This window comes from Tepidicaulis marinus, from assembly GCF_000739695.1.
GTDB lineage: Bacteria > Pseudomonadota > Alphaproteobacteria > Parvibaculales > Parvibaculaceae > Tepidicaulis > Tepidicaulis marinus.
Window position 1 is genome coordinate 1 of sequence record NZ_BBIO01000003.1, and the last position, 111,751, is coordinate 111,751.

A 111,751-nucleotide genomic window follows, 5' to 3' on the forward strand; every position below is an offset into this window, starting at 1 on the left:
CTGATGCGAAGGAAGCGGTAAACGGCGCGCTCGATCTGCCCGCCGGCTATTCTATTTCCTGGTCCGGGCAATATGAATATCTCTTGCGGGCACAGGAGCGGTTGACGCTGCTGGGGCCCGTCATGGTGCTCATCATCGCCATGCTGCTTTATTTTGCCTTCAAGGATATCCGGGACGTGCTGATCATCATGGGCACTCTGCCATTCGCCTTGGTGGGCAGCTTATGGCTGATCGACATTCTGGGATACAACCTCTCTGTCGCCGTAGCAGTCGGGTTCATCGCGCTGGCAGGGGTCGCCATCGAGGTGGGCGTGCTGATGATCATGTATCTGAGGCAGGAGCTGAAGGCCTTGCGTGAACTTGCATTGAACGAGGGCCGCGCCCCATCGCGCGAAGAAGTGGAGAACGCCATCCGCCAGGGCGCATTGCGGCGCTTGCGCCCGATCGTCATGACCTTCCTGACGGTGATCGCAGGGCTCTTGCCTGTCATGCTCCTGGAAGGAACGGGAACGGAGGTCATGGCCCCCATTGCAGCGCCGATGATCGGCGGCATCCTGAGCGCCACGGCACTAGCATTGATCGTCATTCCATCGATCTATGCCCTTTGGCACGGCGGCGCAGCAGAACGCCGAGACGTCTAAACACGCGCGCCCAAGACGACGGAGGTACGCCTTATTCACAGGAACGAATGTCAAATCGTTGAGCACGGCGCAGCCGTGCGAATAAGCAGGAGGCCGCATTAGCGGCGGCGGGTGGGCCCACCCGCCATATCCTGCCCCCGAAACGACAGGGTAATTTCGTGCGATTTCATTCAAACTCGTGCGATCTAGTGCGAACCTATGCAAACTCGTTCAAACTCATTCAATCGCATGGAAAATCATACACTTAGAGCTTTGAGTGGCTTTAGACGGGCTAGCTATTCGTCAGCGGCCGCGCAAAGCGAAAGGGAGGGCGAGATTTGCTGACCAAGCCCTCCCATAAGTCACTCAAGCTTCCCTGGCGTGAGCCAGCCGGTAGATGGCAGGGAGCACGAGAAGCGTGAGAAGCGTCGAGGAGATGATCCCGCCGATCACCACGGTAGCAAGCGGACGCTGAACCTCGGCGCCTGCGCTTGTGGCGAGAGCCATGGGCACGAAGCCGAGCGAGGCAACCAGCGCTGTCATCAGCACCGGGCGGAGCCGCTTGGCGGCACCCTCCCAGATCGCTTCATCCAGCTCCTTGCCTTGCTGGCGCAGGTTCTTGATGAAACTGATGATGACGAGGCCGTTCAGCACGGCAACGCCGGAAAGCGCGATAAAGCCGACCCCTGCCGAGATGGAAAGCGGCAGGCCCCGCAAGGCGAGGGCGGCCAGCCCGCCGGTCAGGGCGAGGGGAACGCCGGAGAAGACGAGCAGCGCGTCCTTTGCGTTACCAAGGCTGGCAAAAAGAAGCGCAAAGATGAGCACCAGCGCCGCCGGAACAACGATGCTGAGCCGCTGCGCTGCCGAGACGAGTTGCTCGAACTGCCCGCCCCATTCGAACCAATAGCCGGGGGGCAGGCTTACTTGGGCATCGACGGCGGCTTGTGCCTCCTCGACAAAGGAGCCGAGGTCCCTGTCTCTGATGTTGGCGGAAACGGTGATGCGGCGCTTGCTGTTTTCCCTGCTTATCTGGTTGGGGCCGGGTACGAGGCGGATATCCGCCACGGCCTGGAGCGGCACGACACGCGGCATCGCCCCATCGAACGGCGAATAGGAGACAGGTTGCGCCGTTTCATCCTGATGCTCCGGCGGCAGGGGAATGGGCAGGTCCCTTAACCGGTCGATATCTTCCCGCAGATCTTCGGGAAGGCGGACGATGACGGGCGTGCGCCAATCTCCCTCATAAAACGTGCCCGCGCGCGCCCCGCCCATGGCAGCACGCACCACCTCCTGAATATCCGCCACATTGAGGCCGAAGCGGGCCGCCATGTCCCGCTTGATCTCGATGGACAGCACCGGCAGGCCTGAAACCTGTTCCACATTGACGCCCGAGGCGCCCTCGATCTGCCGCATGACCGCTGCGACTTCATTGGCTGAGGCCAGAAGCGTGTCCATGTCATCGCCGTAGATCTTGATGCCGAGATCGGCGCGCACGCCGGAAATCAACTCATTGAAGCGCAGTTCGATGGGCTGGGAGATTTCGTAATTATTGCCAGGCAGTGTTGCCAGGATCGCATCTATCTCTTCCAGCAGCGTTTCCTTAGACTTGCCGGAGTCCGGCCATTCGTCTCTCGGCTTAATCATGACATAGCCGTCGGAGATATTGGGGGGCATGGCATCTGTTGCCACTTCAGCCGTGCCGGTTCTTGCAAAGACTTCCCGCACCTCCGGCAGTTCCAGCAACGCCTTTTCGATTTTCTGCTGCATCTCAACCGATTGGGTGAGGCTGGTGCCCGGTGCACGCAGCGCCTGGACAGCGACATCTCCCTCATCGAGGCGGGGGATGAACTCCGTGCCGAAGCGTGTTGCACCCAACGCCGCGATAACGACAAGCACGACGGCTCCGGCCGCCACGGCCTTCTGATGCCGCATCGCCCATCCAAGCGCCGGGTCATAACCCCTTTGCGCCCAGCGCATGACAGGACTTTCTTTCTCCACCACATCACCGCGAATGAAGATGGCGATAGCAGCTGGCACGAAGGTGAGTGCCAGCACCATGGCCGAGAGAAGCGCGATCACGACGGTGAGTGCCATGGGGGTGAACATCTTGCCTTCAACGCCGGTGAGGGTGAGGACGGGCAGATAGACCACCGTAATAATGAACGAACCGAACATAGCCGGTGTCATCACCTCCCGCGTTGCGTCCGTCACAACAGCAAAGCGGTCCTTTATGCTCAGTGTATGGCCGAACCGTTTCTGCTCGTCCGACAACCGCCGCAGGCAGTTTTCGACAATGATAACGGCGCCGTCGACAATTAGCCCGAAGTCGATGGCGCCGAGGCTCATCAGGTTCGCGCTGATCTTGTATTCCACCATGCCGCTCACCGTAATGAGCATGGAAAGGGGAATAACCGCTGCCGTAATGAGCGCTGCACGGAAATTGCGCAGCAACACGAAGAGCACCACAATGACGAGGGCTGCGCCTTCCACCAGATTGGTGCGGACCGTGGCAATGGTTTTTTGAACCAGAGAGGTTCGGTCATAGAGCGTGGTGATCTTCACGCCGGGCGGCAGGCTCTTTTGTATGGATTCGAGCTTCGTGCCGACATCCGCCGCCACGTCCCGGCTGTTTTCACCGATCAGCATGACTGCGGTGCCCAGCACCGTTTCTTTGCCATTATGCGTTGCTGCGCCGGTACGTAGCTCCTTTCCGAACGTAACGTCCGCCACATCATGCACATAGATGGGGCGTCCTTTATGTGTACCGAGCAGGATTTCGGCAAACTCATCCGCTTTTTCTGCCTGACCCGGTACACGGATGAGATATTGCTCGCCGCTGCGCTCGATATAGCCTGCGCCGACATTGATATTATTATGTTCGAGCGCACGCACCACGTCGTGGAAACTGAGATTATATGAGGTGAGTTTATAAGGATCTGGCACGATATGAAGTTGGCGCTCATACCCGCCAATCGCATTGACTTCGACGACACCGCCTACGGTGCGCAGCTGCGGGCGCACCACCCAGTCATGCAGCGCCCGGAGGTCCGACAGCGTATAAGGCACGCCTTCTTCAGTCAGCACACCAGGTTCAGCCTCTACCGTGTACATGTAGATTTCGCCCAGGCCTGTTGAGATGGGCCCCATGGAGGTTTCGACATCGGCAGGAAGTTCGCCTGATACAGCCTGAATGCGCTCGCCGATCAATTGACGCGCGCGGTAAATATCCGTTCCGTCCTCAAAGACAACCGTAATCTGGGAAAGGCCGTAGCGAGAAAGAGACCTTGTGTAGTCCAGCCCCGGAAGGCCGCCCATTGCCGTTTCAAGCGGGAAGGTCACGCGCTGTTCCACCTCCACGGGGGAATAGCCGGGAGCGGCGGAATTTATCTGCACCTGGATATTCGTGATATCCGGCACGGCATCGATGGGCAGGCGTGTGAAGTTGTAAATGCCGAAGGCGGCGACAAATGCTGTGGTCAACAGGACCAGCCAGCGATGTGCCACACAGAAGGAAACGATACGGGAAATCATGCGCGCCTCCCTTAATGCGAATGGGAGGCGGCATTTTTGCCCGCCTCGGCTTTGAGAATGAACGCGTTGTCCGCCACATAGGGCTCGCCAGGCGCCAAACCATCAAGAAGTTCGACATGGGTGTCGTCCGCCTGGCCGAGTGTGATCCGGCGCTCTTCGAATTCCCCCGCTCCGGCAGGCACATATATGACGGGATCCGGCCCTTCATACTGGACGGCACTGCGTGCAATCACGATGGAAGCTTCGACCGGCTGCAAGCTAACCTTGGCGGTGACATAAAGACCTGGATTGAGATGGCCTTCAACATTTGGAATAACAGCGCGCGCTAACAGGCTTTGCGTGTCCTGCGCGGCAATTGGCGATACGTAACCGATTTCCGATGTAACGGGCTTGTCATCCACGCGCCCTTCGAAGGTGACGGCCTGCCCCTCCCGTATGAGATCAGCATCATGCGTGTGGATCTGAAGATCAAGCCAGACTGAACCGAGGTCGGCAATCACCATCAAGGTGTCGCTGGTGCCCGCATATTGGCCTGGTGCAACATTCCATTGTACGATCTGCCCGCTGCTTGGCGCGCGCAGGGTATAGGCGCGCAGGCTTTCATTGCTTTCCATCACGGCGAGCGCATCGCCTTCTTCGACCTTTTCGCCGAGCCGTTTTTTCACATCCAGAACGACACCCGAAAAGCGCGGCACGATGTGAACCAGTTTCTCCTGATTGGGGCGGATGAGGCCGAACACATTCAGTGAGGGGGTGATTGTTCCTGCCTCGGCCCGGCGGATGCCGAGCTCCGCCGTTGCAAGCTGATCTTCGGAGAGATGGATTGTTCCTTCCTCATGCTCTCCTTCTTTGTGCTCTTCTTCATGCTCCTTATCCTCGTGGTGGTCATCTTCTTCTTCGTGTGGCCCGCTGGCGTAGGCTGGAGCGGCAAGAAGGAGCAGAACGCTGAGGAACAGGAACATCTTCTTTGGGGTGGTATTTTTCATGTCAATTACTCTCCGGCTTTGCGGCGGGATGCGGCGCCGGTATTCAGAAGGTCGAGACCGGTTAGCCCGGCGATTTCGGCAGCGGCATTGCGGCAAGCGAGCACAGCCTCTACAGCCTGAATTTCGCTTTCTATCTCCGTTTGCGTAGCACCTAGAAGATCGAGCACGCCGAAGCGCCCCCGGATATAGCCGTTGCGAATGGTCCGAGACGTCTGCTCTGCGGCAGGCAGGACAGAGCGGTGCAGGCGCTCCGCTTCACCACACCGGCCAGTATAGGCCTGATAGGCTTCCTGCAGTTTCCGGCTCAACTCTGCGTGAGAAAGCCGTACACCAAGATCAGCTTGGGTAATGCGGCTCGCAGCTGCATCGATATTGCCTCTGTTCCGGTCGAAAACGGTGAGGGGGATCGAGAAGGAAACCAGAAAAGCGCTTTCATCCGTCGCATTGAAATACCTCGTGCCGGCACTGATAGTGGGGTCCGGTACGGCCTTTGCCCGTTCAAGGTCGAACGTGGCCCGGCGCTGCTCGACTTCCGCGCGTCTACTCTCAAGCAGGGGGTTTTCTTCAAGACGCGTATTCAGTTCCTCAAAAGACGGTAGATTACTGTCAGGCACGCCAAAGGTCCCGGCTGCCTCTACGGGACGGTAGGCAGGCTCGGACCACAGGGCCAGAAGCGCCTGCTGCGCTGTGCGCAATTGTGTCTCGCTGTTCGATAACCGGATTTCGGCCAGATCGAGCGCGAGCTGTCCCCGGTTCAAGTCTGCTTCTGAAGATGCGCCCCGTTCCACCTTTTCGCGCAAGGCAGGCAAGAGACGCTTGATGGCCTCCGCTGCTTCTTTGGCGGCTTTTACCTGTTCCTGGGCGGCAAGCAGGTGATTGAAGGCAATCGAGACATCTTTCTGGAGGGCCCGTTCGGTTGCGTCCCGGGCCGCTTGCGATACGGCTTCGGCTTGTTGTGCCGCTTTCACGCGCGCCGCGCGTTTACCGCCAATCTCGATGCGCTGGGACAGGCTTACGGTAAAATCAGCTTCGTCCAGGCCCTCATAAGGGCCGGAGCCGAGAATGTTTTCCGCCTCTGCCCCGATTTCGGGGTTGGGTAACACGGCAGCTTGCTGGGAGAGGGCTTTGCGCTCCTCAAGTCCCTGTGCCGCTCTTTCAACAGAGAGGTTCTGAGTGAGGGCAATTCGGACGGCTTCAGAGAGAGTGATGGGGTGAGCGGCAAGCGCGGGAACTGTCTGCGCAGAGAGCAGACACGCGCCAAGCAGCCCCTGCCGCAATAAGCGGGTACTGGCTTTCATGGATCACCTGTAGATAGAAGGATATCTCAGAGCGCCCAGCGTGGGGCGCAGTGCATTCAGGCGATCAAATCTTGAGGAGGTGGCCCATCGGGAGTGTGGGCAAGGCTTTCAGCATCAGCTGCACGACCTGGGGATACGCAGGCTTCACCGAAAAAAGCCCGCGCAAGCTGCGGGGCCGGCACGTCCATGTGCTGGAAAATGTGGCAGACTTCGCATTTATCGGCACCGGGCGCAGCATTGCTGTGGTCAACACTTTCGCCACTGGCGCTTAAGCCCTGCGTCGTTCCGTCAAGAATCACATCATGCGCGCTAGCCAGCGAAAGCAGGCTGAGCAAAATGCTGATCATAACGATTCTAGAGGTTAGCCTGACCATGGCAATCATTATGCGCAGCAGCCCGCCAAAAGCAATATGAGTCCTTTGCTGTGGCTAACGGTCGCAAGTGCGAACTCCTCATGGGAATAGCTCTGAACACTTTCTGGTGTGCTGCCTATATCGTGCGCAACGGACCGTGATCTCGTGCAATGACATGCAAACTCATGCAAGCACATTCAATCTTGTGCAAACTCGTTCAATGGGTTCGAGAAAGCGTGCTTAGAAAATTCGAAAGCAATGGTGGGTTTGTTTGGTACCTATCTTCCCTATCAGAGCGGAATCGCTTATTTAGGATCACGTCCCCAGCTCATACCCCCGCTGCATGAGCCAGGCATCACATCAAAAGCAAGTTGTGGCCCAGCGTAATCCGGGCCGGTGAAGCCATGCGCATTGCAATCTACGCTCGATATTCGAGTGACCTTCAGAATCCTGCATCCATTGAGGATCAGGTTGCCCTTTGTACCTCCTTGATGGAGCGTCATTTCGGCGAAGCGAAAGCCAAAGCTGTCTTTAGTGATGCGGCGCTTTCTGGCTCTACAATGTCGCGCCCTGGCTTAACTGCTTTGCTTGAAGCTGCGGAAAACCGTGACATTGATCTTATTGTTGCTGAAGGGCTTGACCGTATATCGCGATCCCTGTCGGACATTGCGTCGATCTATGAGCTTTTGCAGCATTATGGCGTAAAGGTTTGGACGGCACACGAGGGTGAGGTGAGTGATCTGCATGTTGGGTTCAAGGGAACGATGAATGCGCTTTATCTGCGCGACATGAAAGACAAAGTGCGCAGAGCACATAGAGCGATAGCGACGGCCGGAAGGGCAACCTCAAGTGTGGCTTATGGATATAGAGCTGTTCGCGGGGTTGTGGATGAGCGCGGTAAATACGTAAATGGCCTGCGCGAGGTGGACCCAAATCAGGCTGTGATTGTGCGCCGAATTTTTGAAGAATTTACCTCCGGTATCCCTGTCAGGCAGATTGTGCAATCGCTGAATGATGAGGGCGTTCCCTCGCCGGGTGGAGGATTGTGGCGTACGGCTGCGATAAGTGGGGAGGCAAGCCGGTTTCGCGGCATTCTGTATAATGATCTTTATCGTGGATTGCTGGTATATAACCGAACGCATCGAGTCATGGACCCGCGCACCGGGCGGAAAAAGTATGTTGTCAATCCAATCGGAGATTGGGTCAAGGTGCCGGTTCCGGAATTGCGGATTGTTTCTGATGGTCTTTGGTCAAAGGCGCAGAAGATTATTGGAGAGCGGCGGCGAAATCGAAGTGTTTCCAATAAGGCTTCTGTTAGGCGGCATAAGGTGCCCGTCAAGGGTGCGCAAAATGTTCGCCCTCTGACGGGATTGGTCAAGTGTGGATGGTGTGGTGGTATAAAGAACCTGGCTAACAGCACAAGATATGTTTGTGTGACGCATAGGTTTGAGAAGAAATGCAAAAACTCGCGTGGATGGCGAGAGGACCGGCTCGCGTCGGTGTTTCTTGCTGAACTTTCCAACTTTATTGCCAGTGTCGATGATTGGAATGCGATGTTTTCGGGCGGTATTGAACGAGAGCTAAGAGAGCGGCGTGAGCTGGAAAAGGAGGCGGCAGCGCTTGAGCTTCGTATTGCCAGGCTTCTGGATGCTATCGAGCATGGCGTCAAAGTTGACTATAATCGGCTGACGGAGCTGCAGGAGCGACGTGATTATATTTTGGCATTGCCGCCAGTGCCAAAGGCTGGCGTATCGACAACCACAATCAAGCGTCACCTTGTGCGCGCGGTCGATGTGATTGGATATGAGTGGGGTAATCGCAAATATGCTGCATCAATTCGGATGCTTTTGCATTTAATCACGGACAAGATTGTGTGCACGCCGATAAAGGACAAGCGGACGGGTGAGCACGTTGAAATCATGTTCAAACCGCCTGCACAATGGCTTCAGTTTTACATGCGCGTTCATGCTGATTGGCCGTATGTCGGCAAGACATCTTCGGGAGAGGTTATTAAGCGTCCGGCGCCCGCACGCTCAGTTCTGCGCAACACATATCTGGCAGTACCGGGAGATTAGAAACTGCCCCGGAGACAAGCTCCGGGGCCAGGCTCTGATCATTCCTCGTCGTCTTTCTCGATGCGGCGGATGACCATGCGGCCGTCGAGAGGAAAGCTGTTCAGGCTCAGATTGAAGCCGTCGCCGTCTTCATGCTCCCAGGCGCCGCCAATGCGGTTCCAGAACTTCTTGCCCTTGCCGGTTTCGATCACCTGAAAGACGCGGTGTGTCGGTTTGTTGCTCATGTTCGTCTCCATCGAATGGGGTGTCCGTCTATGGCTGCCGGAAGGGCGGACAGCGGGACGGGGCTCAAGCGACGGCAGGAGCGGCCTCAAAATGGCGCCTGGCGCGGGCAGCGGCCGGAACGGCCGCAACACGGGGCGCCTCTTTGGGGTTGAGCACCGGCACGGGAGCGCCCAAGCAGACAAGCCGGGACGGACAGCCCGATGTGAGGCGCAGCTGACATGAGCCCGACAGCGGAATTGCTGACCAGATCGCGGCAAGCAGCACGACGACGCATAGGCGAGGCATGGGGCAAGAGGCTGGATGAGAAATAATCAGCCAACCGGCCGTTCCGGCCCGCTACGCGCCATCTCGCGCAGAATGGCATCGATCCGGGCCTTCTCCTCCGCCCGCTCCTCGGTAGGCGGCTCCTCAAGCTCCCAGAGCAGGGGCAGGCGCTGCAGAACCGGGTCCAGATCGACCGCCACAAGGTTCTTGCCTGAGCGGTCGTAGATGCATCTCAGCCATCGCCGCCGCTCGAGACGGCGCAGTGTGCGGCGGATCGCTTTGGGTGTCTTGCGGTGTAGCCCGCTCCAATACCGAAGCCGTGCCGGAATCACCAGGTCCCGGCGGCGCCACTTCTCCTGATCCTCTTCGAGCGTTACCAGAAGCGTCAAAAGGTGCCATTCCTCATCGGATTGCCAGCGGGAGACCTTGGAGAAAGTCAGCACCAGCATCCGCATCAGCTCAAGCTGAGGATTCACCACGCGCAGCATATGCTCAAGCTCATGCATTGCCGCCTCCCTGCCTGCAAAGCGATCGCAGGTTGTGATGGATCGTTTGTCTCAAAATCGAGGATTGCAGCATGGAGAAGAGGTAGGCCCCGGGGTTTTTGATCCCCTGCCGGTCCACGGCCACCAGAACGGCCGCAAGCGCCGCCCAGCCATGCCGCTCGACGGCTTTCTGCCAGGCGTCCGGCCTGATCCGCACGTATTGGCGCACCAGCCAGCCGATGGACCGCGATACGTCCTGCAGGGCCGTATGCGAGGGTTCTCCGCAAAGCAGCTCCTCCAGATGCGCTGACTCAAGCTGGCGCTGCAGGGTGGGGGAGGCCTCCGCCATGAGGCAAACCAGATCCTTGTCGCTGGCCAGAGGCTCTGTCTGCGAGGGGGCTGGAGGAGGACACGGCCGGCACCCTTCTGCCTGCTCTTGTACAAGGTCTGTAAGACCAGAGGTTTTATTGTAGAGGTTTAGGTTGTCCCTCATGTCATGTCTGGATGCACTGGTAACCTTCCCGGGTTCCGGATCCTCTGCACTTTCCACAGGGGCCGGGATATCGAGGCGCTCCTCGTGCAGCCGCTCCCGCTCTTCCCTCAGCTCCTCATTGAACCGCGCATAGGCCGCCTCGAGCTCCGGCAGGCGCCGGGCGAGGGGGCGCAGGTCAATGCCGCCCGCCCCGTAGCGCTGATTCGCCCTGGTATAGCGGCGCACCAGCCAGCCGCGCTCTTCCAGCAGGGCCAGCAGGCGCACAACGCTGCGCTTGTTGAGGCCGCACAGCCCCGCGATTCGTGCGTTGCTCAATGTGCATTTGATGGTCTTACCGCTCTTCCAGGCCTCGCGCGGCGTGTGCTGGACGAGCACATGCAGGACCTTTTCGGCTTTCCCCGGCAAGTCCGGTTCCACAAGCACAAAGGCTGACCCGACCAGTGACCCTGCCCTGATCGATGCGTAGTGGGGATCCCCCTCAAACTGTTCGGCAAGCATGTTCACGCTCTCGAAATTCTCCGCGCGCTTGGCGAAGCCCCTTGCATGAACAGCTTCGTGTCCGACGTGCGTTTCAGTTGCAGCTACTTGTTCCATATGCATTTCGGCATCGGCTTAATGCCCTGCGCACTGCCCAGGCAGTTGACAACAGGGTTCCGTCGCCTAAAATGCACTCACAGTTCAGGCGAGCGCATTCAAAGCGTTTCTCAAAGCCCCGCAGTTCCCGCTGCGGGGTTTTTACTTTTCGGAAAGCATCAAGCCTAAATCACAGCCGTTCCCTCATTTAGGGCTTGTCGGCTCCAAGGTGGTTCATGCTAGAATCACCATGTCAGCGCGTGATGCGACGGGGATATGGTGGAGCCGAGGGGAATCGAACCCCTGACCTCGTCATTGCGAACGACGCGCTCTCCCAACTGAGCTACGGCCCCATAAGGCGGGCGGCGGGCGCCCGGAATTCGGGTTCTTTAGGGCCGGGAGGCGGGCGCTGTCAAGAGGCGAGGCAAGAGCGTGCGCCCGCCAAAGCGGCGCCAGGCGCGGCGGCGGGCATCTTGCGCAAGGGGGCCAGCGCGTTTACATCTAAGCCTCGGGATTTTCTCACAGATTCGCAAGGCGGCGGCATATGCCCTTTCTCAATATCATCATGCTCGTTATCCAGCTTTACATCTGGATCGTGATCGCGAGCGCTATCTTAAGCTGGCTCATCGCCTTCAATGTGGTGAACACGCAGAACCGTTTCGTCTTCACGGTGGCCGATATGCTTTACCGGATGACGGAACCTGCCATGCGGCCGATCCGCCGGGTCTTGCCGGATCTGGGCGGCCTCGACCTTTCGCCAGTGGTGCTCATTCTGGGACTTATCCTGCTGCAGGACATCATCGCCTATTATGTCGCCCCGGCGCTGATGGGCTATTGAGCGGCGGGCCGGAGAAAGCAGGGGAGAAGGGCGCGGGGCTGCGCTCTCATCCCGAAGGCCTCGCGCTTACCTTGAAAGTAGTGCCGGGGGCCAAAGCCAGCCGGATCGATGGCTGGGAGGAAGATGCGGACGGGTCACCTCTCTTGCGGCTGCGTGTGAGCGCGGCGCCGGAAAAGGGAAAAGCGAACGGGGCCGTTTTGAAACTGCTTGCCAAGTCGCTCGGTCTGCCCGCCGGGCGTCTTCGCGTTTTGAGCGGGCAAACGGGCCGCACGAAAGTGGTATTGATTGAAGATGCGCAGCGGCAAGAGGGCGGGGCTCTGACGGCCCGGCTCGAGGCGGCTGCCAGGAAAAAATGACGGAAGATGGGATGACGGCACGGATCATCGACGGCAAAGCCTATGCGGCGGGCCTGCGCGGGCGCATCGGCGACCATGTGGCGCGGCTTCAAAAAGACCATGGGCTGACGCCGGGCCTTGCGGTTGTGCTGGTGGGCAACGATCCGGCAAGCGAGGTCTATGTCCGCAACAAGGGCATTGCGACGAAGGAAGTGGGCATGAACTCCTTCGAGTTCAAACTGCCTGCGGATACGAGCGAAGAAGACTTGCTTGCGAAAGTCCGCGAGCTCAACGCCGATCCGTCCGTGCACGGCATTCTTGTGCAATTTCCGGTGCCGGATCAGATCAGCCAGCAGAAAGTCATCGATACGATTTCGCCGGACAAGGACGTGGACGGGCTGCACCCCGTGAATGCCGGGCGCCTTGCCAGCGGGCTTGACGGGCTTGTTTCCTGCACGCCGCTTGGCTGCCTGATGCTGATCAAGGATGTCATGGCGGATATTGCAGGCAAGAACGCGGTGGTGATCGGCCGCTCCAATCTTGTCGGTAAGCCGGTGGCGCAGCTGCTTTTGAAAGAGAACTGCACCGTCACGATCGCTCATTCGCGCACGGCGGATCTTGCCAAGGTGGCCGCCAGCGCGGACATTCTCGTTGCCGCGGTCGGACGCGCAAAGATGGTGAAAGGCGACTGGGTGAAGCCCGGCGCAATTGTCATCGATGTCGGCATGAACCGCATTCCCGCGCCGGAAAAAGGCGAAGGCAAAACCCGCCTTGTGGGGGATGTGGATTTTGAAGCGGCAAAGGAAGTGGCCGGCGCCATTACGCCGGTGCCCGGCGGCGTCGGTCCCATGACGATCGCTTGCCTCTTGCACAATACGCTCATTGCCGCTTGCCGCCAGGCCGGGATCGCCGCGCCAGAAGGATTGTAAGGAAGGCCTATCGATATGGAACAGCGCCCGCTCGGCTCTTTATGGCCCGTCAGTCTGCTCACCCTCGGGGGCGGAGGGCTCGGTCAGGTCTGGGGTGAAACGGACCGCGAAGAAGCGGTGGCAACGGCGCGCGAGGCGGCCGGTCTCGGCATTACGCTGTTCGATATGGCCCCGCTTTATGGGCGCGGGGAAGCGGAAGCCGTCATGGGCGAGGCATTTGGGGGAAAGCTGCCCGAGGGCACGCGGGTGACGACGAAATGTTTTCTGGGCTCGCCAGAGCCCGGCGATGTTTACGGCAAGCTCGAAGCCTCGCTCCGCCGCAGCCTTGACGCGATGAAGCTGGAGCGCGTCGACCTCTTTTTCCTCCACACGAATATCTGTCCGGACGATTACGTCTATCAGCACGATGCGCAAACGCAGACGCGCTGGGCAACGCGCTGGAGCCTTTACGTGGACAGCGTTATTCCGGCGATGGCGAAGCTGAAGGCAGAAGGACTGATCGGCGATTGGGGGATCACGGGCACGGGCCTGCCGAAATCCATCATGGATGCGCTGCGCCATGAGGAAAAACCCGCCGCCGTCCAGGCCGTAACCAATCTTCTCGATTCTCCTGGGTCCATGCGCCGCTATGACGAGCCGCCGGAGCCGCGCAATATCATCCGCACGGCGAAAAATAACGGTGTCGGGGTGATGGGTATCCGGGCGGTGCAGGCCGGCGCGCTGACAAAGGCGCTCGACCGGGACTTGCCGGCCGATCATCCGGAAGTGCGCGATTATGAAAAAGCGGCCCCTTTTCGCAAATTATGCGCGGAGCTTGGCGGGGACCCGGCGATCCTTGCGCATCGCTATGCGCTTTCCATGGACGGGGTGGATACGGTCGTGCTCGGCGTGAAAAACCGCGAGGAGCTGCGCGCCTGCGCCAAGGCGGCGGAGGCGGGCGTTCTGGAGCCGGAGCTGCGCCAGAAGATCGACGGGCTGCGGCTCAATTTTCAAATCCCGCGCATGCCGATCGATTGAGCGGCATCGAGGGGTAAGGATGAGGGGGCCAATGGGGCGGATTTTTTCAGCGGGTTGTGCGCGCCTCTCACCGGTGCTGTCCTCTTTTCTGTTTCTCGCGTTATTCACGCTGGCCTTGCCGGCCGCCGCCGACCGCTACCGCGAGGGGCAAGGCATGCTTTCCTGGCCCCAGGAAGAGATGGTTCAGGCGATGGAGCTTTATGTGCCCCGCCGCCTTGCCGAGCTTGATGTGCCGGGCGCGGCCATTGCCGTGGTGCGGGACGGGCAGCTTGTCTATGAAGGCACGTTCGGCCTTGCCGACACCTGGAACGGCGCGCCGGTGACGAAGAAGACGCTCTTCGAGGCGGCCTCGCTCGGCAAAAGCGTCAGCGCTTACGGCATTCTCATTCTGGCGCGGGAAGGTTTCCTGCCGCTGGATGCGCCGCTTCAAAAAGCACTGCCCCGGCCCTGGCCCATGGAAGGGGGCGATGTTTCCGCCCTGACGGCGCGCCAATTGCTCACCCACACATCCGGTCTCGGCAATAATACCGCCGCGCCCGACAGCGAGCTTGCCTTCGCGCCGGGGCGCAAGTTCTCCTATTCCGGTATCGGCTATATGTATCTGCAACATGCCGTGGAAGAGATTGCGGCGGCGGATTTTCAAACCGTGATGCGCGATCTTGTCTTCGCGCCTTTCGGCATGGAGGAAAGTTATTTTGCGCTGCCGCCGGCCTCGCTCGGAGCCCTGGCGCGCGGCTATGTGCCGGTGCTGCAGCCGGTGCTGATCATTCTTCTGCCTTTCCTTGCTCTCAGCCTGATCTTTATCGGCGCGGGCTGGGCGCTTTACCGCTTCGCGCTCGACCGGCCCAAATATTATTGGACGGATGCTTTACCGCCTGCAGGCCTTGCCTTTGTCACTGCGGTGGCGCTGGTCTGGCCCTATATCGGGACGGGGCGCATGCCGTTCATCCTGATCGTGACGATCGCTTATCTTGCCGCCCTTGCCGTTCTCTATTTTATTGTCAGTTTTCTTGCCGGGGTGCTCGGCTTTTACGGACCGCGCGACGGCACGCTTTCGCGCGGGGATGAGGGGAGCGGGCGGCTTGTCAGCGCTGTTTCCTTTCTTATTGCCATTGGTCTCAGCGTCGCTCTTTTGAGTCAGCATATTCCGGTGCCGCGCATGCCGGCGGGCGAGCTCAATGCGGCAAACTCTTTGCGCAGCACGGCGGGCGATCTTGGCCGCTTCGTGGCGGGCTTCATTCAGGCGCGCCGTCTGGGGACCGAATGGCGCGAGCGGATGGTAAGCGAAACCGTACCCGTGAGAGATGGGATGGAATGGGGGCTCGGCATCGGCATGCGCGAAGCGGAAGGGCGCAAGACCTATTGGCAGTGGGGCGCCAATCCGGGCTTTGCCTCGCTCATGGTGATCGATCCGGCGCGCCGGGGCGGCGTTGTCATTCTCACCAATTCATCCGATGGCGATAAGCTTGCTCAGGAAGTCGCGGGCCAGGTGCTGGGGCTTCAGCCGGGCTGGGAATTGCCCGCTGCCGCCGTTCCCTTTTAAGAAGGGGGCCTTCCCTTTTCCAGCGCCGCCTTTGCCTTCGTCACTGCCTTTTCCATGCGCGCGCGGAAAAGCGCGCCGGCATTCGGCGGGCGCAGCATCACCTCGATCAGTTTGATCTTATTGTCCTCGCCCAGCGTGATGAGGTCGATGCCTTTGAATTCAATGTCATCGATCTTGCCGGAAAATTCGAGCGCCCAGTCCTTGCCGTCGATCCATTCACGCACATACTTGATGGGGCCGAGCGCTTCGGGTACGCAGCTCATGATGACGAAAACCTCGATGCCCTTGCGCTCTTTCCAGTAAACCGGCGTGCGCAGTACCGCATCTTCGGCAAAGAGCGCGGGCAGAAATTTCGCATCGCCCGTTTCGACGAATTGATGCCAGAGTTTGTAGGTCTCTTCGGCGCTTTGCGGCATGACTTTCTCCCTTCAGCGGATGCAAGCATGCGCAAGAGGGCGCAGGCCGCGCAAGGGGGCGGGCGGTTCAGTTTTGCAAAAGTACAAGTGCGGGGGCGGGCAACAAAAAACCGGCCCGTTTTTCAGGGACCGGTTTTCAAATCTTTAAAGAAGCCGGACTTACTCGGCGGCTTCTTTTGCGTTCTTCGCCGCTTCGATGCCGGTGACGATGAGGCCCGCGGCTTCTTCCGGACCGCCCCAGCGGTTGACCTTCACCCATTTGCCGTCTTCGAGGTCTTTATAATGCTCGAAGAAATGCGCGATGCGTTTGATCAAAATTTCCGGCAGGTCTTCGTAAGACGCAACATTCTTGTAATAAGGATTGAGCGCATCGACGGGCACGGCGAGAAGTTTTTCGTCCTGGCCCGCTTCATCTTCCATCATCAAAACGCCGATGGGCCGGCAGCGCATGATGGCGCCGGGCACGACCGGAATGCGCGAGACGACGAGCACGTCCACCGGATCACCGTCATCGGACAGCGTGTGGGGCACGAAGCCGTAATTGCAGGGATAATTCATGGAGGTGTGGAGGAAACGGTCCACCACCAGTGCGCCCGATGCCTTATCAAGCTCGTACTTCACCGGATAGCCGCCATGGGGGACTTCGATCACGACATTGATGTCGTAGGGCGGGTTCTTGCCAATCGGGATGGCGTCTAGACGCATGATACCTCTGCTATGACTTTACGCGGTTGTTACGGGAGCGAAGAAGACGCAGGCGCAGCGCATTCAGCTTGATGAAGCCTTCCGCATCGCGCTGGTCGTAAACGCTGTCTTCTTCGAAAGTGACGTGCTCCATGGAATAGAGCGAATAGGGCGAGGAACGCCCGACAACGGTGGCATTGCCCTTATAAAGTTTGACGCGCACGGAGCCCGTCACCATTTCCTGGCTCTTGTCGATCAGCGCCTGCAGCATCTCGCGCTCCGGGCTCCACCAGAAACCGTTATAGATAAGCTCGGCATAGCGCGGCATGATTTCATCTTTCAGATGCATGGCGCCCCTATCGAGGGTCAGACTTTCCATGCCGCGGTGGGCGGCAAGCAGCACCGTGCCGCCCGGCGTTTCGTAAACGCCGCGGGACTTCATGCCGACGAAACGGTTTTCCACAAGGTCGAGCCGGCCGATGCCATTGTCCCCGCCTAGCTTATTTAGCTTGGTGAGAAGGGCGGCGGGGGACAGCTTTTCCCCGTCGATGGAAACGGGATCGCCTTTTTCAAAACCGATCTCGATATAGGTCGGCTTGTCGGGCGCCTCTTCCGGGGAGACGGTGCGGCTGTGGACGTATTCGGGCGCTTCTTCGGCCGGGTCTTCCAGCACCTTGCCTTCGGCGGAGATGTGCAGAAGATTCGCGTCCACCGAGAAGGGCGCTTCGCCGCGCTTGTCTTTGGCGATCGGGATCTGATGCTTTTCGGCGAATTCGATGAGCCGCGTGCGCGAGGTCAGGTCCCATTCGCGCCAGGGGGCGATGACCTTGATCTCCGGGTTCAGCGCGTAATAGCCGAGCTCGAAACGGACCTGGTCGTTGCCCTTGCCGGTTGCCCCGTGGCAGACGGCATCGGCGCCCACTTCGCGCGCAATTTCGATCTGGCGCTTGGCGATGAGGGGGCGGGCGATGGAGGTGCCGAGCAGGTAGATGCCTTCATAAAGGGCATTGGCGCGGAACATCGGGAAGACGTAGTCGCGCACGAATTCCTCGCGCAGATCCTCGATATAGATTTCCTTGATGCCGAGCATTTCGGCCTTCTTACGGGCCGGCTCCAGCTCTTCGCCCTGGCCGAGATCGGCGGTGAAGGTGACGACCTCGCACTCATATTCTTCCTGAAGCCATTTCAGGATGATGGAGGTGTCGAGCCCGCCGGAATAGGCGAGCACCACTTTATTGACGTTTTTCTTGCTGTCGCGCATGGCGTGTCCCTTCGCTAAGGGTGGCGGCTTGCCGGTGTTTCCGGCCATGTCCCTAAGGCCGGTGCCGGGACGCTGGGCGGCCCTTCGTGTTGCGGCGCACTATAGGCAAAAGCCCCCTAGAGACAAGGGGGCGCAAGGTCTTTCAGCGTCTTTCCGGGGCTTTCGTGTGCCGTTTGGCCACTCTTTCAGCCGCGGCGGGCCGGAGGGCCGCATTTTTTCCTCACTCAGCTACCTTTCAGGCGTTTTCTCACCGAGCGCACGCCCAGATAAACCGCCACCAGCATGAGGGGGGCGAGGATGCCGACCGCCAGATTGGGATGGACGGGCAGGCCCGCCTCATGGGCGGCCTCAAGCGCATAGTGAATGATGCCGAGCAGGTAATAGGAAATGGCGACGGCGGAGAGCCCTTCCACCGTCTCCTGGAGGCGCACTTGCAGGCGCACGCGGCTTTCCATGGATGACAGCAGGCTCTGGTTCTGTTCCTGCACCGCGATTTCCACCCGTGTGCGCAAGAGGCCGCTCGCCCGCGCGATATGCTGGGAGAGCGTATCGAAGCGGCGGTCCATCGCCTCGCTGGTGCTCATAGCCGGCGCCAGGCGGCGCTCCATGAAGGTGGAGATTTGCTGGATGCCGGGCAGCTTTTGCTCATCGAGCTCGCCGATGCGCCGCACCACAAGATCGTAATAGGCCCGGCCAGCGGAAAAGCGGAAATCGGTGCGTGCGGTCAGCTGCTCGACGCGGGCGGCAAGGGAGGTAAGCTCCTGCAATTGGCGCTGCTCGTCCGCCAGGCCCTTGATCGAGGCGGTTTCCGTCGCGATCCGGGCAAGCTCCTGTTCCATATTGGAAATTTCAGGGGCAAGCGCGCGGGCGAGCGGGAAGGCCAGAAGCGCCATCATCCGGTAGGTTTCGATTTCCAGAAGCCGCTGCACGAGGCGGCCCATGCGCCCCGGCTTTAAAGACTGGTTGGCGATGAGAATGCGCGACAATCCGTCTTCATGCAGCGTGAAGTCGGTCCAGGCCGCCGCTGCGCCGCCCGCCACCCGCGCGCCGATGAGGCGCTGGGGATCGAAAAGCGTATTCAGATGCGGGTCGATTTCTTCGCTCGGCGCGCTGACCACGGCGAGATTAATGGCGACGAGCAATTCGCCGGAGAGTTTCTCTTTCCAGTTTTCCGGCAGCGCGCTTAAAGGCGGATGGGCGAAAGCCTCTTCCGGTTTCCGGTTCTCGCTCAGATATTCGAAAAACGTATAGGTGGAAAATTCCGTATGCCGCTCCCAGACGAGCTTACGGTTGCCGAGCTCCAGCACCAGGTGGTTGCCGAATTTTTCCGGGGCTTTCGCGCCGAACAGCGCGGCCAGTTCGCGCAAGTGAATGCGCTCGCCTTCAAAGCCGTTTTCCCCGGTGAGCAGCGCCAAATGGGTGCAGATCATCGGTCCCGGCACTTCGGCGGGCGGGCGCGAATGCACTTCGTTCGTCAGCTTCTCGCGCTGGGGATGTTCGTGAAACGGGCTGAGTTTGACCACGGCAGGTGTTCCGGTGGGGTTGAAGGCCGGTGGGGTTGAAGGAAAGGCCGGTATAGAGCGGATCGGGTGCTTTCCGCAAGGGCGGGCTGGTGATGCCGCGTGGGCGTTGCATACGTTCTTCTTCATTTCCGCAAGTCAGGCGGCGCCCTTGAAGGATCGCCGCGCAGGGCTCCGCGTGCTAGGAAAAGGGCAATAGTGAGCCTTTAGTAAGCCTTTTGCGGGGATGGATATGGCGAAAATCGAGTTCTGGTACGAGTTTGCGAGCACCTATTCTTATCCTGCCGCGATGCGGGTGGATGAATTTGCCAAAAAGGCGGGGGTGGAGGTTATCTGGCGGCCCATGCTGCTCGGGCCGATCTTTTTCGAGCAGGGGCTGCAGGATTCCCCATTCAATGTCTATGAGGTGAAGGGGCGCTATATGTGGCGCGATCTTGAGCGGCTCTGCGCGGCTTATAAGCTGCCCTTCAACAAGCCCTCACACTTTCCGCAGAATGGGCTGAAAGCCGCGCGCCTCGCGCTTGCCGGCATGAAGGAAGGCTGGGGCGAGGATTTTAGCCGCGCCGTTTACCGGGCGAATTTCGTCGACGGGCTGACGATTTCCGATGACGCGGTGCTCGCCGAAGTGCTCGATCTTGTCGGCGTCGAGCCCGAAGAAGCCTTTGCCGCCGCTTTCACGCAGGAAAATAAAGACGCGCTGCGCGCGCAGACCGATGAAGCCTGGGAGCGCGGCATTTTCGGCGCGCCGAGCTTTACGGTCGCAGACGAGCTCTTCTGGGGCCATGACCGTATGGAGCAGGCCTTCAACTGGGCGAAGGGGAAGTGAGGCGTCTATGCCTCGTGATGCAGGTGCCGAATAAGAGGCCTCTGCCGGCTTTCGAACTTGCAGCAAGCATTGGTATGGACCCCGGGACAAGCCCGGGGTGACAGCATCGGTAAGATAACAGGCACTGTCTGACTTCACATACCAAGTGTCACCCCGGCCCCCGAGCCGGGGTCCATGTGGCGTCTCTTCTCATTGCAACTTCTGCATGGGTTCTTCGTGCCGAGCGCTGAGGCGAGGTTATACCTGCACCTCATCCCCAACCTTCACCGCGCCGGGGCTTGCGACATTCGCATAGACGGAGAGATTGTGTTTCGTCTCGCGCACCAGCGTGCGCATGATTTCCGGATCGCGCGGAATGGCACCTTGTCCATGCGGGGCCTGCTCGCGCGTCGTCATCACGCAGCGCATGCATTCGATGGCAATGTCGAGAGCCGCGCCGCCGAGCGTGACCTTGTTGCCCACCCAGGAAAATTCGGCGAGCGATGAAAGTTTTTCATCGTCGGCGATCAGAAAGTTCGGGCGGAAGCGGCGTACATCGAGCTTCGAGGAAGGGGTGAGTTCCTGAAAGCGGCGCAGCGAGGCTTCGGTGAGAAGGTTCACCGGATAAAGATCGAAATAGGTGCCGCGCGGGCTTGCATATTCCATGACTTCCGACAAAAGCTCGCCCGGAATGGCGCTGAGATCGGGCAGTGTTTCATCTTCGCGCACGCCGAACATGGCGCGCATATTCGCCTCGAGCTCTTTCTGGGAAGCTGCCGTTTCATTGATGCGGTAATGGGCGCTGTCTTCGGCCGGCTGCAGCGGCCAGAGCGTGACTTCCCGCTCCAGCGCTTTGGAGAGACGGGCATTGACGTCTTTTTCCTGCGAGCCCGTCTTGCTGCCGTCGGGCAGTGTGATTTCGACATGCGGCACGGTGCCTGCCGAGGTGCCTTCAAGGTAGCGGGCCGAGCAATGCAAGAGGCCGGGAATATGTTTGGCGCCGCGAATGGTCCGGCTCTGCTCATCGCGCACCGCCCAGCCCCGGTCGAAAGGAATACCGCCTTTCGTGAGCACGGTTTCCTCCAGCCGCTCGCCCTGCATGGACTTGACCGGATAGCGCCAGATTTCTTTCACACTGAATGCGGTCATGACGGCCTCCCTCCCTTTTCTCTTCGCGTTTGGCGGAGCGTAACGCGGAAAAAGGGGTGCTGTCGCCTCACAATCGGGAAAGGACCTGTTGCCGGAAAGGAAAGATAGGGCCTATTGCGCCGCGCGCAGGCTGGCTTTCAGCCGTTCGCTTTCGGACTTTAGCTGGCCGCAGGCGGCCATGATGTCGCGCCCGCGCGGGGTGCGGATGGGGCTGGCATAGCCTGCGCGGTTGACGATATCGGCGAAGGTTTCGATCGCCTCCCAGTCCGAGCATTCATAAGGCGCGCCGGGCCAAGCATTGAAGGGAATGAGATTGATCTTAGCCGGAATGCCTTTCAGAAGCCGCACGAGTTCTTTTGCGTCTTCCTTGCTATCATTCACGCCTTTCAGCATCACATATTCGAAGGTGATGCGCCGGGCGTTGGACAGGCCGGGGAAGTTCCGGCAGGCGTCCAGAAGCTCCGCAATCGGATATTTTTTGTTGAGCGGCACCAGCATGTCGCGGGTGGGATCGTTCACCGCATGAAGCGAGATGGCGAGCATGCAGCCGATTTCCGAGCCCACTTTCTCGATCATCGGCACGACGCCGGAAGTGGAGAGCGTGATGCGGCGCTTGGAAATGGAAAGGCCTTCGCCGTCGGAGAGAATGTCGATGGCGTCTTTCACATTGTCGAAATTGTAAAGCGGCTCGCCCATGCCCATGAGCACGATATTCGTGATCTTGCGCCCTTCCTTCGGCGTCGGCCATTCGCCGAGCGCATCGCGCGCGATGAGGATCTGGGCGACGATCTCCTCGGCGGTCAGGTTGCGCACCAGCTTTTGCGTGCCCGTATGGCAGAAGGTGCAATTGAGCGTGCAGCCGACCTGCGAGGAAATGCAGAGCGTGCCCCGGTCGGGTTCGGGAATATAGACGGCCTCGACTTCGGGCGCCGGTGCCCGCGGGTCGCTGGAGGCAAGACGGATCAGCCATTTGCGGGTGCCGTCGCTGGAAATCTGCTCGGTGACGATTTCCGGGCGCTTCAGGGTAAAGCGGCTCGCCAGCTCCTCGCGCAGCGCCTTGGAGAGCGTGGTGATCCCGGCGAAATCGGTGAGGCCCTGATGGTAGAGCGCGGTCCAGAGCTGGCCGGCCCGCATCTTTGTCTGATTGGCGGGAATACCCGCTGCCTCGAGCGCTTCTTGGAGTTTGGGGCGCGGCAGGCCGATGAGGTTCGCGCGGGCAGCTTGATCCGCCGGCGGGCTTTCGCCCGCGCCTTGCACTTCATGGGAAATGTCCAGTGTCACGCTCATTGGTCTACCCGGTGCCTATACGGCATTTTCTCGAGGAGTTGGGGAGGCGGGGCTTTGCCGGAATTCTGCCGGTTTTTGGGCCCGCGCGCCTGCCACTTCACTTGGGGCTGCTATAGCACAAGAAAAGGCCGCCGCGCCATCTTTCGAGGCGCGGCGGCTTTTCGGGGCCTTTCAGGCCCTTAATTCAGGCGCTTAGCGGCAGGCGTCGTCGATCTTGCCGATGGCGGCGGTGACGCCGGACAGAGAATAGGTGTCGGTCGTCAGCGTGCCCCGGTTCGAGGTGCCTTTGACGATCATGTCCGAGCCGCGCTTCATGGCATTGACCATGCGGCTTTCATCGGAGGAATTTTCCAGCCAGGCCCAATGGCGCGCTTCCCCGCCTTCATTGACGCCGGTGAACATCTGGAAATTGTCCGAGCCGATCTCCGAATAGGGCCGGCTCTTTTCATCGAAAACATAGCCTGCGCGCATGGAGATCTCATTGCGCACGTTCTGGCCCGGCCGGTGCGTGACCATCACGAAGACGTCGCCGCGGTTGGCGCCGCGCGGGCGCTGTTCCTTCGGCTCCGACATGACGTAGCAGATCCGGTCCTTGCCGGAGTCATAGGTATAAGCCGTCCAATCGTTGAACTTGCCGAGCAGTTTGGGCGCTTCGGCTAGCGCCGGGGCCGCGCTCATCAGCAGGGCCGCTAAAATCGTACCTTTAAGGAAGGCTCTTTCTCGTTTGCGCATCTTCTTCCGACTCGATTCTTCCAATGGGGTCCGGGCGCAGCTTACCCAAGCCCCTCATACTTTTCCACCTATGTCCCCGATCCGCCGCCGCCGCGTTAAGGGGCGGGCCTCAAGCGGCGTCCGGAGAAAGCTTCAAAGGCGAAGCTGCAGGCGGGATGCGGCCAAAATATGTCCGCACCGGGTGAGCGCCTCATCCGGCCATAAACTTTCCGGGAGTAGCTAGTCCGCGTCCTTTTCTTCCTCGTACGGGCGTTTCATCGGCATTTTGATGCCGCCGCGCCGCATGATCGGGCCGCCATGGGTGTGCTCGCGCGCGCCGTCCACGGGCCCGCCCGGCATCAGCGCTCTTGGGGCGTAATTGCCCATGGAGCGCAGCCGGTCATACATGATGACGGCGCCGGCGATCTGCACGTTGAGGCAGAATTTCGTGGGGATCTTGACCACGAAGTCGCATTTTTCCGTCATTTCTTCCGAAAGGCTGCCGCGCTCGGGTCCCATAATATACGCCGCATTAAGAGGATGGCGGAAACTGGGCAGATCGACCGCCTCCTCGGTCAGCTCCACCCCGACAAGATGGCAGCCGCGCGGCAGGATCATGTCGCCCGCCCGGTCCCATTCATAATAGGGAACATGCTGCGGAGTTTTGGAGGTATCGGATTTGGCGGCCCGCACCTTGTGCGCCGCGCCCACGGTGAAAACGAAGCTTGCGCCGAAGGCATGGGCGGAGCGGATGAGGCTGCCCATATTCATCGGCTTGGAAATGCCTTCCACGCCGAAGCCGAAATATCCTCTCGGTCCTTTTTGGCTCATCTCTTCTTGCCTGCTCGTTTCCTGCCGCAGCAAGGGATAAGGGCTTGGGCGGGGCTTGGCAAGAAGGGCGGGCGTCAAGGACCCGAACGAGAAGAACCGGAGATGCGCCCCCCGCATCTCCGGTTCCCTTGAGCGGCGGCGGCATGATACGCAACCGCGCCGCGCTTCCCCTGCTTGGCAGCAGGATTACTTGCCCACGATCACACTGTTGCCGACGGCGCTGGAGGAGGCATTGAGGCTGCCTGCATAGCCGACATAGATGTTCGAGACGGCGCTCATCTTGGAATTGTTGATCTGCTGGGAATTGATGTTGGTTCCCGGCGCGTTGTTATAGACGTTCAGCGAGTTGGCAACGGCGGTGGTGGAGCTGTCCAGCGTGCCCACGCCGTCAACGGCGATGAAGGTCTTGGCATCGTCATAACAGGAATCGCAGCTCGGATCGGCTTCCTGATAATTGTTCACGGCTACGCCGCCCGTGCCATCGCCTTTGATCGTGGCGGAGTTCGTGAAGGATTGGGAGACCGTCGTCGCCTCGCCTTCGATCCAGCCGGCTTCGAGGTTGAGGTCCGCTTCGACGTTGGAATGGTTGATCTGGTAGGTGTCCACTGCGGAAGCGCCGTCCAGTTCCGCTTCGAAGCTGTTGCCCTGGGCGCTTGCGGTCTGGCCGAGCGAACCGGCGTCATCGATATAGATGTTCAGTTCACCGACGATGTTCTTAAGGTTGATCTGACCGTTCAGCACGGTGTGGTCCGGGTCCCCGGCCAGAGCCGGCGCGGCGCAGAACGTTGCGAGGGCGGCGCTGAGAAAAAGACGGGTCGGTTTCATGTCGTGCCTCCAATAGGGCGGCTGCTGTTTCAATATGAGCCTGAGAGCGGGCCTTGATCACGGTATTGCGAGAGCCGTGCCAAGCGCCGAAAACTGCGGAAAATCGGGCCGAGTCCCGAATTGGGACGGGCATTTGGGTAAAAGAAAACCGGGAACCTCCAAGGTTCCCGGTCTTTTGCGCGCCTGAAATGCGGGCGGTTTACTTGATGGCGATCGGGGCGATGGAGACCTGATTGCCGATGGCAACGCTCGAGCTTTTCAGCGCGTTCGTATAGCCGATGCTGACATTGGAGACGGCGGTGGTCAGCGAATTGTTGAGCTGCACGCTGGTCAGATTGATTTCCGGCGCATTGCTTTCCAGCGCAAAAGCGTTGGAGACGGCGAGAGCGGAGACGTCCACCTTCGCGGCGTTTTCGATGATGACGTTGGAGACCGCTTCCGGGTCGACCGGGCGCGGGGCCTGCCAGCCGGTCACTTGCGAGTTGTGCGCGTTCACGAACTGCGCGTCCGCGACGGAGGCGGTGACATTGTTGCCGATCGCCTGGGTGTTGATGGTGGCTTTGCCGCCGATCCATTCCGCTTCCACGAGGGTTGCCGCTTTCACATCAGCTGCTGTCCCCAGCACCTGGCTGTTTTCCAGATAGGTATTGCCTTTCAGCTCGGCGGAGAGCGAGTTGGCAATGGCAGCGGTGGAAACATCGACTTTCGTGTCGACGGCTTTCACCCACAAGTTCGTGTCGGCGGTGACATCCTGCAGCGTGGTCTGGCTGTTGGTGATGGCGTTGTTGAGATCGTAAGCCCCCGCACCGCCCGTCAGCGCAACGGTCACAAGACCGGCAATGGCAGTGCCTTTCACAATCGAATTCATCTTATTCCCCTTGGGTTGTACCGTTCTGAGCCACGCCCTTGCGGATTGTCCGGGCTCGGGGGCGAAAGAGCGATTTTCGTGCCAAGGGGATAAAATGACCCGTGCCGGGAGCGCGCCTGCTAGCGGCCATCGGGCAGGCTGTGCTATGGGAAGGTTAACGGGAATTTCCAAACGCAATCCTGGCGCAATCCTGGAAACAACAGTCAAAACAGGGAGAAAGACATGAAAGCCGTCCTCTGCAAGGAATACGGGCCGCCGGAAAAACTGGTCATCGAAGATGTGCCGAGCCCCGAGCCGAAAGATGGGGAAGTGGTGATCGAGGTGCATAGCGCCGCGGTGAATTTCCCCGACGTGCTGATCATTCAGAACCTTTATCAGTTCAAGCCGCCGCTACCCTTCTCGCCGGGCGGCGAGGTGTCCGGCAAGGTGACCAAGGTCGGTGCCGGCGTGAAAAAGATCAAAGTCGGCGACCGGGTCATCGGCTCGTGCGGCTGGGGCGGCTTTGCCGAGGAAATCGCGCTGGAAGAAGCCCGTGCGCTGCCGATTCCGGATGAGATGGATTATGAGACGGCTTCCGCCTTCCTCATGACCTATGGCACCTCGCACCATGCGCTGAAAGACCGCGCCGAAATCAAGCCCGGCGAAACGCTGGTCGTTCTGGGCGCGGCCGGCGGTGTCGGCCTTGCCGCCGTCGAGCTTGGCAAGGCGATGGGCGCGAAGGTGATTGCCGGGGCCTCGTCGGAAGACAAAGTCGCGGTCGCCAAGGAACACGGCGCCGATGACGGGTTTGTCTATCCTTCGGGCCCGCTCGACCGGGATCAGCAAAAGGCGCTTTCGGAAAAGATCAAGGAACTGACGGGCGGCCAGGGCGCCGACGTCCTCTACGATCCGGTGGGCGGCGATTACGCGGAACCGGCGCTGCGCGCCATGAACTGGAACGGGCGTTATCTCGTGGTCGGTTTTGCCGCGGGCGACATTCCCAAAATTCCGCTCAACCTCGCGCTGCTTAAAGGCTGCCAGATCGTCGGCGTTTTCTGGGGCGCCTTCACGGGCCGTGAGCGCGCGCGCCACGAAGAAAACCTGCGCGAGCTGATGGAGATGTTCAAGGCGGGCAAGATCAAGCCGCATGTCTCCAAAAGCTACAAGCTCGAAGACGTGGCCTCCGCGCTGAACGACATGGCGGGCCGTAAAGTGAAGGGCAAGGTCGTCCTTCGGGTCCGCTAAGCGGCGGGCTGAGGCACGAGAGGGAGCGGCGGGCATATGGGGCGCATCGCAATCAGTTGGGCCGCGCTTATCGGCGGCACACTTGTGCTTCTGTTCGGCTTTCTCGTCTATGTGCTCTTCGCCTCCGGCGAGCCTTCTTACTGGGAAGGGGATATCGCGGCCTTCGAGCGCCGCGATATCTCCAACCCGCCGGAGAAGGGCGCGGTGCTTTTCATCGGCGGGCGCGATGTCCGGCTATGGGAAACGCTGGGCGCCGACATGATGCCTTTCGATGCGCTCAACCGCGGCTTCGGCGGGGCGCGCATCGCTCATCTCACCCATTATGCCGCGCGCATCGTCAAACCTTATGAGCCGAGCCTCATTGTAGTGATGGCCGGCGATGAGGACCTTGCGGATGTGCGCGGGCGGCGGCCGGAAGACGTGCTTGCGCAAATGCAAATCTTTCTGGCGGCCATTCGCGCCCATGAGGTGGAGGCGCCGGTGCTGATCGTTTCCGTGCCGCCCGCGCCGATGCGCATGTCGCGCTGGCCGGGCGCGAAACGCACCAATGCGCTGCTCCGGCAGCTTGCCGAGGACCGCGCGCCGGTTCATTTCATCGATTTGACGCCCGGTTTCTTCACCGAAGAAGACGAGCTGAAAGACGAGCTTTTCCGCTGGGACGGCATGTCGCTGTCAAAGCAAGGCTATGCCTATCTGACGCGGCAGCTCAAACCGAAAATCAGGGAAATTCTGCAAAGCCGGAAATCCGGCGCGCAAACACAATAAGGCGCATGAAGGCGCTGCAGAAACGGGGAAACGTCATGACCATGCAGAAGATCGAGCAAGAGGCCGGCAAGGCCGTTATCCGGGGCAGCTGCGCCAGCGGCTTTGAAGGCGTGGCGGCGGCCTTTGCGGAAAATTTCATCTCGCGCGGCGAGGTGGGCGCGAGTGTCTCTATCACCCATGAAGGCAAGACCGTTGCCGATCTATGGGGCGGGCATAAGGCAAAAGACGGCGCGCCTTGGGAAGAAGACACCATCTCCGTCGTCTTTTCCTGCACCAAGGGCGCCGCGGCGCTTTGCGCGCATATGCTCGCCGACCGGGGCGCGCTCGATTTCAATCAGCCGGTAAAAGAAATCTGGCCCGAATTTGCGGTGAATGGCAAGGAAGAGGCGACAGTCGGCATGATGCTCGATCATTCCGTCGGCGTGCCGCATATCCGCGCGCAACTGAAAGACGGCGCCTATTACGACTGGGATTATATGACGGATCTCGTGGCGCGCGAGGAAGCCTTCTGGAAGCCGGGTACGCGCAACGGCTATCACGGCGTCACCTTCGCCTGGACGGTGGGCGAGATCGTGCGCCGCGTGGCGGGCAAGCCTTTGGGGCAGTTTTTTCAGGAAGAAGTGGCGGGCCCGCTCGGTCTCGATTTCTGGATCGGGCTGCCGGAAGATAAAGAGCCGCGCGTGGCGGGCATGATCAATGCGCCGCTCGATCCTGAAGCGCCGGTCGGTAAATTCACGCAGGCTATTCTTTCCGATCCCGCCTCGCCCTCTTCGCTTTTCCTGATGAATAACGGCAAGGCGGATTTCAATTCGCGCGCCGCCCATGAAGCCGAAATCGGCTCGGCCAACGGCATTACCAATGCGCGGGGCCTTGCGGGCATGTATGCGCCCCTTGCCAATGGCGGCACGCTGGGCGGCGTCAAACTCGTTTCACCGGAAGCCGTGACGCGCATGAGCCGCGTTTCCATGGCAACGCGGGAGGATGCGACATTGCTCATCCCGACCCGTTTCGGGCTCGGCTTCATGAAGTCGATGGACAACCGGGGCGAGACGCCGGGCAATCAATCCTCGGTCATTCTTTCCGAAGCCGCTTTCGGTCATGTGGGCATGGGCGGGTCCATCGGCTTTGCCGATCCGGAAGCTGGTATGAGCTTTGGCTATTCGATGAACCAGATGGGCATGGGCATTTTGCTCAACGAGCGCGGCCAGGCTGTGGTGGATGCCGCCTACCGCGCCATCGGCTACCGCACGAATGAGGGCGGCGCCTGGACGCGGTAAGGACAGCGGCGCCTATTTGCCGGAGGGTTTGCCGGAAAGCTTATAAGTGACCGTCGCGTGGGCAATCTGCTTTCCCGCCTTGTCGCTGACCATGACGGTCGCCACATGCACCGAGCCGCCGCGGCGGATGACGCGGGCATCGGCGGTAAGGTCCGCACTCAAAGCGGCATCGAGATAATTGATGGAAAAGCCGATGGTCGAGCCGCGCGGATTTTCCGGCAAATGGGACGTCGCCCAGCAAGCGGCGGTGGCGGCGGCATCGACGAGCGAGGCGATCGCGCCGCCATGCACCATGGTGCCGATCGTGGTCAGGTCCTCGCGGTAGGGCAGGGAAAGAAGCGCGCGGTCTTCTTCAAGACCCGTCAGCTCAAAGCCCAGGGTCTTGCCGTAAGGCGCGCCGGCAACGGCGCCGGCGATCATGTCTTGGAAGGTCTCGTCCATGGGATGCGTCCTCATGTTCGTGAGGCTGATCTTGTGAAATGTGTGAGCGTTATGGGCCGTGCGCGTGTTTGGCGGCAATAACCTCGCAGGTAAGGAAAAGCGGAAATACATGAGCCGACGCGAAGAAATGACCGCCCGCCTCACGGCCCTGCCCGCCAATGTGCAAGGGGCGCTCTGGCTCTTGCTTTCTGCCGTGCTCTTTGTGGTGATGGCGGTGCTCGTCAAATATCTCGGCCAGACCTTCGATCCGTTTCAGGTCTCCTTCTTCCGGCAGCTTTTTCAGATCATCGTTATTCTGCCTTTCCTTATCCGGGCGGGCGGCGCGGAAGGCGGCATCCGCACCAAAGTGCTGCCGCTGCAAATGCTGCGCGGCTTTGTCGGCTCCTCGGCAATGATCTGCGGGTTCTATGCTTTTGCGCATTTGCCTTTGGCGGACGCTCAGGCCTTGAATTTCTCGCGCACGCTTTTTCTCGTGCCGCTGGCGGCGCTGCTGCTTTCTGAACCCATCGGCAAGCGGCGTGTCATCGCCGCCCTTGTCGGCTTTGGCGGCGTCCTCATCATGCTGCGCCCTACCGGCGCTCTCGACCCGGCGGCGCTTGTGGCGCTTTTGGGCGCAGCGCTTGTGGCGCTCGCCACGGTGCTCGTCAAAATCGCCTCGCGCTACGACCAGCCCATCACGCTGATGTTCTATACCGGCGTGGGCGGGCTCATCGTCACGTCCATTCCTGCCTATCTCGTTTGGATCATGCCGAGCTGGGAGCAATTGGCGCTGCTTGCGATTATGGGCAGCGCGGGGGCGGCCTCGCATAATTGTTTCATTCGCGGCTACAGGGTGGGCGAGGCGACGGTGATTGCGCCGTTCGAATATTCCCGCCTCATCTTCCTTGCGCTTGCCGGGATCGTGATCTTCGGCGATATCCCCACGATTTGGACGCTTGCAGGCGCCGCCGTGATTATCGGCGCGGCGCTTTACATCGTGCGGCGGGAATCGCAGGCGGCGAGGGAAGCCAGGGCTGCCGAAAAGACAGTGGAGCGCCTGCCCGAGTAAGCGGCGCTTCTAGCGGGGCTGGTTTTCCGAATTTTCTTGCGGTTCGTGCGGCGGCGTTTTGCCGAGCGCCTTGCGGGCTGCCGCCCGGTGCTTGTCGGTCAGATGGCCGGAGACGAGCGAGAGTGCCATCATCAGCACGGTCGCATCGTCGGTGAAGCCAAAGGCGGCGATGACATCGGGAATGAAATCGGCCGGGGTGACGAAATAGGCAAGCGCTGCCAGCAGCGTTGCGCGCACCCGGGTGGGTGTCTGGGGGTCGAGCGCGCAATAATAAGCCGCCGCCGCTTCTTCGGCGAAGGGCACGCGCCCGGCGACGCGCAGCAATTTGCGCCAGAAGCCTTTTTTCACGCGCGTGCGGTTCTGCGCCACGGTGGCGGGCAGTTGATAGGCCGGATCTTCGAAATCCGGCAGGGCAGCGCTGTCGGGCCGTTTGCTCATGGGGTGAAATGTGGGCCCGCAAAATGGCAAAGACAAGGCTGGGAAGATGCGGGGAGGGCGGCGGTCTTGACATTCCGCTAATTAGGTGTATATACACTTTTATGAGCTTGAAAACCGCCGATCTGGCCTCGCCTGCCGCCTGTCTTTGCTTCAACCTGCGCCGCGCGGCGCGGCTGATTGCGCGCGATCTTGACGGGGCGCTGAAACCGGCCGGTCTTAGCTCGGCCCAGTTCGCCGTTCTTGCGGTACTGGAAGAGGCGGGGCCGCTCCCCATCGCCCAGCTTGCCGAGGCGCTCGGCACGGACCGCACGACGCTGACGCGCAATCTGGCACTTTTGGAGCGGGACGGGCTGATCGCCTACCGGCAGGGCCGTGACAAGCGCCGCCGCATCGCAGCTTTAAGCGCTGAAGGTGAGAAGGCCTATCGCGCCGCGCTGCCGCTTTGGCGCGCCTTTCAGGAAAAGAAAGTGGCCGGGCTCGGCCCGGAGCCTGCCCGTCAGCTCCTTTCGCTTCTGTCTCAAGCGGCGGGCTGAGCCCCGCTTTTTATTTACCCCTAAATGTGTATCTACACTTAATGGAGCCGCTCATGACCGACACCAATATGCAAGCCGCCGCGCCTGCCTCCGGCCAGCCGCTTTTGAAACCGCTGGTCCTTATCCTGCTTGCCATTTGGGGCGTGACCGTCATGACCGCCGCCAAGAACGGTGTGTTCGATGCGGTGGGCGACCGGCCGCCCTTCGCCATCGTGGTGGCCGCACTTCTGCCGCCCTCGCTCTTTCTTCTTGCCTACCGCATGCTTGGCGGGGTGAAGGCCTGGGTCGGCGCCATCGATCTTGGCCTTGTGACCGCCGTTCAGGGCTGGCGGGTGGTGGGCGCGGCTTTCGTCTTCACCTGGGGCTATGGGCTCCTGCCCGGCGCTTTCGCCATTCCGGCGGGTTATGGCGACATTCTGGTGGGTCTCGCCGCCCCTTTTGTGGCGCTGATGATCTGGCAGAAAAGCGCGGGCTGGCGCAAAGCCGCCTATGGGCTCGTCATTATCGGTTTTCTCGATTTCATCAGCGCTTTTGCCATGGGCGTTGTCTTACGGGAAAACGGGCCGGTCTATCAGGCAGGTGATCTGCATACGGGGCTTCTGGCGGAATTTCCGCTCACCATGATCCCCTCCTTTCTGGTGCCGGTCTTCATGATCCTGCACATCATCGCGATCTTGAAACTGCGCGGGCGCTGATCGCCCGCCTTCCGGCTTGAGCCCGGCCCCCGCACTTTTGCAGGGCCGGGTTCTTTGCGAGGGGAACGTTGCGTCAAGCCGTCAAATGCGCGCTTTCGGGGCTGAAAAACTCGCCAAGCGCTTTGAAAATCTGCTAAATCGCATGCCAGCAAGAGCCGAAATGAATGAAAGCCGCCGCCGGGTTCCGGAGCTCTCCGGGCCCAAGCGCGGCAGAACAGGGAGAAGCAGATGAAACTCGATTCCACTATCAGCGCCGTGATCACCGGCGGGGCCTCGGGCCTTGGTGAAGCGACCGCCCGCGCGCTGGCCGAAGACGGCGTGAAAGTCGCTATTTTCGACCTCAACGAGGAAAAAGGCGAAGCCGTTGCCAAGGAACTGGGCGGCGTGTTCTGCAATGTGAACGTGACGGACGAAGCCAGCGTCGATGCCGGTTTCGCCAAGGCGCGCGCCGCCATCGGCCAGGAGCGCATTCTGGTGAACTGCGCGGGCACGGGTAACGCCATCAAGACGGCGAGCCGTAACAAGGAAACGGGCGCGATCGACCATTTCCCGCTCGATAAGTTCAACCTGATCATCCAGATCAACCTTGTGGGCACGTTCCGCTGCATCGCCAAATCGGCTGCGGGCATGATGTCGCTGGATCCGCTGGAAGGCGGCGAGCGCGGCGCCATGGTCAACACGGCTTCCGTTGCTGCCGAAGACGGCCAGATCGGCCAGGCCGCTTATTCCGCTTCCAAGGGCGGCGTTGTCGGCATGACGCTGCCGATCGCCCGCGACCTGTCGCGCGAAGGTATTCGTGTGAACACGATCCTGCCCGGCATCTTCAACACGCCGCTTCTTGCCGGCGCGCCGGAAAAAGTGAAACAGGCGCTGGGCGCGCAGGTGCCGTTCCCGCCGCGCCTGGGTGAGCCGGCCGAATATGCGGCGCTTGCCAAGACCATGATCACCAATGGCTATTTCAACGGTGAAGATGTCCGCCTGGACGGCGCCATCCGCATGGCGCCGCGCTAAGCGGCGCAGGGAAGCCGCGCTTCCCGCGACCCCAAGAAAAGACAAAGGCCCGCGTCGAACGCGGGCCTTTTGCATTTTTATATTTGCTTTTCAGGCGTGCTTTAAGCGGTCACATCGACCTTGCCGCCGACACCGGGCGGTGTTGCCGCCTGCAGCGCCTCGGTGCTTTGCTGCAGAAGCGCGACCAGCGAGGCATCCGCCTGATGCTGCTGCTTTTGAATGATCGTCGCAAGCTGGGCCTTGGTCTGGGCCTGATTGACGGCGACGGCGGTGGCGGCAAGTGAGCTCATGGGCCCAGCATGAAGGGGACCTCTTAAGACGGTCTTAAACCGCCTTGCCGGCTTTGCCCGCGAGCTTGTCCATGGCGCGGGCAAGGTGGATGTCCTTGTCCGTCACGCCGCCTGCATCGTGAGTGGAGAGCGTGACTTCCACAGTCTTGAAGACGTTGAACCATTCGGGGTGGTGATCCGCCTTTTCTGCGATCAGCGCGATGCGGCTCATCCAGCCGAAGGCCTCGTTGAAATCCTTGAAGACATATTTCTTCGTGATCGCCTCGCGCCCGCGCACCTTGCTCCAGCCTTTCAGGCCGTCAAGCGCGGTCTTGAGGGCGGGGCCTTTCATCTTTTCCGGCGGCTGATTGGCTTTGTTCGGGACGCTCATGACTGCCTCCTTGTTTTCGCATTAGGGTGAGGTTTTCGCATTAGGATGGGTGTGTCTTAGCCATCCTTCTATTCATCCTTTCAGGGGAACGTCAAAAACATGGTCCGGGTTCTCTTTGTCTGTCTTGGCAATATCTGCCGTTCGCCCATGGCCGAAGGGGTGCTGCGCGTGAAGGCGCAAAGCGCGGGTCTTGCACTCGATGTCGCCTCCGCCGGCACCGGCGACTGGCATGTGGGGGAAGCGCCGGATCTGCGGGCGCAGGAAGCGGCGGCCGCGCGCGGCTATGATATTACCGCGCTGCGGGGCCGCCTGGCCGTTCGCGCCGATTTTTCGCGCTTCGATTATCTTTTGGCGATGGACCGTAAGAACCTTGCGCATTTGCAGCGCCTTGCGCCGACCAGCTTCAACGGCACGCTGCGGCTCTTTCTCGATTATGCGCCGGATGCGCCTGTGCGCGAAGTGCCGGACCCTTATTTCGGCAGCGAGGATGGCTTCGCGCCGGTCCTCGATCTTATCGAAGAAGCGGCGGACGGGCTGATCAGGCACCTGCGAACATAGCTTCGAGAAACGCCTCTTCCTCTTCCAGCTCTTCTTCATCCAGGCCGCCCGGATTGGTGAAATCATAGTCGCGCTCGGTGATGTAAGGCCCGCCGCCCTGGCTGAGGCGGGAGGACATGAGCACGAAGCGGGAAACCGGAAAAGGCCCGGCGCGGAAGAGATTGTTGCGTTCGATATAGCGCATGACGTCCGCCGGGTCCGTGCCGCGCCGCAAACGGGCAAGCGTGGCATGGGGCGTATATTTGCGCCGGTCGGGGGCAAGGCCTGCGCGCTGCAGCGCCGTTTCCTGGCGTGCCTGCAATTGCATGAGATCGGGACTGTCGGCAACGCGGGCCCAAACCGCATGGGGTTTGCGCCCGCCGAACTCGCCGATGCCGTCTAGCGTGAGGTCGAAAGGCGCGGCATAGATGCCGCTCAAGGCCCGGTCGATATCATGGGCCATATCTTCGGGCACCTCGCCGATAAAGCGCAGCGTGATATGCATCGCCTCCGGATCGATCCAGCGTGCGCCTTTCAGTCCGGATTGCAGGGCCGTTAATTGACCGGCAATGGCTAAGGGAATTTCGAGGGCAGTAAAAAGACGGATCATGGGGCCCTCCTCAAGAAATGCTCAAGGGATGCGGGCCTTGGCAGCCCGCGAATCAAAAAGGGACCTCTCGGTCCCTTTCAGAGTGCGCTTTGGCCATGTCGTTTTCAAGACAAAACCCGCGCGCCTTGCGCTCTCACTCAAGATGATGCGGGAACTGTCTCCATCAGGGGCAAGGGTTGGGCTGTTCCTGATGGACGGCATTGATTTCTTTTTCAAGTTCATCCGTCCACGGTATATCCGCCGAGCCGATGGCGAGCTTCAGCTGCTCCATGCTGGTCGCCCCGATAATATTCGAGGTGACGAAAGGCCGGGTCGTGGCGAACTGATTGGCAAGCTGGGAAGCATCGAGCCCGTGCTTTTTCGCAATCGCCAGATATTTGTCGATGGTTGCCTCGGCAAACGGCGTTTCATAGCGCTGCAGGCGGTTGAAAAGCTGTTTGCGCGAGCCTTTGGGCAGCGCGCCGTTCTGATATTTGCCGGTGAGATACCCTTGAGCGAGCGGTGAATAAGCCAGAAGCCCGACCTGTTCGCGCAAGGCAATTTCGGAAAGGCCGATCTCGAAGGTGCGGTTGAGAAGGTTGTAGGCGTTCTGGATGGACTGCACGCGTGGCTGGTTTTTCATTTCCGCATGATGCAGGAATTTCATCGTGCCCCAGGGCGTTTCGTTGGAAAGACCGATCCAGCGCACCTTGCCGGATTTCACCACTTCATCCAGCGCGTCCAGAATTTCCCCGATTGGATTTTTCTCTTCGCCCAAATGCTGATAGCTCGTGCCGCCCGCACCGAACATGGCCATGGGCCGGTCCGGCCAGTGCAGCTGATAAAGGTCGATATAATCCGTCTGCAGACGTTCAAGGGAGCTGTTCACCGCTTCCATGATCTGCCCGCGGGTTTGCTCGGTGGGCGAGCCGTCCTTGCGCAGCCAGTCGAAGGGCGCGCGGCCTGAGACTTTCGTTGCCAGAATGATCTTGTCGCGGTTCTTTTTCTTTTTGAACCAGGTGCCGATGATGCGTTCCGTCGCCCCTTGCGTTTCTTTGCGCGGCGGCACGGCGTACATTTCCGCCGTGTCGAAAAAGTTCACGCCCTGCTCGACGGCGTAATCCATCTGCTCGTGGCCTTCGGCCTCCGTATTTTGCTCGCCCCATGTCATGGTGCCGAGGCAAATAGCGGATACCTTTTGGCCGGTGCGGCCAAGCTCGCGATATTCCATGAATGTCCCCCTGTAGGTCTTATATTTATCGTTGATGTTCGTTGCGGCGGATGCGGCGCTCAGCCTTCCCCGTCTTTATGCGTGATTTCTTTTGCCGTTTCACCGGCAGGGGCGGCTTTTTCCCGCGCCCGCGCGATCAATTTTTCGACGGCGGGGAAAATGCGGTCCACCATCACCTCGATGCCTTCCTCATTAGGATGCATCCCGTCGCCGAGATTAAGCTCCGGCTCCGCCGCCACGCCGTCGAGAAAGAAGGGATAAAGAAGCACGCCGTATTCCTCGGCGAGACCCGGATAGATGGGATTGAAGGCCCGCTCATACTCGGCGCCCATATTGGGCGGGGCGAGCATGCCGGCAAGCAGCACGGCAATGCCGCGGCTTTGTAATTCCTCGATGATCGCGGCAAGGTTTTGCCGGGTAAGCTCAGGATCGATGCCGCGCAGGGCATCGTTCGAACCGAGCTCGAGAATAACGGCATCGGTCTCAGGCCCCACGGCCCAATCCAGCCTTGCAAGCCCGCCCGAGGAGGTGTCGCCGGAAACACCCGCATTCATCACGCTTGCGTTATAGCCTTTCTCGGCAAGAGTTTTGCCGAGCTGTTCGGCAAAGCCCTTGCCCGGCGGCAATTGATAGCCTGCCGTCAGGCTGTCGCCCAAAGCCACGATTTCCAAGGGTTCTTTGGAGGTTTCGCCCGGCGTTTCTCCGGCTTCCGCCCAAACTGGACCGCCCGGTATAATCCAGATCAGGGCGGCCAGCGTAAAAGCCAATGACTTTAAGCACTTGCCTGAATACTTGTATGCCGCTTTCAAGGCGCCATATGCGCTAGGATGCGGCGCGGCTTTGGCGCGGTATCCCGGAAGATGCGGAGGAGAATGGGTCACGTGGCGAATTCCATTATTGAACTGACCGGTGTCACTTTGACCCTGCCCAGCCTTGCAGGCGAGGTCAATATTTTGCGCGGCATCTCCCTTGATATAGCGCCGGGCGAAGCGGTTGGCATGGTCGGGCCCTCCGGATCGGGCAAAAGCACGCTGCTCATGGTGCTGGCGGGGCTCGAAAGCCCGTCCGGCGGCTCCGTCAAGGTAGCGGGCGCGGAGCTCACCAAGCTCGATGAAGACGGGCTCGCCCGCTTCCGCCGGGATCATGTAGGCATTGTCTTTCAATCTTTCCACCTGGTGCCCACCATGACGGCGCTGGAAAATGTCGCGGTGCCGCTGGAACTTGCCGGCAGAGCGGATGCTTTCGAGCGGGCCGAGGAAGAGCTGAAACTCGTCGGCCTTTCGCACCGGCTCGATCATTATCCCGGCCAGCTTTCGGGCGGCGAGCAGCAGCGCGTGGCGCTTGCCCGCGCGGTGGCGGGGGATCCTGAAATTCTGATGGCGGATGAGCCGACCGGCAATCTCGATGCGGCAACGGGCGAGCAGATCGTCGAGCTGATGTTCGATCTGCACCGCAGGCGCGGCACGACCATGGTGCTCATCACCCATGACAATGAGCTTGCAGGCATGTGCGACAAGGTGGTGCGGCTGAAAGACGGCAAGGTCGAGAGCGTGCATCCGGGCGCCCGCCGCGCCGCCGCGCAATAGGCGCGGGATCATGGCAGCATCTCTTTCCTCTTTCGATGAATTCAAGATCGCGGCCCGTTTCGCCCGGCGCGAGCTGCGCGCGGGGCTGAAAGGCTTCCGCATCTTTCTGGCCTGCCTGATGCTCGGTGTTGCGGCAATTGCCGGTGTGGGCTCGGTTTCCTCCGCCCTTGTCGAAGGGCTCTCGCAGGAGGGTCAGACGATTTTGGGCGGCGATGTGAGTCTGCGCCTCATTCACCGGGAGGCGCGCGAAGATGAGCTTGCCTATTTGCGCGCAAGCGGCGAAGTCTCGCAGGTTATTGAAATGCGCGCCATGTCCCACGCGCCGAAGACCGATGAGCGCTCGCTGGTGGAGCTGAAAAGCGTCGATGATCTTTATCCGCTTTATGGGACGCTTTCTCTTTCAAACGGCGCGCGGCTGCAGGAGGCGCTTACCAAAAAAGAAGGGGTTTGGGGCTCGGTTGCTGAGCAGACCTTGCTCGACAGGCTCGGTGTCGGCCTCGGCGACACCGTCAAAGTCGGCGATCTTGAAACGCAGATCCGCGCCATTATCGAGCGTGAGCCCGACAAGCTTTCCGGCGGCATGGCTTTCGGCCCGAGGCTTTTCGTAAGCGGGGAGGCGGTGCGCGCGAGCGGGCTCATCCGCCCGGGCTCGCTTGCTCAGTTCCATTACCGTGTGAAACTGCCCGAGGCGCAGCGCTCCAATGCCGCCGTTGCCGCCTTCGTCGATGAAACGGAAAGCCGTTTTCCGCAGGCAGGCTGGCGCATTCAGGACCGCTCGGATTCCGCGCCCTCCGTGCGCCGTTTCGTCAAACGCGTCGCGCTTTTCCTTACGCTGGTCGGGCTGACCGCGCTGATCGTCGGCGGGGTCGGCGTCGGCAATGCGGTGACGAGCTATCTCGATTCCAAGCGCGAGGTGATTGCGACGTTCAAATGCCTCGGCGCGCCGGGCCGGCTCGTCTTCCGGCTTTATCTTCTGCAAGTGGTTGCGCTTTCGCTGATCGGCATCGTGCTGGGGCTTGGGCTCGGCGCGGCCGTTCCCTTCATCGTGCAAAGTGCGGCGGGTGATCTTATCCCCGTGCCCGCGCGCTTTGCGATTTATTCCGAGCCTTTGCTGCTGGCGGCGGCATACGGATTTTTGACGGCGCTTGCCTTTGCCATCTGGCCGCTTGCGCGGGCAAGGGAAATACCAGCGACGGGGCTTTTCCGCGATATCGTCGCGCCCGTGCGCCGCTGGCCGCGCCCGCCTTATGTCATTGCGACGGGCGGGGCGCTGCTTCTGCTTGCCGCCCTTGCCATTGGGCTCACCGATGAGCGGCTCTTTGCCGCCTGGTTCGTTGCGGGCGCGGGGCTGAGCTTCATAGTCCTGCGTTTTACCGGCCAGGGGCTGATGTGGCTTGCCCGCAAAGCGCCCCGCGTGCGCCAGCCGCAATTGCGCCTTGCGATCGCCAATCTGCATAGGCCGGGGGCGGCTACGCCGAGCGTCGTGCTCTCTCTCGGCCTCGGCCTCACGCTGCTTGTCACGGTCTCGCTCATTGACGGCAATATCGAAGCGCAGGTCCAAGGCGAGCTGCCGGACCGCGCGCCTTCCTTTTTCTTTGTCGATATCGGCCCGGAGCAGGTGGAAGAGTTCGAGCGCATCGTGAATGAGACACCGGGTGTCGAAGCGATGAACCGTGTGCCCATGCTGCGCGGGCGGATTACCGAAATCGCAGGCACGCGTTCGGAAGACATGGAAGTGCCGCCCAATGTTGCCTGGGCGCTGCAGGGTGACCGGGGCATTACCTATGCCGAAGATCTGCCCGACAATTCCACCCTGGTGCGCGGGGAGTGGTGGGGCCCTGGCTATGACGGTCCGCCGCTTGTCTCGCTCTCCGAAGAGCTGGCCGCCGGGTTCGGCATGGAAGTCGGCGATATGCTGACCGTCAATGTGCTGGGCCGGCCCTTGAGTGCGCGGCTTGCCAATACGCGCGAGATCGACTGGCAGTCGGTCGGCATCAATTTCGTGCTCGTCTTCTCGCCGGGCGCGCTTGCCGGCGCGCCGCATACGCATCTGGCGACCGTCACCATGGAAGCGGAAAACGAGCTGCAATTGCAGCGCGATGTCTCGCGCGCCTTTCCGAATGTGACGAGTGTGCGCGTCAAGGAAGCGCTGGAGACGATCAATGCCATGATCGAAAACTTTGCCGTGGCGGTGCGCGCCACCAGCATCGTGACATTGAGCGCGGGCGTTCTCGTGCTGGCGGGTGCCATGGCAGCGGGGCACCGGCGGCGGGTCTATGACGCGGTGATCCTGAAGGTGCTGGGCGCTACAAGAGGCCGGGTGCTCGGCGCTTATGCGATGGAATATCTGGCGCTCGGGCTCGGCACGGCGGTCATTGCCTCGGGCGCCGGGGCGCTTGCCGCCTGGCTCGTCATCACGCAAGTGATGGAAGCGCCCTGGACTTTCCTGCCCTGGACCTTGGCGGCGACGGTGCTGGGCGGGGCTGCGGCGACCCTCGGGCTTGGTCTTCTCGGCACTTATAGCGCGCTCTCGGCAAAGGCCGCTCCCGTGCTGCGGGCGGAGTAGCGGTATAACTATCTGAAAAGAAAGAGTTTTAAGCCGGGTTTCGTACCCGGTTTCTTCTCCTTGAAAAACATAGATATCTATTTTATATATACCTATGAAACTACACAGGAGCTTGTCATGATTACCCGCCGTGCCCTTCTTCTTACGGGCGGCGCCAGCCTTGCGGTTCTGGGCGGCGCCGGTACCTATGTTCTTTCCAAGGATATCGATCCTGCCCGCGCGCCCTGGGAAGCAGCGAGCCGGGGCTTCGGGGATATCCGCCTCGATGCGGCGGCCTATGCCATTCTCGCGCCCAATCCGCATAACAGGCAGCCTTGGGCAATCGAGCTGAAGGGTGAGGACCGGTTGGTGCTGACCTGCGATCTTGATCGTCTTCTGCCCGAAACCGACCCGCCGAACCGGCAGATCACGATCGGGCTCGGCGCGTTTCTGGAGCTTCTGCGTCAGGCGGCATCGGAAAAAGGATATGAAGCGCGCATCACCCCTTTCCCGGAAGGCGAACCTTATCCGCTGCTCGATGAGCGGCCCATCGCCGAGGTCGTCTTCACGCGCGCGAAAGTGAGGCGCGATCCTCTCTTCGGAGAGGCGCTTGCGCGGCGCACCTTGCGGGATAATTTTTCATCGAAGCCGGTTTCGCCTGAGGTGCTGGAAAAACTCCGGGCACTTGCCTTTGACGGCGCGCCGGATTGGGCGGGCGCGGCGCCCGGCCGCTTTGCCTGGAGTGTGGAAGAAGAAAGGGTCGAGGCGCTGAAAGCGCTTTGCCGGGAGGGCTGGCTTGCGGAAACCTCGGCGCCCGCGCCCCATGCGGAAAGCACGAAGCTGACGCGGATCGGGGCAAGCGAAGTCAATGCCAACCCCGACGGGATTTCCCTTACCGGCCCCATGATGGAAGCCATGCAGCTTACAGGGCTCCTTAGCCGGGAAAAGATGGATGAGAAAGGCAGCCTTGCCCATCAAGGCACGCTCAATTTTTATAACGGGCTCATCGACAGCGCCGCCGCTTTCGGCTGGCTGACGAGCCCGGCAAACACGCGGGCCGATCAGCTCCAGGCGGGGGCGGACTGGCTACGGCTCAATCTCGCCGCCACCAGGCTCGGCCTTGGGTTTCATCCCTTGAGCCAGGTGCTGCAGGAATTTCCGGAAATGGCGCCGCATTACGAGCGCTGCCACGCCATGCTCGGCATTTCTGCGCCCGCACGCGTGCAAGGGCTCTTCCGCTTCGGTTATGCTGCCTTTCCCGAGCCCGCGCCCCGCTGGCCGCTGCAATCGAGATTGATCGCCTTATGACCGGCAAAGACAAGCCCTCCAAGCCGGAGCCCTCACATAAAGACGCGGCCCCCGCCGGGCTGCCGGGGGACCCGCGCGCCTTTGCGGTGATGACGGAAATCAGCATCATCGCGCATCTGGCCGACAATCTTTTTGCCCGGGTTTTGCCGGACGGGCTGACGGTCGCCCAGTTCGCGGTGCTCAATCATCTTCTGCGCCTCAAAAAAGAAGAAACGATCGGCGAGCTGGCAAGCGCCCATCAGGTCTCCCAGCCCACCATGTCCTCCACCGTGCGCAAGCTGGAAGACAAGAAGCTGGTGCGCCTCGTGCCGGACGCGGGGGACCGGCGCATCAAGCGTGTGGCCGTAACGAGGGCGGGCGAGGCCATGCGCGGGGAAGCGGTTGCCCGGATGCGTCCTTTGGCAGGCGAACTTCTCGGCCAGATAGGGGAAGAAGACTGGGCGCGCATTCACCCGGTGCTCACCCGCCTGCGTATTCTGCTGGATAAGGCGAGGTGAGTGGAGCCGGATGAGGCACCCGCCCCGGCGGAAATCTTCAGAAACCTTTAAAAATAAAGGGCTTTTTCCTTCTCCCTTGCCGAAGTTTCATCCGCTTGAGCTTGAAACGGCCACAATTCCAGACAATATTACTTGGGATTTCTTTCACTCCATGCAGAGAGGTGAAACACGCATGGCTGGTTTTGACGAACGCAGAGTCTATTCGGGCGCTGCAGGCACGCGCGCGCAGGGCGCTGAAATCGATGCGGGCCTGCGCACCTACATGCTGCGGGTCTACAACTATATGGCTGGTGCGCTCGCGCTGACGGGTGTGGTTGCTTACGCCTTCTTCCAGATGAGCGTGGCGCCGAGCGCCGATGGCGGCCTTGCCCTGACGCAGCTGGGGCAGACGCTCTATGCAACGCCGCTGAAATGGGTGGTGATGCTGGCGCCGCTTGCCATGGTGTTCTTTCTGTCTTTCCGCATCCATAAAATGAGCGTGGGCGCGGCGCAGACCACCTTCTGGCTCTATGCCGGCATGGTCGGCGTGTCGCTGGCCACGATCTTCATGATCTATACGGGCAACTCCATCGCGCGGGTCTTCTTCATCACCGCGCTCTCCTTCGGCGCTCTTAGCCTTTACGGCTATACGACGAAGCGGGACCTGTCGGGTATGGGCTCGTTCCTGTTCATGGGGCTGATCGGCATCATCATCGCCATGGTGGTCAATATCTTCCTTGAAAGCTCGGCGCTGCAATTCGCGATCTCCGTGATCGGCGTGCTGGTCTTCGCGGGTCTGACCGCCTATGACACGCAGTCGATAAAGGAAATGTATTACGAGGGCGATGGCCATGCGGTGGCCGCGAAAAAGTCGATCATGGGCGCGCTGCGTCTCTATCTCGACTTCCTCAATATGTTCCTCTTCCTCTTGCAGCTTTTCGGCAATCGGGAATAGCGCCAAGGACACACGAATGTGAGGAAAACCCCGGCATATGACCGGGGTTTTTCTTTATCATCCCGCCATCTGCCATTCACCGAAACGGGGAGACCACATGATCCAGGTGCACCATCTCAACGAATCGCGCTCGCAGCGCATCCTCTGGCTTCTGGAAGAGCTGGAGCTGCCTTACGAGGTCGTGAAATATGAGCGCGACGCCAATACGCGCCGCGCGCCCGACAGTCTGAAAAAAGTGCATCCGCTCGGCAAATCGCCGGTGATCACGGACGGGGAGAAGACGGTTGCCGAAACCGGCGCGATCATCGAATACATCTTGCGCAAATACGGCAAGGGCAGGCTCATGCCGGCGCCCGACACGGAAGACTATTTCACTTACGCTCAGTGGCTGCATTATGCCGAAGGCTCGGCCATGACGCCGTTCCTGATGACGCTCTTCAACGGCTTTCTGGGTGAGGCGGGCGCGCCGCTGCAGCCGATCCTCGATGCCGAATGTAAAAAGCAGCTCGACTATATCGACCTGACGCTCTCCAAGCAGCCTTACCTGATGGGCGCGGAGCTGACGGGGGCGGATATCAATCTTTCCTTCGTGCTGGAAGCGGCGGGCTCGCGCGGCTGGCTGAAGGACTATCCCGCGCTCACCGAATATGTGAAACGGCTGCAGGCCCGCGCGCCCTATCAGCGCGCGCTTAAAACCGGCGGGCCTTACAGCTTCGTTATGCAGGCGTAAGGCTTGGCATCCGTTCGAAAAAAGACGGCCCGGAATTCCCGGGCCGTTTCTTTTTGGGGATTGCCTCTCACGCGCCGATGAGGCGGAACGTGTCTTTTTTCTTTTCCAGGACTTTGAGCACCTGGGCAAGGTCATGCCCGCGTTTCAAAATCGCGCCCGTCATGGAGATCACGCAATAGGCGCCTTGTTTGGCGGCCAGCGCCGGGCGCTTTTCGACACGGTAAAGCGGCATTTCGGCGGAGCGGCGGAAAATGGAAAAGGCGGCCCGGTCGCGCAGCATGTCGATGGCATAGTCGCGCCACTCCCCGGCGGCGACCTGGCGGCCATAAACGCGTAAGAGCAAATCGAGTTCCTTGCGCGTCCAGGAAATTTCGCGGTCCGGGGTTGCCGTTTCCCCGCTTGCCGCCCGGTAGCCGTTGCCGACGATCACAATGCTTTTTGCCATGGCCGAATGATCGCCCGCTTGCCGCTTGCTGACAAGTCGGAAGAGGTGCTTGCGTGCCGCTTTGGAACAGCGTGGGCAGCGCAGTTTTTTGCAATTGGCAAAAGGATTTAGCGCCAAAATCGCGCGCCATGTGCGCAATCACAATATTGCCTTTTTTCAGCCCTTGGCCCGCCACATAAGACCGCCATCTTGCAATCGTTGCCTCACTGGCCCGGTTCGAGAGTGGTTCGGAATAGTCAGCCCCCCAGCCCCACCGAGCTGCAAACGAACCGGGTCAACCCTCTTTCCCAATAGAGTGGCCGTTAAAAGCATCGGGCATATGCCTCACGCCCGGTGCAGGTCAGGCAGCAAGAGGAAAGGCGTTCCGATGGAGCGCCTTTTTTCATGCGCGCTTTCTGCTCCCTGCTTTGCCTATCCTTTCGCTTTTCTGCTTCCGGGTCTTCTCGCGGACGCGTCCTGCGTTATGCTGCCGCCAACGAAAAGGAAAAACAGGGGAGGTGGCCATGCGGCTGCAAGACAGAGGCGCCATCGTGACGGGTGCGGCATCGGGGATCGGCAAGGCGGCAGCGGAGCTTTTCGCGTCCGAAGGGGCGAAGGTGCTCGCCGTCGATCTCGATGCGGATAAGGCCGCCAAGGCCCATGAGGGCAATGAGCGAATCACGCCGCTCGGCCAGGATGTTGCCGCGCCGGATGCCGCCGAAAAGATCATCGGCGCAGCGCTCAAAGCCTTCGGGCGGATCGATATCCTGATGAATAATGCCGGGGTAGCGCTCGGCGCGCCGGTGGAAGAGTTTCCGGACGAGTATTGGGACAAGACCCTGGCGGTGAATGTCACCGCGCATTTCAAACTCGCCAAGGCCGCGATCCCGCATCTCAAAGCCTCCCCTGCCGGGCGCATCATCAATGTGGCCTCGGTCATGGCGGATGGCACCGATTACGGGCTTGCCGCCTATTCCGCCTCCAAGGCCGGGGTGGCGGGCCTCACGCGCAATCTGGCGCTGGAGCTTGGGCGCTACGGCATTACCGCCAATTACATTCTGCCCGGCGCCATCCAGACCGGCATGACGGTGAATTTCGACGATCCGAAGATTGCGGAAATCTGGGCCAAGAAATCGCCGCTGAAACGGCTCGGCCAGCCCATCGATATTGCCCGCGGCGCGCTTTTTCTCGCCTCGGACGAGGGCGGCTTCGTCACCGGGCACGGGCTCAATGTCGATGGCGGGCTGATGCTCAGGGTTTGAACTCTTCCGCATCATGACCGATTGTTCACTTGAAGGGGGCAGGGGGCTCCTTTATCAAGATTTTCAATAAACTGTCCCGGTTTGCACAAGATTCGGGACCGGAAACAAGGCGGGTCTGACCGCCGGGGAGCGGGTTCTTTTGACGGCAGCGTCCAACTCCATGATCGCTATCGGTAATCTGGTAAAGAAGTTCGGGCCGTTCACGGCGGTGGACGGGGTCAGTTTTTCCGTGGCGAAGGGAGAAGTCCTGGGCTTTCTGGGGCCGAACGGCGCGGGCAAGTCCACCACCATGAAAATGGTGACGGGCTATCTTGCCCCGACCGACGGGACGATCTCGGTCTGCGGTCACAAGATGGATGAGGAAACCCTCGCCGCTCAGCGCCTGATCGGCTATCTACCCGAAGGCGCGCCTGCCTATACGGATATGACCCCGCTGGAGTTTTTGCGCTTCATCGCCAATGTGCGCGGTCTGAAAGGACCGGCGGCGAAAGCGGCGATCGACAAGGCCGTGGCGCGCACGGAAATCGGCGGCGTTTTGGAACAGGCGATCGACACGCTCTCCAAAGGGTTCCGCCGCCGCGTCGGCCTTGCCCAGGCCATCCTGCACGATCCCGCCGTTCTCATCATGGATGAGCCGACGGACGGGCTCGATCCCAATCAGAAATATGCGGTGCGCAGGCTCATCGCGGAAATGGCGCCAGAAAAAGCCATCATCATTTCCACGCATATCCTGGAAGAAGTGGATGCGATCTGCACCCGCGCGCTGATCATCGACCGCGGGCAGATCGTGGCCGACGGCACGCCGGCACAGCTCATGGCGCGCTCGCGCTATCACAATGCCGTTTCGCTGATCATGCCCGCTGCGCAGTCGGGCGGTGTCGCGGAAGTTCTGGGCGCGCTGCCGGGCGTTGCCGCTGTCGAAGCGCAGCCGCGCGGGGAGGATGCCGCTTTCACCGTCTTCCAGCCGCAAGGGGCCGAAGGCGATACGCGCCTCATCGATGAGATCGCCAATCTTGCAAAGGAAAAAGGCTGGACGCTGCGCACACTTTACCGCGAGCCCGGCCGTCTCGATGAAGTGTTCCGCAGGCTCACAAGGCCCGATACGGAAACGGATGCGAGCGGGGAGGCGGCCTGATGCGGGAAATGTGGGCGATCTTCAAGCGCGAGCTGCAGGGCTATTTCGCAACGCCGCTGGCTTATGTCTTTATCATTATCTTTTTGTTCTGCACCGGCGCTTTTGCCTTTTATCTCGGCGGCTATTTTGAGCGCGAGCAGGCGGATCTGAAAACCTTTTTCGATTTCCATCCCTGGCTTTATCTCTTTCTCATTCCCGCCGTTGCCATGCGGCTTTGGGCGGAGGAGCGCCGGGTCGGCACGATCGAGCTCTTGCTCTCGCTGCCGGTGCCGCTTTGGGCGGCGGTGCTGGGCAAGTTTCTCGCCGCTTGGGTCTTTATCGGCATCGCGCTGACGCTGACCTTCCCGATGTGGCTGACGGTTTCTTATCTCGGTGATCCCGATCACGGGGTGATTCTGGCAAGCTATATCGGTTCCTTCCTGATGGCGGGCGGCTATCTGGCCATCGGCTCGTGCCTTTCCGCGATCACCCGCAATCAGGTCATCGCCTTTGTCGTCTCGGTCGTTGTCTGCTTCCTTTTCACGGTAAGCGGGCTTCCCATCGTCATCGACTTCTTTGCCGTCTGGGCGCCGCAAGCGGTCATCACCACCATTGCCTCTTTCAGCTTCCTCACCCATTTCGATGCGATTACGCGCGGCGTGATCGATCTGCGCGACATGCTTTATTTCGCCTCGCTGATGGGCGTCTGGCTGGTGGCGACGGCGGTCATCGTCGATATGAAGAAGGCGGGGTAGGGATATGAAACTTTCTCTGACGCGCCGGAACGTTTCGCTGATCACGCTGGCATTGCTCGCGGTATTCTTCGTCTCCTTCAATCTCTTCGCCAATCTGACGTTTCATTCGGCCCGGCTCGATCTGACCGAAAACCGTCTCTTCACGCTCTCGGAGGGCACGCGCGCGCTGCTCGAAAACATCGAAGAGCCGGTGACGCTGCGCTTCTTTTATTCCGAAAGCCTCGCGACCGATTATCCGCGCATCCGCACTTATGCGGGCCGGGTGCGCGACATGCTGGAAGAAATGCAGGCGGTGGCGGGCGATGAGCTCATTCTGGAAGTGATCGACCCCGAACCTTTCACGGAGGAAGAAGACCGGGCCATGTCGCTCGGCCTGAAAGGCGCGCCGACGACGGAAGGCGAGGTCATTTATTTCGGCCTGGCCGGCACCAACCTTGTCGATGGGCGCGAGGCCATTCCTTTCTTCTCGGACGAGCGCGAGGAATATCTCGAATACGATCTCATCCGCATGATCCAGAACCTCAGCGAGGCGGAAAAGCCGGTGCTGGGGGTGGTGACGAACCTGCCGCTCGATACCGGGGCAGGCGGGCTTCTCGCCGCCATGAAAGGCCAGTCGGTTTCCTTCATGATCTATGAGGAACTGCGCAGCCGCTTCGACATCGAATTTCTGGAGCAGAAATTTTCCCGTGTGCCGGACCGGGTGGACACGCTGCTCATCGCACATCCGCGCGATTTGAACGAGACGACGGAATATGCGGTCGATCAGTTCATCGTCAAAGGCGGTAAGGCGCTGATCTTCATCGATCCCCATTCCGAGGTCAGCCTGACGGCGGGGCCGAACGGGGAGCCGGTGCGCGGGTACACCGAAGCCTCCAATCTGCCGCGCCTCATGGACGCCTGGGGTGTTGAGATGCCGGCCGATGAAATCGTCTCGGACCGCGCGCTTGCCCAGCGCGTGCAGGCCGGCTTCGATGTGCGCCGCCAGGAAGTGGATTATCCGCTCTGGCTCGCCATCGGTCCGGAGCAGATGGATGAGAACGATCTTGTGACCGCGGATATCGACCGGCTCAATCTCGGCACGGCCGGCCATCTCGTCAAACGGGAAGGCGCCGAAACGCGCCTGACGCCGCTTGTCACCTCGTCCAAGGATTCCAAACTGCTCGATCTTGAATATGTGAAAAGCGGACCGCGCCCGGACGAGCTGGTGCGCGATTTCGCTCCGACGGACGAGGCTTATATTCTAGCTGCCCGTGTGGATGGGGTTGTCTCTTCGGCTTTCCCCGATGGCCCGCCCGATCCGGCAGGCGATGAGGAGGCGGCGCGCGAGCAAACCGCCGATGCGCATGTGGCTAAGGGCACGGAAGAGGCCAATCTCATCATCGTCGCGGATTCGGATATTTTCGATGACAGGTTCTGGGTGCAGACGCAAAGCTATCTCGGCGAACGGGTGGCGCAGCCCATCGCGGATAATGCGAAATTCGTTTTGAACGCGGCGGAGAATCTTTTGGGTGCCGATGAGCTCATCTCGCTGCGCACGCGCGAGCGCTCCGAGCGGCCTTTCCTTGTGGTGCAGGACCTGCGGCGGAAGGCCGAGGAACGCTTCCTTGAGGAGGAAGAAGCGCTGCAGGCCGAAATCCGCGCGGCGGAGGAACGCCTCACCCAGCTTCAAACCCGCGCGGGCAGCGAGCTTGGCGGACGCGATGTGCTCTCTCAGCGTGAGGCCGAAGAGATGCGCCGCATCCGCCATCAGCTTGCCGAAAGCCGTAGCGACCTGCGCCAGGTGCAGCGCAATCTGCGCCGGGAAATCGAGGTGCTGGGCGGCCAGGTGCGTTTCATCAATGTGGCGCTGATGCCGATCCTTGTGGCGTTTGCCGCGCTTGGCGTTGCCTGGTACCGGCGCCGGCGCCGGCTGAAATATTCGGGCCGCTAGGGCCCCGCGAGCAGGAGAAGTCATGGCCGATCAACCGCAAAAGAGCGCGCTTCGCTGGCTTGCCGGTCTTGCTATTGTGACGGGGCTGAGTGTCCTTGGCGCGGTGACGGCGGTTGTCACCCAGCAAAGTGCAACAGAGGTGCGCTTCGAACCCAAGCCGTTTTTCGAAGATCTGGAAACCGGTATCAACCGGGCCGAACGGATCGTTTATACGGTCGGCAAAGGCTTGAGCGGGGAATCCAAGATCGCGCTGAAGCGCAAGGAAGGCGAGGGCTGGGTGCTCGAGCAGCGTTTCGATTTTCCGGCGAAACCCGAACTGGTGCGCAAGCTCATTGTGGGGCTTGTCGAGCTTGAAGCGTTCGAGCCGCGCACCGCCAATCCCGAATGGCACCGCCCGCTCGGGCTGACGGCGCCTGAAGATCTGGGCCGGGCCATCCGTATCGAGGTTCTGGACGGAGAAGGCGAGCGCCTTGCCGCGCTGCTTGCCGGCGAGGTGGTGGAAGACACGCAAGATGCGCAGGGGCGCGGGCTGCTCTATGCGCGCAAAGACGGGGAAGATCAGGCGTGGCTGGCGCGCGGACGTCTGCCGCTTCTCAAAAACGTTTCCGAATGGCTGGATCTGAAAGTGTTCGAGCTGCCGCGCGAGGAGGTCAAACGCACCGTGCTCTGGGCGGAAAGCGAGGAGCCCGTCATTATCGAGCGGGCAAGTCCGGAGGAGACGAATTTCACGCTGGCCAATGCGCCGGACGGGCGCGTGGGGCGCGGGGCGGCCATCGTCAATGGCAGCGCGACGGCGCTGGTCGGGCTCGTGCCGGAAGATGTGATCCCCGATACCAATCTTTCCTTCGAAGGCGGTCCGCTTGCCTATAGCGAAACCTTCAGCGGGCTGCGCCTCAATGTGCGCATGACCGGCAGCGCCGATGTGCTTTGGGCGAAAATTTCCGCCGAAGCGGACCCGGCGCTGGTGCCCGAAGGCGGCGATCTTGCAGCGGTGCGCGAGAGAGCCGAAGCGATCAATGCGCGCACTGAAGGATGGGCTTTCCGGCTCGATCAGCCGGCGGCGGTCAAGCTTGCTCAGTCCATGCAAGCAATCACGCGCCCTGCGGATGCGGACGGCCTGAAGAAATAAGCGGTGTAATTGAAGCTGTAAGAGCCGGGTAGCCGTGTCGCCGGGACTATGTGCTTTTACATATCCAGCTTGGCGGCGCCCAAAATGGGGCCCTGGCCGTCGGTCTGCAGGATAAGGGCGCAGCCGTCATAACCCGGAGAGGCAAGGCTTTCCATCGCCACTTCCATATGCAAGGGCTCTCCCTTCCACATGCCGATGGGCACCATGTCGCGCACGACATTGGTATAGGAAAGCTCGCGGCCGCGGTTTTCTCCGCGTTTGATTTCGACCGTCGCCTGGTCTTCGAAATAGACCATCCAAAGCGTCGCCTCGACATTGCCGATGAGCGGATTGGCGCCGACGGAAATCTGTACCGAATTGCCGTCCTGCGTCAGGCTGACGGGGACCACCTCGCTCGGCGGGCGGCTTTGCTGGGCCTCGATGGCGCCGGTCACTTCCCCGCGCCGGGAGCCGACCACGTCTTCCATGCCGTTAATCACCATTTGCGGCGTATAGACCGTGCGTGCGCCCATATTGGCGGCATAGGTCTTCTGGCGGCGGGTATTGGAGGGCGAGGCGAGTGTGTCTTTCCAGCCCAGATAATCCCAATAATCGACCGGCAGGGACAGCGCCAGCACGTCCGGGCGCTCGGCCAGCTCATGCAGGAGCGCATCTGCGGGCGGGCAGGAAGAACAACCCTGGCTTGTAAAGAGTTCCACAACAACGGGCATGGCCGTACTCTCCGCCGCGCTGGCGGCGGGGCCGGAGACGGCGGCGGCAAGCGGGCGCGGTAAAAGCGTCAAGGCTGCGCCGCCACCCAATCCGCGCAATATGGTACGCCGGGACATCATCATGGTTGTTAACATAGGTCAGGCTCCCCACACGGGCGAGTCAACTTGGCTTGATGGCAAAAAGCAAGTGATCTCAAAGAAAACGGGGCGCTTTTTGAGCGCCCCGTTCTTTACCTTGATTTTGCGTGATCGCGGGAGGATCAGTCCGCCGCCAGGCCCCGCAGCACATAAGGCAGGATGCCGCCATTGTTGAAGTAGTCGACTTCATCCTGCGTATCGATGCGGGCAAGCAGCGTCACGTCCTTGGTGCTGCCATCTTTGAAGGTAATGGTGGCCGTCACCTTCTGTCGCGGTTTGATCGAGGAAAGTCCCTCGATCGTCACGGTTTCCGACCCGTCGAGGCCCAGCGACTGCCAGCTCTGGCCTTCTTCGAACTGCAGCGGGGCGACGCCCATGCCGACCAGGTTCGAGCGGTGAATACGCTCGAAGGACTGGGCGATCACGGCCTTCACGCCGAGTAGGTTCGTGCCCTTGGCCGCCCAGTCGCGGCTGGAGCCGGTGCCGTATTCCTTGCCCGCGAAGATGACGAGCGGGGTGCCGCGCTCTTTATACTTCATGGCGGCATCGTAAATCGGCATCTCCTCGCCTTCCGGCTGCAGCTTCGTTACGCCGCCTTCCACGCCCGGCACCATCTGGTTCTTGATGCGGATATTGGCGAAGGTGCCGCGCATCATCACTTCGTGGTTACCGCGGCGCGAGCCGTAGGAGTTGAAGTCCTGCACGCCGACCTGGTGACGCGTGAGATAGCTGCCTGCCGGGCTTTGCAGCTTGATGGAGCCGGCCGGCGAGATGTGGTCGGTGGTGATCGAGTCGCCGAAGAGGCCGAGAACGCGGGCATCCTTGACGTCCTCGAAACCGGGCGCTTCCGGGCGCAGACCTTCGAAATAAGGCGGGTTCTGCACGTAGGTCGACTCGCCGTTCCAGGCGTAGGTCTGGCCGCCCGTCACTTTGATCGCCTGCCAGTGCTTGTCGCCCTTATAGACGTCCGCATAGCGCTTGCGGAACATCTCCGGCGTCACGCAGGAGCGCACCGTCTCGGCCACTTCCTTGTTGGTCGGCCAAACGTCTTTCAGATAGACGTCCTTGCCGTTCTTGTCCGTGCCGATCGGGTCCTTGGAAATGTCGATCGTGGTCGAGCCGGCAAGGGCGTAGGCAACGACGAGCGGAGGCGAGGCGAGATAGTTCGTCTTCACATCCGGGCTCACGCGGCCCTCGAAGTTGCGGTTGCCGGAAAGCACGGAGGAAACGACCATGTCGTTCTCGTTGATGGCTTTCGAGATCGGCGCGGGCAGCGGGCCCGAATTGCCGATACAGGTCGTGCAGCCATAGCCGACGAGATCGAAGCCCATGGCATCGAGATCGTCCTGCAGGCCGGCTTTTTCCAGATAGTCGGTGACGACCTGGGAGCCAGGGGCCAGCGAGGTTTTCACCCAGGGTTTCACCTCCAGGCCGAGCGCGCGCGCCTTGCGGGCGACGAGACCGGCGGCCACCAGAACCGAGGGGTTCGAGGTGTTGGTGCAGGACGTGATGGCGGCGATCACCACATCGCCGTGGCCGAGGGTGAAGTTTTCCCCTTCCACTTCGACGCGGCGGTGGGCTTCATCGCCCTTGCCGAATTCATCGGCCAGCGTCTTGGAGAAGCTCTGCGCCACATTGGAAAGCGCCACGCGGTCCTGCGGGCGTTTCGGGCCGGCAAGGCTCGGCTCGACGTCGGAAAGATCGAGTTCCAGCGTGTCGGTGAAGACCGGATCGGGCGTGTCCTTGGTGCGGAACATGCCCTGTTCCTTGGCATAGGCTTCCACGAGCTTGACGCGGTCCTCGTCGCGGCCGGTGGCGCGCAGATAGGCAAGCGTCTGCTCGTCTACCGGGAAGAAGCCGCAGGTCGCGCCATATTCCGGCGCCATGTTCGAGATCGTGGCCTGGTCTTCCAGGGTCAGATGATCGAGGCCCGTGCCGAAATATTCGACGAACTTGCCGACGACGCCCTTCTTGCGCAGCATTTCGGTGATGGTCAGCACCATGTCGGTGGCCGTCACACCTTCTTTCAGCTTGCCGGTCAGTTTGAAGCCGATCACTTCCGGGATCATCATGGAAACCGGCTGGCCGAGCATGGCCGCTTCCGCCTCGATGCCGCCGACGCCCCAGCCGAGAACCGAGAGGCCGTTGACCATGGTGGTGTGGCTGTCCGTGCCCACGCAGGTATCGGGATAAGCCATTTCGATCAGGTTGCCCGCGCCGTCTTTTTCCTGGCGGGTCCAGACCGTCTGCGCCACATGCTCCAGGTTCACCTGGTGGCAGATGCCCGTGCCGGGCGGCACGACGTTGAAATTGTCGAAGGCCTGGCTGCCCCAGCGCAGGAACTCATAGCGTTCCTTGTTGCGCTGGTATTCCAGATCCACGTTTTCCTTGAAAGCGGTCGGCGTGCCGAAGCTGTCCACCATCACCGAGTGGTCGATGACGAGGTGCACCGGCACTTGCGGGTTGATCTTGTCGGCGCTGCCGCCGAGAGCGGAAACCGCATCGCGCATCGCGGCAAGGTCCACAACGGCGGGCACGCCGGTGAAGTCCTGCATCAAAACGCGGGCCGGGCGGTAGGCGATTTCGCGCGTGCTCTTGCGCGTTTCCAGCCAGTCCTTCAGGGCCTTGATGTCATCGGCCGTGACCGACCGGCCGTCTTCGAAGCGCAGCAGATTTTCCGCCAGAACCTTGAGCGAGAAGGGCAGGCGGGAGATCCCGTCCAGACCGTTCTTCTCGGCCTCTTTCAGGCTGTAGAACGTGTATTCTTTCGAGCCCACTTTCAGCGTCTTATAGGCGCCGAAGGAGTTCTTACCGAGGGGCGACAGACTCACTTTACTCGTTGTCCTTTTGACTGAGGGTTTCTTGGTTTTGGGCGCGGCCTTCGTCTTGGCCTTTGCTTTGGACTTGGGCGCCGATTTTGCCGCCGTCTTGCGGGCGGCGGGCTTTTTCACCGTGGCTTTTTTCGCTGCGGTCTTCTTTACGGCTGTCTTCTTGGCAGCCGTTTTCTTTTTGGCCGGGCTCTTCTTCTTGGCTGCGACCTTCTTTTTTGCGGCCTGTTTTTTGGCGGCGGCCTTGCGCTTGGTCGTGGCCTTGCCGGCGGTCTTCTTCACCGCTTTTTTCTTGGCGCTTGTCTTACGCTTTGGCGCTGCCTTCTTCGCGGCTGTTTTCTTTTTGGCGGCGGTTTTCTTCCCTGCCGTCTTCTTCTTGGCCGCTACTTTCTTTTTGGCAGCGGTCTTTTTCTTGGCGACGGTTTTCTTTTTCGGGGCGGCTTTGCGCGAGGCGGTTTTCTTCGCAGCGGTTTTCTTCTTCACGGCAGCTTTCTTGGCCACCTTTTTCTTGGCAGTGGTTTTCTTTGCCACCTTTTTCTTGGCGGATTTCTTCGCCGTGGTTTTCTTGGCTTGGGCTTTGGCCATGGTCCTCATCCTCATGCTTGATGCCGTCTGCGGGAGCGGCGCAGACATCGGTCTCGTATGCGTTCCCCATTGCCGCTTATGATGGCCGGAAACCGGTTTTAAGGTGACCGGCCAATGGGGCGCGGAAATCTTCAGCGGAGCTTTCGGGCTGCTATAAAGCCCAAGCTCACGCGCTTGTCGATATACGCGGCGCGAAAAGACGGAAAACTCGTGCTAAAACTCATAAAACAAAAGTCTTTGCGCGGGCGCGACTATAATAAGTTTCTCCGGCGGATGCTACGTCTGAGAGGATGAAAATAGACCGGCAAGGCATGGCGGAACGATGACATGCAGGCCGGTTTTTGACGAAGCCGCGCCCGGCCAGTTGCGAGGGAAATGCATGACGACATCACAAGCGGTTCGTGTCGAGAAGAAGGGCCCCGTCACCACCATCATTTTGAACCGGCCGGAGGTGAAAAATGCCGTCGACCGGCCCACTGCCAAGGCGCTGGCGGAGGCCTTTGCCGCTTTCGAAGCGGATGAAGAGGCGTTGGCCGGTGTTTTTTGCGGCAGCGCGGGAACATTTTGCGCCGGCGCGGACCTCAAAGCCGTCTCGCAAGGGGGCGGCAACCGCGTGAGCCCGGTTGCAGCGGGAATGGAATTCGACCGTCTGTCGCAAGAAGGGCCCATGGGCCCCTCGCGCATGCTGCTCTCAAAACCCGTGATCGGCGCGGTATCGGGCTATGCGGTGGCGGGCGGCATGGAGCTTGCCCTTTGGTGCGACATGCGCGTCATGGAAGAGGATGCAACCTTCGGCATCTTCTGCCGCCGTTGGGGGGTGCCGTTGATCGACGGGGGCACGGTGCGCCTGCCGCGCCTTATCGGCCAGTCGCGGGCCATGGACCTTATTCTGACGGGGCGGCCCGTGGGCGCGCGCGAGGCGCTGGAAATGGGCCTTGCCAACCGCGTGGTGCCGCCGGGCAAAAGCCGGGAAGCGGCCGAGGAGCTGGCGCGGGAGATCGCCAAATTCCCGCAGCTTTGCCTGCGCCATGACCGGTTCTCGGCCTATGAGCAATGGGACATGCCTTATGCCCAGGCCATGGCCAATGAAACGCGGCACGGGCTTGAGGTACTCTCCTCCGGCGAAACGCTGGAAGGGGCCAAGCGCTTTGTAGGCGGTAAAGGACGGGGCGGGCGTTTTGACGATATTTGAGGCAGAGCGCACTTATCCGCCGCTGGTTCTGAAGGGTGACAATCTTGCCTGCGAGAGGGGCGGACGGCTGGTTTTCGATGGGCTTTCCTTTGAGGCGCGCTCAGGCGACATCCTGCTTGTGACGGGGCCGAACGGTTCGGGCAAGAGCACGCTGCTGCGCCTGCTGGCCGGGCTTTTGGAAAAAAGCGCGGGCGAGGTATCGCTCGGGGGCATGGCGCCGGAAGGCGAGGTAAGCGATTATCTTCTTTATGCCGGCCATCTCGATGCGGTGAAGGGCGGGCTATGCGTTGCTGAGAATCTGGCCTTTTGGGGCGCGCTTTATGGCAGTGCGGTGCCGGGCGCGGCCCTTGATGCAGCTTTGGCCGTCTTTGCGCTCGATCACCTTGCCGATCTGCCTGCCGATGTGCTCTCCGCCGGGCAGAAGCGGCGGCTGGGGCTTGCCCGCCTTGCCCTGATCGAGCGGCCTCTCTGGCTGCTCGACGAGCCTTCCGTCTCTCTGGATGCGGAAAATGCGGGCCGTCTTGCCCGCCTCATTGAGGCGCATCGCGCGCGCGGCGGCATCGTGCTTGCCGCCACCCATGCCGATCTTGGCCTTGGCGGTGTCCGGCGGCTCGATCTCGGCGCGCTTGCGAGCGGGGCTGCGGCATGAGCGCGGTACTGACCCTTTTGCGCCGCGAGTTGAAGCTTGCTGCCCGGGCGGGCGGCGGCGGGGGCATGGCGGTTGCCTTTTTTCTCATTGCCGTTTCCATCGTGCCTTTGGGGCTCGGGCCCGATCTCAATTTGCTGGGGCGCATCGCGCCGGGCTTTCTTTGGGTGGCGCTTTTGCTTTCGGCGCTGTTGACGCTCGACCGGCTATTCCAGGCCGATCAGGAGGACGGTTCGCTCGATCTTTTGATGCTGGCGCCGCTTTCCCTGGAAGTGACGGTCTTCATCAAGGCGCTCGCCCATTGGCTGACGACGGGCCTGCCGCTCATTCTGGCCGCGCCTTTTTTGGGGCTGATGCTCAACCTGCCGGAAAATTCCATCCTGCCGCTTGTCGTCGCGATGCTTGTGGGCTCGCCTGCGCTATCGCTTTTGGGGGCGGTGGGGGCGGCGCTCACCGTTGCCATCCGCCGGGGCGGGCTTTTGATCTCGCTCCTCGTGCTGCCGCTCTATGTGCCGACCCTGATTTTCGGGGTGAGCGCGGTTTCCAATGTGCTGATTTCCTCGCCGGGCTCCAGCGGGCAGGCCAGCCTCTTGCTCCTCGGGGCTGTGTCGCTGGTTGCCCTTGTGGTCGGGCCGCTGGGCGGGGCGGCGGCGCTCCGGGCGAATTTGCGGTAAAGGGGGGAGTTTTCATGATCGCGGCAAAATGCCCTCTCACACCCGCTTGTCTTGCCGGAGGGGCGCTGCGGCGCTAAACCAGACCCCATGGTCAGAAATCTTCATGCCCTTGCCAATCCGACCCGCTTTTTGCGGCTTTCCGGGCTTTTGCTGCCGGTGATCTGGGTTTTGGCTTTGGGGCTTCTCGGCGCCGGGCTCTATATGAGCTTTTTCACCGCGCCGCCGGATTATCAGCAGGGCGAAACGGTGCGGATCATGTTCATTCATGTGCCTGCCGCTTGGCTTTCGCTTTTCGGCTATACGCTGATGGCCGGGGCGAGCGCGACGGCGCTGATCTTCCGCCATCCGCTCGCTGATGTCGCGGCAAAATCCGCTGCTCCCGTCGGCGCGGCCTTCACCTTTCTGGCGCTCGTCACCGGCGCGCTCTGGGGCAAGCCCATGTGGGGCACCTGGTGGGTCTGGGATGCGCGGCTTACCTCCGTGCTGATCCTGTTCTTTCTTTACCTCGGCTATATGGCGCTTTGGGCGACGATCGAGGAGCCGGTGCGCGCGGCCCGCGCGGCAGCCGTTCTGGCGCTGGTGGGCTTCGTCAATGTGCCGATCATTCACTATTCGGTCGAATGGTGGAACACGCTGCATCAGGGCGCGAGCGTGCTTCGGCTCGATGGGCCGGCGATCCACCCTTCCATGCTCTGGCCGCTGCTCGTCATGGCGCTGGGCTCGACCTTCTTTTTCCTCGCCGTCATGCTGACGCGGATGCAGGCGGAGATTTACCGCCGCCGCGTGCGCCAGCTGCAGCTTGCCCGCGCCAGCACGGAAGCGGGAGCCTTTTGAGCATGGCCGAATTTTTTCACATGGGCGGCTATGCGCCTTTTATCTGGCCAAGCTTTGCGCTCTGGGCGCTGGTGATGACGGGCCTTGCGCTTTGGGGCTTGGCCGACAAGCGCCGGCAAATGGCCAAGGCGAAAGAGCTTGAAGAAAAGCTGGGCGGGCGCCGCCGCGTATCAGGCTCGATGGCTCCCGGTCCCGGTGCTGCAAATTCCGGCGAAACGGGAGGGCGCTGATGCGCTGGACGGCCTTCATTCCCGCCGCGCTTTTTGCCGGTCTTGCCGCGCTTTTCTATTTTGCGATTTTTGCAGGCGACCCTTCCAAGCTGCCTTCCGCGTTGATCGGCAAGCCGGTGCCCGAATTCGATCTTCCCCCCGTCGAGGGGCTGGAGACGCCCGGCCTTGCCACCAAGGATCTGAAAACCGGCGAGATGACGGTGGTCAATGTCTGGGCTTCTTGGTGTGTGCCGTGCCGCCAGGAACACCCGCTGCTTGAAACGCTGCGCCGGCGCGGGGCGCGCCTTGCCGGTCTCAATTACAAAGACCAGCCGGAAGCCGCCCGCCGCTTCCTCGGCACGCTCGGCAATCCTTTCGAGCGGGTGGGGGCGGACCGCTCCGGGCAAGTCGGCATCGATTGGGGTGTTTACGGGGTGCCGGAAACCTTCGTCGTCGATGGCGAGGGCAACATCATCCATAAGCATGTGGGGCCGCTCGCACCGAAGGATATCGAAGAGACGCTGCTGCCCCTCATCGAGGGCCGCGCCCGTTAAAGCTCTGTTAGTCCTATTTGTTTATTAACCGGGTATCGCCTTGGTGAAACCATGGATGCGTGCGCGTGCCGATAAAACCCTTCGTCAATCCTGTGCATATCGCGGCTCAAGCCTATGCGGGCCGGACCGAGCGTCCAGGCGTGCCGGCGGCCCGCGGCCAGGTGCCTGCGCAGACCCAGCGGGGGGATCAGGCGCAGGGGGCGGCCCAAGCCCAGGCTCAGAGCCAGGGATTGCGCCACAGCACCTCCGGCGTTCAGGTGGAAATCAGCGCCGCCGCGCTTGAAGCGGCCAAGCGCCAGCAGGTGCGCCTGCACGGCGATCAGCCGCGCCAGGCGGCAGAGGCGCGGGAAGCCCGCGAGGCCCGGGAGGCAAGCGAGACCCGTAAGGCCGAGCGCGCCGAACGTGCCGAGGAAGCCCGTTTCGAGGCCAGCCGCGAGGCCGGGCGGCGCGAGGCGCCTTTCGCGCATCTGCGCGGGGAGACGCCGGCGCCGCGTTCCAAGCTTGGGGCGCTTCTAGATATTACGGTCTAGGATTTGTCTTTGCCGGTCCGGCTTCACGTCCCGCTTCACGGCATTTTGTTCAGAAAATTTCCAACGAAAAACCGGCCCCTGTTTCCAGAGGCCGGCTGCTTGCGTTACCGCCGCGCCCGTCAGGCTTTTTTGCGGGCGGTCTTCTTTTTTGCGGCGGTCTTCTTTTTTGCGGCGGTTTTTTTCTTCGCCGCGGTCTTTTTCTTGGCCGCTGCTTTTTTCGGCGCGGGGGCCGCAGCTTCATCGGCCGTAACTTTTTCAGCCGAACTGACGAGCTGGCCCAGCGCTTTGACGAGATCGCGCTGCACGGTTTTGGAGATGAGACCGTTCAGCGCCTCTTCGGCTTTCGCCGCGCGCGGCATTGCCGCTTGCAGGGCTTTACGGCCTGCCGCCGTCAGGCGCACGGAATTGGCGCGCGCGTCTTCGGCGGTGCGCTTGCGGGCCAGATGACCGCGCTTGATCATGCGGCTGATCATATCGGCGAGGGTGGAGCGGTCGATGCCGGTGCGGTTGACGAGATCGGTCTGGCTCAGACCTTCTTCTTCGCTGACAGCTAACAGCACGATGAACTGGCGTGACGTCAGGCCGGTATCTGCAAGATGTTGCGTATATTGGTCATAGGCGAATTGCTGTGCCCGCCGGAGAAGATGGCTCAGCGAGCTATCAAGCTCAAAGCCGGTGGATTTACGCGGTGCCATGCGGTGGAGACCTCCAACGTGTTTTTTGGGATGGGCCGTGAGACGGCGCGCAGAGAATTTTGACGGGCAAACATATGCACATTTATGGCGTCCGCGCCAAGTGTTTCGCGAAACTGCATCGCCGATTGCGGTCACTTTCATGATATTCTGCGCGCGAAGTGGTGCCATATTACAACGCGGGCACGGTCCAGGTGATGAGCGGCGTTTAATGTCCGTACCCGGAAAAGAGGTATTGGGGCGGACACGGCATTGTTTTACTGCATTGTTTTTATGCGTCCGCCCATTCGGCAGGCACCGGGTTCGAGAATCACGCAGCGGAAGATTTAATGCCGGGCATGTGAACGGTCATGTGAACAAGAGGCAGGATCGGCTGCCTGCGGGCCTGACTTTTTGACAAAGGCATCTATAAAAAAAGGCATCTATATAAAAAGATGTAGAAGCGCGGGAGAAACGATATGGCGTGGCGATCAGAAATCCCCGAACCCAAAGTGGATGTGTCTTTTACCGAGCGGGTGCCGGAGGGGGACGATGTCGCGCGCGATGTATGCGACACATGCGGTTTCATCCATTACGTCAATCCGAAGATCGTCGTCGGGTCCGTGGTCGAACATGAGGGCAAGATTTTACTGTGCCGGCGCGCCATCGAGCCGCGCAAAGGATATTGGACATTGCCGGCCGGCTATATGGAAAAAGGCGAGACGACGGAAGAAGGCGCCAAGCGCGAGGCCCATGAAGAAGCGCTTGCGCATATCCGCATTCACGATCTGTTGGCCATCTACAATATTCCCCGCATCTCGCAGGTGCAGCTCATGTACCGGGCGAGCCTTTCGGTGCCGGAAATCGGTGCGGGGCCGGAGAGCCTGGAAGTCGCGCTTTATGATTGGGACGACATTCCCTGGGACGAGCTTGCTTTCCCCTCCGTCCATTGGGCGCTCACCCATTACCGCGCGGTGCAGGGTCAAGAGCGGATCGTGCCTTTCGGCAATCCGCCCGGCGAGCGCGGCAACCGGATGCCGCTGAAATCCGGGTGAGGACTTATTCGGCGGGGCCGTGTGCGGGCGCTTCTTTGCCCGTTTCTTCGTCTTGAAGCTGATGGCGGCTGACCACGGGCAGCTGCGCCAGCGCGAAGACCATGGTGATCGGCATGATGCCGAAGACCTTGAAGCTCACCCAGAAATCGGTCGAAAAATTCCGCCAGATCACTTCGTTGAGCAGAGCGAGGAACAGGAAGAAAAGTCCCCAGCGCAAGGTGAGCGTGCGCCAGCCTTCTTCGGTCAGGCTGAACGCGCCGTCGAAAAGATATTTCATCGAGGCTTTGCCGAAGGCGAGCCCGCCCAGAAGCCCGGCGGCGAAGAGCACATTGGTCAGGGTGGGTTTCAGCTTGATGAATTGATCGTCCTGCAAAAAGAGCGTCAGCCCGCCGAAGACCAGCACGAATGCGCCGGTTACGAGCGGCATCATCGGAATGCGGCGATGCAATGCGTAAGAGGCACTGAGCGAAATGACCGTCGCGACCATGAAGGCGCCCGTCGCATAAAAGATGCTGGCCTTGTCCGCTACACCCAGCCAGTCCGCCGCTTTGGCATTGACCAGGAAAAACACCACAAGCGGGCCCACTTCCAGCGCCATGCGCAGCCATTGGCTGCCGGTCATGCCGGTTCTGTTGGCAGGCGCGGCTGTTTTTTCGTCCGCCGCAGGGCTGTCGCCTGCGGGGGCCGGTTCCGCCATATCGTGCGGGCGCGTGTCATGCTTGTTCATGGCAGGCAATATAGGGTGGAGGAGCGGGGGCGGCAATGAAGGGCTGAAAAGAGCCTTAGCAGCGGTGCGGCGGGGGCGCGGGCGCGCGGACGCAAGGCCCCGTGAATGCCGGTCATATCGCAGGGACCGGTCATGTCGCAGGCAAGAGCGCGGAGGGGAAGGTGATCAGGGCTGCGCCGCCAATTCGGTGCCCTCCGCAAGGTTTTCGGAGGCGGCCTCTTCGGCGGCGCAGAAGCGTTACTTACTTCTTGGCCTTTTTCGCTTTGGAAGCGGCGGCGCCGGCTTCCTTGGCGGGGGCTTTTGCGGTCTTGGCACCGGCGGCCTTGCCGCCTGCCTTCTGAGTCTTCGCCATATCTGGCTCTCCAGTAAAGGGGCCCGCGTCCCTGGCACCATGCCGGCCGGAGGCCCGCTTAGTCATGCAGCATTCCGGGGCGTTGACGACGTGCCGCCCGGAAAATGCCACCAGATGATTTCGCCTTTAAGTTGATGATTCCGTCAATCGGAAAATGCGTAAGCGGAGCTTTTTTCGCGCCCGGACAGTGGCCGCGGGCAAAATAAAAAGGGCCCGGCTGGCGGGCCCTTTTTTGGAAAGACGGAGTGTCTTAGACGGCGGGGGCGGCGGGCGCTGCCGGTGTGTCCATTTTCACCGGGGTCTTTTTGCGCACGGGGCCCTTTTTCTTCGCTGCTTTTTTCTTGGCGGCGGGCTTTTTCGGAGCGGCTTTCTTTTTGGCGGCCGCCTTTTTCTTCGGCGCTGCCTTTTTCTTGGCTACGGTTTTCTTCTTTGCCGCCGCCTTTTTCGTGGAAGCCTTTTTCGTTGCCGTTTTCTTGGCCGCAGCCTTCTTGGCTACTTTCTTTTTGGCGGTCTTTTTGGCCGGGGCCTTTTTCACCGCTTTCTTCGCTGCCTTCTTGGCAGCGGTCTTCTTTGCTGCCGTCTTCTTTTTCGGGGCTGCTTTCTTGGCAGCCGCTTTCTTCGTCGCCGCTTTTTTAACCGTCTTCTTGGCCGGTTTCGTTGCCATCGTCGTGGCCTCCTATAGAGGGGGGTGTCGCGCCACGCATGGCCATCCTGCCCCCGCAAGTCACAGTGACTCACCTCTCAAAAAATTCTGAGAGCTGCGGAATAAATTGGCAGTTACTTCTGCGAAGCTGTCAATCAAGAAGTGCCGGTCAGAGAGCCGATCGATGCTTATTTTTGCGCACCTGTGATCGCGCGAGCAAAGTTTTTGGCATTGAAGCTTTGAAGATCGTCGATGCCCTCGCCCACACCGATGAGATGGACGGGCAGGCCGAAGCGTCCGGCGAGCGCGACGAGAATGCCGCCGCGCGCCGTGCCGTCGAGCTTCGTCATGATCAGGCCGGTCAGGCCGGCGGTCTCTTTGAAGACTTCCACTTGGTTGATGGCGTTCTGGCCCGTGGTCGCATCGAGCACGAGAAGGGAGAGATGCGGGGCTTCCGGATCGCGCTTCTTGATGACGCGCACGACCTTTTCAAGCTCGGCCATGAGGCCCGCTTTGTTTTGCAGGCGCCCGGCCGTGTCGATGAGAAGGACGTCGGTGCCTTCCGCCTTTGCCCGGTCGATCGCCTCGAAGGCAAGGCCGGCCGCATCGCCGCCGACTTTCGTTTCAACCACCGGGGCGCCGATGCGCTCGCCCCAGATTTTCAGCTGGTCGATGGCGGCGGCGCGGAACGTATCGCCTGCCGCGAACATGACGGATTTGCCCTCCGCCTTCAGCTTCGCGCCGATCTTGCCGATCGTGGTGGTCTTGCCCGAGCCGTTGACGCCGGTCACGAGCACGATGAAGGGCTTTTTGGAGCTGTCGATCTCGAAGGGCTTTTCGACGGGCGCGAGCACCGCGGCGATTTCTTCGGCGAGAATCTCGCGGATCTCTTCCGGGCTTACTTCCTTGTTGTAGCGGCCCTTGCCCACGGCCTCGGCAATCGCAGCGGCCTGATCGAGGCCCATATCGGCCATGATCAGCAGGTCTTCGAGTTCCTGCAGCGTCTCCCCGTCCAGCTTGCGCTTGGTGAAGATGCCGCTCACCCCCTCGCTCAAGGCCTGGGTGGAGCGCTGAAGCCCCTCCTTCATGCGTTTGAAGAGGGATTTCTTTTCCGGTTTTTCAGGATTGGTCTCGTGCTCGCTCATGCGGGCAACATACCGATGAGCTTGCCATCCTCAAGCCCTTTGATCGTGAGCGGCAGGATTTCGCCTTCCCTTGCCAAAGCCGTCGCAGCGGCATCGGGCACGACCTGGAAGAAGTGCGGCGTGCGCCCGAGGCCGGGCTTTTCCATCAGCACGTTCTGCGTGGTGCCGAGTGCGCTTTGCAGGGCGCTTGTCAGGCGCGCTTCGCCTTTTTCGCGCAGGCGCCGGGCCCGTTCCTTGATGAGCGCGCCGTCCACCTGCGGCATGCGCGCCGCAGGGGTGCCGGGGCGGGCGGAGTAAGGAAAGACATGCAGGAAGGTCAGCTCGCACTCGTCGACAAGGCGGAGGGAGTTCTCGAACATCGCCTCGCTCTCGGTCGGAAAGCCCGCAATGATGTCGGCGCCGAAGGTCATTTCCGGGCGCAGGCGCTTGGCCTCCTTGCAAAAGGCGATGGCATCCTCGCGCGAATGGCGCCGCTTCATCCGCTTCAAGGTCAGATTGTCCCCGGCCTGGAGCGAGAGGTGAAGATGCGGCATGAAGCGTTCTTCTTCCGCGATGAGCCGCATCAGCGGTTCGTCCACTTCGATGGAATCGATGGAGGAAAGACGCAGGCGCTCCAGCTCGGGCACCAGCTTGAGGATGCGGGCGCAGAGATTGCCGAGCGAAGGCGTGCCCGGCAGGTCCGTGCCATAGGAGGTGATGTCGACGCCGGTAATGACCACCTCGCGGTAGCCATTGGCCACCAGCTTGCGGATCTGGGAGACGACTTCGCCCGCCGGCACCGAGCGCGAATTGCCCCGCCCGTAGGGAATGATGCAGAAGGTGCAGCGGTGGTCGCAGCCATTTTGCACCTGAACGAAGGCGCGGGCGCGCCCCTCGATGCCTTCCACGAAATGGCTTGCCGTCTCGCTGACCGACATGATGTCGTTGACGCGCACTTTCTCATTCTGGCCGAGGGAAAGGCGGGTGAAGCTTTCACCCTTCAGCTTTTCCTCATTGCCGATCACCGCGTCCACCTCCGGCATGGCGGCGAATTCGTCCGGGTCGATCTGCGCGGCGCAACCCGTCACGACGATGCGGGCGAGCGGGTTTTCGCGGCGCGCCTTGCGGATCGCCTGGCGGGCCTGGCGCACGGCCTCGTTCGTCACCGCGCAAGTGTTGACGATGATGGCGTTTTCGAGCCCAGCTTTTTCGGCATGGCCGCGCATCACCTCGGATTCGTATGTATTGAGGCGGCAGCCGAAGGTGAGGATTTCGGCAGGCTTTACCTCCCGTTCCTCATCGCCGCCCTTGTGAAGATGCGCGCTCATGAGGCGCTCCTTCCGGCATAAGCTTCCCAGTCGAGCTCGCCTTTATAGTCGAGCTCGGCGGGGCCGGTCATATAGACGTGATTGTCCGCCTCGCGCCATTCGATGGTGAGCTCGCCGCCGGGCAGTGCGACTTGCACGATGCGCTCGGTCAGGCGCTTGCGGATCGCGGCGACGCCCGCCGCGCAGGCAGCGGTGCCGCAGGCCCGTGTCAGGCCTGCGCCGCGCTCCCAAACGCGCAAGGTGATGTGGGTGCGGCTGTCGACCTGCGCGAGCGAGATATTGGCGCGCTCGGGAAAGATCGGGTGATGTTCGAGCATCGGTCCGATCTGCGCGAGGTTATAGGCGTTCACATCCTGCACGAAAAAGATCGCGTGGGGATTGCCCATATTCACGGCGGCGGGCGTATGCAGGATCGGCGCGTCGATGGGGCCGATCTGCAATTCGATGCCGCGCGTGTCGCGGATTTCTTCTGAAAGCGGGATCTGGTGCCATTCAAGGCGCGGCTCGCCCATATCGACGGTGATAAGTCCGTCCCCGCCCGGCATGGCGCGCAAGGTGCCCGCCACGGTTTCGACCGCCACTTCTTCCTTGCCGCTTTCCTGCATCAGAAGATCGCCGATGCAGCGCGTGGCGTTGCCGCAGGCTTCCACCCGCTCGCCGTCATTGTTCCAAATATCCATGAAGGCATCGCCGCCATCCCGCGCCGGTTCGATGACGATGAACTGGTCGCAGCCGATGCCGTTTTCGCGGCTCGATATGGCGGCGACGATTTCCGGCGTCAGCTCCAGCGCGCGCGCACGGGCATCCAGCACGACGAAGTCGTTGCCGAGGCCGTTCATCTTCAAATAGGGCACGCGGGTTGCCATGGCTGCGCCTTTGATCTCGTAAAGCCCTGTTCCTCAGGGGTTCTATGCGCGTTATATGGCGAAAGAGGGGTAAATTGCCAATAAAGCCTTGCCGCAACCTTGTCGCAGGGCTGGGTCGCAGGGCTGGGTCGCAGGGCTGGGTCGCAGGGCTGGCGCGGAAGGGAAAAGGACACGCGATGGATGAGTTAAGAGAGCTGGCGGGCCGGGCAGGCATGCTCTTGAAAGCGCGCGGAGAGCGCCTCGCGGTCACCGAATCCACCTGCGGGGGGCTGCTTTCCGCCGCTTTCGTCGCGCAGCCCGGCGCTTCCGGCTTTTATCTCGGCGGCGCGGTCATTTATACGCGCGAGGCGGGACGAGCTCTTTACCAGATAGAGGCGGCGGCGCTGAAAGGTAAAAGCCCGCTCACGGAAGATTATATCGCTGCCCTTGCCGAAGGTTTCCGCGGCCAGATGGGGGCGGACTGGGCGCTCGGGGAAATGGGCGCGGCCGGGCCCGATCCCTCGCCTTACGGGCCCCCTGCCGGCACCGCCGCCATCGCCCTTGCGGGCCCCAGCCCCTCTGCCCGCATCGTTTCGACCGGGGTCGCCACGCGGGCTGAGAACATGCGCCTTTTCGCCAAAGCCGCGCTGGAGCTGCTGATCGAGGGGCTGGAAGGGGCTTAGGGTACCGCTACTGTCGTCACCCTCGCGCTTGACGCGTGGGTCCATGAGGAGGCTGCGATCTGTGGAGACGCTGTTTGGACCCCGGCTCGCAGGCCGGGGTGACGGGCGGTGATAGTGGAAAGGCCCTGCCTCAGGAAAGAATATCAATCACCTCCCGCTCCGTCTCGGAGACGGCGGCGAAGACCTTGGCATTGGCCTTATAGGCGTGTTCGGCCTGGAGAAGGTCGAGCGTGCCGGTGAGGAGTGTGTCCTCCGGCGGCCGGGAGAGGGGCTGTGTGCCCGTCAGCGGGCCCGCCTGAAGCGTCTCGAGGGGCGTCTCGGAGGTATTTTCGGGCCGGGAGACGGGGGCGCGGGCAATCGTCTCCGCTGCTTTTGTGAAAGCGGCGGCGGCGGATTTAAGCCCTGTCAGGGCGTGGGAAAGCGCGCCGATCATGGAGCCAAGGCTAGCGAGGGCCTTTTACCGGGGCCTAAAGGAAATCGGCGGCATTTTAACGGCTTGGCGCTCCCTGGGCGCTCCCATCCGGTTCATGCCCCTCAAAATGGCGCGATAGAGCGATTATCTTGACTCTCAGCCTGCCTTCAGCCTAATTTCCGGCCACCTTTCGGAACAATCTGTCCCGAATGGTCCGGATGAGGCCAATTGGCCAGGATCACCACCTGTCGGCGAGGGTTCGCTCACAGGTGCAAATTTCTTTTGCGTATAAGGGTTTAGCGCAAGGCATGTTCGAGAATCTTCAGGACCGGCTTTCCGGCGTCTTCGACAAACTGACCGGGCGCGGCGCGCTGTCGGAAAAGGATGTCGATGAGGCGCTGCGCGAGGTGCGCCGGGCGCTGCTCGAAGCCGATGTGGCGCTGCCTGTCGCCCGCGCTTTCGTGGAGAAAGTGCGCACGCGCGCGGTGGGCCATGAAGTCCTGAAATCCGTGACGCCCGGCCAGCAGGTCGTCAAGATCGTCCATGACGCGCTGGTCGATACGCTGGGCGCGGAGGCGGCGGAAATTTCGCTCAATGCCCCGGCCCCCGTCGCCATCATGATGGTGGGCCTGCAGGGCTCGGGTAAGACGACCTCGACCGCGAAGATCGCCAAGCGGCTGATGAAACGGGAAAAGCGCAAGGTCCTGATGGCCTCGCTCGACACCCGCCGCCCGGCTGCCCAGGAACAGCTCAAAGTGCTGGGCGAGCAGAACGATATTCCCACCCTTGCCATTGTCGAAGGCCAGGAGCCTGTGGCGATCGCAAGGCGCGCGATGGAAGCGGGCCGTCTTGGCGGCTATGACGTGGTCTTGCTCGACAGCGCCGGCCGGCTGCATGTCGATGAAGCGCTGATGGCCGAGATCACCCAAGTGCGCGATCTTGCCCATCCCCATGAAACGCTGCTCGTGGCCGACAGCTTGACCGGTCAGGACGCGGTGAACGTCGCCGAGCAGTTCCAGTCCCGCATCGGGCTGACCGGTATCGTGCTGACGCGGACGGATGGTGACGGGCGCGGCGGCGCTGCCCTTTCCATGCGCCATGTCACGGGCGTGCCGATCAAACTTCTGGGCACGGGCGAGAAGATCGACGAGCTGGAGGATTTCGATCCCCGCCGCATCGCCGGGCGCATTCTCGGCCAGGGCGATGTCGTCAGCCTGGTGGAAAAAGCCGCCGAGACCATCGACGCGGAAAAAGCCGAGCGCATGGCGCGCAAGATGAAGAAGGGTCAGTTCGACCTCGACGATCTTGCCGAGCAATTGCAGCAGATGGGCAAGATGGGCGGCATGGCGGGGGTGCTTGGCATGTTGCCGGGCATGGGCAAGATCAAGAAGCAGCTCGGCCAAGCCCAGCTCGATGACAGCATTTTCAAACGTCAGGCGGCGATCATCTCCTCCATGACGAAACAGGAACGGCGCAACCCCAAAGTGCTGAATGCCAGCCGCAAGAAGCGCGTGGCCGCCGGCTCGGGCACGTCGGTGCCGGAGATCAACCGCCTGCTCAAGATGCACCGCCAGATGGCGGACATGATGAAGCAGATGGGCAAGAAGGGCATGAAAGGCCTTTTCGGCGGCATGGGTGGCGGTATGGGCGGCCTGATGGGCGGCGGCATGCCCGAGATGCCGAGCGATCCGAAAGAGGCCGAACGGCTCTTGCAGCAAATGGGCGGGAGCGGCGGTTTGCCGCCCGGCCTCGGGTCGAACTCGATCGCCGGCGGCGGCCTGCCGGGGCTTGGGGGTCCGGGCGGTCTTCCCGGTCTGCCTTCAGGGCGCGGCAAAAAGAAGTGATCTTGAGATTTTGAATTCAGATTTTTGAGTTCAGAGATCGGTTTTGAGAATTAACGGGCGCAAGCCCTTGAGTTGAGCGAAGAAAAGGAAGTTCAAATATGGCAACGAAAATTCGTCTGGCCCGTGGCGGCACCAAAAAGCGTCCCTTCTACCGGATCGTGGTCGCCGATGTGCGCTCGCCCCGCGATGGCCGCTTTATCGAAAAGATCGGCACGTTCAACCCGCTGCTGCCGAAAGATCATGCAGAGCGCCTGAAGCTCGATACCGAGCGTGCGCAGCATTGGCTCGGCCAGGGCGCCAAGCCGACCGACCGTGTGGCCCGTTTCCTCGATGCCGCCGGCCTCATCAAGCGCGAAGCCCGCAACAACCCGAACAAGGGCAAGCCGGGTCAGAAAGCGCAGGAGCGTCTGGAAGCCGAGCGTTTGAAAGCGGAAGAAGCCAAAGCTGCTGCCGAGGCACCGGCTGAAGAAGCGCCTGCCGAGGAAGCTGCGGCAGAGGAATCTGCCGAAGCCTGATTGGGGCCTGATTGGGTCAAGGCGGCAAGAGCCCGGTGCGAGAGGATTGAGGCATGAGCCCAGATGATGCGGGAGAGGGAGCCGGGGAGACGAAAGTCTGCCTTGGCGTGATTGCCTCGCCGCACGGCGTGCATGGGCGCTGCCGCATCAAGACCTTCACCGCCGAGCCCGAAGCCATTGGCGATTACGGGCCGGTGGAAACGGCCAAGGGCAGCTTCGCGCTGAAAGTGACGGGCACCGGCAAGGGCGAGGGCATTGTCATCGCCGAGCTGGAAGGCGTAACCCGGCGCGAGCAGGCCGAGGCGCTGCGCGGGCTGGAGCTTTATGTGCCGCGCGAGAAGCTCGGCGTGCCGGAGACGGGCGATGGCGAGGAAGAGGCCTTCTTCCATGCCGATCTCGTCGGGCTCGAAGCTTGGGCCACGGACGGCAAGCTGCTCGGCCGGGTGATCGCGGTGCATGATTTCGGTGCCGGCGATCTTCTGGAGATCGAGCAGCCGAACGGCAAAGCCGAGCTTTTGCCCTTCACCAAGGACAATGTGCCCGAGGTGAAGCTTGCCGAAGGCCGGCTCATTGCCGATCCGCCCGCAGGCCTGTTCGAGCCGGACAAGCCCCGCGCGAAAAAGCGCCGCCGCAGCCCGCGCGCCAAGGCGAAAGCCGAAGCGCAAAAGGCGGAAGCGGGCGCTGAAGCCGGTAAGGCGCCGGGCGATGGCTGAGGGCCGCACTGCCTCTTCAGGATCTGCCTCTTCAGGTTCTGCTTGGCGGGCGAGCGTGCTGACGCTCTTTCCGGAAATGTTTCCGGGGCCGCTCGGGTTTTCGCTGGCGGGCAGGGCACTTGAAGAAGAGCGCTGGGCGCTCGAAACGGTGGACATTCGCGGGTTTGCGCGCGATAAACACCGCTCCGTGGACGACACCCCCGCAGGCGGGGGCGCGGGCATGGTCATGCGGGCGGATGTGCTTGCCGCCGCGATCGACGCCGTTCACGGGCCCAGCGACGAGAGGCCGCTCATCTATCTCAGCCCGAGGGGAAAGCCCCTCGATCAGGCGAGAGTGCGTTCTCTGGCGGAAGGTTCCGGCGCGGTGCTCTTATGCGGGCGCTTTGAAGGGATCGACCAGCGGGTGATCGAGGCGCGGGGGCTCGAAGAGGTGAGCCTTGGCGACTTTGTTCTTTCCGGAGGAGAGCCGGCGGCGCTGGCGCTTCTCGATGCCGTGATCCGGCTTTTGCCGGGGGTCATGGGAAAAGAGGCCTCGGGCGAGGAAGAAAGCTTCGAGACCGGGCTTCTGGAATATCCGCATTACACGCGGCCGCCCGTCTTCGAGGGCCGGGAAATCCCGGAAATCCTCACTTCCGGCCATCACGGCCGGATTGCCGAGTGGCGGCGGCAGGAAGCGGAAAAGTTAACGCGCGAAAGGCGTCCGGATCTTTGGGAGAAATATCTCAAAGCCTCTCGCCATCGCGATTGAATTATGTTAGGGAAGCGCGCCCGCAGCGATGGGATTATCGGGGCGGCGCTTATATAGAAATGAGGACAGGCCGATGAACATCATTCAGGAACTCGAAAAAGAGCAGATTTCCGCTCTTTCCGAGAAGAAAACCGTGCCGGAATTCGGCCCTGGCGATACGGTGAAGGTCAATGTGAAAGTGACCGAAGGCACCCGTGAGCGCATCCAGGCCTATGAAGGCGTGTGCATTGCCCGCTCCGGCGGCGGCCTGCAGGAAAGCTTCACGGTACGCAAGATTTCCTACGGTGAAGGCGTGGAACGCGTGTTCCCGATCTACTCGCCGCTGGTCGATTCCATCGAGGTTCTGCGCCGCGGTAAAGTGCGCCGCGCGAAGCTCTATTACCTGCGCGGCCGCCGCGGCAAATCCGCCCGTATTGCAGAGCGCCAGGATAAGACCCGCACCAAGGAGAAGGCTGCGGAGTAACCCTGCTCGCCCATTTATCCGAGCATCCGAAAAGCGGGCAGGGCGACACGTCCAGGCCCGCTTTTTGTTTGCCGCTATACCCGTTTGAGAAATGAAGACGGGGCCCGATCCTGAAGGACCGGCCGCAAGGCCAGGATGGGAGCCCCCAAGAAGAAGCAAGATAGGAGCGTAGAGAAATGTCTGCCCGCACCACGCCCAGAACTATGTATGACAAAATCTGGGATGCGCATCTGGTCGATGAGCAAGAAGACGGCACCTGCCTCCTTTATATCGACCGCCATCTCGTCCATGAAGTGACGAGCCCGCAGGCCTTCGAGGGCCTGCGCATGACGGGCCGCAAGGTGCATGCGCCGGGCAACACGCTGGCCGTGGCCGACCATAACGTGCCGACGGCGGGCCGGGCGAACGGCATCGACGATCCGGAATCGAAGCTGCAGGTCGAAACGCTGGAAAAGAACGCGGCCGAGTTCGGTGTGGAATATCTGCCCATGCTCGATATCCGCCAGGGCATCGTGCACATTGTCGGCCCCGAGCAGGGCTTCACGCTGCCGGGCACGACGATCGTGTGCGGCGACAGCCATACCTCGACCCATGGCGCGTTCGGCGCGCTGGCCCACGGTATCGGCACCTCGGAAGTCGAGCATGTGCTCGCCACGCAGACGCTCATTCAGTCCAAGGCCAAGAATATGCGCGTGACGGTGAACGGGCAGCTGCCGCCCCATGTCACCGCCAAGGATATCATTCTGGCGATCATCGGCGAGATCGGCACGGCCGGCGGCACCGGCTATGTGATCGAGTTTGCCGGCGAAGCGATCCGCTCGCTTTCCATGGAAGGGCGCATGACGGTCTGCAACATGACCATCGAAGGCGGTGCCCGCGCCGGCCTCATCGCGCCCGATGAGAAGACCTATGAGTATCTGAAAGGCCGCCCGCGCGCGCCGCAGGGGGAGATGTGGGAGAAGGCGGTCGATTATTGGCGCAGCCTGCCCTCCGATGAAGGCGCGCATTTCGACAAGGAAGTGGTGCTCGATGCGGCCAGCCTGCCGCCCATCGTGACCTGGGGCACGAGCCCGGAAAACGTCGTCTCCATCGAAGGGGCGGTGCCGGACCCGGCCAAGATCGCCGATGAAGCCAAGCGTACGGCCATCGAGCGGGCACTGAAATATATGGGTCTTGAGCCCAATACGAAGATGACGGACATCAAGCTCGACCGCGTCTTTATCGGCTCGTGCACGAACGGGCGCATCGAGGATATCCGCGAGGTCGCCAAGATCGCCAAGGGCCGTAAGGTCGCTGCGCATGTAAATGCGATGGTGGTGCCGGGCTCCGGCCTGGTGAAAGAGCAGGCGGAACAGGAAGGGCTCGACAAGATCCTCATCGAAGCCGGTTTCGACTGGCGCGAGCCGGGCTGTTCCATGTGCCTTGCGATGAATGCCGATAAGCTCGCGCCGGGCGAGCGCTGCGCCTCGACCTCGAACCGCAATTTCGAAGGCCGTCAGGGCCGCGGCGGGCGCACGCATCTCGTCTCGCCGGAAATGGCGGCGGCCGCAGCCATCGCCGGTCACTTCGTGGACGTGCGCAAGTTCAGCTAAGGAGAGCGACAATGGATAAATTCAAGAAACTCGAGGGCGTTGCCGCTCCCATGCCGCTGATCAATATCGACACGGATATGATCATCCCGAAGCAGTTCCTGAAGACGATCAAGCGCACAGGGCTCGGCAAGAACCTGTTCGACGAGATGCGCTACAAGGATGACGGCTCGGAAGTCGAGGATTTCGTGCTCAACAAACCGGCCTACCGGAATGCGGAAATTCTGGTGGCGGGCGACAATTTCGGCTGCGGGTCGAGCCGCGAACATGCGCCCTGGGCGCTGCTCGATTTCGGCATCCGCTGCATCATTTCCACGAGCTTTGCCGACATCTTTTATAATAACTGCTTCAAGAACGGCATTTTGCCGATCCGGCTGCCGCAGGAAGATGTGGACAAACTGATGGACGATGCCGAGCGCGGCGCCAATGCGCGCCTCACCGTCGATCTGGAAGCACAGGAAATCCGCGGGCCGGATGGCGGCGTCATTAAGTTCGACATCGATCCCTTCCGCAAGCATTGCCTGATGGAAGGGCTCGACGATGTGGGCCTGACGCTGCAGAAGAAATCGGCGATTGAAACGTTTGAGGCGAAGCGCGCCGAAGAACAACCCTGGCTTTAAAGGCATTTGCGCAGGGCCGTATTCGCAGCCGCATATTCCGCCGTCATCCGGCCTGCGAGCCGGGGTGACAGTTGAGATAAAAGGATAGGCCGTACTCCGTCGCTGGGCGCCGAGGCGGCAAAACGGCGAAGAAAAAGAAACGAGAGACGCATGACGAAGAAAATTCTGATCCTGCCCGGCGACGGCATCGGCCCTGAAGTGATGGGCGAGGTCGAGCGCATTATCGACTGGTTCAACAAGGAGCGCGGCTTGGGTGCCGAAACCGAGCGCGACCTTGTGGGCGGCTGCGCTTATGACGCGCATGGTCAGGCCGTGTCGGATGCGACCATGGCAAAGGCTCAGGAAGCCGATGCCGTGCTGCTCGGTGCCGTGGGCGGGCCGAAATGGGACGGCGTGCCCTTCGATGTGCGCCCGGAAGCGGGGCTTCTGCGTCTCAGGAAGGATCTTGAACTTTTCGCCAATCTGCGCCCGGCGCTTTGCTTCCCCGCGCTTGCCGATGCGTCTTCCTTGAAGCGCGAGCTTGTGGAAGGGCTCGACATCATGATCGTGCGCGAGCTGACGGGCGGGGTTTATTTCGGTGAGCCGCGCGGCATCGAGGATTTGCCGAATGGCGAGCGGCGCGGTTTCGACACGCAGGTTTATTCGACGCATGAAGTGCAGCGCATCGGGCGCGTGGCCTTCGATCTTGCGCGTAAGCGCGGCAACCGCGTCACCTCCGTTGAAAAACGCAACGTGATGCATTCCGGCGTCTTCTGGCATGAAGAAATGGTCAAGCTGCACAAGGCGGAATTCTCCGATGTGACGCTCGATCATATGCTCGCCGACAATTGCGGCATGCAGCTTGTGAAACAACCCAAGCAGTTCGACGTTATTGTCACCGACAATCTCTTCGGGGATATGCTGTCCGATGTCGCGGCCATGCTGACGGGCTCGCTCGGCATGCTGCCTTCCGCCTCGCTCGGCGGCAAGGATGCCAACGGCAAGGCTAAGGCGCTTTACGAGCCCGTGCACGGCTCGGCACCCGATATCGCGGGCCAGGGGCTTGCCAATCCGCTTGCAACGATCCTCTCTTTCGCCATGGCGCTGCGGTACACGTTCGATCTTAGCGCCGATGCGGATCTTCTGGAGAAAGCCGCGGAAACGGTGCTCGCCGAAGGCTACCGCACGGGCGACATCATGCAGCCCGGCATGAAAAAGGTCGGGACGAAACAAATGGGCGACGCGGTGCTTGCCGCACTCACCAAACTGTCCGCTTAAAATATGACCGTCTGACTTTTCCGGGATCGCAAGTCAGACGGTCCCATGAAAAGGCGATCCGCAAGAAGGAGCCGCTTAAGGCTTCAGGAGAAACACATGGGTTATAAAGTCGCTGTCGTTGGCGCCACGGGCAATGTGGGCCACGAGATGCTGAACATTCTGGCGGAACGCAAGTTCCCCGCCGATGAGGTGGTGGCGCTTGCCTCCCGCCGTTCTCAAGGCAAGGAAGTTTCGTTCGGCGACAAGACCCTGAAGGTCAAGGCGCTGGAGAATTACGATTTCTCCGATACCGACATTGCGCTGATGTCGGCGGGTGGCTCGGTGGCCGAGGAATGGGCGCCGAAAATCGCCGCGCAGGGCTGCGTCGTGATCGACAATTCCTCCAAGTTCCGCATGGACCCGGATGTGCCGCTCGTTGTGCCGGAAGTGAATGCGGAGGCGATTGCCGGTTACACGAAAAAGAACATCATCGCCAACCCCAACTGCTCCACGGCGCAGATGGTGGTGGCGCTGAAGCCGCTGCATGAGAAAGCCACGATCAAGCGTGTGGTCGTCTCCACCTATCAGTCGGTTTCCGGCGCCGGCAAGGCGGCGATGGACGAGCTTTTCACGCAGACGCGCGCCATCTATGTGAACGATCCCATCGTCAAGGAACAGCTGACGAAGCAGATCGCTTTCAACGTCATTCCGCATATCGACGTCTTCATGGAAGACGGCGATACGAAGGAAGAGTGGAAGATGATGGCCGAGACGAAAAAGATGCTCGACCCGAAGATCAAGCTCACGGCGACCTGTGTGCGTGTACCGGTTTTCGTCGGCCATTCCGAAGCGGTGAATATCGAGTTCGAAAACCCGATTTCCGATGACGAGGCGCGGGACATTCTGCGCGAAGCGCCGGGCATTCTCGTCGTCGATAAGCGCGAGGACGAAGGCTATGTCACGCCGGTCGAATGCGTGGGCGATTACGCCACCTTCATCAGCCGTATCCGTGTCGATCCGACGGTGGAAAACGGCCTGAACCTTTGGTGCGTGTCGGACAATTTGCGTAAAGGCGCCGCGCTCAACGCCATTCAGATCGCCGAAGTGCTTTGCTCGGATTATCTGAAAAAAGCCTGATTGCCCGCCGATTTGAGATTAAAGACGCCCTTCCGGCCAGCCGGGAGGGCGTTTTTTCATAGGATAGACTGACCGTTTTCCACTTATTAAGACTAGTGAGTGATAACTATACCCCGCGCGTGGTGGCGTCTTTTCATTGGCCGGGACAAAGCCGTTCCGGCACATCGTTGCGGGGGCAATGGCAATGGCGCCAATGAGCGGGCTCGATATCGCCTGGGTTCTGATCTGCACCGTTTTGGTGCTGCTCATGCAGGCAGGCTTCACCTGTCTTGAGACCGGGCTCATCCGGGCCAAAAATTCTATCAATGTCGCGGTGAAGAACGTCGCGGATTTCTCGCTCGCCAGTCTTGTCTTCTGGGCGGTGGGGTACGGACTGATGTTCGGCCCGAGTGCTTTCGGTCTCGTGGGCCATGACGGCTTCATGCTGGCGGGCCAGGCGGAAGTTACGCCCGAGCGTTCCAGCGAGATGGTGTTCTTCTTTTTCCAGCTTGCCTTTTGCGGCACGTCAATCACGATTGTCTCGGGCGCTGTTGCCGAGCGGATGAGCTTTAAAGGCTATCTCGCCGCAACCTTCATTCTCTCGCTTCTCATCTATCCGATCATCGGCCATTGGGCCTGGGGCGGGCTTGACTCGGGCTCGGCCACGGGCTGGCTTGAAAAACTCGGCTTTATCGATTTTGCCGGCTCGACGGTCGTTCACAGTGTCGGCGGCTGGGCGGCGCTTGCCGCGATCCTCGTTATCGGCCCGCGCCTTGGCCGCTTCGGGCAAGGCGGGCGCGCCATCGAGCCGCATAATCTGCCGCTGGCGGCCCTTGGCATGTTCCTCATCTGGATCGGCTGGTTCGGTTTTAACGGCGGCAGCACGCTCGCCGTCAATCATGTGGTGCCCGTGGTGCTCGTTCATACGCTGCTTGCCGCCTCCGCGGGCGGTATCGCGGTGATGGGGCTGACCTGGGCAATAGATCAGCGCCCGGATGTGGGCGCGACCGTGAACGGCGTTCTGGCCGGGCTCGTTGCGATTACCGCAAGCGCGCATATCGTCAGCACGGGCGGTTCCGTTCTCATCGGCGCCATGGGCGGTTTCGTCTCGGTGCTTGCCGCCAAGCTGCTCGAGCGGCTGGAAATCGACGACGCAGTGGGCGCGGTGCCGGTGCATCTGGCCGCCGGTATTTGGGGCACGCTGGCCGTCGCGCTTTTCGGCGAGATGTCTTATTTCCCCAATGGCGCAAGCCGGTTCGAGCAATTCACCGTGCAGCTCACCGGCGTTGCCGCGGCAGGGGCCTATGCCTTCACGCTTTCCTTCGCGCTGATGAAACTCATCGATCCTTTCCTTGCCATGCGTGTGCGCGCCCGGGCCGAGCGTGAAGGGCTCAATATTTCCGAACATGGGGCAAGCAGCGCGCTTTCCGAACTTTTGGGGCGGATGGAAGACCAAAGCCGGCGCGGGGATTTTTCCCACAAGGTGCCCGTCGAGCCTTTCACGGAAGCAGGCGAGCTTGCCTTCCGCTATAATCTCGTTCTCGACCGCTTCAACAGCGAGGTCAGCGCCCATGAAAAAGCGGCGGCGGCGTTGCGCGAAGCGCGCGATGCGGCCGAAATCGCCAATGCGGCAAAGTCCGAATTCCTGGCCAATATGAGCCACGAGCTTCGAACGCCGCTCAATGCGATCATCGGTTTTTCCGAGATCATGACGGGCGGCATGTTCGGCGAGATCGAGAACCCGCAGTATAAAGAATATATCCACGACATTCACCGTTCCTCCAACCATCTGCTCAGCCTGATCAACGACATTCTCGATCTCTCCAAGATCGAGGCGAACAAGATGGAGCTCGCGGATGAAGATCTTGATCTCGGCGAGGAAGTGCGCGGCTGCGAGCGGCTGATCCGCTGGCGCGCGCAAGAAGCGAAACTTGTTTTCGATGTGCTGATCGACGAAGATCTGCCCCGGCTGATCGCCGACCGGCGGGCGCTTCGCCAGATGATCCTCAATCTCGTCTCCAACGCGGTGAAGTTTACGCCGGAAGGGGGCCGTGTGGTCCTCTCGGTGGAGCGGGAAGTGGATGGACGCATCGCGATTTCCGTCGCCGATACCGGCATCGGTATTGAGAAATCGGATATCCCGAAAGCGCTGACGCCGTTCCAGCAAATCTCCACCGGCGACACGGTCTATATGGCAGATGGCACGGGGCTCGGCCTGCCGATCACCGCGGCGCTCGCGCGGCTGCATGGGGGCACGGTGGTGATCCGTTCGGAGCCCGGGCGCGGCACGGAAGTGACGGTGCGCCTTCCCGCCTCCCGTCTTCAGGAACGGCCTGCGAAGAACAAGATCGAATTCGTTTAAGCTGTCATCTGCGCTACGCGGAAATTTCCATGCGCAAGCCCTCTGCATTGAAGCGGGGCTCAGCGGGCAGGCGGATTTCTGCCCCTTGGCTCATGCGCCAGGCGCTCCAGGTGCAGGCGCAGGCATCGAGAATATCGTCTTTTCCCACGTCCTTGCGTTTGAAGGCGGGGGCGCGCAATTGCGTGAGCGGAAAGCCTGCTTTTTCAAGCAGGCCGCGGCGGAGCGCGAGGCCGGGTTCCGCCGGCGCGCTTTTGACTTTTTTCGGCAAGTGCAGCGGTATCTCCCCGTTCATTGCCCAGAACGCCAGCTCCGGGTGGCATTCGCGCAGCCAGCTTTGCGTTTCCGGCGTTACAAGCGCTGCAAGCTCGCGAATCTTCGGGAAGATGTTGAAACATTGTTTGGAGACACCGCGCGGCGGTTCCGAATGCGCGCGATTGAGACGGCAGGCCTCCTGAAACTCCTCAGCCGCAAGCGCGGCGCGCGCCGGGGTGGAAAAGACGGAGGATTGGCGCTGGCCGAGCCGGGCGCGGGCTTCGCGTTCGCAGTGCCGCCCGCCGCGCTCGGCTTTTTCCGGCAGGCCGATCGGCATATCGACGGCAAGGAAGGCAGGGCGCTCGTCCCATTTCAGAACCTCGGCAAGTTTTTTCACCAATCGGGCCTGCGGCGGCGGGCCTTCCGGTCCCTGCCAGAGCACGAGAACCCAGCCTGCCGGGCAGCCATCGGCGCCTGCCACGATCATGGCTGAAGATCCTCAAGCTCAAAGCGCGGGGCGTTGGGGCGGAGCGCGTCTTGATTGGCAATGAGCCGCAATTCTTCGGCGCCTCTACTCGCCGCAATGATGGCGGCAGCCGCATCCGAGGCGAGGGCGAGGGCATGAGCCGGCTCATTTCTTTCCAGGAAGTGGCCGAGAAAGAGCGCGCTGATCAGATCGCCCGTGCCTTTCGGCACGTCTTCAATGAAAGGCGTGCTGCAGCGCCAGGCATGGAAGGGGCTCACCAGCACACTTGCCGCAAACCCGGGTTCCGGCGGCGGCGCGGAGGTGGCAAGCACATAAGGTGTTTTCAGCGCGCGGGCTGCGGCGCGCGTCTGCGCCATGTCCTCGCAGGGCAATCCGGCAAGGTGTGACAGTTCGAACGGGTTCGGCGTCAAAATATCGGCAAGGGCGCCGAGTGCACGCATGCCCGATGCGATATTTTCAGGGACGTAAAGCCCCGTGTCTTCGTCGCCGAGAATGGGATCGCAGAGATAAAGAAAGGGCCGCTTGCTTTCTGCCGCCTCTTTGCGCCGCCGCGCAATGAAGCGGGCGGCGATATCCAATTGTTCGGGATGGGCGAAATAGCCGGTGAGCACCGCATCGCAGTCCGCAAGCCAGCCCTTTTCTTCCAAGGAGGAAAGCGCGGCCTCCAGAAAGGCAGGCTCGCTCACCCGCGCGGCAGGTCTCCCATGGCCCGGATGATGGGATAGCAGCGTGGTGGGCAGCGCCATCACTTCATGGCCGAGGCGCTGCAATGTGAAAACGGCGGCGGAATTGCCCACATGGCCCCGGGCGACCTGGCTGGAGAGACAAAGAATGTTGGCCATCCGGTATTCCTTAGAGCGTAAGCCTTGGCTGCGGAACCTCAGGGCGAATCGCTGCTTGGCAGCGGGGCACGGGCTTTATAGTCTGCCGCCAATTCAAGCCTTGCAGAAGACCATTGGAGAGAGTTTATGGCCGATCAGTCCGCCCGCCCGCGCCGCAGCGTGCTTTATATGCCCGGATCGAACGCCCGGGCGCTGGAAAAAGCAAAGAGCATTGCCGCCGACACGCTCATCCTGGATCTGGAAGATGCGGTGGCCCCCGATGCCAAGGAAGAAGCGCGTGCGCAGGTGACCTCCGCCGTTGCGGGCGGCGGCTATGGCAAGCGGGAAATCGTGATCCGCGTGAATGGGCTCGACACGCCCTGGGGCGCGGCCGATATCGAGGCGGCGGTTGCCGCCGGGCCGGACGCCATATTAGTGCCGAAGATCAGCTCGCCTGAAGATGTGACGCGCGCGCATGAGGCGCTTGAAAAGGCGGGCGCGGGCCCCGAGCTGCAGCTTTGGGCGATGATGGAAACGCCGCTCGCCATGCTGCGCGCCGAAGCTATTGCCGCGATGAGCCAGACGACGCGGATGAGCGTCTGGGTAATGGGCACGAACGACATCGCCAAGGAGCTGCGCTGCGCCCATACGCCCTTGCGGCTGCCGATGATCACGTCGCTCGGGCTTTCCATGCTGGCGGCGCGCGCTTATGGCATTGTGATGCTCGACGGCGTTTATAACGACATCAAGGATGAGGACGGCTTCAAGGAGATGTGCGTGCAGGGCCGCGAGCTCGGCTTTGACGGCAAGACTCTGATCCATCCCTCGCAGGTCGGTCCCTGCAACGAGATTTTTGCGCCCGATCCGGAAGATGTCGCTTTCTCGCGCGCCATTATCGAAGCCTTCGCCCAGCCGGAGAACAAAGGCAAGGGCGTTTTGAAGGTGGAAGGGCGCATGGTCGAGCTGCTGCATGAAGAAATCGCCCGGCGCACCGTTGCCATTGCCGAGGCGATCGAGGAACTTGAGAAGAGCGCATAGGCCTTCGTGCGCTGGGTGCCAAACACTGCCTCAAGAGAGGACAAGATGAGCAAATCTATCGAGGACTATGTGGTTCGCACCGGCGCTTTCAGTACCGAAGGCGGGTTCCGGTTTGCTCATCCGCTCAATCCCAATTCACGCATCGAGATGCGCCAGCTTTCCCGGCAGGCAGGCATGGAGCGGGTACATCTTACCCTCGCGCGCGTGCCGGCAGGCAAGGAAAGCTTTATTGCCCATGCGCATACGACCGAAGAAGAGTTTATCTTCATTCTGGAAGGTGAAGGGTTGCTGCGGATCGACGGCGAGACGACCATGGTGCGCAGCGGCGATTATGTCGGCTTTCCGGCGGACGGCGCCGTGCATCATCTCTCCAACCCCGGCACGAGCGATCTTGTCTATCTGATGGGCGGTGAGCACCTGAAAGCGGATGTCTCCCGGTTTCCCGATATCGGCAAGGTTGGCTTTTGGGCGGACGGCATTATGACCTATGTGGATGAAGATGCGGGCCAGCGTTTCGTGCCGGATGATTTCGTCGCGAAGGACTGAAGCGCCGCCATGCGGCAATGACGACAAGCCTAAAGCAGAAAGAAAACGATGACGAAAACCAATCCGGGTAATTTCTTCGAGGATTTCAAGATCGGGCAGGTGCTTGCCCATGCAACGCCGCGCACGGTGACGGAAGGCGATGTCGCGCTTTACACCGCGCTCTTCCCGGTGCGTTTTGCGCTGCAATCTTCCGATGAGTTTGCCCGGGGCGTCGGCTATGCCCGCGCGCCCATCGATGACATGCTCGCCTTTCATATCGTCTTCGGCAAAACCGTTCCCGATATTTCACTGAATGCGGTTGCCAATCTCGGCTATGCCGATTGCCGTTTCCTAAAACCCGTCTTTCCGGGCGATACGCTCTCGGCGAGTTCTGAGGTGATCGGCCTGAAAGAAAATTCCAACGGAAAGACCGGCGTCGTCTATGTCCGCTCCACCGGGCGCAATCAAGCGGGCGAGGCCGTGCTCGATTATGTGCGCTGGGTGATGGTGCGCAAACGCGATGAGGCCTCCCCTGCGCCCGCACCCCAAGTGCCGGAGCTGCCCAGTGCGGTCGGCCCTTCGGCTATCGCGCTGCCCGAGGGTACGGATTTCTCCAGGATCGACCTTGCCGCCACCGGCTCGCCTTTCAAATGGGGCGATTATGAAGCCGGTGAAAAGATCGACCATGTGGACGGTGTGACGATCGAGGAAGCCGAGCACATGATGGCGACCCGGCTTTATCAGAACACCGCCAAAGTGCATTTCAACCAGTTTACGGAAGGCAAGGGCCGTTTCGGGCGCCGGCTTATTTATGGCGGCCACGTGATTTCCCTTGCCCGGGCGCTTTCCTTCAACGGGCTCGGCAATGCCTTTCTGGTTGCCGCGATCAATGGCGGACGGCATGTCGCGCCCTGCTTCGGCGGCGATACGGTGTTCGCCTGGTCTCAGGTTCTGGAAAAGGCGCCGTGCCCCGGCCGGAACGATCTCGGGCTCCTGCGCATTCGCACCATTGCCGCCAAAGACCGGCTGTGTCACGATTTCCCCGGGATGGAGAACGAGGGGGATGGCGAGGGTATCATTTTGGACCTTGATTATTGGGTTCTGATGCCCCGCTAGGGCAGCATGAAGAAATTCACTTTCTACGAAGTGAAGATCGAGGAAATCGAGCCCGGTATCGTCGTCACCGATTACGGCAGCCAATTGGTTACGCCCGTCCTGCTTGCCGATCTCCTCGACAGGCTTGCCCGCGAATGGGGCGATACGAAAATCGCCATGTTGACCATCGCGCCCAGCGCCACGGAGATGGGGAAATTCACTTCCGTGGTCGAAGAGAAGAACGCCTCGGGTTTTATCATTGCTTCCGCCGTTCTGGCCTCGAACCAGCTGCAGAGAGAGCTTATCCGCGTCGTGCACGGGCAAAAACAGACGGCTCACCCGCGGCGCATTTTCGAAGACAAGGAAGAAGCGATCGCCTGGCTGCGTGAAGAGCTGCACGGGCGGTGACAGGCGCCCTGTCAATGATGCAATTCTTCTTCTACCATTTGTTTCGTACACAGTTTTGTGAGAACACGGCGTAAGGCAGCTTTTGTCGTATTGCCGTGATTGCCGCGCGAAAAAGATTCGGCCAGTCTTTTTCTATCGATGGGGCAAGGGGGGTGCGGGCGGCGCAGAGAACTTGAGGCGGTTCCCGGTCTGCCGGCAGAAGACAATGAAGCAATTCCGGTTCTACGAAGTCGAGATCAATGAAATCGAGCCGCGGATCATTTCCCTCGATTACGGCAATTATCTTGTAACGGCGGATATCGTCCGCTCGCTGCTTCTGAAAATCAAAAAGGATTGGCCGGGGCAGAAAGTCGCTTTGCTGTCCGCGGCAGAAGCCATCTCCAACCTCGACAAGGTCGCGTATGTGCTCGAAGAGCTGAAGGCTTCCGAGTTCATCTGCGCGGGCGGCATTCTGGTCCGTAACCGTCTGCAGGCTGATATTGCCCAGGCGTTCGTCAAAATACAGGTAGCGGGAGCATATGCGCAGAAAATCTTCGTCGACAAGGAGGAGGCACTTGTCTGGCTGAGGGAGCGGCTGGGCGACTGACCGGCTTGCTGAGCGTCCGCCGCTGTGTCACTCTTTTAATCAGGGTACTGCGCGGTGGATGAGCCTTCATGGGTACGGCACTAAAGCAGCTTCGGTTCTATGAGGTTGAGATTCGCGAGCTCGAGCCGCGGATTTTGGAAATCGATTATGGAACGCAGATCATTACCGCCGAGCTTTTGGAGGCGGTGATCGAGAAAGTGCACAAGGAATGGCCGGATTATAAGGTGGCTATTCTCGTGCGCGCCGCTTCCGCCGTGGATCTGGGGCGTGTTGCCAAAGTGGTGGAGGCGGAAAAGCTCGGCCGGACGACAGCCGCCGTTGCCATTCTCGGTCATAGCAAGCTGGCGCAGATGCTGGGCAATCTCTTCATGCGTTATGAGCGCAGTCCTTATCCCAACCGGCTTTTCACTGACCGGGAAGCGGCCATTGCCTGGCTGCGCGCGCAGCTAAGGGATGCGTGAGCCGTTCGGCCTTGATGTCTGGCTGCGCGCGGGCAGTCTAGATCAGCGTTACCTTGCGCTCTTTCTGAGCGGTGCCCGTCTGGGTAGCCGCCTGGGTACCCGTCTGCATGCCCGCCTGGATGGTTGCCGCAAGCACCCGCCCGGCCGGAAACACCAGGCTGACGCAGGTTCCCACACCCACTTCGCTCTCCAGTTCCAATCTGCCGCCATGCAATTCCATCAGCCGGCGCGAAAGCGGCAACCCGAGGCCCGTGCCTTCATATTGCCGGTGGAGCGAATTGTCGATCTGACCGAAGTTTTCCATCGCCAGCGCAATGTCTTTCCGGGCGATGCCGATACCGGTATCGCGTATGTCGATGGAAAGCTCGCCGGTGTCGCGTAACTGCGCGGAAATAGCGACCGACCCGCCTTTGGGCGTGAACTTCACCGCATTGGAGAGAATGTTGAGGAGGATTTGGCGCACCCGCCTCTCGTCCCCATCGATCAGCGGCAAATGCGCCGTCTCCGACACATGAACCGATATCTCGCCGCTTTCGGCCAGATGCGAAATCATGCGGTGCGCGGCGTCGATGGCCATACCCACTTCCAGCGGTGCCTCTTCAAGCTCCAGGCGGCCCGCATCGAGCTTTGAGAAATCCAGAATGTCGTTGATGAGAGCGAGTAAGTGTCTGCCGCTTTCGTGAATATGACCGGTATATTCCCGGTAATGATCATTGGGCAGCGGGCCGAAATGCTCATGCGCCATCATCTCGGAAAAGCCGATAATGGCGTTGAGCGGGGTTCTGAGTTCATGGCTGATGGCTGCCAGGAATTGCGATTTGGCCTGGCTGCCGGCTGCCGCAGCTTCCAAAGCGCTTAAGAGATTGTCGCGCACCGCTTCCAGCTCGTCCCGCGTGATCTCCAGTTCTTCGGCATAGCGGCGCATGCGTTCGGCTTCTTGCGCGTTGCGCCCGGCAAGATGCTTGTCGAAAACGGCCATCAGAAAGGCTGTGCTCAGGATCATTGCGGAGAGCATGGCGGTGAAAACCGCCAGCCATTTGGGATCCACCGTGGCATAGGAAAAAGGCATTGCCGGGTCCGGCACCAGCGTGACTGCCGTCATGCCGGTGAAATGCAGCCCGCAAATGGCGAGGGTGAACAGCGCCGTGCCGACGAGATGCCGGCTCACCCCATCCAGAATGCGAATGAGATTGAAAGCCAGCGCCATGACGGCGAGCCCGATGATCCAGGAGGCGGCGACATAAGCGCCGTCCCACTCGATATGACCTGAAAGGCGCAGTGCCGACATGCCGGTAAAATGCATGAAGCCGATGGCCGCGCCGACAGTCAGCCCGCCCAGCGTCAGCCGGTTCATATAAAGGGCAATGCCCGCGCCCAGCGTGCAGAGCGACACGGAAATGAAAACGGAAAGCACCGTCAGCGGAACGTCATAAGCAACAGGCAAGGCGGACTGGTAAGCCAGCATGGCGATGAAATGCGTCGCCCAGATGCCGGCGCCTGCCACAAGCCCCGTGCCTAGCAGCCAATAAAATTTAGGGCGGCCTTCGGCAACCCACGCCCGGAAGAATAGATCGATGGAGGTAAAGCATGCGATCAGGCAGACCGTGGCGGCGAGGCCAACGAGCCAGAGATTGTGCTCGTTCGTGATGCACTCCAGTACCGTAATCATAAATGCCGACCGCCTGATCTTTCCCGGCCGCCTGCAGCGCAGCCCGGCCTTTCTTGATAAATGCTACAGCGTGTATGGCGGGTTAATTTCCAGGCAGGGGTTTTGCGCAGGGGAAAGCGTTCTCTTGCGATTCATTCGCAAATATTGCGCTTAAGTGCCTGATTTTTCTTCTGCATTTGCCTTGACGTCCCGGCTCGGCTAAACACTTTCTCCAAAAGCAACCCTTTGAGTAATCAATTTCAGGGGCAGGTCCTCAATGGCTGACTCACCTTCCGCTTCCCGGCCGCTTTCGCCGCATTTGGGCATTTACCGCAAAATGCTCACCATGATGATGTCGATCGTCCATCGCATTACCGGCGCCGCGCTCTATTTCGGTACTTTGCTGCTTGCCTGGTGGCTGATCGCCGCGGCGAGCGGCGCGGAGGCTTACGACGTCTTCTCGGCCCATGCCGGTTCCTGGTACGGGCGGATCGTGCTCTTCGGTTACACCTGGGCACTGATCCACCACATGCTGGGCGGGCTGCGCCATCTGGTCTGGGACATGGGCAAAGGCTTCGACCTGCGCCTTGTCGAATGGATGGCGCGCGGCACGGTTGCAGGTTCGGTCATTCTCACCGTGGTGGTCTGGGTGATCGCCTATCAAATGATGGGAGCGCTTTGATGAGCGATATGCGCACACCTTTGAGCCGCGTGCGCGGCCTTGGTTCGGCAAAAGCCGGGACGGAACATTTCTGGCTGCAGCGGCTGACGGCGATCGCCAATATTCCGTTGGTGATTTTTCTTCTGGCCTCGCTCGTGGCGCTGGCCGGGGCGGACTATGAGACCGTGCGGGCCTATCTTTCCATGCCGCTCGTCACCGTCATCGTGCTGGCGCTGATCGTCTCCGGCATCTGGCATATGCGCCTCGGCATGCAGGTGGTGATCGAGGATTATGTGCACGGCGAGAATCTGAAACTGCTCTCGATCATCGGGAACAATTTCTTCGCGCTCGCGGTCGGGCTTGCCTGCGTCTATGCGGCGCTGAAGCTCGGCTTCGGTTCTTAAAATTCGGGCGCTGATGTCCGGTCCTTGCGCCGGCTTTCAGGGTCATTTGACGTTCAATTCATAAAAGGCAGTGTCCGGCATGAGTGCCTCAAAAGCATATGAATTCCAGGATCATTCCTTCGACGTAGTGGTGGTCGGCGCCGGTGGCGCGGGGCTTCGCGCCACGCTTGGCTGCGCTCAGGCCGGTTTGAAGACCGCCTGCATCACCAAAGTGTTTCCCACCCGCTCGCACACGGTTGCAGCTCAGGGCGGCATTTCCGCCTCGCTCGGCAATATGGGGCCGGATGACTGGAAATGGCATATGTACGACACCGTCAAAGGGTCGGACTGGCTGGGCGATCAGGACGCCATCGAATATCTCTGCCGCAATGCGCCGAAAGCCGTTTACGAGCTTGAGCATTTCGGTGTGCCGTTCTCGCGGACGGAAGAAGGCAAGATCTATCAGCGCCCCTTCGGCGGCATGACCACCGAATACGGCAAGGGCATCGCGCAGCGCACCTGTGCTGCCGCCGACCGGACGGGCCATGCGATCCTGCACACGCTTTATGGTCAGAGCCTGCGCTATGACGCGGAATTCTTCATCGAGTTTTTCGCCATCGACCTCATCATGAGCGATGACGGGCGCTGCGTCGGTGTCGTCGCGCTGAAAATGGATGATGGCACGCTGCACCGCTTCTCCGCCAAGCAGACGATCCTGGCGACGGGCGGTTATGGCCGCGCTTATTTCTCCGCAACCTCGGCGCATACCTGCACGGGCGACGGCAATGCCATGGTGCTGCGCGCCGGCCTGCCGTTGCAGGATATGGAATTCGTGCAATTCCACCCGACGGGGATTTACGGTGCCGGCTGCCTGATCACGGAAGGCGCGCGCGGCGAAGGCGGCTATCTCGTCAATTCCGAAGGCGAACGCTTCATGGAGCGCTATGCGCCGTCCGCCAAAGACCTTGCCTCGCGCGACGTGGTCTCCCGCTCCATGACCATGGAAATTCGCGAAGGGCGCGGTGTGGGCGCAGGCAAAGACCATATCTTCCTGCATCTCGATCACCTGGACCCGGATGTGCTCGCCTCGCGCCTGCCGGGGATTTCCGAATCGGCCCGCATCTTTGCCGGTGTCGATGTGACCAAGGAACCGATCCCGGTGCTGCCGACCGTGCACTACAATATGGGCGGTATCCCGACGAACTATCATGGCGAGGTGATCTCGGGCAAAGGCGGCGCGGACGATATCGTGCCCGGCCTGATGGCGATCGGGGAAGCGGCCTGCGTTTCCGTGCACGGGGCGAACCGCCTCGGCTCCAACTCGCTGATCGACCTTGTGGTGTTCGGCCGCGCGGCGGGCCTGCGCGCCGCCGATGTGGTCGATCCTGCCGAAAAAGCACCGACGCTGCCGAAAGGCGCGGGCGAGAATTCCATTGCCCGTCTCGATCATTTCCGCAACGCGAATGGCTCCACGCCGACCGCCGAGCTGCGCCTTGAAATGCAGCGGACCATGCAGAATAACTGCGCGGTTTACCGCACGGGCGAGGTTCTGGAAGAGGGCGTCAAGCTCATGGAAAAAGTCCATGCCGCCGCCGACGACATCAAGGTCACGGACCGCTCGCTGATCTGGAACTCCGATCTCATCGAAACGCTGGAATTCGACAACCTGATCGTTCAGGCCCGCGCGACGATGAACGGGGCGGATGCGCGTAAAGAAAGCCGCGGCGGCCATGCCCGTGAAGATTTCCCGAACCGGGATGATGAAAACTGGATGAAGCACACGCTCGCCTGGGTCGATGACAACCGCAACGTCACGCTCGGCTACCGCGAAGTGCACAATTACACGCTCTCCAACGAGATCGAGTACATCCAGCCGAAAGAACGTGTCTATTAAGGCTTGAAGGTAAGGGTTTACGCAAATGGTTGAACTTGCACTGCCGAAAAATTCCCGCGTCACCAAGGGGAAAACCTTCAAGGCGGCACAGGGCGCAAAGAAGGTCCGTAAATTCCAGGTCTACCGCTGGGATCCGGAAGGCGGGGAAAACCCGCGCATGGATACCTATGAGGTCGATCTCGACAATTGCGGCCCGATGGTGCTCGACGCGCTCATCAAGATCAAAAACGAAATCGATACGACGCTGACTTTCCGCCGCTCCTGCCGCGAGGGGATTTGCGGGTCCTGCGCGATGAATATCGACGGCACGAACACGCTGGCCTGCACGAAGGGCATCGACGAGATCAAGGGTGAGGTGAAAATCTACCCGCTGCCGCATATGCCGGTGGTCAAAGACCTCGTGCCGGACCTGACGAATTTCTATGCCCAGCACGCCTCCATCGAGCCCTGGCTGCAGACGCGCACCGTCGAGCCGGAAAAAGAATGGAAGCAGTCGCCGGAAGACCGGGAGAAACTCGACGGGCTTTATGAGTGCATTCTGTGCGCCTGCTGCTCGACCTCGTGCCCCTCTTATTGGTGGAACGGCGACCGCTATCTCGGCCCGGCCGTGCTCCTGCAGGCCTACCGCTGGCTGATCGACAGCCGCGACGAGGCAACCGGCGAGCGGCTCGACAATCTGGAAGACCCCTTCCGGCTTTACCGCTGCCACACGATCATGAACTGCGCCAAGGCCTGCCCGAAGGGCCTCAACCCGGCCAAGGCGATTGCCGAAATCAAGAAGATGATGGTGGAACGCCGCGTCTGACCTTGCCGGCATCCGGAAAGTTGTAAAGGCCGTCCTTCGGGGCGGCCTTTTTCGTTTGTCTTTGTTTTGTCCGCGCGCTTGCGCTTGCTGCGGCAGGCTGCGTGGACCCCGGCTCGGGGGCCGGGGTGACGGGAAGAGCAAGCGGTGAGGCAATGCCTTTCCCTTAACTCCAAGTGTCACCCCGGGTTTATCCCGGGGTCCATATAGCGGTTGCCGCAAGGAGTGGAGCCGCTGGACCCTCCATCAAGCGGACATGTGAGGGCGAAAAGCGAGAAGGTTCATGCAATTTCTCATTCTGCCTCTTGAAATGCTTCGATAATTCCATAATTATCGAACTATGAAACAGGAAGATGTCATTCTCGCCCTTGGCGCCCTTGCTCAGGAGACCCGGCTTCAGGTTTTCCGGGCCCTGGTGCGCGCCCATTCGCCGGACCCGGCGGCGGGCGGGCTTGCCGCCGGCGCGCTCGCCGAGGCGCTGGGCGTTGCCCAGCCCACGCTTTCCTTTCACCTGAAAGAGCTGGCGCGGGCCGGGCTCATCCAGGCACGGCGGGAAGGGCGCTCGATCATCTACCGGGCCGAGCTCGGCGCCATGCAGGCTTTGACGCAATACCTGCTCGAAGATTGCTGCGGCGGGGCCTGCGGCTCGGTTCAAACCCTTTCTCTGGAAAAGGAGTGTGTGTGATGAAACGCCTTCACGTCAGCTTCAATGCGAGCGATCTGGAAAAATCCATCGCGTTCTACACGGAACTTTTCGGCGCCGCGCCCAGCGTGCGCAAAGACGATTACGCCAAATGGATGCTGGACGACCCGCGTGTCAATTTCGTCATCGAAGGGGGCGGCGGCACGCCGGGCTTCACCCATGCCGGCATTCAGACCGAAAGCGAAGAAGAATTGCATGAAGTCTTTGACCGCCTGAAAGAGGCCGAAGCGCCCTATCTACCCGAAGGCGTGACGACATGCTGCTATCACAAGTCCGAAAAAAGCTGGACGTCCGATCCGGACGGTGTGGCCTGGGAAGCCTTCTATACGTTCCACCAGACCGAAGAGCGCGGGCATTCCAACTTGGAAGCGGACGCTTATGACGTCCCGCCCGCAAAGGCGGAAAACATCACCGGCTGCGGCCTTTCCGGCTGTTGCTGAGACCAGCCAAGAGTATGATCCGATGAGCGATACCAAGCGTCAATTCAACGTGCTTTTCCTGTGTACGGGAAATTCCTGCCGCAGCATTCTAGCGGAAGCCTATCTCAATCATGCCGCCGGCGACCGGTTCAAAGCCTATAGCGCGGGCAGCCACCCAAAGGGACAAGTACACCCTTTGGCGCTTGAGACATTGCGCGTGGCAGGCCTTCCTACTACAGGACTGTCCAGCAAGGGATGGGAAGCATTCGAGGGGCCGGGCGCGCCGGCCCTCGATTTCGTCATCACCACCTGCGACAGCGCGGCGAATGAGGTCTGCCCCATCTGGCCGGGCCAGCCGATGAATGCCCATTGGCCCTTCCCGGACCCGGACGCTTTCCAAGGCACGGAGACGGAGACGAAGGCGCACTTCCTCGATGTTTTCCGGCAGATCCGTACAAGGATCGATATTTTCGCCAATCTGCCGCTGGCCAGTCTCGACAAGCTTTCCTTGCAGAAAAAGCTCGATGAGATCGGCAAGACCGCGCCGGCCCCTTCCCTTTAATTTGCTTCAGGATCGTTTCCATGGCCGATAGTCAGCCCAGCCGTCTTTCGTTTTTGGACCGCTATCTCACTTTCTGGATTTTCGCCGCCATGGCGGCGGGCACGCTGCTGGGAACGTTCTTTCCGGGCGCCGCCCATCTTTTCGGCTCGTTTTCGGTGGGCTCGACCAATCTGCTGATCGCCGCCGGGCTCATTCTCATGATGTATCCGCCGCTTGCGCGGGTGAAATATGAAGAGCTGCCGCGTGTTTTCGAAGACAGAAAAGTTCTGGTTCTCTCGCTCATTCAGAACTGGCTGATCGGGCCTTTCCTGATGTTCGCGCTGGCCGTGATTTTTCTGCGCGATGAACCGGCCTATATGACGGGCGTCATTATCATCGGTCTTGCCCGCTGCATTGCCATGGTCATCGTCTGGAACCAGCTGGCGCGCGGCAGCAACGAATATGTGGCAGGCCTCGTTGCTTTCAATTCGCTCTTCCAGCTTCTGTTCTTTCCCGTTTATGTCTGGTTTTTTCTGGGCGTTTTGCCGCCGCTTCTCGGGCTTGAGGGGCAAATTCTCGATATCGGGTTCTGGACCGTGGCGGGCGCCGTTTTCCTTTATCTCGGTGTGCCCTTCGCGGGCGGCTATCTGACGCGCAAGGTGCTGCGCGCGCGCAAGGGTGAGAACTGGTACACGAATACTTTCCTGCCGCGCATCGGCCCCATTACGCTTGCCGCGCTGCTCTTTACGATTTTCGTCATGTTCGCCATGAAAGGCGAGGCGGTGCTGGCCCTGCCGGTCGATGCGCTGCGCATCGCGCTGCCGCTTGCGATTTATTTCTTCCTCATGTTCGCGGTGAGTTTCGTGATGGGCAAGCTCTTGGGGGCGGATTACGCGCGCACCACCTCGCTCTCGTTCACGGCGGCCTCCAATAATTTCGAGCTCGCCATTGCCGTTGCCATCGCCACGTTCGGCATTGCCTCGCCCGTCGCCTTTGCCACGGTGATCGGCCCCCTGGTGGAAGTGCCGGTGCTGATCTCCCTCGTCTCCGTGGCGCTTTGGCTGAAAAAGCGCTGGTTTACCGGCGCTGAGGTCCGCCAGCCTGCCTGACGCAGGGGCGGGCTTTACCTTTCCCGGCCGCCCGCCTGCCGCTGGCCCGTTCGTTGGCCAATATACTCGACAAGGGACACAAGAGACCGTGAGCGGGGCTTGCGGGCGCCGGGCTGCGGCGTTAAGCAGACAGGCAGGAAGGCGTCTGCCCGGACCCTCGGGCCCCAGCCGGGAGCAAAAAATGACCAAAGAACTCATGCATTTTATCGGCGGCAAGGCCGTGAAGGGCCAGAGCGGCCGTTTCCTCGATGTTTACAACCCGAATACCGGCGAGGTTTCCGCGCGCACGCCGCTGGCAAGCGCCGATGAAGTGCGCGCCGCGATCGCCTCCGCCGAAAAGGCGTTTCCGGATTGGGCCGCCGTCAACCCGCAGCGCCGCGCGCGGGTGATGTTCGAGTTCAAGCGCCTGGTCGAGGCCAATATGAACGAGCTTGCCGAAATGCTCTCCAACGAGCATGGCAAAGTGGTCGCGGATTCCAAGGGCGATGTGCAGCGCGGGCTGGAAGTCATCGAATTTGCCTGCGGCATTCCCCATCTTCTCAAAGGCGAGTTTACCGAAGGGGCGGGGCCCGGCATCGACATGTATTCGATGCGCCAGCCGCTCGGCGTTTGCGCCGGCATCACGCCCTTCAACTTCCCGGCCATGATCCCGATGTGGATGTTCGGTGTCGCCATTGCCTGCGGCAACACCTTCGTGTGCAAACCTTCGGAAAAAGATCCCTCCGTGCCGCTGCGCCTTGCCGAACTGATGATGGAAGCGGGCGCGCCCGAAGGCGTGCTCAACGTCGTCAATGGCGATAAGGAAGCGGTGGACACGCTTTTGACCGATCCTGGCATCGAAGCGGTGAGCTTCGTCGGCTCCTCGGCGATCGCCGAATATATTTACGCCACGGCTGCTGCCCACGGCAAACGCGTGCAGGCCATGGGCGGGGCGAAGAACCACGCCATTATCATGCCCGATGCGGATATGGACCGCGTGGTCGACGATCTCATCGGCGCGGGCTACGGCTCGGCGGGCGAGCGCTGCATGGCGATCTCCGTTGCGGTGCCTGTGGGCGAGGAAACGGCGGACCGGCTCGTCGAAAAACTCGTGCCGCGCGTGCAGTCGCTCAAAGTCGGTCTTTCCACCGATCCCGATGCCGATTACGGCCCCCTCGTCACCGCGCAGCACCGCGAGAAGGTGAAGGCCTGCATCGATCTCGGTGTGAAGGAAGGCGCGGAGCTTCTCGTCGATGGCCGCGACTTTTCCATGCAGGGCTATGAAAACGGTTTCTTCCTCGGCGGCTCGCTCTTCGACAAAGTGACGCCGGACATGTCCATGTATAAGGAAGAGATTTTCGGCCCGGTCCTCCAGATCGTGCGGGCGAAGGATTTCGAAGAAGCCGCCGCATTGCCGACGAAACATCAATACGGCAACGGCGTTGCGATCTTCACCCGTGACGGGGATGCGGCGCGCAGCTTTGCCAGCCAAGTGCAGGTCGGCATGGTCGGCATCAATGTGCCGATCCCGGTGCCGCTTGCCTATCACTCCTTCGGCGGCTGGAAGCGTTCGGCCTTCGGCGATACGAACCAGCATGGGCCCGAAGGCGTGCGCTTTTACACGAAAGTGAAAACCGTCACCTCGCGCTGGCCGACCGGCGTCAAGGAAGGCTCGAGCTTCGTCATCCCGACCATGAAATAGAACCTGATTGGTTCTTGCGCAAATTGAAGGCGTTGCCATCTAATGGCAGCGCCTTTTTTCTGGAGCTTGCCCATGTCCGCCCAAGCCAATCCGCCGCTGCCCGAAGAAACTCCGATCGATCTCGACGCTTACTTCGCGCGGATCGGCTATCAGGGTCCCCGCCAGCCGGACCTTGAAACGCTGAGCGGCATTCAGTTTGCGCAAGCCACCTCCGTGCCCTTTGAAAATCTAAACATTCTTTTCGGGCGCGGCATCGCGCTCGATCCGGAAAGCCTGCAGCGCAAGATCGTGCGTGAGCGGCGCGGCGGTTATTGCTTCGAGCAGAACGGGCTCTTGTTGCGGGTGCTGCGGCAGCTCGGTTTCAAAGCCGAAGGGCTGATCGGGCGCGTGCGCTGGATGCAGCCGGCGGGCGCGCCGCCCACGGGCCTCACCCATATGCTGATCCGCGTGCATTTGCCCGAAGGGCCCTATCTGGTGGATGCGGGCTTTGGCGGTATCCGCCAGACGGTGCCGCTCAAACTCGTGCCGGGTCTCGTGCAGAAGACTTCCCATGAAGATTTCCGCCTGGTGGAGGAGGGCAGCAGCCTTCTTCTGCAGGCCGATCTTGGCGGCCGCTGGGGCGACATTTGCGCTTTCGGGCTGGAGACGGCAGCGGGCGCCGATTACGAGCTCGGCAATTGGTTCACCTCCACGCACCCTTCCTCGCTTTTCGTCAATTACCTCATCGCCGAGCGCCCGGCGCCGGGCCTGCGCAAAATGCTCTTCAACGACATGTTGACGGTCCGCGTGGTGGGCAAGGAACCGGAAACGCATATGCTTTCTTCCGCCGAAGAAATCGCCGCGGCGCTCGATGAGCATTTCGACCTGCCCGTCGCGCAGGACAAGGTGCCGGTGCTGGAGAAGTTCGTGGGGCTCACCGCCTCGCTTTGAGGAAAGTGTTTGCCGCGCCGCTTCATGGACCCCGGGTCAAGCCCGGGGTGACAGCATGAGTTTGGGGTGGGCACTGAACCGTCCAAATACGCCCCGCGTCACCCCGGCCCCCGAGCCGGGGTCCATGCAGCCTCGCTATATACCGCAGCGCCGGAAACGGCGTCCTGCCACAATGCCCACCCAGTTCGTCAATTGTTCTTCCCTGCGAAGCGATTGCTTTCTGCGGCATATGCGCTAAAAGCGCCTCATGAGCGAGGGGCCATTACAGGCATACCGCGCGCGTGTCGCGGCCGGTGAGATCGCGCATGACCCGGCGCAGGAACGGGCGGCGGGGCATTTGGCGCGCCTGCATGACGAGCTTTTATCCTGGCGGCCGGGCAAGAAGGCGGGGCCGCTGCGCCGCTTCGGCATCGGCAAGCCGGTCAGCCCGCCGGAAGGCATTTATCTTTGGGGCGATGTCGGGCGCGGCAAATCCATGCTGATGGATCTCTTCTTCGAGGGCGCGCCCCTTGCCCAAAAGCGCCGGGTGCATTTTCACGCTTTCATGTCCGAGACCCATGAGCGCATCTTTGCCTGGCGGCAAAAAGAAAAGGCAGGCAAGGCCAAGGGCGATGATCCCATTCCCCCCGTCGCGGACCTGATCGCCTCGGAAGCCCAGCTTCTCTGCTTCGATGAATTTCAGGTGCATGACATTGCCGATGCCTCGATCCTCGGGCGGCTTTTCACGGCGCTTTTCGAGCGGGGGGTGGTGGTGGTCGCCACCTCGAACCGGGCGCCCGACGGGCTTTATGAAGGCGGGCTCAACCGGCACCGGTTCCTGCCCTTCATTGCGCTCATCAAGGAAGAGATGGAAGTACTCAGCCTTGAAAGCGAGCGCGATTACCGGCTCGACCGGATGATGGGGATGCAGGTCTATCACACACCGCTTGGGCCAGCCGCTCGCGCGGCGATGGACGCGGCTTTCAGCACCTTGACCGACGGGGCGCAGGGCCATGCGCGGCGCCTTGCAGTCAAGGGGCGGGCGGTGGAAGTGCCCTGCGCGGCGCACGGTGTGGCGCGGTTTTCCTTTGCCGATCTTTGTGAAAAGCCGCTCGGCGCCGCCGATTATCTGAAAATTGCCGAAACGTTCGACACGGTGCTGATCGACGATATTCCTCAGCTCGGGCCCGCGCGGCGCAATGAGGCCAAGCGCTTCGTTACGCTGATCGACGCGCTATACGAGGCGCGGGTAAAGCTCGTCGTCTCCGCCGAGGCCGCGCCCCAGGCGCTTTATCCGGCAGGGGACGGGGCGTTCGAATTCGAGCGCACGGTGTCGCGGCTGATGGAAATGCAATCGGCGGAGTATCTGGGCGAAGATGCCGCCCTTCACGCCGCCGATTGAGGGCCTTATGTCTTTTAGCGGGTAATCGGGAAAATCACCTTGCCATCCGAGCGCTGGGCCGGCAGCGGCTTCGGCTCGGGCCGGGTGTTCACGGCGGCCGTTTTCACCGGCGCGTTGTCCCGCTTTGCTGCTTCGCCTGCCGCTTTGGCTTCGGCTACTTGCAGCTTCTTTTCCGCCGTCAGCTCGTAGCTCCAGGTCTGCCCGTAGGAGGCCTGCAGAAAGCCGAAGGAGAGCCGCTCGCCGCGGGCCTTCGTTTCGGCGGGCACGGCGGCCCGGTCGAGGGTGAAATTGCGCTCCAGCTTCTGCCGGTCGATGGGGCGGAAGCCGTGGATTTCAGCGGCGGCAAGACGCGGCTGATGGGCGCTGGCAAGCGCCGTCGCGGTGCCCGCGGTGTCAGGCTCCAGGAGGGCCATCAGCCCGCCGAAATCCTCTTTCGTGGCGGTGGAGCCATGCTCTTCGCAAAAGCCGCGGTCGGAGCGCAGAACGCTTTCCAGCATCCGGCAATCCTTGCCGGTGGCGGCGGAAAGCGCGTGTTCGGTCAGATCGCGGCCGGTAATGAAGCTGGCGGAAATCCCGGCGATGGTGAGCACTTCGCCCACCGTCACGGCGCCGATCAACGGCGCGCCGCAGCCGCCCAAAGACAGGCCGAGCGCGGTAATAATGGCCGTGTTCTTAAGCCTGCGCCCGCTGCCGGATTGGTTGAAAATAGAAGATTTAACGATACTCACGAACCCCTTCGGCATTGCTGCCCGCCCCCATGTTACGCGTTAACGCCTCGCGCCGGTTCCGGATCTTGCCCCCGTCCTTATGGGACCTGCGCGGGTGCCCGGCCCGCTGCTTCCTCTCTTACGCTCATTCCTTGACAGGACGGCGAATAAGAGAGATGGCAACGTGGCTTTTCAGACTTTTTTATCGTGCGCTTCCTTGCTTCCTGAGTCAATCTGGCACGGGCGTCATGGTTAATGGCAGGCGGCAGGCCAGGAGGGCGTACAAGTACCGGGGCAGGCCGAAATACGGTCTTTTGAGGGGCGAAACCATTGCGGGCGCAGCGATTTCACGCTACTAGGCACGCGGATTAACGATGTGCGGCCCCCAACCCTGAACTGGGTCCTCAACAGGCCCCGAACGCCGCGCACACTCAACGCTCGCTGCCAACGCTTGCTGCTTGGCAGCTTATAGGCATCATTCCGGAGGCATTTTCATGGCGCGCAAAAAGATTGCACTTATCGGCGGCGGGCAGATCGGCGGCACGCTCGCCCATCTTGCCGGCCTTAAAGAACTCGGCGACGTGGTCATTTTCGACATTGCCGACGGCATTCCGCAGGGCAAGGGGCTCGACATTGCCGAGTCCTCTCCCGTCGATGGTTTCGATGCCGCCTATTCCGGCACGACCAAGTACAAAGACATCAAAGGCGCCGATGTGGTGATCGTGACGGCCGGCGTGCCGCGCAAGCCGGGCATGAGCCGCGACGATCTTCTGGAAATCAACCTCAAGGTGATGCAGCAGGTGGGTGAGGGCATTGCCGCCCATGCGCCGAACGCTTTCGTCATCTGCATCACCAACCCGCTCGATGCGATGGTCTGGGCGCTGCGTCAGTTCTCCGGTCTGCCGCACCACAAGGTCGTCGGCATGGCGGGCGTTCTCGACAGCGCGCGCTTCCAGTATTTCCTTGCGCAGGAATTCAACGTGTCGGTGAAAGACGTCAGTGCCTTCGTGCTGGGCGGCCACGGCGACACAATGGTGCCGCTGACGCGCTACTCGACCGTTGCCGGTATCCCGCTTCCCGATCTCGTGAAGATGGGCTGGACCACGAAAGAACGCCTCGATGAAATCGTGCAGCGCACGCGCGACGGCGGCGCGGAGATCGTCGGCCTTCTGAAAACCGGCTCGGCTTTCTATGCGCCGGCCGCTTCCGCCATCGCCATGGCCGAGTCGTACCTGAAAGACCAGAAGCGCGTTCTTCCGTGTGCGGCTTATCTGGACGGCCAGTACGGCGTGAAAGACATGTATGTGGGCGTTCCCACCGTGATCGGCGACAAGGGCGTGGAGCGGATCGTCGAGATCAATCTCAACGCGTCGGAAAAGAAAAACTTCGACAAGTCCGTCGGCTCGGTCAAAGGCCTGGTCGATGCCTGCAAGAAGATCAATCCGGCCGTTGCCAAGGGCGCAGCGCCCAAGGCCAAAGCCAAGAAGAAATAAGTTTTCGGCATTGCCGGAAAGTTCAAAGGGGCTGCCGCGGCAGCCCCTTTTCTTTTGCCTCCTGTTCGCCGGGGCGTCTTAAAGACCAAGATAGGCGCAGGCCATGCGGGTAAGCTCGCGCTCCAGCGCGTCGTCACGCAGATGCAAAGGCCCCGGATCGTTGAGCAGCGTATTGGCCGCGGTGCTGAAAATGAGCTGCAGCGCAAAGCCGAGCGCGAGGCGCGGGTCGGGATGAGCGATCTCTTTGAGGCGCGGGCCAAGCTCGCCGGTCAGGCGGTGCTGCAGGCGCTGCACGAGATCGCGGAAGCTCAGCCATTCATCCGGCGCATTGGCCGAGCGGGCAAGGGCAGCGCGCAAAAGCCCTTCATTGGCGCGCAAATCGGCCAGAATGGCGCGCACGATTTCGCCCATGACTTCGGCAAGGGGCGCGCGTGCCAGTTCCGTGCGCTCGCCCAGCGCGTCGATCTTGGCGTTCATTTCCTCCGTGAAGCGCTCCTTCAGCGCCCGGAAGAGGCCTTCCTTGTTGCCGAAGAGATAATAGGCGGTGCCGACCGCGCAGTCCGCCCGCGCGGTGATGTCGCTCATCTTCACATCCTCAAAGCCGCGCTCGGCGACGAGGGTGAGGGCGGCGCCGAGCAGCTTTTCCTGCTTGTCGCGGGCGCGGGCCTGACTGGCACGGCGCATGGCGGGGGCAGGCGAGGAAAGGGGCTCTGGCATCTTGTCTCCAGGTAAAGGATGGCGCTTGACGCGGGGTTTATTCTGAAGGAATATGAATTTGAATTCAAGTTCATGTTTATAGGAGTGGGCATGACAAAGCGTGGAAAAGTGGTGGTTGGCGTTCTGGGCGTGGCGGTGCTTCTGGCGGGCGCGCTCTATGGGGCGCTGCAGGTGCCTGCCGTGCAGGATGCGCTTTTCACGCGGGCGGTGGAGGCGCGGGCAGGGCATGTGCGCACTGAGCTTCTGGAAGATGACGCGCTCCATATCGTCTTTTGCGGCACGGGCTCGCCGCTGCCCGATGCGGAGCGGGGCCAGGCCTGTATCGGGGTGTTTGCGGGCGGGCGCTTTTTCCTCATCGATGCAGGCGGCGGGGCGGCGGAAAAGATCGCCGCGCTGCAAATGCCCATCGGCGCGCTATCGGGCGTGCTGCTTACCCATTTTCATTCGGACCATATTGCGGGCCTGCCCAATATCGTGCTGCAGAGCTGGGCGCAGGGGCGGCATGAACCGCTCAAAGTCTATGGTCCTGCCGGCGTGAAACAAGTGACGGACGGGTTTTCGGCGGCTTATGCGCTCGACAGCGTTTACAGAACCGCGCATCACGGCGCGGAAATCATGCCGCCCTCCGGCGCGCGCTATGCGCCCGAGCCCGTGCCGCTGCTCAATGATTTTTCGGAAGCGGTGGTGCTTGAGGAAGACGGGCTGAAGATCACCGCCTTCCGCGTCGGCCACGCGCCGGTGGACCCGGCCTATGGCTACCGGATCGATTACAAGGACCGTTCCGTTGTTTTTTCAGGCGATACGGTGAAGCATCCCAATGTCGTGCGTCATGGCAAGGACGCGGACGTGATGGTGCATGAGGCGCTTGCCCCGCACATGGTCGAAACGCTGGCGCGCGGCATCGAGCCGCGCCTGCCCGATACCGCGCAGATCCTGCGCGATACGCTGACCTATCACACGAGCCCTGTGGAGGCGGCGGAGGCGGCCAATGAAGCGGGGGCGGGGCTTCTCGTCTATTCCCATGTGGTGCCGCCGCTGCCCAATGCGCTTGCCCGTTCGATTTTCTTGCGCGGTGTCTCCGAGGTGCGTCCGGCGAATGTCAAAATTGGCCGGGACGGGCTCTATCTGAAATTGCCGGTGAACTCTTCTGACATTCAGGAGAGCCAGTGGTGAGGGGACGCTGACAAAGCGGCGATGGATACCTTTATAAGGGGCAGCTTCGGTTGCCCCTTTTGCATTGGCGCTTTGTGTTGCAGGGTAGGCGGCGACGCGGCTGCGAGCTGAAAATGCGTTCATTTTTTCTCTTTGCGCCGCGTCACGCTTGGCTGCGGCAAAGGACCGCAGTTCGCGGTTGCTATCGGAGTGACGAGTGCTATAACTCGGCACCGATTAGGCAATTTTTATAACCCTCGCATGTGTGGGTCCCGCGCATGCCTCAGCCGGTCGAGTCCATATGAATATTCACGAATACCAGGCGAAAGCTGTCCTTGCGAAATACGGTGTGCCCGTTGCCAAGGGCATTCCGGCATTCACGGCAGAGGAAGCTGTGAAGGCGGCGAAAGAACTCGGCGGTCCCATCTGGGTCGTCAAAGCGCAAATCCACGCGGGCGGCCGCGGCAAGGCAGGCGGTGTGAAAGTCGTCAAATCGATCGAAGAGGTCGAAGCCGAAGCCAAGCGGATGCTCGGCCTGACGCTGGTCACGCACCAGACCGGGCCGGAAGGCAAAGAGGTCAAGCGCCTTTACATCGAAGACGGCTCCGCCATCGAGCGCGAGCTTTATCTCTCCTGCCTCGTCGACCGCGCCACGGGCCGCGTCGCTTTCATCGCCTCCACCGAAGGCGGCATGGATATCGAGGAAGTGGCGGCGAAAACCCCTGAGAAAATTCTTACCTTCTCGGTGGACCCGGCCTCCGGCGTTTCCGGGTTCCATGGAAGACGCATCGCTTTCGCGCTCGGCCTTAAAGGCGATCAGGTCAAGCAGTGCACGGCGCTGATCCGGAACCTTTACACGGCCTTTGTCGACGCGGATATGAGCATGCTCGAAATCAATCCGCTCATCGTCAACAAGGACGGCGATCTGCTCTGCCTCGATGCGAAGATCAATTTCGACTCGAACGCGCTTTACCGTCATGCCGACATTGTCGAGCTGCGCGATCTGGATGAAGAAGACCCCAGCGAGATCGAAGCTTCGAAATACGATCTGAACTACGTCAAGCTCGATGGCACGATCGGCTGCATGGTGAACGGCGCGGGCCTTGCCATGGCGACGATGGACATCATCAAGCTTTACGGCGAGGAGCCGGCGAACTTCCTCGATGTGGGCGGCGGCGCGACGAAAGAAAAAGTGACGGCGGCTTTCAAGATCATTCTGTCGGACCCGAATGTGAACGGCATTCTGGTCAATATCTTCGGCGGTATCATGCGCTGCGACATCATTGCCGAGGGCGTCGTCGCCGCGGCGAAGGAAGTCTCGCTCAATGTGCCGCTGGTCGTGCGCCTTGAAGGCACGAATGTGGATCTCGGCAAGAAGATCATGGCGGAAAGCGGCCTGCCGATCATTTCGGCGGACAATCTTGCCGATGCCGCCGACAAAATTACCAAAGCCGTGAAGGAGGCCGCGTAATGGCTGTTCTGGTCGATAAGAATACCAAAGTCATTTGCCAGGGCTTCACCGGCAATCAGGGCACGTTCCACTCCGAACAGGCGATTGCCTATGGCACGAAGATGGTCGGCGGCGTCAGCCCCGGCAAAGGCGGCAGCACGCATCTCGACCTGCCCGTCTTCGATACGGTGGCCGAGGCGGTGGAAAAAACCGGCGCCAATGCATCGGCGATCTATGTGCCCCCGCCTTTCGCGGCCGATGCGATCCTGGAAGCCATCGATGCGGGTATCGAGCTTGCCGTCTGCATCACCGAGGGCATTCCGGTGCTCGACATGGTGAAGGTGAAGCGCGCCCTCGACGGTTCGAACACCCGTCTTATCGGGCCGAACTGCCCGGGCGTCATCACACCTGGCGAGTGCAAGATCGGCATCATGCCGGGCCACATTCACAAGCGCGGCTCGGTGGGCATCGTCTCGCGCTCCGGCACGCTGACCTACGAAGCGGTAGCGCAGACCACGGCGGCCGATCTCGGCCAGTCGACCTGCATCGGCATTGGCGGCGACCCGGTGAAAGGCACCGAGTTCATCGACGCGCTGGAACTGTTGCTGGCAGACGATGAAACCCAGTCGATCATCATGATCGGGGAGATCGGCGGCTCGGCTGAAGAAGAAGCGGCCGAATTCATCAAGGCTTCCAAGGTCAAGAAGCCGATGGTCGGTTTCATTGCCGGCGTCACCGCGCCTCCCGGACGGCGCATGGGCCATGCCGGCGCGATCATCGCGGGTGGCAAGGGCGGCGCCGACGACAAGATCGAAGCCATGCGGTCGGCGGGGATTGCGGTGGCGGATTCGCCCGCCGCGCTCGGCACCACACTGGTCGATCTTTTGAAGAAATAACCCGGCGTCCCCGGCTCAAGAAATGAATCGGGGACGAATTCTTCTGCGCCGCTTCAATGAGTTAGCACCTGCCTCTTGAAGCGCCGCCGCAAGAATTTAAATGGCTAGTTAACCCCCGGCGTGCCACACTCTTAACCATAAGACCGGCACGCCGGGCATCTTCACATAAAGGGGGGTGCGGGCCTCCCGCACCGGCCGTTTGATGAGCAAAAACAGCGCGAACGACGAATTTGAGCGGACCTCCTTTCTCTTCGGAGCCAACGCCAGTTTCGTCGAAGGGCTTTACGCCAAATACCAAGAAGACCCGGACTCGGTCGATGCCGATTGGCGGACTTATTTTTCTTCCCTGGGCGATGATAAAGCGGACGTGTTGAAGGAAGCCAAGGGCCCGTCCTGGGCGCGGGCCGACTGGCCGGTTCATGCGAACGGGGAACTGGTCAGCGCGCTCGACAGCAATTGGCCGGCGGCCGATCAGGCGAAAATCCAGGCGAAAATCGAAAACCGCGCGCCCGCTTCCGCCAGCCAGGCGGATATCCGCTCAGCAACGCTCGATTCCATCCGCGCCCTGATGATGATCCGCGCCTACCGTATCCGCGGCCATCTCGATGCCGATATCGATCCTTTGAAGCTGCGGCCGAAATCGGACCACCCGGAGCTCGATCCAGCAAGCTACGGCTTCGGTCCGGAGGATATGGACAGGCCGATTTTCATCGACAATGTGCTCGGCCTTGAAACGGCCACCGTGCGCGAGATGCTGGACATTCTGCGGCGCACCTATTGTTCGACCTTCGCCATCGAGTTCATGCATATCGCCGATCCGGTGGAAAAAGCCTGGCTGCAGGAGCGCATCGAAGGGCGCGACAAGGAAATCTCCTTCACCAAGCAGGGCAAGCTCGCCATCCTTGAAAAGCTGATCGAGGCGGAAGGCTTCGAGAAGTTTCTGGCGCGCAAATATACCGGCACGAAACGCTTCGGCCTCGATGGGGCGGAAGCGGCGATCCCGGCACTCGAGCAGATCATCAAGCGCGGCGGCGCGCTGGGGGTCGAGGAGATCGTTATCGGTATGCCGCACCGCGGCCGCCTCAATGTGCTCGCCGCCGTGATGAGCAAGCCTTATCAGGCGATCTTCCATGAGTTCAAAGGCGGCTCGTCCAATCCGGAAGATGTGGAAGGCTCGGGTGATGTGAAATATCACCTCGGCGCTTCCTCGGACCGCGAGTTTGACGGCAACAAGGTGCATTTGTCGCTGACCGCCAATCCCTCCCACCTTGAGATCGTCGATCCGGTGGTGCTGGGCAAGGCGCGCGCCAAGCAGGACCAGCGCGGGCGCGACCGGGGCACGGTCATTCCGCTGCTCCTTCACGGCGATGCCGCTTTTGCGGGCCAGGGCGTGGTGGCCGAATGTCTCGGCCTTTCGGGGCTGACGGGTCACAAGTCCGGCGGCTCGATCCACTTCATCGTCAACAACCAGATCGGTTTTACGACCAGCCCGATCAATTCGCGCTCCTCGCCCTATCCTTCCGATCTTGCCAAGATGGTGGCGGCGCCGATCTTCCATGTGAACGGCGATGATCCCGAAGCGGTGGTCTATGCGGCGAAAGTGGCGACCGAGTTCCGCCAGAAATTCCGCAAGCCTGTCGTCATCGACATGTTCTGCTACCGGCGCAACGGGCATAACGAGGGCGACGAGCCCATGTTCACCCAGCCCTTGATGTACCGGAAGATCAAGGAACATCCGACCACGGTGAAAATCTATTCCGACCGTCTGGTGGAAGAGGGCACGCTTACCCAGGAAGAAGCCGATCAGCGCATGCAGGCGTTCAATGACCGGCTGGAAAAGGATTTCGAAGCGGCCAATGCTTTCCGCCCCAACAAGGCCGACTGGCTGGACGGGCGCTGGTCCGGTCTTTCCAAAGCCGAGGGGGAAGCGCGGCGCGGGGATACGGATGTCGAGATCGAAGATCTGCGCAAGCTGGGCTTGAAGCTGACGGAAATTCCGGAAGACTTTGTCCCTCACCGCACGATCCAGCGCCTTATGGAAAATCGCCGCAAGATGATCGAGACCGGCGAAGGGCTCGACTGGGCGATGGCCGAACATCTGGCCTTCGGCACGCTTCTGCAGGAAGGCTACGGCGTGCGCCTTTCGGGGCAGGACAGCGAGCGCGGCACGTTCTCCCAGCGTCATTCGGTTCTGCACGATCAGGAAACCGGGGCCGAGTACACGCCGCTCAACAATATCGGCGCCGACGGCAATTACGAGGTCATCAACTCGATGCTCTCGGAAAACGCCGTTCTGGGCTTCGAATATGGCTATACGCTCGCCGAGCCCAATTGCCTTGTCATGTGGGAAGCGCAGTTCGGCGATTTCGCCAATGGCGCGCAGGTCGTCATCGACCAGTTCATTTCCTCGGGCGAGCGTAAATGGCTGCGCATGTCCGGTCTCGTCATGCTCTTGCCGCATGGTTTCGAAGGGCAGGGGCCGGAGCACTCTTCGGCTCGCCTCGAGCGCTATTTGCAGGCTTGCGCGGAAGACAATATGCAGGTTGCGAACTGCACGACGCCGGCGAACTATTTCCATATTCTGCGCCGCCAGCTGCACCGTAATTTCCGCAAGCCCCTCGTGCTGATGACGCCGAAGTCGCTGCTCCGTCACAAACGGGCGGTATCCTCGCTGAAAGAACTGGCTACGGGCTCCTCTTTCCACCGTCTCCTTTGGGACGATGCGGAGATGCTGCCGGGCCAGGAAATCAAGCTCGTCGAGGATTCCAAGATCAAGCGGGTGGTGCTGTGCTCGGGCAAGGTCTATTACGATCTTTACGAGGAGCGCGAGAAGCGCGGCATCAACGACGTTTATCTTTTGCGCGTCGAGCAACTTTATCCCTTCCCCGCCCGTTCCTTGATCAAGGAATTGTCGCGCTTCCCCCAGGCGGAAATCGTCTGGTGCCAGGAAGAGCCAAAGAATATGGGCGCGTGGAGCTTCATCGAGCCCAATGTCGAATGGGTGCTGACCCATATCGATTCGCGCTATCACCGGGCCCGTTATGCGGGCCGTCCCGCGGCGGCTTCGCCCGCAACGGGTCTCATGAGCAAACATTTGCAGGAACTCAACCAGCTTCTCAAAGAAGCGCTCAGGATCGACTGACCCCTCCCTTTCAGCCGCTCTGAGCCAAAAGGAAAGAACGCATGGCTACCGAAATTCGTGTTCCCACGCTTGGCGAATCCATCACCGAGGCGACCGTTGCGCAGTGGTTCAAGAAGCCGGGCGACAGTGTGGAAGCCGATGAGCCGTTGGTCGAGCTGGAAACGGACAAGGTGACCGTGGAAGTGCCGGCGCCGGCGGCGGGCGTTCTTTCCGAAATTCTGGTCTCGGACGGCGACACGGTGGAAGTGGGCGCGCTTTTGGGTGAAATCGGCGAGGGCAAAGGTGCTCCCGCCAAGAAAGAGCAGCCGAAAAAAGAAGAGCCCAAACAGGAAGCGGCAAAAGAAGAAGCCAAATCCGAAACCAAGACGCAAAAGGCTGAAGCTCCTGCCGCCTCGAAGTCCGATGAGAGCGAGGAAGAGGGATCCGACGCCTTGTCGCCTGCCGTGCGCAAGCTGATCGACGAGCACGATCTCGACCCGGCCAGGATCGAAGGCACGGGCAAGGGCGGGCGCCTCGTCAAAGGCGACGTGCTGAAAGCCATCGAAAAACGCGGGGATGTGCCGAGCGCGCCGGAAAGCAAGCCTGCTCAGGAGAGTAAGGCGCCGGAAGCGCCCCAGCGCGAAGAGAAGCGCGAAGACACGCACGAAGACCGGGACGCGCGCGAAGAGCGCGTGAAGATGACACGCCTGCGCAAGACCATCGCGAGCCGCCTTAAGCAGGCCCAGGACACGGCGGCGATGCTCACCACCTTCAACGAGGTGGACATGACGAATGTCATGGCGGCGCGCAAGGAATACAAAGACCTTTTTGAGAAGAAGCACGGCGTGCGTCTCGGCTTCATGAGCTTTTTCGTGAAAGCCTGTATCGCGGGCCTGCGCGACATTCCCGCCATCAATGCCGAGATCGACGGCGATGAGGTCGTCTATAAGAACTACTACAATTTCGGCATTGCTGTCGGCACCGATAAAGGCCTTGTCGTGCCCGTCGTCAAGAATGCGCAGGACATGTCGCTCGCTGAAATCGAAAAGGCGATCAACGATTTCGGCGCCAAGGCACGGGACGGTAACTTGAAGCTCGAAGATTTGCAGGGCGGCACCTTCACCATTTCCAATGGCGGGGTTTACGGCTCGCTGATGTCGACGCCCATTCTCAACATGCCCCAGTCGGGCGTTTTGGGCATGCACAAGATTCAGGAGCGGCCCGTGGCCGTGGACGGGAAAATCGAAATCCGTCCCATGATGTATCTGGCGCTCTCCTACGATCACCGCATCGTGGACGGCAAGGAAGCGGTGACCTTCCTCGTCCGGGTCAAGGAAAGCCTGGAAGACCCGCAGCGCCTTCTGCTCGATCTTTAATTTCATCACCGGGGCGCCCGTCCCGTTGCCTCACCCACCTTAAAGGGGGTTTCGATGTCCGATTCTTTCGATCTCGTTGTCATTGGCGCGGGGCCGGGCGGTTATGAATGCGCCATCCGCGCCGCTCAGCTCGGCATGAAGGTCGCTTGCGTTGAAAAGCGCGAGGCGCTGGGCGGCACCTGCCTCAATGTCGGCTGCATTCCGTCCAAGGCGCTGCTGCATACGTCCGAGCTTTACGAGGAAGCCAAACACTTTGCCGATTTCGGCATCAAGGTCGAAAAGCTCGGCCTCGATCTGCCGCAAATGCTGGCGGTGAAGGACGAGGCGATCGAAGGCAATACGAAGGGGATCGAATTTCTCTTCAAGAAGAACAAGATCGAATGGGTAAAGGGCGCGGGCAAGCTTGCCGGGAACGGCAAGGTCGATGTGAAGCTGGGTGAAGGCGGCAGCCGCACGCTCGAGGCAAAGAACATCGTCATCGCCACGGGTTCGGATGTGGCCAAACTGCCGGGTATCGAGATCGATGAAAAGCGCGTCGTCTCCTCGACCGGCGCGCTCGACTTAAAAGAAGTGCCGGGCCGCCTCATCGTTGTCGGCGGCGGGGTCATCGGCCTGGAAATGGGCTCGGTCTGGAGCCGCCTCGGCGCCGATGTCACCGTGGTCGAGTTTCTCGACGTCATCCTGCCCGGCATGGACGGGGAAGTGCAGAAGAACTTCCAGCGCATCCTCAAGAAGCAGGGCTTCAAGTTCAAGCTCGGCTCGAAAGTGACGAAAGTCGACACGTCCGGGAAGACCTTGAAGGTTTCCGTCGAGCCTGCCAAGGGCGGCAAGGAAGAAGTGTTGGAAGCCGATATCGTTCTCGTGGCGATCGGCCGTGTGCCTTATACCTCGGGCCTCGGGCTAGAAGATGCCGGTGTCGATACGGATCAGCGCGGGCGCGTGGAAATCGACGGGCATTTCAAGACGAGCGCGCCGGGCATCTATGCCATCGGCGATGTCGTGAAAGGTGCGATGCTTGCGCATAAAGCGATGGAAGAAGGCACGGCGCTTGCCGAAATGCTGGCCGGTCAAAAACCCCATGTGAATTACGATACCATTCCGGGCGTCGTTTATACGGGCCCCGAAGTTGCCGCCGTCGGCAAGACGGAAGAGCAGCTGAAGGAAGAAGGCATTCCTTATAAAGCCGGGAAATTTCCTTTCACTGCGAACGGCCGCGCCAAGGCGAACAAGGCGACGGACGGGTTCGTGAAAATTCTCGCCCATGCGGAAACCGATGCCGTGCTCGGCGTGCATATTATCGGCACGCAGGCGGGCGAGATGATCCATGAAGCGGTGACGGTGATGGAATATGGCGGCTCGGCGGAAGACATTGCCCGCACCTGCCATGCGCATCCCACACTTTCCGAGGCGACCAAGGAAGCAGCCCTCGCCGTGCATGGGCGGCCCATCCATATGTAAGTGCGCTTACCGGCGCGCGCGCGGATGGGCCTTGTCGTAAATGGCCAGAAGCTGCGCGTCCTCGACGGCAGTATAGGCCTGCGTGGTGGAAAGGCTGGCATGGCCGAGCAGTTCCTGCACCGCCCGTAAGTCGCCGCCTGCCGCAAGCAAATGCGTTGCAAAAGAATGGCGCAGCGCATGCGGCGTCACACTACCGGGCAATCCTAAAACGAGGCGCAGGCGCTCGGTGAGTTTTTGCACCTGCCGGGGCCCCAGCGCCTTGCCCCGCACGCTTTTGAAAAGCGCGTCTTCTTCGCCGATGGGATGAGGGCAAAGGGCGGCGTAGGCCGTGACGGCCTCGCGCGCGGCTGGCAGCACGGGCAAGACCCGCTCCTTGCGCCCCTTGCCGGTAATGCGCAGGGAATTTCCGAGCGGCAGGTTCGCGCCTGTCAGCGACAGCGCTTCAGAGACACGCAGGCCGCAGCCATATAAGAGCGTCAGCAAAGCCCCGTCCCGCGCTCTGATCCAGGCCTCTTGCGGCGTCTTTCCCGCTTCCTCGATGAGCGCGCGCGCCGCCTCGACAGGAAGAGGCTTCGGCAGGGCGCTTGGCAGTTTCGGGGAGCGGATGCGCGCGAGCGCCTGATTGCCGCTGAGGCCTTCGCGTTCCAAAAAGCGGTAGAACATGCGCAGCGCGGAAAGATTGCGGGCGAGCGAGCGCGAGGCAATGCCGTCATTACGGCGCTGCGCCAGGAAGGCGCGGAAATCGGCGGCGGTGAGTTGATCAAGATCCTTAAGCGATGCCGCACCGCCCAGATGCGCGCTCAGGAATTCGCAAAACCGCGTCAGGTCGCGGGCGTAATTCTCGAGTGTTTTGGGGCTGGCCCGTTTCTCGCCGCTTAAATGCTCAAGCCAGGTGAGAAAAATATCGCGCAGGTCGCGCGCGGCGGGCAGCGCATCGGCGAGGGCCGGCAGGTCGGGTTCGTCCGTCTCTGCCTTCTCCTTCAGCCTTGCGTTTTGTCCTTCGCGGGAAGGTCCAGCCATAGGCGCATGCACCGCTCGATGATGCGGGCGATGAACTCGATCAGATCGCCCGCTTGGTCCGGATGGAATTGTTGCGGATCATGCGCCCCGATGGCAAGCAGACCGGGCGGGGCGGAGGAAGAAAAGTCGAGGCGGATCAGCGCTTCGGAGCCGATTTCCTCGGCAAGGCCGCCATAAAGGCCGCGCGAGGCAACGATATGATCGGCGAGCACATAAGGCATGCCGCCAAGAATGCGCCCGACGCCGCCTGCTTCCAGAATGCGCACGCCGCGCACTCCGATACCGCTAACTTCCGTTGCCGATTCCACGCAAAGCACCACCGCTTCCACTTCAAGCGCCGCGGCGAGGCCGCCCGGCGAAATAATGAAGTCGATCAGTTCCTCGAAGCTCTTGGCATCGAGAAGGCGCAGCACCGCGGCATGAACCCGCTCACGCGCGAGCGCGTTGAAGGAGGTCGCCTCGATCAGATCGGCCTGAATGTCTTTCAGCTGCGCAACGCGGCGCTGCAGGCGCTTGACCATGATCTGCTGCAGATCGAGCACATTGCCGCCATGCTCGGCGGAGGGCGCGATCAGCGTTTCGACGAGATCGGGATTGGTGTCGAGGAAGCCCGGATGCGCCAGAAGATAATTTCTGACATCCGCCGGGCTCAATGTCCGGGGCTCGTCGGCGCGGCTTAGGGGATTGCTCGAATCGTTATGCTGGCTCATGGCGCGTTACTCATACAATCTTTTGGCCGGTCTTTTCCCAGTCGGCAAGGAAAGCGGCAAGCCCCTTGTCGGTGAGATTGTGTTGCGCAAGCTGGCGCAGCACCTGCGGCGGCACCGTCGCAACATCGGCGCCGATCAAAGCCGCTTCGCTTACGTGGTTGGGATTGCGAATCGAAGCGACGAGAATCTCGGTCGTGAAAGCGGGATAATTGTCGTAGATCGTGCGGATGTCCTCGATGAGGTCCATGCCGTTCAGGTTGAGATCGTCGAGCCGGCCGACGAAAGGCGAAACGAAGGTCGCCCCCGCCTTGGCGGCAAGCAAAGCCTGATTGGCCGAGAAGCACAGCGTGACATTGACCATCGTGCCTTCGCTCGTGAGCTGGCGGCAGGCTTTCAGCCCGTCCCAGGTCAGCGGCACTTTGATGGCGATATTGTCGGCAAGCTCGCGCAGGTGCCGGCCTTCGCGCAGCATGCCGTCCGAATCAGTGGCCGTGACTTCCGCGCTCACCGGTCCGTCGACGGCGGCGCAAATGTCTTTGAGCACGTCGAGCATGGGCCGGCCCGTCTTGGCCATGAGCGAGGGGTTCGTCGTCACCCCGTCCAGCATGCCCGTTTCGCTCAGCTCGCGAATCTCGTCAATGTCTGCCGTATCGACAAAGAATTTCATACCGCTTCCCGTCCGTTTTTGGCTTCATCAAACGCAGCGCGGGCGCATGACGCGTCCATCAGCTTTTTCCGTTTGAAAAATCCCCCGATCCCAGGCAGCACTTTGACGGCAGCCGCCGATGCGCGCAAGGCTTGAGAGGTTTATATGTGCCTTTGGTCCGGCTAGGGTTAATCTTGCGTGTCATGACCACCAAACTTTCCCACAGCGCTTCGCCTGAGCGCGCGCCGCATGCCTTGAAAGGCGCGGCGGCGGGCGGAGAACGTGTTGGCGTCCTCCTGCCGCTCGCTCTTTCCGGAGCATACGACTATCTCGTTCCCGAGGGGTTAAGACTCGCCCCCGGCGATTACGTGACCGTGCCGCTCGGTCCAAGGTTAATGGTCGGTGTCGTCTGGGGGCCGGGCAGCGGCGAGGTAGCGGATAAAAAACTTAAGAAAGTGGCAGACCGTCTGGATGTGCCGCCTATGCCGGAGGGCCTGCGCAAATTCACCGAATGGGTGGCCGATTACACGCTCTCCCCGCCCGGCATGGTGCTGCGCCTTGCCATGCGCGCGCCGGGGGCGCTGGAGCCGCCGCGTCTGTGCACCGCTTACCGCCTGGCGGAAGGGGCGGAGGCCGTACTGCCTAAAAT

113 protein-coding genes, 1 tRNA gene and 1 pseudogene (1 of these 115 cut by a window edge) are annotated in these 111,751 nt (G+C 61.0%); 73 read left to right on the forward strand and 42 right to left on the reverse strand.

The window, feature by feature from the left end; all coding sequences use genetic code 11:
* Positions 1–641: efflux RND transporter permease subunit (locus M2A_RS03505; protein ID WP_045443098.1), on the forward strand; the 641-nt coding region annotated here is incomplete at its 5' end.
* A gap of 345 nt (positions 642–986) precedes the next feature.
* On the opposite strand, the gene M2A_RS03510 is transcribed toward M2A_RS03505, so the two are convergent.
* The 4 genes from M2A_RS03510 to M2A_RS17935 are packed head-to-tail and all read right to left on the reverse strand — an operon-like array spanning position 987 to position 6,782.
* Positions 987–4,151 carry an efflux RND transporter permease subunit gene (locus tag M2A_RS03510; protein ID WP_045443101.1) on the reverse strand — a complete coding sequence of 1,055 codons (3,165 nt, stop codon included), beginning with the start codon at positions 4,149–4,151 and terminating at the stop codon, positions 987–989.
* 11 nt (positions 4,152–4,162) lie between these two features.
* Entirely contained in the window at positions 4,163–5,137 is a 975-nt protein-coding gene (locus M2A_RS03515) for an efflux RND transporter periplasmic adaptor subunit (RefSeq protein WP_081875362.1), read from the reverse strand.
* Between the two features lie 5 nt (positions 5,138–5,142).
* Positions 5,143–6,435, reverse strand: a complete 1,293-nt coding sequence (locus M2A_RS03520; RefSeq protein ID WP_045443104.1) for a TolC family protein — start codon at positions 6,433–6,435, stop codon at positions 5,143–5,145.
* 56 nt (positions 6,436–6,491) lie between these two features.
* On the reverse strand, positions 6,492–6,782 hold the full coding sequence (locus M2A_RS17935; RefSeq protein WP_156101666.1) for a hypothetical protein: 291 nt from the start codon (positions 6,780–6,782) through the stop codon (positions 6,492–6,494).
* A gap of 410 nt (positions 6,783–7,192) precedes the next feature.
* Here M2A_RS17935 and M2A_RS17100 point away from each other — a divergent pair, with 410 nt between their 5' ends.
* On the forward strand, positions 7,193–8,863 hold the full coding sequence (locus M2A_RS17100) for a recombinase family protein (protein WP_052379178.1): 1,671 nt from the start codon (positions 7,193–7,195) through the stop codon (positions 8,861–8,863).
* 38 nt (positions 8,864–8,901) lie between these two features.
* Here the strand turns inward: M2A_RS17100 and M2A_RS03530 are convergent, their stop codons facing one another.
* The 4 genes from M2A_RS03530 to M2A_RS03545 form a co-directional block, all read right to left on the reverse strand.
* The gene (locus tag M2A_RS03530) at positions 8,902–9,087 is read right to left on the reverse strand and encodes a hypothetical protein (RefSeq protein WP_244444368.1); all 186 of its coding nucleotides are present in this window, start codon (positions 9,085–9,087) and stop codon (positions 8,902–8,904) included.
* A 312-nt stretch (positions 9,088–9,399) separates the two neighbouring features.
* On the reverse strand, positions 9,400–9,858 hold the full coding sequence (locus M2A_RS03535) for a hypothetical protein (protein ID WP_045443110.1): 459 nt from the start codon (positions 9,856–9,858) through the stop codon (positions 9,400–9,402).
* Entirely contained in the window at positions 9,851–10,924 is a 1,074-nt protein-coding gene (locus tag M2A_RS03540) for a helix-turn-helix domain-containing protein (protein WP_197052825.1), read from the reverse strand. The genes M2A_RS03535 and M2A_RS03540 overlap by 8 nt, the downstream gene beginning before the upstream one ends.
* Positions 10,925–11,180: 256 nt before the next feature.
* A tRNA-Ala gene (locus tag M2A_RS03545) sits at positions 11,181–11,256 on the reverse strand.
* A gap of 191 nt (positions 11,257–11,447) precedes the next feature.
* Between M2A_RS03545 and M2A_RS03550 the strand changes: the two genes are divergently transcribed.
* The 5 genes from M2A_RS03550 to M2A_RS03570 all read left to right on the forward strand — a co-directional run bounded on the left by M2A_RS03550 (position 11,448) and on the right by M2A_RS03570 (position 15,565).
* On the forward strand, positions 11,448–11,741 hold the full coding sequence (locus M2A_RS03550) for a YggT family protein (protein WP_045443115.1): 294 nt from the start codon (positions 11,448–11,450) through the stop codon (positions 11,739–11,741).
* Positions 11,738–12,097, forward strand: a complete 360-nt coding sequence (locus tag M2A_RS03555) for a DUF167 domain-containing protein (protein ID WP_244444369.1) — start codon at positions 11,738–11,740, stop codon at positions 12,095–12,097. Before M2A_RS03550 ends, M2A_RS03555 begins: the two co-directional genes overlap by 4 nt.
* An 11-nt stretch (positions 12,098–12,108) precedes the next feature.
* Positions 12,109–13,005 carry a bifunctional methylenetetrahydrofolate dehydrogenase/methenyltetrahydrofolate cyclohydrolase FolD gene (gene folD / locus M2A_RS03560; RefSeq protein ID WP_045443680.1) on the forward strand — a complete coding sequence of 299 codons (897 nt, stop codon included), beginning with the start codon at positions 12,109–12,111 and terminating at the stop codon, positions 13,003–13,005.
* Positions 13,006–13,020: 15 nt separating this feature from the next.
* On the forward strand, positions 13,021–14,022 hold the full coding sequence (locus M2A_RS03565) for an aldo/keto reductase (protein WP_045443118.1): 1,002 nt from the start codon (positions 13,021–13,023) through the stop codon (positions 14,020–14,022).
* Positions 14,023–14,176: 154 nt separating this feature from the next.
* Positions 14,177–15,565 carry a serine hydrolase domain-containing protein gene (locus tag M2A_RS03570; RefSeq protein ID WP_158597266.1) on the forward strand — a complete coding sequence of 463 codons (1,389 nt, stop codon included), beginning with the start codon at positions 14,177–14,179 and terminating at the stop codon, positions 15,563–15,565.
* Here M2A_RS03570 and M2A_RS03575 read toward each other — a convergent pair.
* The 4 genes from M2A_RS03575 to M2A_RS03590 form a co-directional block, all read right to left on the reverse strand.
* A complete protein-coding gene (locus M2A_RS03575) occupies positions 15,562–15,981 on the reverse strand; it encodes a hypothetical protein (RefSeq protein ID WP_052379179.1) in 420 nt (139 codons plus the stop codon). The genes M2A_RS03570 and M2A_RS03575 overlap by 4 nt on opposite strands.
* A 159-nt stretch (positions 15,982–16,140) precedes the next feature.
* On the reverse strand, positions 16,141–16,686 hold the full coding sequence (ppa, locus tag M2A_RS03580; RefSeq protein WP_045443124.1) for an inorganic diphosphatase: 546 nt from the start codon (positions 16,684–16,686) through the stop codon (positions 16,141–16,143).
* Between the two features lie 10 nt (positions 16,687–16,696).
* Positions 16,697–17,926 carry an argininosuccinate synthase gene (locus tag M2A_RS03585; RefSeq protein ID WP_045443127.1) on the reverse strand — a complete coding sequence of 410 codons (1,230 nt, stop codon included), beginning with the start codon at positions 17,924–17,926 and terminating at the stop codon, positions 16,697–16,699.
* Between the two features lie 224 nt (positions 17,927–18,150).
* Positions 18,151–19,449, reverse strand: coding sequence for a DUF3422 family protein (locus M2A_RS03590; RefSeq protein WP_045443130.1), 1,299 nt, complete (start codon positions 19,447–19,449; stop codon positions 18,151–18,153).
* 229 nt (positions 19,450–19,678) lie between these two features.
* Between M2A_RS03590 and M2A_RS03595 the strand changes: the two genes are divergently transcribed.
* Entirely contained in the window at positions 19,679–20,272 is a 594-nt protein-coding gene (locus M2A_RS03595) for a 2-hydroxychromene-2-carboxylate isomerase (RefSeq protein WP_197052826.1), read from the forward strand.
* Between the two features lie 237 nt (positions 20,273–20,509).
* Here the strand turns inward: M2A_RS03595 and M2A_RS03600 are convergent, their stop codons facing one another.
* The 6 genes from M2A_RS03600 to M2A_RS03625 form a co-directional block, all read right to left on the reverse strand.
* Positions 20,510–21,400 (reverse strand): MOSC domain-containing protein, encoded by an 891-nt coding sequence (locus M2A_RS03600; protein WP_045443136.1) that lies wholly within the window; start codon positions 21,398–21,400, stop codon positions 20,510–20,512.
* 111 nt (positions 21,401–21,511) lie between these two features.
* Entirely contained in the window at positions 21,512–22,687 is a 1,176-nt protein-coding gene (gene rlmN, locus M2A_RS03605; RefSeq protein ID WP_045443139.1) for a dual-specificity RNA methyltransferase RlmN, read from the reverse strand.
* Between the two features lie 192 nt (positions 22,688–22,879).
* Positions 22,880–23,365: an invasion associated locus B family protein gene (locus M2A_RS03610; protein WP_052379180.1), complete on the reverse strand. Its 486-nt coding sequence runs from the start codon at positions 23,363–23,365 to the stop codon at positions 22,880–22,882.
* A 273-nt stretch (positions 23,366–23,638) separates the two neighbouring features.
* Positions 23,639–24,229 (reverse strand): RNA methyltransferase, encoded by a 591-nt coding sequence (locus tag M2A_RS03615; protein WP_045443686.1) that lies wholly within the window; start codon positions 24,227–24,229, stop codon positions 23,639–23,641.
* Positions 24,230–24,415: 186 nt separating this feature from the next.
* Complete coding sequence (locus M2A_RS03620; RefSeq protein WP_045443145.1) at positions 24,416–25,054, reverse strand: hypothetical protein; 639 nt, start codon at positions 25,052–25,054, stop codon at positions 24,416–24,418.
* Positions 25,055–25,253: 199 nt separating this feature from the next.
* The gene (locus tag M2A_RS03625) at positions 25,254–25,922 is read right to left on the reverse strand and encodes a hypothetical protein (RefSeq protein WP_045443148.1); all 669 of its coding nucleotides are present in this window, start codon (positions 25,920–25,922) and stop codon (positions 25,254–25,256) included.
* A 222-nt stretch (positions 25,923–26,144) separates the two neighbouring features.
* On the opposite strand from M2A_RS03625, the gene M2A_RS03630 reads away from it, so the two are divergent.
* The 3 genes from M2A_RS03630 to M2A_RS03640 are packed head-to-tail and all read left to right on the forward strand — an operon-like array spanning position 26,145 to position 29,188.
* Entirely contained in the window at positions 26,145–27,146 is a 1,002-nt protein-coding gene (locus tag M2A_RS03630; protein WP_045443151.1) for an NADPH:quinone oxidoreductase family protein, read from the forward strand.
* A 36-nt stretch (positions 27,147–27,182) separates the two neighbouring features.
* A complete protein-coding gene (locus tag M2A_RS17105) occupies positions 27,183–27,911 on the forward strand; it encodes a GDSL-type esterase/lipase family protein (protein ID WP_052379181.1) in 729 nt (242 codons plus the stop codon).
* A gap of 35 nt (positions 27,912–27,946) precedes the next feature.
* Positions 27,947–29,188 (forward strand): serine hydrolase domain-containing protein, encoded by a 1,242-nt coding sequence (locus M2A_RS03640; protein ID WP_244444370.1) that lies wholly within the window; start codon positions 27,947–27,949, stop codon positions 29,186–29,188.
* Between the two features lie 12 nt (positions 29,189–29,200).
* Here M2A_RS03640 and M2A_RS03645 read toward each other — a convergent pair whose 3' ends face one another.
* The gene (locus tag M2A_RS03645; RefSeq protein ID WP_045443154.1) at positions 29,201–29,629 is read right to left on the reverse strand and encodes a PaaI family thioesterase; all 429 of its coding nucleotides are present in this window, start codon (positions 29,627–29,629) and stop codon (positions 29,201–29,203) included.
* Between the two features lie 109 nt (positions 29,630–29,738).
* On the opposite strand from M2A_RS03645, the gene M2A_RS03650 reads away from it, so the two are divergent.
* Complete coding sequence (locus M2A_RS03650) at positions 29,739–30,677, forward strand: DMT family transporter (protein WP_081875366.1); 939 nt, start codon at positions 29,739–29,741, stop codon at positions 30,675–30,677.
* 9 nt (positions 30,678–30,686) lie between these two features.
* Here the strand turns inward: M2A_RS03650 and M2A_RS03655 are convergent, their stop codons facing one another.
* Positions 30,687–31,115, reverse strand: a complete 429-nt coding sequence (locus tag M2A_RS03655) for a YkvA family protein (RefSeq protein ID WP_045443157.1) — start codon at positions 31,113–31,115, stop codon at positions 30,687–30,689.
* Between the two features lie 101 nt (positions 31,116–31,216).
* Here M2A_RS03655 and M2A_RS03660 point away from each other — a divergent pair, with 101 nt between their 5' ends.
* The 3 genes from M2A_RS03660 to M2A_RS03670 all read left to right on the forward strand — a co-directional run bounded on the left by M2A_RS03660 (position 31,217) and on the right by M2A_RS03670 (position 33,354).
* Entirely contained in the window at positions 31,217–31,648 is a 432-nt protein-coding gene (locus M2A_RS03660; RefSeq protein WP_045443160.1) for a MarR family winged helix-turn-helix transcriptional regulator, read from the forward strand.
* Positions 31,649–31,701: 53 nt separating this feature from the next.
* Positions 31,702–32,343: a DUF8737 domain-containing protein gene (locus tag M2A_RS03665; protein WP_045443163.1), complete on the forward strand. Its 642-nt coding sequence runs from the start codon at positions 31,702–31,704 to the stop codon at positions 32,341–32,343.
* A 228-nt stretch (positions 32,344–32,571) separates the two neighbouring features.
* Positions 32,572–33,354, forward strand: a complete 783-nt coding sequence (locus tag M2A_RS03670; protein ID WP_045443166.1) for an SDR family NAD(P)-dependent oxidoreductase — start codon at positions 32,572–32,574, stop codon at positions 33,352–33,354.
* 101 nt (positions 33,355–33,455) lie between these two features.
* Here M2A_RS03670 and M2A_RS03675 read toward each other — a convergent pair whose 3' ends face one another.
* On the reverse strand, positions 33,456–33,644 hold the full coding sequence (locus M2A_RS03675; RefSeq protein ID WP_045443169.1) for a putative motility protein: 189 nt from the start codon (positions 33,642–33,644) through the stop codon (positions 33,456–33,458).
* Between the two features lie 34 nt (positions 33,645–33,678).
* Complete coding sequence (locus tag M2A_RS03680; RefSeq protein WP_439645653.1) at positions 33,679–33,975, reverse strand: 4a-hydroxytetrahydrobiopterin dehydratase; 297 nt, start codon at positions 33,973–33,975, stop codon at positions 33,679–33,681.
* Positions 33,976–34,113: 138 nt separating this feature from the next.
* Between M2A_RS03680 and M2A_RS03685 the strand changes: the two genes are divergently transcribed.
* Positions 34,114–34,572, forward strand: a complete 459-nt coding sequence (locus tag M2A_RS03685; protein ID WP_045443174.1) for a low molecular weight protein-tyrosine-phosphatase — start codon at positions 34,114–34,116, stop codon at positions 34,570–34,572.
* Here M2A_RS03685 and thpR read toward each other — a convergent pair.
* From thpR to M2A_RS03700, 3 genes are all read right to left on the reverse strand, one after another.
* A complete protein-coding gene (gene thpR, locus M2A_RS03690; RefSeq protein WP_045443177.1) occupies positions 34,553–35,161 on the reverse strand; it encodes an RNA 2',3'-cyclic phosphodiesterase in 609 nt (202 codons plus the stop codon). The two genes, M2A_RS03685 and thpR, sit on opposite strands and share 20 nt — an antisense overlap.
* Positions 35,162–35,324: 163 nt before the next feature.
* A complete protein-coding gene (locus M2A_RS03695; RefSeq protein ID WP_045443180.1) occupies positions 35,325–36,371 on the reverse strand; it encodes an aldo/keto reductase in 1,047 nt (348 codons plus the stop codon).
* 59 nt (positions 36,372–36,430) lie between these two features.
* The gene (locus M2A_RS03700) at positions 36,431–37,138 is read right to left on the reverse strand and encodes an arylesterase (protein WP_081875368.1); all 708 of its coding nucleotides are present in this window, start codon (positions 37,136–37,138) and stop codon (positions 36,431–36,433) included.
* A gap of 105 nt (positions 37,139–37,243) precedes the next feature.
* Between M2A_RS03700 and M2A_RS03705 the strand changes: the two genes are divergently transcribed.
* From M2A_RS03705 to M2A_RS03730, 6 genes are all read left to right on the forward strand, one after another.
* Positions 37,244–37,957, forward strand: a complete 714-nt coding sequence (locus M2A_RS03705; RefSeq protein ID WP_244444371.1) for an ABC transporter ATP-binding protein — start codon at positions 37,244–37,246, stop codon at positions 37,955–37,957.
* A 10-nt stretch (positions 37,958–37,967) separates the two neighbouring features.
* Positions 37,968–40,523 carry an ABC transporter permease gene (locus tag M2A_RS03710; RefSeq protein WP_045443182.1) on the forward strand — a complete coding sequence of 852 codons (2,556 nt, stop codon included), beginning with the start codon at positions 37,968–37,970 and terminating at the stop codon, positions 40,521–40,523.
* A 117-nt stretch (positions 40,524–40,640) separates the two neighbouring features.
* Positions 40,641–41,810 (forward strand): Acg family FMN-binding oxidoreductase, encoded by a 1,170-nt coding sequence (locus M2A_RS03715; protein ID WP_045443183.1) that lies wholly within the window; start codon positions 40,641–40,643, stop codon positions 41,808–41,810.
* Entirely contained in the window at positions 41,807–42,307 is a 501-nt protein-coding gene (locus tag M2A_RS03720; protein ID WP_081875369.1) for a MarR family winged helix-turn-helix transcriptional regulator, read from the forward strand. Before M2A_RS03715 ends, M2A_RS03720 begins: the two co-directional genes overlap by 4 nt.
* A gap of 172 nt (positions 42,308–42,479) precedes the next feature.
* Positions 42,480–43,241 (forward strand): Bax inhibitor-1/YccA family protein, encoded by a 762-nt coding sequence (locus tag M2A_RS03725; RefSeq protein ID WP_045443185.1) that lies wholly within the window; start codon positions 42,480–42,482, stop codon positions 43,239–43,241.
* Positions 43,242–43,338: 97 nt separating this feature from the next.
* Positions 43,339–43,971 carry a glutathione S-transferase family protein gene (locus M2A_RS03730; protein WP_045443705.1) on the forward strand — a complete coding sequence of 211 codons (633 nt, stop codon included), beginning with the start codon at positions 43,339–43,341 and terminating at the stop codon, positions 43,969–43,971.
* Between the two features lie 67 nt (positions 43,972–44,038).
* On the opposite strand, the gene M2A_RS03735 is transcribed toward M2A_RS03730, so the two are convergent.
* Positions 44,039–44,416, reverse strand: a complete 378-nt coding sequence (locus M2A_RS03735; RefSeq protein WP_052379216.1) for a DUF2794 domain-containing protein — start codon at positions 44,414–44,416, stop codon at positions 44,039–44,041.
* Positions 44,417–44,919: 503 nt separating this feature from the next.
* On the opposite strand from M2A_RS03735, the gene M2A_RS03740 reads away from it, so the two are divergent.
* From M2A_RS03740 to M2A_RS17110, 5 genes are all read left to right on the forward strand, one after another.
* Complete coding sequence (locus M2A_RS03740; RefSeq protein WP_045443187.1) at positions 44,920–45,657, forward strand: SDR family NAD(P)-dependent oxidoreductase; 738 nt, start codon at positions 44,920–44,922, stop codon at positions 45,655–45,657.
* A gap of 139 nt (positions 45,658–45,796) precedes the next feature.
* Positions 45,797–46,792, forward strand: coding sequence for an ABC transporter ATP-binding protein (locus M2A_RS03745; protein ID WP_244444372.1), 996 nt, complete (start codon positions 45,797–45,799; stop codon positions 46,790–46,792).
* Positions 46,792–47,526, forward strand: coding sequence for an ABC transporter permease subunit (locus M2A_RS03750; RefSeq protein ID WP_045443192.1), 735 nt, complete (start codon positions 46,792–46,794; stop codon positions 47,524–47,526). The genes M2A_RS03745 and M2A_RS03750 overlap by 1 nt, the downstream gene beginning before the upstream one ends.
* A 4-nt stretch (positions 47,527–47,530) precedes the next feature.
* Entirely contained in the window at positions 47,531–49,456 is a 1,926-nt protein-coding gene (locus tag M2A_RS03755; RefSeq protein ID WP_045443194.1) for a GldG family protein, read from the forward strand.
* Between the two features lie 22 nt (positions 49,457–49,478).
* Complete coding sequence (locus M2A_RS17110; RefSeq protein WP_052379184.1) at positions 49,479–50,585, forward strand: DUF4340 domain-containing protein; 1,107 nt, start codon at positions 49,479–49,481, stop codon at positions 50,583–50,585.
* A gap of 56 nt (positions 50,586–50,641) precedes the next feature.
* Here M2A_RS17110 and M2A_RS03765 read toward each other — a convergent pair whose 3' ends face one another.
* Both M2A_RS03765 and acnA read right to left on the reverse strand, forming a co-directional pair.
* Positions 50,642–51,367, reverse strand: coding sequence for a DUF1223 domain-containing protein (locus M2A_RS03765; protein WP_045443197.1), 726 nt, complete (start codon positions 51,365–51,367; stop codon positions 50,642–50,644).
* A gap of 188 nt (positions 51,368–51,555) precedes the next feature.
* The gene (acnA, locus tag M2A_RS03770; RefSeq protein WP_244444382.1) at positions 51,556–54,258 is read right to left on the reverse strand and encodes an aconitate hydratase AcnA; all 2,703 of its coding nucleotides are present in this window, start codon (positions 54,256–54,258) and stop codon (positions 51,556–51,558) included.
* 37 nt (positions 54,259–54,295) lie between these two features.
* Between acnA and M2A_RS18320 the strand changes: the two genes are divergently transcribed.
* The 8 genes from M2A_RS18320 (at position 54,296) to M2A_RS03810 (ending at position 59,485) form a co-directional block, all read left to right on the forward strand.
* Positions 54,296–54,928, forward strand: a complete 633-nt coding sequence (locus M2A_RS18320; RefSeq protein ID WP_244444385.1) for a hypothetical protein — start codon at positions 54,296–54,298, stop codon at positions 54,926–54,928.
* Positions 54,929–55,225: 297 nt separating this feature from the next.
* Entirely contained in the window at positions 55,226–56,038 is an 813-nt protein-coding gene (locus tag M2A_RS03780) for a crotonase/enoyl-CoA hydratase family protein (RefSeq protein WP_045443200.1), read from the forward strand.
* Positions 56,025–56,687 carry a heme ABC exporter ATP-binding protein CcmA gene (gene ccmA, locus M2A_RS03785; RefSeq protein ID WP_244444373.1) on the forward strand — a complete coding sequence of 221 codons (663 nt, stop codon included), beginning with the start codon at positions 56,025–56,027 and terminating at the stop codon, positions 56,685–56,687. Before M2A_RS03780 ends, ccmA begins: the two co-directional genes overlap by 14 nt.
* Positions 56,684–57,358, forward strand: coding sequence for a heme exporter protein CcmB (ccmB, locus tag M2A_RS03790; protein WP_045443203.1), 675 nt, complete (start codon positions 56,684–56,686; stop codon positions 57,356–57,358). The genes ccmA and ccmB overlap by 4 nt, the downstream gene beginning before the upstream one ends.
* Positions 57,359–57,445: 87 nt before the next feature.
* On the forward strand, positions 57,446–58,192 hold the full coding sequence (locus tag M2A_RS03795) for a heme ABC transporter permease (protein WP_045443206.1): 747 nt from the start codon (positions 57,446–57,448) through the stop codon (positions 58,190–58,192).
* 2 nt (positions 58,193–58,194) lie between these two features.
* On the forward strand, positions 58,195–58,422 hold the full coding sequence (gene ccmD / locus M2A_RS17715; RefSeq protein ID WP_081875372.1) for a heme exporter protein CcmD: 228 nt from the start codon (positions 58,195–58,197) through the stop codon (positions 58,420–58,422).
* Positions 58,422–58,955 (forward strand): DsbE family thiol:disulfide interchange protein, encoded by a 534-nt coding sequence (locus M2A_RS03805; protein WP_045443209.1) that lies wholly within the window; start codon positions 58,422–58,424, stop codon positions 58,953–58,955. The genes ccmD and M2A_RS03805 overlap by 1 nt, the downstream gene beginning before the upstream one ends.
* Positions 58,956–59,020: 65 nt before the next feature.
* Complete coding sequence (locus tag M2A_RS03810; protein WP_156101667.1) at positions 59,021–59,485, forward strand: hypothetical protein; 465 nt, start codon at positions 59,021–59,023, stop codon at positions 59,483–59,485.
* 119 nt (positions 59,486–59,604) lie between these two features.
* On the opposite strand, the gene M2A_RS18120 is transcribed toward M2A_RS03810, so the two are convergent.
* Entirely contained in the window at positions 59,605–60,180 is a 576-nt protein-coding gene (locus M2A_RS18120) for a MarR family winged helix-turn-helix transcriptional regulator (protein ID WP_045443215.1), read from the reverse strand.
* A 455-nt stretch (positions 60,181–60,635) separates the two neighbouring features.
* On the opposite strand from M2A_RS18120, the gene M2A_RS03820 reads away from it, so the two are divergent.
* The gene (locus tag M2A_RS03820; RefSeq protein WP_045443217.1) at positions 60,636–61,211 is read left to right on the forward strand and encodes an NUDIX hydrolase; all 576 of its coding nucleotides are present in this window, start codon (positions 60,636–60,638) and stop codon (positions 61,209–61,211) included.
* A 4-nt stretch (positions 61,212–61,215) separates the two neighbouring features.
* Here M2A_RS03820 and M2A_RS03825 read toward each other — a convergent pair whose 3' ends face one another.
* Complete coding sequence (locus M2A_RS03825) at positions 61,216–61,938, reverse strand: septation protein A (protein ID WP_439645651.1); 723 nt, start codon at positions 61,936–61,938, stop codon at positions 61,216–61,218.
* A gap of 657 nt (positions 61,939–62,595) precedes the next feature.
* Between M2A_RS03825 and M2A_RS18125 the strand changes: the two genes are divergently transcribed.
* The gene (locus M2A_RS18125) at positions 62,596–63,045 is read left to right on the forward strand and encodes a hypothetical protein (protein ID WP_197052827.1); all 450 of its coding nucleotides are present in this window, start codon (positions 62,596–62,598) and stop codon (positions 63,043–63,045) included.
* Positions 63,046–63,121: 76 nt separating this feature from the next.
* Here M2A_RS18125 and ftsY read toward each other — a convergent pair.
* From ftsY to dapF, 3 genes and pseudogenes are all read right to left on the reverse strand, one after another.
* Positions 63,122–64,054 (reverse strand): annotated as a pseudogene (gene ftsY / locus M2A_RS03835) (signal recognition particle-docking protein FtsY); the annotation flags it as partial.
* A 20-nt stretch (positions 64,055–64,074) separates the two neighbouring features.
* Positions 64,075–65,385, reverse strand: a complete 1,311-nt coding sequence (mtaB, locus tag M2A_RS03840; protein ID WP_045443224.1) for a tRNA (N(6)-L-threonylcarbamoyladenosine(37)-C(2))-methylthiotransferase MtaB — start codon at positions 65,383–65,385, stop codon at positions 64,075–64,077.
* Positions 65,382–66,251: a diaminopimelate epimerase gene (dapF, locus tag M2A_RS03845; protein ID WP_081875373.1), complete on the reverse strand. Its 870-nt coding sequence runs from the start codon at positions 66,249–66,251 to the stop codon at positions 65,382–65,384. Before dapF ends, mtaB begins: the two co-directional genes overlap by 4 nt.
* Before the next feature lie 176 nt (positions 66,252–66,427).
* Here dapF and M2A_RS03850 point away from each other — a divergent pair, with 176 nt between their 5' ends.
* The gene (locus M2A_RS03850; protein WP_045443225.1) at positions 66,428–66,913 is read left to right on the forward strand and encodes a CinA family protein; all 486 of its coding nucleotides are present in this window, start codon (positions 66,428–66,430) and stop codon (positions 66,911–66,913) included.
* Between the two features lie 130 nt (positions 66,914–67,043).
* Here the strand turns inward: M2A_RS03850 and M2A_RS03855 are convergent, their stop codons facing one another.
* Positions 67,044–67,346, reverse strand: coding sequence for a hypothetical protein (locus tag M2A_RS03855; RefSeq protein WP_045443226.1), 303 nt, complete (start codon positions 67,344–67,346; stop codon positions 67,044–67,046).
* Positions 67,347–67,633: 287 nt separating this feature from the next.
* Here M2A_RS03855 and ffh point away from each other — a divergent pair, with 287 nt between their 5' ends.
* The 10 genes from ffh (at position 67,634) to amt (ending at position 78,531) form a co-directional block, all read left to right on the forward strand.
* Positions 67,634–69,169 carry a signal recognition particle protein gene (gene ffh, locus M2A_RS03860; RefSeq protein WP_045443227.1) on the forward strand — a complete coding sequence of 512 codons (1,536 nt, stop codon included), beginning with the start codon at positions 67,634–67,636 and terminating at the stop codon, positions 69,167–69,169.
* Positions 69,170–69,267: 98 nt separating this feature from the next.
* A complete protein-coding gene (rpsP, locus tag M2A_RS03865) occupies positions 69,268–69,684 on the forward strand; it encodes a 30S ribosomal protein S16 (protein WP_045443228.1) in 417 nt (138 codons plus the stop codon).
* Between the two features lie 53 nt (positions 69,685–69,737).
* Positions 69,738–70,397, forward strand: a complete 660-nt coding sequence (gene rimM / locus M2A_RS03870; RefSeq protein ID WP_045443230.1) for a ribosome maturation factor RimM — start codon at positions 69,738–69,740, stop codon at positions 70,395–70,397.
* Complete coding sequence (trmD, locus tag M2A_RS03875) at positions 70,390–71,145, forward strand: tRNA (guanosine(37)-N1)-methyltransferase TrmD (RefSeq protein ID WP_045443234.1); 756 nt, start codon at positions 70,390–70,392, stop codon at positions 71,143–71,145. The genes rimM and trmD overlap by 8 nt, the downstream gene beginning before the upstream one ends.
* Positions 71,146–71,218: 73 nt before the next feature.
* Positions 71,219–71,608: a 50S ribosomal protein L19 gene (gene rplS / locus M2A_RS03880; protein ID WP_045443237.1), complete on the forward strand. Its 390-nt coding sequence runs from the start codon at positions 71,219–71,221 to the stop codon at positions 71,606–71,608.
* Positions 71,609–71,784: 176 nt separating this feature from the next.
* A complete protein-coding gene (leuC, locus tag M2A_RS03885; protein WP_045443239.1) occupies positions 71,785–73,200 on the forward strand; it encodes a 3-isopropylmalate dehydratase large subunit in 1,416 nt (471 codons plus the stop codon).
* 11 nt (positions 73,201–73,211) lie between these two features.
* The gene (gene leuD, locus M2A_RS03890; RefSeq protein WP_045443242.1) at positions 73,212–73,817 is read left to right on the forward strand and encodes a 3-isopropylmalate dehydratase small subunit; all 606 of its coding nucleotides are present in this window, start codon (positions 73,212–73,214) and stop codon (positions 73,815–73,817) included.
* Positions 73,818–73,967: 150 nt separating this feature from the next.
* Positions 73,968–75,074 carry a 3-isopropylmalate dehydrogenase gene (gene leuB, locus M2A_RS03895; protein WP_045443245.1) on the forward strand — a complete coding sequence of 369 codons (1,107 nt, stop codon included), beginning with the start codon at positions 73,968–73,970 and terminating at the stop codon, positions 75,072–75,074.
* 96 nt (positions 75,075–75,170) lie between these two features.
* A complete protein-coding gene (locus M2A_RS03900; protein WP_045443248.1) occupies positions 75,171–76,190 on the forward strand; it encodes an aspartate-semialdehyde dehydrogenase in 1,020 nt (339 codons plus the stop codon).
* A gap of 184 nt (positions 76,191–76,374) precedes the next feature.
* Positions 76,375–78,531 (forward strand): ammonium transporter, encoded by a 2,157-nt coding sequence (amt, locus tag M2A_RS17115; protein WP_197052828.1) that lies wholly within the window; start codon positions 76,375–76,377, stop codon positions 78,529–78,531.
* A 13-nt stretch (positions 78,532–78,544) separates the two neighbouring features.
* Here amt and M2A_RS03910 read toward each other — a convergent pair whose 3' ends face one another.
* Together M2A_RS03910 and pdxY are read right to left on the reverse strand one after the other, a co-directional pair.
* A complete protein-coding gene (locus M2A_RS03910; RefSeq protein WP_045443251.1) occupies positions 78,545–79,270 on the reverse strand; it encodes a DUF429 domain-containing protein in 726 nt (241 codons plus the stop codon).
* Entirely contained in the window at positions 79,267–80,112 is an 846-nt protein-coding gene (gene pdxY / locus M2A_RS03915) for a pyridoxal kinase (RefSeq protein WP_045443254.1), read from the reverse strand. Before pdxY ends, M2A_RS03910 begins: the two co-directional genes overlap by 4 nt.
* A 126-nt stretch (positions 80,113–80,238) precedes the next feature.
* Here pdxY and M2A_RS03920 point away from each other — a divergent pair, with 126 nt between their 5' ends.
* The 6 genes from M2A_RS03920 to M2A_RS03945 all read left to right on the forward strand — a co-directional run bounded on the left by M2A_RS03920 (position 80,239) and on the right by M2A_RS03945 (position 84,204).
* Positions 80,239–81,129, forward strand: a complete 891-nt coding sequence (locus tag M2A_RS03920; protein ID WP_045443257.1) for an HpcH/HpaI aldolase/citrate lyase family protein — start codon at positions 80,239–80,241, stop codon at positions 81,127–81,129.
* Between the two features lie 45 nt (positions 81,130–81,174).
* Positions 81,175–81,675: a cupin domain-containing protein gene (locus M2A_RS03925; RefSeq protein WP_045443260.1), complete on the forward strand. Its 501-nt coding sequence runs from the start codon at positions 81,175–81,177 to the stop codon at positions 81,673–81,675.
* A gap of 48 nt (positions 81,676–81,723) precedes the next feature.
* Positions 81,724–82,770 carry a MaoC family dehydratase gene (locus M2A_RS03930; protein ID WP_045443263.1) on the forward strand — a complete coding sequence of 349 codons (1,047 nt, stop codon included), beginning with the start codon at positions 81,724–81,726 and terminating at the stop codon, positions 82,768–82,770.
* Positions 82,771–82,776: 6 nt separating this feature from the next.
* A complete protein-coding gene (locus tag M2A_RS03935) occupies positions 82,777–83,157 on the forward strand; it encodes a hypothetical protein (RefSeq protein ID WP_045443266.1) in 381 nt (126 codons plus the stop codon).
* A gap of 205 nt (positions 83,158–83,362) precedes the next feature.
* Positions 83,363–83,743, forward strand: a complete 381-nt coding sequence (locus M2A_RS03940; protein ID WP_045443269.1) for a DUF7793 family protein — start codon at positions 83,363–83,365, stop codon at positions 83,741–83,743.
* Between the two features lie 68 nt (positions 83,744–83,811).
* Positions 83,812–84,204, forward strand: a complete 393-nt coding sequence (locus M2A_RS03945) for a DUF7793 family protein (RefSeq protein ID WP_045443272.1) — start codon at positions 83,812–83,814, stop codon at positions 84,202–84,204.
* A gap of 37 nt (positions 84,205–84,241) precedes the next feature.
* Here the strand turns inward: M2A_RS03945 and M2A_RS17120 are convergent, their stop codons facing one another.
* Complete coding sequence (locus M2A_RS17120; protein WP_052379186.1) at positions 84,242–85,873, reverse strand: sensor histidine kinase; 1,632 nt, start codon at positions 85,871–85,873, stop codon at positions 84,242–84,244.
* Between the two features lie 256 nt (positions 85,874–86,129).
* On the opposite strand from M2A_RS17120, the gene sdhC reads away from it, so the two are divergent.
* From sdhC to zapE, 11 genes are all read left to right on the forward strand, one after another.
* Positions 86,130–86,534 carry a succinate dehydrogenase, cytochrome b556 subunit gene (gene sdhC / locus M2A_RS03955; RefSeq protein WP_045443275.1) on the forward strand — a complete coding sequence of 135 codons (405 nt, stop codon included), beginning with the start codon at positions 86,130–86,132 and terminating at the stop codon, positions 86,532–86,534.
* Positions 86,534–86,917 (forward strand): succinate dehydrogenase, hydrophobic membrane anchor protein, encoded by a 384-nt coding sequence (sdhD, locus tag M2A_RS03960; RefSeq protein ID WP_045443277.1) that lies wholly within the window; start codon positions 86,534–86,536, stop codon positions 86,915–86,917. The genes sdhC and sdhD overlap by 1 nt, the downstream gene beginning before the upstream one ends.
* Positions 86,918–86,996: 79 nt before the next feature.
* Complete coding sequence (gene sdhA / locus M2A_RS03965) at positions 86,997–88,790, forward strand: succinate dehydrogenase flavoprotein subunit (RefSeq protein WP_045443279.1); 1,794 nt, start codon at positions 86,997–86,999, stop codon at positions 88,788–88,790.
* A gap of 25 nt (positions 88,791–88,815) precedes the next feature.
* Complete coding sequence (locus tag M2A_RS03970; RefSeq protein ID WP_045443281.1) at positions 88,816–89,595, forward strand: succinate dehydrogenase iron-sulfur subunit; 780 nt, start codon at positions 88,816–88,818, stop codon at positions 89,593–89,595.
* Between the two features lie 337 nt (positions 89,596–89,932).
* On the forward strand, positions 89,933–90,277 hold the full coding sequence (locus tag M2A_RS03975; protein WP_045443282.1) for an ArsR/SmtB family transcription factor: 345 nt from the start codon (positions 89,933–89,935) through the stop codon (positions 90,275–90,277).
* On the forward strand, positions 90,277–90,735 hold the full coding sequence (locus M2A_RS03980; RefSeq protein ID WP_045443284.1) for a VOC family protein: 459 nt from the start codon (positions 90,277–90,279) through the stop codon (positions 90,733–90,735). Before M2A_RS03975 ends, M2A_RS03980 begins: the two co-directional genes overlap by 1 nt.
* A 22-nt stretch (positions 90,736–90,757) precedes the next feature.
* Positions 90,758–91,276 carry an arsenate reductase ArsC gene (locus M2A_RS03985; protein WP_045443286.1) on the forward strand — a complete coding sequence of 173 codons (519 nt, stop codon included), beginning with the start codon at positions 90,758–90,760 and terminating at the stop codon, positions 91,274–91,276.
* A gap of 20 nt (positions 91,277–91,296) precedes the next feature.
* Complete coding sequence (gene arsB, locus M2A_RS03990) at positions 91,297–92,364, forward strand: ACR3 family arsenite efflux transporter (RefSeq protein ID WP_045443290.1); 1,068 nt, start codon at positions 91,297–91,299, stop codon at positions 92,362–92,364.
* 181 nt (positions 92,365–92,545) lie between these two features.
* The gene (locus M2A_RS03995) at positions 92,546–94,045 is read left to right on the forward strand and encodes a CoA-acylating methylmalonate-semialdehyde dehydrogenase (protein ID WP_045443293.1); all 1,500 of its coding nucleotides are present in this window, start codon (positions 92,546–92,548) and stop codon (positions 94,043–94,045) included.
* Between the two features lie 72 nt (positions 94,046–94,117).
* On the forward strand, positions 94,118–94,975 hold the full coding sequence (locus M2A_RS04000; RefSeq protein WP_045443737.1) for an arylamine N-acetyltransferase family protein: 858 nt from the start codon (positions 94,118–94,120) through the stop codon (positions 94,973–94,975).
* A gap of 247 nt (positions 94,976–95,222) precedes the next feature.
* Positions 95,223–96,356, forward strand: a complete 1,134-nt coding sequence (gene zapE, locus M2A_RS04005; RefSeq protein ID WP_045443296.1) for a cell division protein ZapE — start codon at positions 95,223–95,225, stop codon at positions 96,354–96,356.
* Between the two features lie 14 nt (positions 96,357–96,370).
* Here zapE and M2A_RS04010 read toward each other — a convergent pair whose 3' ends face one another.
* Positions 96,371–97,084: a hypothetical protein gene (locus M2A_RS04010; RefSeq protein WP_156101668.1), complete on the reverse strand. Its 714-nt coding sequence runs from the start codon at positions 97,082–97,084 to the stop codon at positions 96,371–96,373.
* 473 nt (positions 97,085–97,557) lie between these two features.
* Between M2A_RS04010 and mdh the strand changes: the two genes are divergently transcribed.
* Positions 97,558–98,556, forward strand: coding sequence for a malate dehydrogenase (gene mdh, locus M2A_RS04015; protein ID WP_045443302.1), 999 nt, complete (start codon positions 97,558–97,560; stop codon positions 98,554–98,556).
* Between the two features lie 78 nt (positions 98,557–98,634).
* Here mdh and M2A_RS04020 read toward each other — a convergent pair whose 3' ends face one another.
* A complete protein-coding gene (locus M2A_RS04020) occupies positions 98,635–99,273 on the reverse strand; it encodes a TetR/AcrR family transcriptional regulator (RefSeq protein ID WP_045443305.1) in 639 nt (212 codons plus the stop codon).
* A 90-nt stretch (positions 99,274–99,363) separates the two neighbouring features.
* On the opposite strand from M2A_RS04020, the gene M2A_RS04025 reads away from it, so the two are divergent.
* From M2A_RS04025 to lpdA, 6 genes are all read left to right on the forward strand, one after another.
* Positions 99,364–100,446, forward strand: a complete 1,083-nt coding sequence (locus M2A_RS04025) for an MBL fold metallo-hydrolase (RefSeq protein WP_045443741.1) — start codon at positions 99,364–99,366, stop codon at positions 100,444–100,446.
* A 280-nt stretch (positions 100,447–100,726) separates the two neighbouring features.
* The gene (gene sucC / locus M2A_RS04030) at positions 100,727–101,896 is read left to right on the forward strand and encodes an ADP-forming succinate--CoA ligase subunit beta (RefSeq protein ID WP_045443308.1); all 1,170 of its coding nucleotides are present in this window, start codon (positions 100,727–100,729) and stop codon (positions 101,894–101,896) included.
* Positions 101,896–102,771, forward strand: coding sequence for a succinate--CoA ligase subunit alpha (gene sucD / locus M2A_RS04035; protein ID WP_045443310.1), 876 nt, complete (start codon positions 101,896–101,898; stop codon positions 102,769–102,771). Before sucC ends, sucD begins: the two co-directional genes overlap by 1 nt.
* Positions 102,772–102,973: 202 nt before the next feature.
* Positions 102,974–105,913: a 2-oxoglutarate dehydrogenase E1 component gene (locus M2A_RS04040; RefSeq protein ID WP_045443743.1), complete on the forward strand. Its 2,940-nt coding sequence runs from the start codon at positions 102,974–102,976 to the stop codon at positions 105,911–105,913.
* Between the two features lie 41 nt (positions 105,914–105,954).
* On the forward strand, positions 105,955–107,268 hold the full coding sequence (gene odhB, locus M2A_RS04045) for a 2-oxoglutarate dehydrogenase complex dihydrolipoyllysine-residue succinyltransferase (RefSeq protein ID WP_045443312.1): 1,314 nt from the start codon (positions 105,955–105,957) through the stop codon (positions 107,266–107,268).
* A gap of 54 nt (positions 107,269–107,322) precedes the next feature.
* Positions 107,323–108,726: a dihydrolipoyl dehydrogenase gene (gene lpdA / locus M2A_RS04050; RefSeq protein ID WP_045443314.1), complete on the forward strand. Its 1,404-nt coding sequence runs from the start codon at positions 107,323–107,325 to the stop codon at positions 108,724–108,726.
* A 6-nt stretch (positions 108,727–108,732) separates the two neighbouring features.
* Here lpdA and M2A_RS04055 read toward each other — a convergent pair whose 3' ends face one another.
* From M2A_RS04055 to fsa, 3 genes are read right to left on the reverse strand one after another with little or no spacing between them, the layout of a single operon-like run.
* Positions 108,733–109,746, reverse strand: coding sequence for a tyrosine recombinase XerC (locus M2A_RS04055; protein ID WP_081875376.1), 1,014 nt, complete (start codon positions 109,744–109,746; stop codon positions 108,733–108,735).
* Positions 109,707–110,456: a DUF484 family protein gene (locus M2A_RS04060; protein ID WP_045443316.1), complete on the reverse strand. Its 750-nt coding sequence runs from the start codon at positions 110,454–110,456 to the stop codon at positions 109,707–109,709. The genes M2A_RS04055 and M2A_RS04060 overlap by 40 nt, the downstream gene beginning before the upstream one ends.
* A gap of 10 nt (positions 110,457–110,466) precedes the next feature.
* Positions 110,467–111,123 carry a fructose-6-phosphate aldolase gene (gene fsa, locus M2A_RS04065; RefSeq protein ID WP_045443318.1) on the reverse strand — a complete coding sequence of 219 codons (657 nt, stop codon included), beginning with the start codon at positions 111,121–111,123 and terminating at the stop codon, positions 110,467–110,469.
* A gap of 182 nt (positions 111,124–111,305) precedes the next feature.
* On the opposite strand from fsa, the gene M2A_RS04070 reads away from it, so the two are divergent.
* Positions 111,306–111,751: the 5' portion of a primosomal protein N' gene (locus M2A_RS04070; protein ID WP_081875377.1), read on the forward strand. Its footprint extends 1,795 nt past the window's final position; the window shows 446 of its 2,241 coding nt (coding positions 1–446); the start codon lies at positions 111,306–111,308; its stop codon lies off the right edge, out of view.

Coding starts and splice junctions, on each gene's coding strand:
- sdhD (WP_045443277.1), top strand. CDS start 86,534: ATGAGCGATATGCGCACACCTTTGAGCCGCGTGCGCGGCCTTGGTTCG.
- dapF (WP_081875373.1), bottom strand. CDS start 66,251: ATGGCAACCCGCGTGCCCTATTTGAAGATGAACGGCCTCGGCAACGAC.
- zapE (WP_045443296.1), top strand. CDS start 95,223: ATGAGCGAGGGGCCATTACAGGCATACCGCGCGCGTGTCGCGGCCGGT.
- M2A_RS03610 (WP_052379180.1), bottom strand. CDS start 23,365: ATGAGCGCGGCCCCGGCGCTAGCCGAAGCGCCCAAACTGCTCGGCAAG.
- arsB (WP_045443290.1), top strand. CDS start 91,297: ATGGCCGATAGTCAGCCCAGCCGTCTTTCGTTTTTGGACCGCTATCTC.
- M2A_RS03945 (WP_045443272.1), top strand. CDS start 83,812: ATGGGTACGGCACTAAAGCAGCTTCGGTTCTATGAGGTTGAGATTCGC.
- M2A_RS03735 (WP_052379216.1), bottom strand. CDS start 44,416: ATGGCAAAAAGCATTGTGATCGTCGGCAACGGCTACCGGGCGGCAAGC.
- M2A_RS03715 (WP_045443183.1), top strand. CDS start 40,641: ATGATTACCCGCCGTGCCCTTCTTCTTACGGGCGGCGCCAGCCTTGCG.
- M2A_RS04000 (WP_045443737.1), top strand. CDS start 94,118: ATGTCCGCCCAAGCCAATCCGCCGCTGCCCGAAGAAACTCCGATCGAT.
- M2A_RS03620 (WP_045443145.1), bottom strand. CDS start 25,054: ATGAAACCGACCCGTCTTTTTCTCAGCGCCGCCCTCGCAACGTTCTGC.
- M2A_RS03850 (WP_045443225.1), top strand. CDS start 66,428: ATGGATGAGTTAAGAGAGCTGGCGGGCCGGGCAGGCATGCTCTTGAAA.
- lpdA (WP_045443314.1), top strand. CDS start 107,323: ATGTCCGATTCTTTCGATCTCGTTGTCATTGGCGCGGGGCCGGGCGGT.
- pdxY (WP_045443254.1), bottom strand. CDS start 80,112: ATGGCCAACATTCTTTGTCTCTCCAGCCAGGTCGCCCGGGGCCATGTG.
- M2A_RS03995 (WP_045443293.1), top strand. CDS start 92,546: ATGACCAAAGAACTCATGCATTTTATCGGCGGCAAGGCCGTGAAGGGC.
- M2A_RS03550 (WP_045443115.1), top strand. CDS start 11,448: ATGCCCTTTCTCAATATCATCATGCTCGTTATCCAGCTTTACATCTGG.
- M2A_RS03670 (WP_045443166.1), top strand. CDS start 32,572: ATGAAACTCGATTCCACTATCAGCGCCGTGATCACCGGCGGGGCCTCG.
- M2A_RS03645 (WP_045443154.1), bottom strand. CDS start 29,629: ATGGACGAGACCTTCCAAGACATGATCGCCGGCGCCGTTGCCGGCGCG.
- M2A_RS03530 (WP_244444368.1), bottom strand. CDS start 9,087: ATGAGCAACAAACCGACACACCGCGTCTTTCAGGTGATCGAAACCGGC.
- M2A_RS03730 (WP_045443705.1), top strand. CDS start 43,339: ATGATCCAGGTGCACCATCTCAACGAATCGCGCTCGCAGCGCATCCTC.
- M2A_RS03980 (WP_045443284.1), top strand. CDS start 90,277: ATGAAACGCCTTCACGTCAGCTTCAATGCGAGCGATCTGGAAAAATCC.
- ccmB (WP_045443203.1), top strand. CDS start 56,684: ATGAGCGCGGTACTGACCCTTTTGCGCCGCGAGTTGAAGCTTGCTGCC.
- M2A_RS03680 (WP_439645653.1), bottom strand. CDS start 33,975: ATGAAAGGCCCCGCCCTCAAGACCGCGCTTGACGGCCTGAAAGGCTGG.
- M2A_RS04025 (WP_045443741.1), top strand. CDS start 99,364: ATGACAAAGCGTGGAAAAGTGGTGGTTGGCGTTCTGGGCGTGGCGGTG.
- M2A_RS03515 (WP_081875362.1), bottom strand. CDS start 5,137: ATGAAAAATACCACCCCAAAGAAGATGTTCCTGTTCCTCAGCGTTCTG.
- M2A_RS03595 (WP_197052826.1), top strand. CDS start 19,679: ATGGCGAAAATCGAGTTCTGGTACGAGTTTGCGAGCACCTATTCTTAT.
- M2A_RS18120 (WP_045443215.1), bottom strand. CDS start 60,180: ATGGCACCGCGTAAATCCACCGGCTTTGAGCTTGATAGCTCGCTGAGC.
- M2A_RS03805 (WP_045443209.1), top strand. CDS start 58,422: ATGCGCTGGACGGCCTTCATTCCCGCCGCGCTTTTTGCCGGTCTTGCC.
- M2A_RS03600 (WP_045443136.1), bottom strand. CDS start 21,400: ATGACCGCATTCAGTGTGAAAGAAATCTGGCGCTATCCGGTCAAGTCC.
- leuB (WP_045443245.1), top strand. CDS start 73,968: ATGACGAAGAAAATTCTGATCCTGCCCGGCGACGGCATCGGCCCTGAA.
- leuD (WP_045443242.1), top strand. CDS start 73,212: ATGGATAAATTCAAGAAACTCGAGGGCGTTGCCGCTCCCATGCCGCTG.
- M2A_RS03920 (WP_045443257.1), top strand. CDS start 80,239: ATGGCCGATCAGTCCGCCCGCCCGCGCCGCAGCGTGCTTTATATGCCC.
- odhB (WP_045443312.1), top strand. CDS start 105,955: ATGGCTACCGAAATTCGTGTTCCCACGCTTGGCGAATCCATCACCGAG.
- M2A_RS03575 (WP_052379179.1), bottom strand. CDS start 15,981: ATGCCGCAAAGCGCCGAAGAGACCTACAAACTCTGGCATCAATTCGTC.
- M2A_RS03755 (WP_045443194.1), top strand. CDS start 47,531: ATGAAACTTTCTCTGACGCGCCGGAACGTTTCGCTGATCACGCTGGCA.
- M2A_RS03900 (WP_045443248.1), top strand. CDS start 75,171: ATGGGTTATAAAGTCGCTGTCGTTGGCGCCACGGGCAATGTGGGCCAC.
- M2A_RS03910 (WP_045443251.1), bottom strand. CDS start 79,270: ATGATCGTGGCAGGCGCCGATGGCTGCCCGGCAGGCTGGGTTCTCGTG.
- M2A_RS03585 (WP_045443127.1), bottom strand. CDS start 17,926: ATGCGCGACAGCAAGAAAAACGTCAATAAAGTGGTGCTCGCCTATTCC.
- rplS (WP_045443237.1), top strand. CDS start 71,219: ATGAACATCATTCAGGAACTCGAAAAAGAGCAGATTTCCGCTCTTTCC.
- M2A_RS17120 (WP_052379186.1), bottom strand. CDS start 85,873: ATGATTACGGTACTGGAGTGCATCACGAACGAGCACAATCTCTGGCTC.
- M2A_RS03975 (WP_045443282.1), top strand. CDS start 89,933: ATGAAACAGGAAGATGTCATTCTCGCCCTTGGCGCCCTTGCTCAGGAG.
- M2A_RS03820 (WP_045443217.1), top strand. CDS start 60,636: ATGGCGTGGCGATCAGAAATCCCCGAACCCAAAGTGGATGTGTCTTTT.
- M2A_RS03710 (WP_045443182.1), top strand. CDS start 37,968: ATGGCAGCATCTCTTTCCTCTTTCGATGAATTCAAGATCGCGGCCCGT.
- sdhA (WP_045443279.1), top strand. CDS start 86,997: ATGAGTGCCTCAAAAGCATATGAATTCCAGGATCATTCCTTCGACGTA.
- rpsP (WP_045443228.1), top strand. CDS start 69,268: ATGGCAACGAAAATTCGTCTGGCCCGTGGCGGCACCAAAAAGCGTCCC.
- M2A_RS04055 (WP_081875376.1), bottom strand. CDS start 109,746: ATGGCTGGACCTTCCCGCGAAGGACAAAACGCAAGGCTGAAGGAGAAG.
- M2A_RS03855 (WP_045443226.1), bottom strand. CDS start 67,346: ATGATCGGCGCGCTTTCCCACGCCCTGACAGGGCTTAAATCCGCCGCC.
- rlmN (WP_045443139.1), bottom strand. CDS start 22,687: ATGAGCGTGACACTGGACATTTCCCATGAAGTGCAAGGCGCGGGCGAA.
- sdhC (WP_045443275.1), top strand. CDS start 86,130: ATGGCTGACTCACCTTCCGCTTCCCGGCCGCTTTCGCCGCATTTGGGC.
- thpR (WP_045443177.1), bottom strand. CDS start 35,161: ATGATCCGTCTTTTTACTGCCCTCGAAATTCCCTTAGCCATTGCCGGT.
- M2A_RS03695 (WP_045443180.1), bottom strand. CDS start 36,371: ATGGAATATCGCGAGCTTGGCCGCACCGGCCAAAAGGTATCCGCTATT.
- M2A_RS03725 (WP_045443185.1), top strand. CDS start 42,480: ATGGCTGGTTTTGACGAACGCAGAGTCTATTCGGGCGCTGCAGGCACG.
- M2A_RS03675 (WP_045443169.1), bottom strand. CDS start 33,644: ATGAGCTCACTTGCCGCCACCGCCGTCGCCGTCAATCAGGCCCAGACC.
- M2A_RS03795 (WP_045443206.1), top strand. CDS start 57,446: ATGGTCAGAAATCTTCATGCCCTTGCCAATCCGACCCGCTTTTTGCGG.
- M2A_RS03825 (WP_439645651.1), bottom strand. CDS start 61,938: ATGAACAAGCATGACACGCGCCCGCACGATATGGCGGAACCGGCCCCC.
- M2A_RS17100 (WP_052379178.1), top strand. CDS start 7,193: ATGCGCATTGCAATCTACGCTCGATATTCGAGTGACCTTCAGAATCCT.
- mtaB (WP_045443224.1), bottom strand. CDS start 65,385: ATGAGCGCGCATCTTCACAAGGGCGGCGATGAGGAACGGGAGGTAAAG.
- ffh (WP_045443227.1), top strand. CDS start 67,634: ATGTTCGAGAATCTTCAGGACCGGCTTTCCGGCGTCTTCGACAAACTG.
- M2A_RS03970 (WP_045443281.1), top strand. CDS start 88,816: ATGGTTGAACTTGCACTGCCGAAAAATTCCCGCGTCACCAAGGGGAAA.
- M2A_RS03935 (WP_045443266.1), top strand. CDS start 82,777: ATGAAGAAATTCACTTTCTACGAAGTGAAGATCGAGGAAATCGAGCCC.
- trmD (WP_045443234.1), top strand. CDS start 70,390: ATGGCTGAGGGCCGCACTGCCTCTTCAGGATCTGCCTCTTCAGGTTCT.
- M2A_RS03570 (WP_158597266.1), top strand. CDS start 14,177: ATGCTTTCCTGGCCCCAGGAAGAGATGGTTCAGGCGATGGAGCTTTAT.
- M2A_RS03655 (WP_045443157.1), bottom strand. CDS start 31,115: ATGAGCAAACGGCCCGACAGCGCTGCCCTGCCGGATTTCGAAGATCCG.
- M2A_RS03565 (WP_045443118.1), top strand. CDS start 13,021: ATGGAACAGCGCCCGCTCGGCTCTTTATGGCCCGTCAGTCTGCTCACC.
- ppa (WP_045443124.1), bottom strand. CDS start 16,686: ATGCGTCTAGACGCCATCCCGATTGGCAAGAACCCGCCCTACGACATC.
- M2A_RS04060 (WP_045443316.1), bottom strand. CDS start 110,456: ATGAGCCAGCATAACGATTCGAGCAATCCCCTAAGCCGCGCCGACGAG.
- M2A_RS17935 (WP_156101666.1), bottom strand. CDS start 6,782: ATGATCAGCATTTTGCTCAGCCTGCTTTCGCTGGCTAGCGCGCATGAT.
- M2A_RS03650 (WP_081875366.1), top strand. CDS start 29,739: ATGAGCCGACGCGAAGAAATGACCGCCCGCCTCACGGCCCTGCCCGCC.
- M2A_RS03660 (WP_045443160.1), top strand. CDS start 31,217: ATGAGCTTGAAAACCGCCGATCTGGCCTCGCCTGCCGCCTGTCTTTGC.
- M2A_RS17110 (WP_052379184.1), top strand. CDS start 49,479: ATGGCCGATCAACCGCAAAAGAGCGCGCTTCGCTGGCTTGCCGGTCTT.
- M2A_RS03740 (WP_045443187.1), top strand. CDS start 44,920: ATGCGGCTGCAAGACAGAGGCGCCATCGTGACGGGTGCGGCATCGGGG.
- sucD (WP_045443310.1), top strand. CDS start 101,896: ATGGCTGTTCTGGTCGATAAGAATACCAAAGTCATTTGCCAGGGCTTC.
- M2A_RS03780 (WP_045443200.1), top strand. CDS start 55,226: ATGACGACATCACAAGCGGTTCGTGTCGAGAAGAAGGGCCCCGTCACC.
- M2A_RS03930 (WP_045443263.1), top strand. CDS start 81,724: ATGACGAAAACCAATCCGGGTAATTTCTTCGAGGATTTCAAGATCGGG.
- rimM (WP_045443230.1), top strand. CDS start 69,738: ATGAGCCCAGATGATGCGGGAGAGGGAGCCGGGGAGACGAAAGTCTGC.
- M2A_RS04020 (WP_045443305.1), bottom strand. CDS start 99,273: ATGCCAGAGCCCCTTTCCTCGCCTGCCCCCGCCATGCGCCGTGCCAGT.
- M2A_RS03750 (WP_045443192.1), top strand. CDS start 46,792: ATGCGGGAAATGTGGGCGATCTTCAAGCGCGAGCTGCAGGGCTATTTC.
- sucC (WP_045443308.1), top strand. CDS start 100,727: ATGAATATTCACGAATACCAGGCGAAAGCTGTCCTTGCGAAATACGGT.
- mdh (WP_045443302.1), top strand. CDS start 97,558: ATGGCGCGCAAAAAGATTGCACTTATCGGCGGCGGGCAGATCGGCGGC.
- M2A_RS03940 (WP_045443269.1), top strand. CDS start 83,363: ATGAAGCAATTCCGGTTCTACGAAGTCGAGATCAATGAAATCGAGCCG.
- M2A_RS03925 (WP_045443260.1), top strand. CDS start 81,175: ATGAGCAAATCTATCGAGGACTATGTGGTTCGCACCGGCGCTTTCAGT.
- M2A_RS03685 (WP_045443174.1), top strand. CDS start 34,114: ATGGTCCGGGTTCTCTTTGTCTGTCTTGGCAATATCTGCCGTTCGCCC.
- amt (WP_197052828.1), top strand. CDS start 76,375: ATGGCGCCAATGAGCGGGCTCGATATCGCCTGGGTTCTGATCTGCACC.
- M2A_RS03630 (WP_045443151.1), top strand. CDS start 26,145: ATGAAAGCCGTCCTCTGCAAGGAATACGGGCCGCCGGAAAAACTGGTC.
- M2A_RS03615 (WP_045443686.1), bottom strand. CDS start 24,229: ATGAGCCAAAAAGGACCGAGAGGATATTTCGGCTTCGGCGTGGAAGGC.
- fsa (WP_045443318.1), bottom strand. CDS start 111,123: ATGAAATTCTTTGTCGATACGGCAGACATTGACGAGATTCGCGAGCTG.
- leuC (WP_045443239.1), top strand. CDS start 71,785: ATGTCTGCCCGCACCACGCCCAGAACTATGTATGACAAAATCTGGGAT.
- M2A_RS03705 (WP_244444371.1), top strand. CDS start 37,244: ATGGGTCACGTGGCGAATTCCATTATTGAACTGACCGGTGTCACTTTG.
- M2A_RS03640 (WP_244444370.1), top strand. CDS start 27,947: ATGACCATGCAGAAGATCGAGCAAGAGGCCGGCAAGGCCGTTATCCGG.
- M2A_RS03520 (WP_045443104.1), bottom strand. CDS start 6,435: ATGAAAGCCAGTACCCGCTTATTGCGGCAGGGGCTGCTTGGCGCGTGT.
- M2A_RS03625 (WP_045443148.1), bottom strand. CDS start 25,922: ATGAATTCGATTGTGAAAGGCACTGCCATTGCCGGTCTTGTGACCGTT.
- M2A_RS03535 (WP_045443110.1), bottom strand. CDS start 9,858: ATGCATGAGCTTGAGCATATGCTGCGCGTGGTGAATCCTCAGCTTGAG.
- M2A_RS03720 (WP_081875369.1), top strand. CDS start 41,807: ATGACCGGCAAAGACAAGCCCTCCAAGCCGGAGCCCTCACATAAAGAC.
- M2A_RS04040 (WP_045443743.1), top strand. CDS start 102,974: ATGAGCAAAAACAGCGCGAACGACGAATTTGAGCGGACCTCCTTTCTC.
- ccmD (WP_081875372.1), top strand. CDS start 58,195: ATGGCCGAATTTTTTCACATGGGCGGCTATGCGCCTTTTATCTGGCCA.
- M2A_RS17105 (WP_052379181.1), top strand. CDS start 27,183: ATGGGGCGCATCGCAATCAGTTGGGCCGCGCTTATCGGCGGCACACTT.
- M2A_RS03540 (WP_197052825.1), bottom strand. CDS start 10,924: ATGGAACAAGTAGCTGCAACTGAAACGCACGTCGGACACGAAGCTGTT.
- M2A_RS03985 (WP_045443286.1), top strand. CDS start 90,758: ATGAGCGATACCAAGCGTCAATTCAACGTGCTTTTCCTGTGTACGGGA.
- folD (WP_045443680.1), top strand. CDS start 12,109: ATGACGGCACGGATCATCGACGGCAAAGCCTATGCGGCGGGCCTGCGC.
- M2A_RS03665 (WP_045443163.1), top strand. CDS start 31,702: ATGACCGACACCAATATGCAAGCCGCCGCGCCTGCCTCCGGCCAGCCG.
- M2A_RS03510 (WP_045443101.1), bottom strand. CDS start 4,151: ATGATTTCCCGTATCGTTTCCTTCTGTGTGGCACATCGCTGGCTGGTC.